The sequence below is a fragment of the Pseudomonas sp. KBN12P06040 genome, from assembly GCF_037574965.1.
GTDB classification, from domain to species: Bacteria; Pseudomonadota; Gammaproteobacteria; order Pseudomonadales; family Pseudomonadaceae; genus Pseudomonas; species Pseudomonas aeruginosa.
On the sequence record NZ_JBBELS010000001.1, the window covers coordinates 1,567,387 to 1,680,052 of the forward strand.

Here is a 112,666-nt window from a genome sequence, read left to right on the forward strand (position 1 = left end):
CTGCCGAGGCTGATCGGCCGGCGCAGCTTGAGTGCGCGTTCGGTGTCGGCCTGGGTATACAGCGGCTTGATGCTCGGCTTGCCGATCCGGTTGCGCCAGCGGTTCTCCCACTCGGCGTCCTTTTCCTGGATGTGCGCGGAGTCCAGCAGCATGAGTTCCAGCAGTTCGCAGGTGGCCTCGGTGGCGAAGATCGGGCCCTTGAAGCCCTCGGCCGCCAGGCGCGGCAGGAGGCCGCTGTGGTCCAGATGGGCGTGGGAGATGACCACCGCGTCGATGCTCGCGGGATCGAAGGGGAAGGGCGCGCGGTTGCCGTTGTCGGCTTCGCGGCGCCCCTGGCGCATGCCGCATTCGAGCAGGACCTTCACGCCATCGAGGGTTTCCAGCAGATAACAGGAGCCAGTGACCTCCTGGGCGGCGCCTAGAAACGTCAGTGATGCCATCGAGCCTCCTCCGTCAGAGCTCTGTCGACACCCCGATACCTTTCGGGGATCGTGGAATGCCATGGAACCTTCGTACAGGGCCAGGGTGAACGAATCGGGGGCGGGGAGCTTGATGCAGGTCAGCGCCCTTTGCCGTGTGCTGCCTAGACTGCAAGGCACCACTAGGGAGGCTACCCACCATGAGTCAGATTCTGCCCAGTCAGGACGAGTTGCTTGCCCATGCGGCGGCCGAGCCGGCGTTTGCCGCGTGGCTGCAAGGCCATGGTCCGCTCCAGCATAGCGCAGAGACCCGCGCCGCCGTGTTCCGCACCGCTCATCAATTGGTCCAAGCCGGGCTGCAACCGGACCTGGCCAGCGTCTACCAGCTGTTCCGCGCCCTCGACCGGCTGACCGCCAGCGCCCTGCGCATCGTCGTGCACATGACCTACGCCCGGCGCATCCGCCTGGACGGCCAGCCGTTGCAGGCCGAGGATTTCAAGACACAGCCCGAGGGCCACACCGGCGGAGCCCTGAACATGGTCCCGGCCTACGCCGGCTATCTGGCACTCAACGTCCTGACCGGCAAGACTCGCGCCTGGCTGATGGGCCAGGGCCATTGCGTGGCCGCCATCGACGCGCTGAACGTCCTCACCGGCAACCTGCACCCGGAGCAGGAGCGCGCCTATGCCGACGGCGAGGAAGGGCTGAACCGCTTGCTGCAGGACTTCTACGGCTATGCCCAGGCCCCCAACGGCGCACCGGCGGCGCCACTGGGCAGCCACGTGAATCCGCATACCGCCGGCGGTATCGCCGAGGGCGGCTACCTCGGCTTCGCCGAATTGCAGTACGCGCACATGCCGCTGCCCGGCGAGACCCTGGTGGCGTTCCTCTCCGATGGCGCCGCCGAGGAACAGCGCGGCAGCGACTGGATTCCGCGCTGGTGGCGAGCCGAGGATTGCGGGGCGGCGCTGCCGGTGATGATCGCCAATGGCCGGCGCATCGAGCAGCGCACCGAACTGGGCACCCATGAGGGCCTGGAGGGCTTCAAGCTGCACCTGCGCCGCTGCGGCTTCGATCCGATCAGCTTCGATGGGCGCGACCCGGCCGCCTTCGTCTGTACGCTCTGGGAGATGGAGCAGCGCCTGGAGCGGCGCGTGCAGGAGAAGAACAGCGGCATCCTCCGCTACCCGCTGCCGATTCCCTACGGCATCGCCGAGACGGTCAAGGGCTTCGGCTTCTATGGCGCCGGCAGCAACGCCGCGCACAACCTGCCGCTGCCGGGCAATCCGCATAACGACGAACAGGCCCGGCAACTGTTCAACCAGCATGCAAATGAACTCTGGGTCGAGCCTGAGGCTCTCGAATTGGCCCGCCGGCTGTTCGCCGAGCAGCGCGGCGAGCGTCCCCTCGAACGGGACAACCCGCTGGCCCTGCGCCATCCCATCGAACCGATCATCCCGCCGCTGCGCTATCGCGACGACGCCTGCTCGCCGATGGCCGCGCTGGACCGCTTCTATACCGAACTGGTGGAGGCCAACCCCGACCTGCGCGCCCGGGTCGGCAATCCCGACGAATTGGCCAGCAACCGCCTCGGCGGCGTGCTCAAGGCGCTCAAGCATCGGGTCAGCGAGCCGGAGAGCGAACTGGAATCGGTGAGCGGTCGGGTCATCACCGCGCTCAACGAGGAGGCGGTGGTGTCCGCCTGCCTGGCCAACCAGGGCGGACTCAACCTGGTTGCCAGCTACGAGGCGTTCTGCGTGAAGATGCTCGGCGCGGTGCGCCAGACCCTGATCTTCGCCCGCCAGCAGAAGGAAGTCGGGCGTCCGGCCGGCTGGCTGGGCTGGCCGCTGGTCGCTACTTCGCATACCTGGGAGAACGGCAAGAACCAGCAGTCGCACCAGGACACCACCTTCTGCGAGGCCCTGCTTGGCGAGATGAGCGACATGGTCCGGGTGCTCTTCCCGGCCGATCACAACAGCGCCCTGGCGCTGCTACCGACGATCTACCGCAGCCGGGGGCAACTGGCCTGCCTGGTGATCCCCAAGCGCGACCGGCCGATGGTGTTCGACGCCGTCCAGGCCGAGCGCCTGGCCCGCGACGGCGCGATCCTGGTCGAGGAGCGCTGCGGCTCCGATCCGCTGCTGCTGATCGCCAACGGCAGCTACCAGCTCGAACAGATGCGCCGCGCCGCGCAGCGTCTGGCCGAGGCCGGGCAGGCCTACCGGCTGGTCTACCTGCAGGAGCCGGGACGCTTCCGCGCGCCGCGCGATCGCTGGGAGGTCGAGGCGGTGGCCGACGAGGCGTTGGTGGAACGACTGTTCCCGGATAGCCATGAGCGCCGCGTGCTACTCACCCATATGCGCGCGGAAGTGGCGCGCGGTCATCTTTGGCCGATCCTGCCGGATGCCCGGCGCACCTCGGTACTCGGCTATCGCAACCGCGGCGGCACCCTCGACGAGGCGGGCATGCAGTTCGCCAACCGCGCCTGCTGGGGCAACGTGCTGGCGGCTTGCGCCCGCTTGATGGAGGTGCCGCGCACCGCGCTGCTGACCCCGGAGGAGGCGGCGGCGGTGGCCGGCAAGGGCGATCCGGCGTTGTTGCGCTGAGTTCGGCTGCGTATCGGCGGATAGCGTCGGCGACGTCATTCGCCTACGGAGCGGGGGGACGAAGCGGCTTGAGCAGCCCGTCCAGCCCGTCGATCTTCAGTTCCAGGGTCAACTGCATCAGCCGCCCGAGTTCACCAGGCGGGAAGCCTTTCTTGTAGAACCACAGCAGGTACTCCTCCGGCAGGTCGACCAGCATCCGTCCCTGGTACTTGCCGAACGGCATCGGCGTCCTGGCGATCTTCAGCAGATGCTGCTTGTCCAGCATAGCGACCGCGCGGCGCGCTTACTTCTTGCCCTGGATGCGGCAGCTGCCGGCATCGAAGCGTTCGGTGGCGACCGGCTGGTTGGTCTTGTACTCGGTGAAGCTGTAGGTGAGGATCGCGCCGCGGGCGAGCAACTGGCGATAGCCGGTGTTGCTGCACACGCTATCGCCGAGCTGGCTGCGCACGCTGTCCGGGTTGGAGCGCATGCGCTCGGCGTGGCTGGCGCGTACGCTGAGGTGATTGATCAACTGGTTGCCTTCGACGGTGTAGCCCTGGTCGAGGATGTCTTCGTTGATGGCGCGGGGAGTGCCTACGCTGCTTTCCTTGGCCACTTTCTCCAGCATCTTGCTCAGTTCGAAATCCTTGAGCGAGGCGGCATGGGCGGCGGTGGGCAGGACGAAACAAAGGGCAAGGGCCATGAAGCGCGACATCGAAGATCTCCTGGGGCAATAAGCGGATTCGACCGATGGAGGGGGCGAATTGTTTCCGTCGGCCCATTCCCGGGACGGACGGTGGCGAATGGGCGCCATGTTACCGCGTTCGGGGCGGGGCACGGAAACGCAAAAGGGCGACCGAGGGTCGCCCTTTCGTCGATAGCGGTGCGGATCAGCGCAGCTTGATCTCTGTCCAGAGCTTGTTCAGGGCGCGTCGCTGGCGCGAGTTCAGGTCCTTCAGCGGCTCCAGCCTGGCCTGGGTGGTGGCGTCCGGGAACAGGGCGGCGAGCGTCTTGATTTCCGGCTTGATGAAGGGCAGGGCGGCGGCGTTGGGCGTGCCGGTACCGATCTGGTTGGTCAGTTCGGAGGCGTTCCGACCGTCGAGCATGAAGTCGATGAAGCGGTAGGCCAGGTCGGGGTTCTTCGAGCCCTTGTGGATCACCATGTTGTCGATGGCCAGTACCGCGCCCTGGCGGGGCAGGGCGAAGTCGACCTTGAAGGCGCGGCCGGCAGCCTCCGCGTCGGCCCTGGCCTGGTACATGTCGCTGGAGTAGCCATGGGCGACCCAGATGTTGCCCAGGGTCAGCTCCTTGATATAGCTCGACGAGTTGAACGCGGCCCAGTACGGCTTGGCCGCGAGGATCAGCGCCTGGGCTTCCTTCCAGTGCTGCGGGTCGGTGTCGTTGGCGGAGTGACCGAGGTACTTCAGGGCGGCGCCGAACAGTTCCTGCGGGTCGTCCATCACCGTGACCCTGCCCTTGATCTTCTCCAGGACCGCCGGGTCGAAGATCACCGACCAGTCGGCGGGGTCGATGCCCAGTTTGTCCAGCTCGGTCTTGTTGTAGCCGACCAGGGTGGTGGTGAAGGCGTAGGGCAGGGAATAGCGGTTGCCCTTGTCGAAATCCTTGTCGAGGTAGCCCGCGGCCTCGTTGCTCAGGTTCGCCAGGCGACTCTTGTCCAGCTCCAGCAGGTCGCCCTTGCGGATCAGCGCCTCGACCGCGTTCTGGGTCGGGATGATCACGTCGTAGCCGCTGGCCCCGGCGGCCAGCTTGGCCATCATTTCCTCGGTGCCGGAATAGAACTCCTGCACCAGCTCGCAGCCACATTGCTGCTCGAAGCGTTTCAGCGTGTCCTCGGCGATGTAGTCGTTCCAGTTGAACAGATACAGCTTCTCGGCGGCGGTGGCCTGGGCGGCTCCTGCCATGAGGGTTGCGACGAGCAACAGCTTTTTCATCATGGTTCCTTGTTACGGGGTGGCAGGGCTCCGGAAACCGGAGCAGGGCAAGGCCGCGGGCCTCTCCGGGAGGCCCGCGGGTTTCGGCGGATCAATGGCCCTTGATGGCGCTGGGGGAGAGTTTCGAGGCGATCACGATCAGCACCAGGGTGAGCAGCATCAGCAGGGTGGAGACGGCGTTCACTTCGGGCGTCACGGCGATCTTGATCATGGTGTAGATCTGCGTCGGCAGGGTGGCGAAGCCGCCGCCGGCGGTGAAGAAGGTGATCACGAAGTCGTCGATGGACAGGGTGAAGGCCATCAGCGCGCCGGCGACGATGCCCGGCATGATCAGCGGCAGGGTCACCAGGCGGAAGCTCTGCCAGGGCGTGGCACCGAGGTCGCGGGCCGCCTCGGTGAGGCTTTCGTCCATGCCCGACATGCGCGCCTGCACCACCAGGGCGACGAAGCCGACCGAGAAGGTGATGTGCGCGAGGGTCACCGAGAGCATGCCCAGGCTCATGTTCAGGCCGATGAAGAAGATCACCAGCGAGACCCCCATCAGGAGTTCCGGAATGGCGATCGGGGTCAGCACCAGCAGGGGCAGCACGCGCAGCTTGAAGCGATGCAGGGCGACCCCGGCGAGGGTGCCGAGCAGGGTCGCCACGCTGGCCGAAACCAGCGCGATGACCAGCGAGTTGGCGGCGGCCTGGAGCATGTCGCGGTTGCCGAACAGCTTGCGGTACCAGTCCAGGGTGAAGCCCACCCACTCGGCGTTCAGCCGCGAGTCGTTGAAGGAGTACAGCACCACGATCACCAGCGGTACGTAGAGGAACAGGTACACCAGCGCGGTGGCGCTCCAGAGCAGGTAGGGCCTACGCATGGGCGCCTCCCTTGCGGGCGCGCGCGGCGCCCATGCCGAGGGCGACCAGCAGCAGGATGCAGCCGGTCAGGGCGATCGACAGCGCGCTGCCGAACGGCCAGTCGCGTGAGTCGAGGAACTGGCTCTTGATCAGGTTGCCGATCATGATGCCGTCGGTACCGCCGACCAGGTCGGGGATGGCGAACATTCCCAGCACCGGGATGAATACCAGTGCCGCGCCGGCGGCCACGCCCGGCAGCGAGAGCGGGAAGGTCACCCGCCAGAAGCGTTGCCAACGACCGGCGCCGAGGTCCTGGGCGGCGTCCAGCAGGGCCGGGTCGTGTTTCTCCAGGTTGGCGTAGAGCGGCAGGATCATGAACGGCAGGTGCACGTAGACCATGCACAGGATCACCGCGAACGGGGTGAACATCAGGCTGATCGGCTGCGCGCCGAACAGGTCCAGCGCGGCGTTGATCCCGCGGGTCAGGGCACCGGACGGCGAGAGGATGATCATCCAGGCGTAGACGCGTACCAGCAGGTTGCTCCAGAACGGCAGGATCACCAGCAGGATCAGCAGGTTGCGCCACTTCGCCGGGGCCCGGGCGAGGGTGGTCGCCACCGGGTAGGCGAGCAGCAGGCAGGCCAGGGTGGTGACCAGGGCGTAGCCGAAGGATTTGACGAACAGTTGCAGGTACACCCAGCTCTCGGTGAGCCGGGTGTAGTTCTCCACGCTGAGGTCGTAGACGGTCTGCCCGTCCTCGCTGTACATCCAGGGCGCCAGGCCGCCGTAGTCGCCGGGAAAGCGGAACGAGGCGAACAGCATGATCAGCGCCGGAACCAGGAAGAAGAACAGCAGATACGCTTGCGGCGGCCAGACCAGCAGCCACTTGCCGAGGTTCTTTCTCATCGTCTCAGGCCCTGACCAGATGGCCGGCATCGAAGCGCCAGGCGGCTTCCACCGCGTCGCCCACCTCGAAGAACTTGGCTCGGCCGGGCGTGGCGTTGGGCAGCAGGGTTTCCAGGCGCTCGCCGTTCTCCAGCTCGACGATGTACAGGGTCACGTCGCCCAGGTAGAGCAGTTCGGCGACGCGACCGCGGAAGTGCACCTCGTCGCTGTCGGCGGTGACGCTCTGCGCCAGGCGGATCTTCTCCGGCCGCAGGGTCAGCACGCAGGCCTCGCCGGGCTGGGCGTCGAAGGATTTCAGCGCCTGGACCTCGCCCAGGCCCCGGAGGTCGATGCGCACGCGTTCGCCGTCGACCGCCTCGACTGTGGCGTCGAGCAGGTTGCACTGGCCGATGAAGTCGGCGACGAAACGACTGCGCGGGAAGCTGTAGATGGTTTCCGGGGCGTCCAGCTGCTCCACCCGGCCCTGGTTCATCACCGCGATGCGGTGCGACAGCGCCAGGGCTTCGCCCTGATCGTGGGTGACATAGACGAAGGTGATGCCAACGTCCTTCTGCAGGTTGATCAGTTCGATCTGCATTTCTTCGCGCAGCTTGGCGTCCAGCGCCGACAGCGGTTCGTCGAGCAGCAGCAGGCGCGGCCGGTTTACCAGCGCGCGGGCGATCGCCACGCGCTGGCGCTGGCCGCCGGAAAGCTGTGTCGGCATGCGCCCGCCCTTGTCCGCCAGGCGCACGTCCTTCAGGGCTTGTTCGACGCGGGCGTCGATCTCGCTCTTCGCCACTCCGGCCATCTTCAGCGGGAAGGCGATGTTCTGCGCCACGCTCATGTGCGGGAACAGCGCGTAGCTCTGGAACACCGTATGCACCGGGCGCTTCTCCGGCTCGACGCCGGCGAGGTCCTGGCCGTTGAGGCGGATCTCGCCGCTGTCCGGCTGGTCGAAGCCGGCGAGCATGCGCAGGAGGGTGGTCTTGCCGCACCCGGAAGGGCCGAGGAGGGTGAAGAATTCGCCGGTGTTGATCGTCAGGCTGACATTGTCGACGGCGGTGAAGTCGCCGAAGCGGCGGGTCACGTTGCGGATCTCGAGCAAGGGGGGCGTCACTCGTCTGGAGAGGCAGTAAGGTCAGCGGGCGGAGCCGGCTGCCCGGTGTCGAAAAAGGGGGCGGATTATAGGGATCGCGTCCCGCTCTAACTAGACGTCTGAGGCCCCTGTGAAGAATTTTTTTTCGCGGCCTCGGAAGTTGTCCGACAAAGCAGGAGCCACGCGGGCTCTGATAGAATTTCGCGGTCGCTTTCCAGCCCGTTTCCTCGAGTCTTCGATGTTCCTTCGCCCGTCCTTTCCGTATCGGGAGCCTGCCCGATGAGCCATGCCGTTTCCCGCTTGCGCCAGGAGCGCCTGGCGCGCAGCCTGAAACCCTTCGTCGCGCGCGGTTCGCGCATGCTGCGCTGCGAAAGCTGTCGGCTGCTGCCCAGCTATTGCATGTGCGCCTGGCGGCCGCGGGTCGAGGCGCGCGCCGGCATGTGCCTGGTCATGCACGACATCGAGGCGCTGAAACCGACCAACACCGGCTGGCTGATCGCCGATACCGTGGCCGACACCTTCGCCTTCGGCTGGTCGCGCACCGAGGTCGACCCGCGCTTGCTGGAGTTGCTGGCCGACCCGCAGTGGCAGCCATACCTGGTGTTCCCCGGCGAATACGTGGCGGCGGAGCGGGTGGTGAACGAGGTCGCCCCGCTGGCGGAAGGCAAGCGACCGCTGTTCATCCTGCTCGACGCGACCTGGACCGAGGCGCGCAAGATGTTCCGCAAGAGTCCTTACCTGGAGCCGTTCCCGGTGCTCAGCCTGCTGCCCGAGCAGCTCTCGCGCTATCGCCTGCGTCGCTCGACCCGTGGCGAGCACCTGTGCACCGCCGAAGTGGCGGCGCTGTGCCTGGAGCTGGCTGGCGACGAGGCTGCGGGCGAGGCGCTCGGCGCCTACCTGGAGGTGTTCAGCGAGCGCTACCTGGGCGCCAAGCGGCACATTCCGCTGGACGAGGCCAGCCCGGCGCACCGTGCCCTGGCGCCGTTCCGTGGCTGAGCGTCAGGCCGGGCGCGCTTCGGCGGCGAGCTTGCGCGGCCACAACTGCGCCACCAGCATGCCCGCCAGCATCAGCGCGCAACCGAAATAGCCGCGCAGGTGCAGGGTCTCGGCGAGGAACAGGGCGCCGGCGATGGCGGCGAACACCGCTTCCAGGGACAGGATGATCGCCGCATGGGAAGCGATGGCGTGCTTCTGCGCCACCACCTGCAGGGTGAAGCCGGTGCCGACGCCGAGCAGGCCGCCGTATAGCAGGGCGGGACCGGCCTGGACGATGGCGTCCCAGTGGATTTCCTCGAAGACCAGTGCCAGCAGCAGGCTGACCGCCGCGCAGGTGGCGAACTGCAGGAAGGCCAGGCGGATCGGGTCGTAGCGGCTGGCGAACAGGCCTACCAGCAGGACGTGCGCGCCCCAGACCACCGCGCCGGCCAGTTGCAGCCAGTCGCCGGAGGCGACCTGGAAGCCCGGGCCGATGCTCAGCAGGGCCATGCCGAGCACCGCCAGCGACGCCCCCAGCCAGGTGCCCGCGCCGGTGCGCTGGCCGAACAGCAGGCCGAGCAACGGCACGACGATCACGTAGAGCCCGGTGATGAAGCCGGAGTTGGTCACGCTGGTGAACAGCAGGCCGACCTGCTGCAGATTGATCCCGGTGGTCAGGGCGACGCCGAGGATCACACCGGCGAGCAACTGTCCGCGATTGAAGGGTTGCGCGCCGTCGCGTCGCGAGCGCAGCATCAGCAGTGGCACCAGCACCAGGGCACCGAGGACGAAGCGCAGGCCGGTATAGAGGAACGGCCCGATGGCGTCCATCCCCAGGCGCTGGGCGACGAACGACACCCCCCAGATCATGGCGGTGATCAGCATCAGGACATCGGCACGCAGGGCTTGGCTTCGCATGGCTCGCTCGACGGGGCGGGGAGGGTCCGCCACTCTGCCAGCAAGCCGGGGGGTTTGAAAAGACGAACGCGGTGTACGAGGTATCCCTCATTCGGCTTGACCGGTCCGCCCTCGGTCGGCATCCTGAGCGCCGCCTCGGCTGGGCCGAACAAACTAGGACATGTCATGGCTTCTTACGAGATCCTGATCGCCGACGATCACCCCCTGTTTCGCAGCGCTTTGCACCAGGCCCTCACCCTCGGGCTGGGCCCCGACGTGCGCCTGGTGGAAGCCGCCAGCATCGCCGAACTGGAAGCGCGGCTGAACGAGAAGGCCGATTGGGATCTGGTCCTGCTGGACCTCAACATGCCGGGGGCCTATGGCTTCTCCGGCCTGGTGCTGTTGCGCGGGCAATACCCGCAGGTGCCGGTGGTGATGATCTCGGCACAGGAGGAGGCCGCGGTGGTGCAGCGCTCCCGCGAGTTCGGCGCCAGCGGCTTCATACCCAAGTCCAGTCCGCTGGAAACCCTGCAGCAGGCGGTGCGCGCGGTGCTCGACGGGGACACCTGGTGGCCGCCGCAGGATGCCGCCGCCGAAGCCCTCAGCGAGGAGGCCAAGGCCGCCAGCGCCGGGCTCGCCAGCCTCACCCCGCAACAGTTCAGGGTACTGACCATGGTCTGCGAAGGGTTGCTGAACAAGCAGATCGCCTACGACCTGAACGTTTCCGAGGCGACGGTGAAGGCCCACGTCACGGCGATCTTCCGCAAGCTCAACGTGCGCACCCGGACCCAGGCCGCGCTGCTGCTGCAACAAATGGAGACGGTTCCCGCTTCTCATTGAGAGACGGCTTAACGCTTTTTTGACCAGCCGGCGGCTAGACTGCCGGCCTTCCGAATCGATGAGAACCCGACGTGTCGCCTTCCCCCTTCAAAGGCCAGACCGGCCTCAAGCGTATCCTCAATGCCACCGGCTATTCCCTCGCAGGTTTCCTCGCCGCCTTCCGCGGTGAAGCCGCCTTCCGCCAACTGGTGCTGCTCAACGTGGTGCTGATCCCGGTGGCCTTCCTCCTCGACGTCAGTCGCGGCGAACGCGCGCTGATGATCGCGGTGTGCCTGCTGGCGCTGATCGTCGAACTGCTCAACTCGGCGATCGAGGCCACCGTCGACCGCGTCTCGCTGGAACGCCACCCTCTGTCGAAGAATGCCAAGGACATGGGCAGCGCCGCGCAGTTCGTGGCCCTCACCGTGATCACCGTGACCTGGGCGACCATCCTGCTGGGCTGATCTACGCGGACATGAAAAAGCCGGAGGCAGCGATGCCTCCGGCTTTTTCTTGCGTGCGAGGGCGGCGGCTCAGGCCGCCGCGTCGAAGCTGTCGGCCCGCGCCATGTTCCACATGCGCTCGTAGAACTCGCCCTCGATCTTGCCGGAAAGCAGTTCGCCCGGCTTGAGGAAGTAGTGCAGCTGCGAGAACAGGCGGATCTCGGTGTCGGTGATGCGTCGCACCAGGTGCTTGGCTTCGAGCTGCGAGGGATGTTCCAGGCCCGCCGCGGCGAGCATCTCGGCCAGGCCCTTGAGGGTGTTGCGATGGAAGTTGCGCACCCGCTCGGCCTTGTCCGGCACCACCAGCGCGCGCTGGCGCAGCGGGTCCTGGGTGGCGACGCCGGTCGGGCACTTGTTGGTATGGCAGCTCTGCGACTGGATGCAGCCGATGGCGAACATGAAGCCGCGCGCCGAGTTGGCCCAATCCGCGCCGGTGGCCAGGACGCTGGCGATATCGAAGGCGCTGACGATCTTGCCGCTGGCGCCGACCTTGATCTTGTCGCGCAGGTTGAGGCCGACCAGGGTGTTGTGGACGAACAGCAGGCCTTCGCGCAGCGGCACGCCGATATGGTCGGTGAACTCCAGCGGCGCCGCGCCGGTGCCGCCTTCCTTGCCGTCGACGACGATGAAGTCGGGGAGGATGCCGGTCTCCAGCATGGCCTTGGCGATGCCCATGAACTCCCATGGATGGCCCAGGCAGAACTTGAAGCCGACCGGCTTGCCGCCGGACAGTTCGCGCAGCTGGGCGATGAACTGCATCAGCTCGATCGGCGTGGAGAAGGCGCTGTGGCGCGACGGCGAAACGCAATCCTCACCCATCGGCACGCCACGGGTGGCGGCGATCTCGGGGGTGACCTTGTGCTTGGGCAGGATACCGCCGTGTCCCGGCTTGGCGCCCTGGCTGAGCTTGATCTCGATCATCTTCACCTGCGGGTCGAGGGCCTGGGCGGCGAAGCGCTCAGGGTCGAACTTGCCATCGCGGGTGCGGCACCCGAAGTAGCCGCTGCCCAGTTCCCAGACCAGGTCGCCGCCGTTCTCGCGGTGATAGGGGCTGATGCTGCCCTCGCCGGTGTCGTGGTAGAAGTTGCCCATCTGCGCGCCACGGTTCAGCGAGCGAATGGCGTTGGCGCTGAGGGCGCCGAAACTCATCGCCGAGACGTTGAACAGCGAAGCGGAGTACGGCTTGCTGCATTGTGGCCCGCCGATGTCGACGCGGAACTCGCAGGGATCGCTGAGCGGCGCCGGACGCATCGAGTGGCTGATGAATTCGTAGCCTGCGGTGTACACGTCGATCAGGGTGCCGAAGGGCTTCTCCGAGCTTTCGTTCTTCGCCCGCGAGTAGACCAGCGAGCGCTGGGCGCGGGAGAAGGGCAGGGCGTCGCCGTCGGCTTCCAGCAGGTACTGGCGGATCTCCGGGCGGATGCCTTCCACCAGATAGCGGATGTTGCCCAGGATCGGATAGTTGCGGCGCACCGCGTGGGGCGTCTGGATCAGGTCGAACAGGCCGAGCAGGCTCAGGGCCACGCCCAGGAGGGTGAACGGCCAGAGCCATTCGGTGCTGCCGAGGAACGGCAGGCTGAGCAAGGTGAACAGGGCGATACAGGCGAAAAACGCATAGCGACTGAGTAGCGACAGATTCATCATGTCTCCAATCTTCAGGCTTCGGTTCAAAATGGTAGTCACCTTCTTCGAGGCGTCTACGACGGGTTCCCCCCGCGCTAACCAAGCGCTGATTATGGGAAACAAACGGGGATAGAAAGCAAGCTAATAATTGTGTCTGGATGGTCGAGCAGCCGAATGGTCGCCGGGAACTCTTTCCGGAGTTGCGAATTATTCTTATCGGAGTAATATGTAACTATATAACATTATGTAGGAGGCATCCCCATGAAACCCGGCATCCATCCCGAATACCGTCCCGTCCTGTTCCATGACACCTCGGCCGACGTGTACTTCCTGATCGGCTCCACCGCGGAGACCGACAAGACCCATACCCATACCGACGGCAAGACCTATCCCTACGTGACGCTGGACGTTTCCAGCGCCTCGCACCCGGTCTACACCGGCGAACAGCGCAAGACCAAGAGCGAAGGCCGCGTGGCCGGGTTCAACAAGCGTTTCGCCGGCTTCGTCGGCGGCAAGGGGGCCTGATGAAAGTCCTCGCCTCGCTGAAACAGGCCAAGCTGCGCCATCGCGATTGCCAGGTGGTGAAGCGCCGTGGCCGGCTCTACGTGATCTGCAAGTCGAATCCGCGCTTCAAGTGCGTGCAGGGCCGGCCGAAGCCGAAGATCAAGCGCCGCTGAGCGGCGACGGGACGGTCGCCCGTCCCGTCAGCCCTGGGCCTGGAGGAACAGGCCGAACAGCTCGGACTGCGACTTGATGCCGAGCTTGCCGTACATGTGCTTGCGGTGGACCTTCACGGTTTCCGCCGAGATCGCCAGCTTGCGGGCGATCTCCTTGCTTGAGCAGCCGCTGAGCATCAGCCTGCCGACCTCCAGTTCGCGAGCCGTCAGCGGCGTGCCCATCTGCTCCGCGACCTTCTCCAGCGAACCCTGCCAGCCCGGCTCCGGCGCCGCGGGGCTGTTCAACACTTCGTCCTCGAAGGCCAGGCGCTGGCGCATCAGCCCGGCCACCCAGGGCCGCACCAGACCGAGCACGGCGAGTTGCTCGGGGGTGAAGCGGCGCCGCGAGCCGAGCGACAGGCAGAGGGTGCGTTCGCCGGAGAGCTGGACGTTGATCTGGATTTCATCGGCCACCACGTTGAGGCGGAAGTAACGCTGGTAGTAATCGGTCTGCTCGAAGCATTCCGGTGCCACGTCGGCCAGACGGAACAGGCCGCTGCACGGGTTCTCGCGGCTGGCGATGTAGAACGGGTCGAGCAGGTAGAGGCCTCGCAGGTAGTCCTGGAACAGCGGGTCCGGCCCGCCGTCGGCGCCCGGGCATTCGGCGAACACCTGTGGCCGGCCCTGGCTGAACAGCAGGGCCACCCAGCTGTCGAACGGAACGTACTGTTCGAGCAGGCGTACCAGGCGAATCCAGAAGTCCGGCGCATCCAGCGCCTCGACCAGTTGCCCGACGGAGCGGTGCCAGGCGATGTCCTGCAAGGTGAAACTCATCTTCTACCCCTGTTGGGTTAACCCTCGGACGTAATTATCGGCGCGGGGAACGCCAAGCATACTGTGCCGACCCCTGCATACGAACAGCGCGCGTGCCGAACAGCGCCGAGAACAACAAGGAATTCCGATGAAAGTCGAACTCGTCCAGATCGCCGGTCGCGATGGCGACACCGCGCACAACCTGGAACGCGCCCTGGCGGCCATCGCCGACTGTGCGGCGGACACCGAACTGGTGGTGTTCCCGGAAACCCACCTGACCGGCTTCCCCAGCGAAGACAACATCGCCGCCCTCGCCGAGCCGCTCGACGGCCCGACGGTCAGCGCGGTGCAGCGCGTCGCCCGTGAACGTAACGTTTCGGTGGCGATCGGCATCGCCGAGGCGGACGCCGGCCGCTACTACAACACCACCCTGCTGATCGCTCCCGACGGCATCGCCCTGAAATACCGCAAGACCCACCTGTGGGCCTCCGACCGCGGCATCTTCACGCCTGGCGACCGCTACGCCACCGCCCTGTGGAACGGCATCCGGGTGGGCCTGCTGGTGTGCTTCGACATCGAGTTCCCGGAAAGCGCGCGGGCCCTCGGCCAACTGGGTGCGGAACTGATCATCGTGACCAATGGCAACATGGACCCCTATGGCCCCACCCATCGCACCGCGATCATGGCCCGCGCCATGGAAAACCAGGCCTACGCGGTGATGGTCAACCGCGTCGGGCATGGCGACGGTGGGCTGGTCTTCGCCGGCGGTAGCGCGGTGGTCGATCCCTACGGCCAGTTGCTCTGCGAGGCCGGGCGCGAAGAATGCCGGCAGATCGTCGAACTGGACCTCGGCCGGTTGCAGGATGCGCGTCGGGATTACCGTTACCTCGAAGAGCGTCGCCTGGTCCTGCCCGGCGAGCGCCGCGAGCACCCGGACGGCCTGCGCGAACTGCTGATTCCCTGATTCACCGCGGCGCGACAGGAGCGTCGCGTCGTCCTCCGTCCGCCAGCGAGCGGGCGAGGATCGGCCCGGAAAGCCGTAGCACAACGATGGGCGCCCAAGCGTCCGCCGGTCTCCCGGGTGAGGGGAGGCCCCTGCGTCCCGCGGCCCGGCCGGCTGCGGGCCACTGCCATAACAAACGATAATTCCGGAGTAAGCAGTAATGGCCAGACTCAAGCGCACCCTGTCGCTGGGTTCCGTGGTGCTGTTCGGCATCGCCTACATGACCCCCATCATCGTCCTCGGGACTTTCGGCATCCTCGCCGAGACCACCCAGGGACACGTCCCCGCCGCCTACATCGCCGCTTCCCTGGCGATGCTCTTCACCGCCCTCAGCTACGGGCGCATGGCCGCGGCCTTCCCGGTGGCCGGCTCGGCCTATACCTACGTGCGCAAGGCCATCGATTCCCGGCTTGGCTTCATCGCCGGCTGGGCGGTGCTGCTCGACTACCTGTTCCTGCCGATGGCGATCTGGCTGATCGGCGCCGCCTACCTGCACTCGGCCTTTCCCGCGGTACCCAACGCGGTCTGGGTGCTGGCGTTCATCGGCGTGACCACGACGATCAACATCGTCGGCCTGCGCCTGGCGAAGAACGTCAATGGCCTGCTGATGCTGGTGCAGTTCCTGGTCCTCGGCGCCTTCGTCGCACTCTGCGTGCACTACGTGCTGGGCGACCCGGGCAAGCCGCTATGGTCACTGCAACCGTTGCTCGGTGGCGACCTGCAGGTGCCGCTGGTGATGAGCGGTGCGGCGATCGCCTGCTACTCGTTCCTCGGTTTCGACGCGGTCAGTACCCTGACCGAGGAAACCCGCGACCCGCGGCGCAACATCCCGCGGGCGATCCTGCTGATCACCCTGCTGGGCGGGTTGATCTTCATCGTCACCTCGTACTTCGTGCAACTGGCGCACCCGTCGTTCGCCTTCGATAGCGCGGACTCGGCGGCCTACGAGATCGCCCGCAACATCGGTGGCGACCTGTTCGTGACCTTCTTCCTGGTCGGCCTGATCGTCGGCCAGTTCACCTCCGGCCTCTCGGCCCAGGCCAGCGCCTCGCGCCTGCTCTTCGCCATGGGCCGCGACGGCGTCCTTCCGCGGCCGTTCTTCGGGCGTCTCGGCAAGCGCTTCGAGACGCCGGTGAACAGCATCGTCCTGTGCGGCGTGGTGGCCCTGCTGGCGCTGCAGATGGACGTGACCACCTCCACCTCGTTCATCAACTTCGGCGCCTTCCTCGCCTTCAGCCTGGTCAACCTGTCGGTGGTCTTCCACTACTACCTTGGCGCCGAGCGCCGCGGCCCACGGGAAACCCTGTTGTTCCTGGTATTCCCTGGCATCGGCCTGGTCGCCGACCTGTGGCTGATGGCCAGCCTCGACCATCTGGCGATCATCCTCGGCCTCTGCTGGCTGGCGCTGGGCGCGGTGTACCTGGCGGCGATCACCCACGGTTTCCGCGAGCAGCCGCCGGAGATGCGTTTCGAGGAGGGCTGAGAAAGAATCGACGCCCGTTTCGCGGCGGCAAGGCGCAGGCTCCTGGCCTAGAGTGGCTATCCATCGCCTCCCTGGTTCCGGAGCCGGCCATGTCCGACGCAGCGTTGTTCCTTCCCCTTCCCGATGACGACACCCTGTATGCCGCGCTGTTGGCGCGCGACCCCGCCTACGATGGCTTCGCCTTCGTCGGGGTGAAGAGCACCGGGGTGTTCTGCCGCCTGACCTGCCCGGCGCGCAAGCCGAAGCGCGAGAACACCCTGTTCTTCGATTCGATCAAGGGCTGCGTCGAGGCCGGCTTCCGACCCTGCCTGCGTTGCCGGCCGCTGGAGCGGCTCGGCACGCAGGGGCCGCTGGTCAGCGACCTGCTCCAGCGCCTCGGTCGGCAACCGCAGCGGCGCTGGTTCGAAGACGACCTGGCGGCGCTGGGCTATGACCCGTCCACCGTGCGCCGTGCCTTCAAGCGCGAGTTCGGCGTGACCTTTCTGGAAATGGCTCGCCTGCGCCGTCTTGGCCAGGTCGCCGAGCGGCTGTCCTCGGGCGCGCGGGTAATCGACGCGCAACTGGATGCCAGCTTCGACTCCGACAGCGGCTTCCGTAGCGCCTTCGCGCGCCTGCTGGGCGAGCCGCCGTCGCAGTTGCGCGGGCGCGAGCTGCTCAAGGCGGACTGGCTGCAGACCCCGCTCGGCGCCATGCTCGCGGTGGCCGATGCGCAGGCCCTGCACCTGCTGGAGTTCTTTGACCGCCCGGCGTTGAGCGGGGAGCTGAAACGCCTGCAGAAGAGCAGCGGATCGAGCATCGGTTTCGGCCGTTTCGCCTCCATCGACAGGATCGAGGCGGAACTCGCCGACTACTTCGGCGGTACTCCAGTGCGCTTCCAGACCCCCTTGGCGCTGAACGCCTCGGCCTTCACCCGCACGGTCTGGCAGGCGCTGCGCGAGGTACCGTGCGGCAGCACGCAGAGCTACGCCGGGCTGGCCAGGTCCATCGGCTCGCCGTCGTCGGTGCGCGCCGTGGCCCGCGCCAACGGAGCCAACCAGATCGCCATCGTGATTCCCTGCCACCGCGTCATCGGTTCGGACGGTTCCCTGACCGGCTATGGCGGTGGCCTGTGGCGCAAGCGCTGGTTGCTGGAGCACGAGCGGCGCATGGGCGCTGCCGGCTAGCCGGGATCGCCGCCCAGAAGCCGGGCGGGGGCGCGCAACACCGGTTCCCGCTCGACCGCTGCGGGCCGCTGCAAGTCCTCGGCGTCGGCGCGCTCGGCGGTCGACAGGTCGCTGGCGTGGAATCCGGTGATCCGCAACAGGGCCAGGGTACAGGCCAGCGAGACCAGCGCGTAGCAGGCTGAGGCCAGGGCCACGCCGACGATGCTGCCGGTACTGTTGAGAATCCACTGGGCCAGTACCGGCGTACCGCCGCCGACCAGCAGCGAGCAGAGCTGGTAGGCCAGCGACAGGCCGGTGTAGCGCACCCGCGCCGGGAAGGCTCGGGCGAGGATACCGCCCACCGCGCCGTAGAACATCGCGTGCGGCACCGTGGCCAGGCACATGCCGACCGCGGCGATCCAGTAGACCTTGGTTTCCACGGCGAAGAACATCGCCGGCATCAGGATGAACTCCGGCAGCACCATCAGGCATGCCGCCTTGCGCATGTCGATGCGCGAAGTGAGCAGCGCCCCCAGCGGCTGGCTGAGGAACTGCACCACCAGCGCGACCACGATGATGCTGAGGAAGGTGCCCTGGCTGTAGCCGAGGGTCTTGGTCGCCCAGGAGAGGGCGAAGGTGCTCTTGAAGTAGGTGACGTGGATGATCGGCAGCACGCCGGCGCCGAGCAGGACGATCTTCCAGTGCTTGCCCAGCACCTCGGCGAGCGGCAGCTTCACCGTGCGCTTCTGCGCCAGCACGCGCTTCATGTCTTCCGACTCCTCCAGCTTCAGGCGGATCACCATGCCGACGATGACCAGCACCGCAGAGAGCAGGAACGGCGCGCGCCAGCCCCAGAGAATGAAGTCCGAGGCGGGCAGGGCGCTGAGGGCGAAGAACGCCAGGGTCGCCAGCAGGTTGCCGGTGGGCGAGCCCTGCTGGGCGAAGGCGGCGTACAGGATGCCCTTGCCCTTGGGCGCGCTTTCGCTGGCGATCAGGATCGCGCCGCCCCACTCGCCGCCGACCGCGATGCCCTGGACGATACGCAGCGCCACCAGGGAGATCGGTGCCCAGATGCCGATCTGCGTATAGACCGGCAACAGGCCGATGCAGGTCGTGGCGATGCCCATCATGATCAGGGTGATCACCAGGGTGGTCTTGCGGCCGATGCGGTCGCCGAGATGGCCGAAGATGATCCCGCCCAGCGGGCGGGCGATGAAACCCGACCAGAGGGTGACGAAGGACAGCAGGGTGGCCAGGCCCGGATCCATGTCGGCGGGGAAGAATACCTTGCCGAACACCAGGGCGGCGGCCAGGCCGTAGATGTAGAAGTCGTACCACTCGATGGTGGTGCCGATGAAGGAGGCGATACCGGCCCTGCGGGCTTTCTTGTGCAGGTCGGCGTCTTCGGGAGAGGGCGTGCGCGGCATGGGTCGAGTCCTGTTTATTGTTGTTCTCGCCGACACGCCGCTCCCTACCGCCCTTCGCTGAAAGGCGGGGCGGAAACGCTGGTTTCCGTGGATGGAGAGCGTGCGTCGGTGTTGACCCGGGTGCCTCGGAGTCTAGGTGGCACCCCCGCAAATCAATAGTCTTTTAATCTTATGGCTCGATAAGGGATTCCATATCGACGTTTTCCGTCAGCCCTCGCTCAGGCGTCGTCCAGGCCGCTCTTCAGCGTCGCCAGGAACGCCTGCGCCGCCCGGGAAGGTTCGCTGGCCGGAAGGATCGCGTGGATCTCCGAACGCGCGCCGGCCGGCTCGATCTCCAGGTAGCGCACCTCGTTCCGCCAGGCCAGGCAGAGGGTCTCCGGGATCAGCGCGACGCCCATGCCGAGACCGACCATGGCGGCGACGGTCTGCCACAGGCGCGCCTCGTGGCGGATGCGCGGGCTGAAGCCGGCGTCCACGCAGCGGGCGATGATCAGGTCGTGGTAGTGCGGGGAGACATGGCGCGGGAAGAGGATGAAGTCTTCGTCGCGCAGTTCGGCGAGGTCCAGACGCGCCTGGCCAGCCAGGCGGTGCCCGGCGGGCAGGCAGCAGAGGAACGGGTCGCTGATCAAGGGTTCGGAGACGATTTCCGCCGGCAGCCTGCCCCAGTGCACGAAGCCCAGGTCGATCTGCCCGCGCTGCAACGCCTGGGCCTGCTCCGCGCTGTTCATTTCGCCGAGCACCACCTCCATGTTCGGGTGCTCCCGTTCGAAGCGGGACATGGCCCTGGGCAGGCCGCGGTAGAGCATGGAATTGACGAAGCCGACGCGCAGTTGGCCGACGTCGCCCTCGGCGGATAGCTGGGTCAGGCGTTTCACCTTCTCTGCCTGCAGCAGCAGGTTGCGCGCCTCCACCAGCAGGACCTGGCCGGCGCCGGTGAGCTTCACCGACTTGTTATTGCGTAGCAGCAATTGGGTTCCGAGCTGTTCCTCCAGCTTCTTGATGTCGAAGCTCAGCGCCGGCTGGGAGATGAACAGGCGAGCCGCGGCGCGACCGAAATGCAGTTCCTCGGCGACCGCGATGAAGTAGCGAAGCTGTCTGAGATCCATGGCAGGCACCTGGCTCTACGATCTGTTTTTCTTATCGTCGATGATTTTTTTTGTATTGGATACTTATCGAACCACTCGCCTAGTCTCGGCGCAAGACAAGCAGGAGCCGCGCCATGACCGCCATGCCCGAAGTACTTCGCGAAGATACGCTGAACATCCCCGACAGCCGTGGGCTGAATCTCTACACCTGCGATCCGGCCCTGGAGCGGCTGCTGGAGGTATACCTGCCGCCGGCGTTGCTCGCCGAATGGCGGCCGCTCCTCGAACGGCTCGGCGCCCGTGCCGGCGGCGAGCTGGACGTGCTGGCGCTGGCGGCGGACAAGAACCCGCCGGTGCTGGCGCCGCGCACCCGACGCGGCGAGGATTTGCAGAGCATTCGCAAGCATCCGGACTACGTCGCCCTCGAACGGGTGGCCTATGCCGAACTCGGCCTGGCTTCCATGAGCCATCGCCCGGACGGCCCGCCGCCGCTGGTGAAGTATGCGCTCACCCACCTGTTCGTACAGGCCGAGTTCGGCCTTTGCTGCCCGGTCAGCATGACCGACTCGCTGACCCGTACCCTGCGCAGGTTCGGCGCGCCGGAACTGGTCGAGCGCTACCTGCCGTCCCTCGCCTCGCGGGATTTCGACGAGCTGTTCCAGGGCGCCATGTTCATGACCGAGCAGGCCGCCGGCTCCGACGTGGCGCGGACCCGTACCGTGGCGCGGGAGCAGGGCGGCGAGTGGAAGCTCTACGGCGACAAGTGGTTCTGCTCCAACCCGGACGCCGACCTGGCGATGGTCCTGGCCCGGCCCGAAGGCGCGGCGGAAGGAATGAAGGGCGTGACCCTGTTCCTGTTGCCGAAGGTCCGCGAGGACGGCACGCGCAACGCCTATCGCATCGTCCGCCTGAAGGACAAGCTGGGCAGCCGCTCCATGGCCAGCGGCGAAGTCCGCCTGGAAGGCGCCAGCGCCTACCTGATCGGCGAGATCGGCCGCGGCTTCCAGCAGATGGCCGACATGGTCAACATGTCGCGCCTGTCCAACGGCGTGCGCGCCGCCGGGCTGATGCGCCGGGCGCTGAGCGAGGCGCTGTTCGTCGCCCGCCATCGGCGCGCCTTCGGCAAGCACCTGATCGACATGCCGCTGATGCAGAAGCAGTTGCTGAAGATGATGCTGCCCACCGAACAGGCGCGCTCGATGTTCATGCAGATCGCCACGCTGCTGCCGCGCGCCGATGGCGGCGAGGTCGAGGCGCAGAAATGCGTGCGGATCCTCACTCCGCTGATCAAGTTCCGCGCCTGCCGCGATGCGCGACGGGTCACCGGCGACGCCATGGAGGTGCGCGGCGGGGTCGGCTACATCGAGGAGTGGAGCGACCCGCGCCTGGTGCGCGACGCCCACCTGGGGTCGATCTGGGAGGGTACCAGCAACATCGTGGCGCTGGACGTCGCCCGTGCGGTGAGCCGCGAACAGGCGCTCGAACCCTTGCAGCGCCACCTGCGCCGGCTGCTGGATGACAGCGATCTGCCAGGGGACGCCCGCGACCTCTTCGACGAACTGCTGGTGCGAGTGGTCGCGACCATGGCCGACGTCGCCGAGCGCCGCCAGGATGAGCAGGTGCGCCAGGCCGGCAGCGCCCTCTACCACCTGTGCACGGCGATCTTCATGGCCTGGGAAGCCAGCCGCCAGGCACCCGACCAGCGCCGCCTGGCCCTGGCCTTCCTGGTCGCCCGGCACAAGCTGCTGCCGCGCGACCCGCTGCACCTGGAGGGCTGGACCGACCAGGCCGAACTGCTGGCCAGGGTGGTCGGCGAGGTGCCGCTGAGCCAGGCCGAAGCCATGCAATTGCTGCCGGCCTGACTGCCCGCATTCCCGCTCACAACAACCAGAGAGTCGCCATGACCAATCAGACGGGCGCCCTGCGTGGCCTGAAAATCATCGATCTCAGCCGGGTCCTCGGCGGACCCTACTGCTCCCAGGCGCTGGCCGACCACGGCGCCGAGGTGATCAAGCTGGAACCCCTCGGCGGCGACGAGACCCGTGGCTGGGGGCCGCCCTTCGAGGGCGACACGGCGTCCTACTTCAAGGGCGTGAACCGCAACAAGAAGGGCATCGCCGTCGACCTGGCGACGGCGGAGGGCATCGAGCTGCTGCTGCGCTTGCTGGAGGACGCTGACGTACTGCTGGAGAACTTCAAGCCCGGCACCCTGGCGCGCTGGGGGATCGGCTACGAGGAGGTGCTTCGCCAGCGCTTCCCGCGGCTGGTCCACTGCGCGGTATCGGGCTTCGGCGCCGACGGCCCGCTCGGCGGCCTGCCCGGCTACGACGCGGCGATCCAGGCGATGGCCGGACTGATGAGCGTGAACGGCGAGGCCGGCGGCGACGCGTTGCGCATCGGCCTGCCGATCGTCGACATGGTCACCGGGCTGAACGCCATGGCCGGCATCCTCCTCGCCCTCCACGAGCGCCAGGTCAGCGGGCGCGGGCAGTCGGTGGACATCGCCCTGTACGACTGCGGTATTTCCCTGCTGCACCCGCACCTGCCGAACTACTTCGCTTCCGGACGTACGCCCCGGCGTAGCGGCAACGCCCATCCGAACATCGCGCCCTACGACAGCTACCGCACCGGTACCGAGCCGATCTTCCTCGCCGTCGGCAACGACCGCCAGTTCGCCCGCCTGTGCGAGTACCTGGGAGCCGATGAACTGCCGGGGGACCCGCGCTTCGCCGACAACGGCAAGCGCTCGGTCAACCGCGAGGCGCTGAAGCGCGCTCTGGAGGACTACCTGGCGGCCCACGACGGCCGCGAGCTGGCCGAGCGGCTGATCCGTCTCGGCGTGCCCTGCGGAGCGATCGCCACGGTGGATCGGGTGGTGGAACACCCGCACACCCGCCATCGCGGGATGGTCGTCGAACTCGAGGGCTATCGCGGCATCGCCTCGCCGGTGAAGCTTTCGCGCACCCCGGCCAGCTACCGCGCCACGCCGCCGGTACTGGGCGGAGACACCCGGGAAGTCCTGGCGGAACTGGGATTGAGCGCCGAGGCGATCGACGCGCTGGTCCGGCGCGGCATCGTCCGCGTCTGAAACCCCGCACGGCACGGCCTGCGCCGTGCAACTCAATCCCCGAGCAATTGGAGATGGCCATGGATTCCTCCCCTGGGGCGGTGAGCCCCGAACTCGTGCTGCTGGAGCGGCCGGAGCAGGGCGTGGCCCTGTTGCGACTGAACCGCCCGGCAGTGCTCAACGCCCTGAACATGCGCCTGCGCGAGGCTCTGGCGGAGCACGTACGGCGCCTCGACGAGTGCGCCGATACCCGGGTCATCGTCCTCACCGGAAATGGCACGGCGTTCGCCGCCGGCGCCGATCTCAACGAACTGGCGGAGGCGTCCGCGCTGGAGATCCAGCAGCGCGGGGTGGAGCGCCACTGGCAGGCGCTCGCCACCTGCCGCAAGCCGCTGATCGCCGCCGTGGAGGGCTATGCCCTGGGCGGAGGCTGCGAGTTGGCGATGCACTGCGACCTGATCGTCGCCGGTGCCTCGGCGCGCTTCGCCCAGCCGGAAGTTCGTGTCGGCGTGATGCCCGGCGCCGGCGGCACCCAGCGCCTGGTGCGAGCGGTGGGCAAGTTCCAGGCGCTGCGCATGCTGTTTACCGGTTGCACGGTACGGGCGCCGGAGGCCCTGGCCATAGGGTTGGTCAGCGAGGTGGCGGCGGATGGCCAGGCATTGGATCGCGCCCTCGAACTGGCTCGCCAGATCGCCGGCCTGCCGCCGCTGGCGCTGGCGCAGATCAAGGAAGTGGTCCTGGCCGGCGCCGACCTGCCGCTGGACCAGGCCCTGGCGCTGGAGCGCAAGGCCTTCCAGTTGCTGTTCGACAGCCACGACCAGAAGGAGGGCATGCGTGCCTTCCTGGAAAAACGCACAGCGGAGTACCTGGGAAAATGAGCGAGCCACCGATCGTTCTCATCGGTATCGTCGGTACCGGTGCCATGGGTCAGGGCATCGCCCAGCTCGCTGCCTGTGCCGGGCTGTCGGTGCTGCTCTACGACAGCCGCCAGGGGGCGGCGCTGCAAGCGCGCGAGCAGATCGCCACGGTCCTTGCCCGGCAGGTGGAGCGGGGCCGGCTGGAGGCGGAGGCTGTCGAGCGCGCGATGGGCAATCTGCGGGTGGTCGAGGACTTGCGGGTCCTAGGCGGCTGCCAGTTGGTGATCGAGGCGATCGTCGAGAACCTGGAGGCCAAGCAGGCGTTGTTCCGCCAATTGGAAGAGGTGGTCGGCGACGAAGCGATCCTCGCCAGCAATACCTCCTCGCTGTCGGTTACCGCGATCGCCTCGGCCTGTCGCGATCCCGGCCGGGTCGCCGGTCTGCACTTCTTCAATCCGGTGCCGCTGATGCGTCTGGTGGAGGTGATCGACGGTCTCGCCACCCGCACCGGCATCGCCGAGCGACTGTGCGCCCTGGTGGCGACCTTCGGCCACCAGTCGGTGCGTGCCACGGACAGCCCCGGCTTCATCGTCAACCATGCCGGACGGGCCTTCGGCACCGAGGCGCTGCGTATCCTCGGCGAGGGCGTGGCGCCGGTGGCGGCGATCGACGAAGTCCTGCGCGAGGGCGCCGGCTTCCGCATGGGCCCGTTCGAGCTGTTCGACCTGGTCGGGTTGGACGTCAGCCTGCCGGTGATGGAGTCGATCTACCGGCAGTACTACGAGGAGCCGCGTTATCGTCCGCATCCCTTGCTGCGCCAGATGCTCGCCGCCGGCCGCCTGGGGCGCAAGAGCGGCCAGGGCTTCTACCGCTACGACGGCGCTGGGCAGGTGCCCGCCGCCGCCCCGGCGGTTGCGCCAGGCGCGGCGTTGCCGCCGGTGTGGCTGGGCGTCGACGACGAACATGACCGCGCGCCATTGCTGACGTTGCTACAACGTCTGGGCGCCGAGGTGGAGAATGGCGAGCGTCCTTCCGGGGCGGCGTTGTGCCTGCTTGCGCCGCTGGGCGCCGACGTCAGCGCCGCAGCGCGGCGGTTCGCCGTCGATCCGACGCGCAGCCTGGCCATCGACGTGCTGTCGGACCTGGAGCGACACCGCTGCCTGATGGCCTGCCCGGCGACCCGAGCGGAGCTGCAGCAGGCCGCTCGCACCCTGTTCGCACGGGACGGCGTGGGCGTCACGCTGATTCGCGACAGCGCCGGGTTCATCGTCCAGCGCACCCTCGCCTCGATCGTCAATCTCGCCTGCGACATCGCCCAGCAGGGTATCGCTTCGGTGGAGCACATCGACCTGGCGGTGCGCCTCGGTCTCGGCTATCCGCTGGGGCCGCTGGAGTGGGGCGACCGACTGGGCGCCGGGCGCGTGCTGCGCATCCTCGAACGCCTGCATGCGCTCAGCGGCGACCCGCGCTATCGCCCCAGTCCCTGGCTGCGCCGGCGCGCCCAACTGGGCCTTTCCCTGCGCCAGCCGGACAGCCCGTTGGCCTCCTGATCCCTTCGCGGAGAAACACACCATGCTCGATGCCTATATCTACGCCGGCCTGCGTACGCCTTTCGGCCGGCATGCCGGTGCACTCTCGACGGTGCGTCCGGACGACCTGGCCGGCCTGCTGCTGGCGCGTCTCGCGGAAACCTCCGGGTTCGCCGTCGACGACCTGGAGGATGTGATCCTCGGTTGCACCAACCAGGCTGGCGAAGACAGCCGCAACCTGGCGCGCAACGCGCTGCTCGCAGCCGGCCTGCCGGCGCGGCTGCCCGGGCAGACGGTCAACCGCTTGTGTGCCAGCGGACTGTCGGCGGTGATCGACGCGGCGCGCGCGATCAGTTGCGGCGAGGGCCGGCTGTACCTGGCCGGCGGCGCCGAAAGCATGTCCCGGGCGCCGTTCGTCATGGCCAAGGCGGAGAGCGCCTTCAGCCGCACGCTGGAGGTCTTCGACAGCACCATCGGCGCGCGCTTCGCCAACCCCAGGCTGGTCGAGCGCTATGGCAACGACAGCATGCCGGAGACCGGCGACAACGTGGCCCGCGCCTTCGGCATCGCCCGCGAGGACGCCGACCGTTTCGCCGCTTCTTCCCAGGCGCGCTACCAGGCTGCGCTGGAGGAGGGCTTTTTCCTCGGCGAGATCCTTCCGGTGGAGGTGCGTGCCGGACGCAAGGGCGAGACGCGGCTGGTGGAGCGCGACGAGCATCCGCGGCCGCAGGCCGACCTGGCGGCCCTGGCGCGCTTGCCGGCGTTGTTCGCCGGCGGGGTAGTGACCGCCGGCAATGCCTCGGGGATCAACGACGGGGCGGCGGTAGTGCTGCTGGGCGATCGCGCGATCGGCGAGCGCGAGGGCATCCGGCCGCTGGCGCGGATCCTCGCTAGCGCCAGCGTCGGCGTGGAGCCCCGGTTGATGGGCATCGGCCCGCAGCAGGCGATCCTCCGCGCGCTGCAACGCGCCGGCATCGACCTGGACGAGGTCGGCCTGATCGAGATCAACGAAGCCTTCGCGCCGCAGGTCCTGGCCTGCCTGAAGTTGCTCGGCCTGGACTACGAGGACCCGCGGGTCAATCCCCATGGCGGCGCCATTGCCCTCGGCCATCCGCTCGGCGCCTCCGGTGCGCGCCTGGTGCTCACCGCCGCCCGCGGGCTGCAACGCATCGAGCGGCGCTACGCGGTGGTCAGCCTGTGCGTCGGGCTCGGCCAGGGCGTGGCGATGGTGATCGAGCGCTGCCGATGAGACACCGTTCCCCCTAGAAAAAGAGGCGCCCAGGCGCCCGTTCGGAGTGCGTATGAACAACAACAAGAAATGCGCGTTTTTCCTGCTGCCGATCCTTGCCGGCGATAGCGTTCCCGCCCTGGCCGAGGGCTTCCTCGAAGACTCGCGGGCCAGCCTGGCCTTGCGCAACTTCTACATGAACCGCGACTTCCGCGATGGCGTGGGGCGTGCGAAAAGCGAGGAGTGGGCCCAGGGCTTTCTCTTCGACTACCGCTCGGGCTATACCGAGGGCACCCTCGGCGTGGGTCTCGACCTGCTGGGCAAGCTCGGCGTCCGGCTCGATTCCGGCGCGGGGCGTAGCGGCACCGGTCTGCTTCCGCTTCGCGACGATGGCAGCGCGGCGGGCGACTACGCGCGGCTGGACGCGACCGCCAAGCTGCGCCTGTCGCGCAGCGAGCTGAAGGTCGGCGGCCTGGTGCCGAAGCTACCGACCATCCAGCCCAACTACGGGCGGCTATTCCCCCAGGTGTTTCAGGGCGCGCTGCTGACTTCCGGCGAACTGAGCGGACTGAGCCTGAACCTGGGACGGCTGACCGAGGTCAGCCAGCGCAACGAGGCGGGCACCAGCGACCTGGCGCTGTTCAACCGCAACCGGCGTTTCGCCGGCGCGGCGCAGGCGGACCGTTTCGACCTGGCCGGCCTGGACTACCGTATCGCCCCGGACTGGACCGGCAGCTACCACTATGGCGAACTGGAGCAGGTCTACGCCCAGCATTTCCTCGGTCTCAAGGGGCGCATCGGCGTCGCTGCGGATAGCCTGGAGAGCGACTTGCGCCTGGCGCTCAGCCGGGATACCGGCGGCGCTCGCGGCGGGCGCATCGACAACCGTTCCTTCAGCGGGTCGCTCACCTACCGCCTGCGCAACGGCCAGGCCTTCGGCCTGGGCTACCAGCGGATGAGCGGCGACCACGGCTTCCCCTACCTGGAGGGGACCGATCCGTACTTGGTCAATTTCGGCCAGTACAACGACTTCGCCGAGGCTGGCGAGTCCTCCTGGCAACTGCGCTACGACTGCGACTTCGCGCCGCTCGGGGTGCCCGGCCTGAGCCTGATGACGCGCTATTTCAGCGGCCACGGCGCGAAACCGAAGGGCGCCGACGGCAGTCGCGAGTGGGAACGCGACAGCGACCTGCGCTACGTGTTGCAGGGCGGTCCGCTGAAGGGACTGGGGCTGGTCTGGCGCAACGCAACCTACCGTTCGGCCTTCAGCCGTGACATCGACGAGAACCGCCTGTACCTGACCTATGAGCTGTCGCTGTTCTGAGCCGCTCAGCCCTTGGCGGCGCTGACCCCTTCGAGGGTGGCGAAGGAGGTGTCCTTGGCGGTGAGCAGGAAGTCGCGCATGAATGGCGCATCGAACATGTCCGTGCGGATGGCGGCGAAGAGCGTGCAGTACAGGCCCTTTTCACCGAGGCGCCGGGCCGTCACGTAGCCGCGCGAGCTGTACTCGTGCAGGGCCCAGTTCGGCAGGCAGCAGACGCCGCGACCGGAGGCCACCAGCTGCATCATCATCACGGTCAGCTCGGCTATGCGCACCTGCGCCGGCTCCACATCGGCGGGGTCGAGGAAGCGGGTGAAGACGTCGAGACGATCGCGTTCCACCGGATAGGTGATCAGGGTTTCCCGCTCCAGGTCCTCCGGGACGACGTACGGTCGACCAGCCAGGGCATGCTGGTTGGCCACCGCCAGCAGCGCTTCGTAGGTGAACAGTGGCACGTAGGTGATGCCGGGCAACTCGATCGGGTCGGCGGTCACCACCAGGTCGAGGTCGCCGCGGGCCAGGGCCGGCAGCGGCGCGAAGGAGAAGCCCGAGGCCAGGTCCAGTTCGACTTCCGGCCAGGCGTCGCGGAACTGGTCGATGGTCGGCATCAGCCACTGGAAGCAACTGTGGCATTCGATGGCCATGTGCAGGCGTCCGGCGGTACCGCCGGCGAGCCGCGCCAGGTCGCGCTCGGCGGTGCGCAGTTGGGGCAGCAGCGAGTCGGCCAGTTGCAGCAGGCGCAGCCCGGCGCTGGTGAAGCGTACCGGCTTGGTCTTGCGCACGAACAACTGCATGCCCAGGCGCTCTTCCAGTTCCTTGAACTGGTGCGACAGCGCCGACTGGGTAAGGTGCAGGCGCTCGGCGGCTTCCACCAGGCTGTCGGCTTCGCGCAGCGCGTGCAGGGTCTTGAGGTGGCGAAGTTCGAGCATGGCGGCCTCTGTATGAGCAAAACTTGATAGCGGTGCGGATTCGTTGAGTTTGTCTCATACGCCAGGGGCTGTCGACAAGCGATGGCCTCGATCCCGCAGAGCGCGCGATCGTGGAGCGACGGGGAGAATAGCCCGGCACACGGGACGGCGGCCCGGAGCAGCGGCGCAACGCCGCAGAGCCACAACGCCACGACCGCCTGGCGGCATTCATCAAACTGTCACGCTACTGTGGCAGCGCGCTGGACGAAATTTAATCAGAATCGCGCTCCACTGGGGTTTTGCGTTCTGGGTTTTCTTCATGCGTGCTTTCATCTTCCTGGCCGCCTTGTTGTGCAGCCTCTCCTCCTTTGCGGCGGCGCGTTGCGACGCACGCGTACCTACCGAGACGGTCGAACTGGGCGACGTGCGCCTGGCCTACCAGAGCATCGGCCGCGACAGCGATCCGGCCCTGCTGCTGGTGATGGGCCTGGGTGGGCAACTGATCCACTGGCCGGACGAGGTGGTCAGCGCCCTGTGCGAGCAAGGCTTCCGGGTGATCCGCTACGACAACCGCGACGTCGGCCTGTCGGCCTGGAACGTGCCGGTGCCCAGCTCGCGGCTGACCTACGAAGTGGTGCGTTATCGCCTCGGCCTGCCGGTCAGCGCGCCCTATACCCTCACCGACATGGCCGGCGATGCCCTGCATCTGCTCGATGCGCTGGATATCCCCCAGGCCCATGTGCTCGGCGCCAGCATGGGCGGGATGATCGCCCAGCACATCGCCGACATGGCGCCGCAGCGCCTGCTCAGCCTGACCCTGGTGATGACCAGCTCCGGCGCCGAAGGCCTGCCGGCACCCAGCGAGTCGCTGCTGCGCCTGCTGGCGCGGCGCGAGGCGGCCAGCCGCGAGCAGGCGGTCGAGCAGCAGGCCGACCTGCTGGCGGCGCTGGGCAGTCCGGAAGTGCGCGACGATCGCCAGCAGCTCCTGTTGCAGGCCGCACGTTCCTACGACCGCGCGTTCAACCCGGAAGGCGTGCAGCGGCAATTGCTGGCGATCCTCGCCGAACCCAGCCGGGTGCCGCTGCTGAACCGTCTGCAGGTGCCGACCCTGGTGATCCATGGCACCGCCGATCCGCTGCTGCCGGTGATGCACGGCGTGCACGTGGCGGCGCATATCCGTGGCTCGGAGCTGAAGCTGATCCCCGGTCTCGCCCATCGCTTCCAGGAAGCCTTCAAGGAGCCGTTGCTGGCGGCGGTGGTGCCTTACCTGAAGGCCCATCGGCAGGCCAGCGTCGTCCAGCTCTGAAGCCGCGCTCGCGGTCTCAGGCGTGCAGGCGTACCCAGAGGCCCACCAGCACGCTTGCCGCCACCAGCCAGGCCAGCGCCGCCAGGGCCAGCGAGGTCTCCAGGCGGAAGCGCTCGACCAGCAGGTAGAGCGCGGCGAGATAGACGAAGTAGGGGATGATCGACCACATGCCGAAGACGATGGTGGTCTTCAGGTCGTCCAGCGAACGGCCCTTGCCGACGATGTAGTGGGCAATCAGGGCGAAGGTGGGAAACAGCGGCACCAGGCCGGCGATGTAGTAGTTGCGGGTCTTCGACAGGACGGCGAGGAGCACGACCACGGCGGCGCCGATCAGCGCCTTGAACATCAGGTCCACGGGATTCTCGACTGCGGCGGCGCCACCGGCTTGGTGGCGTCGCGCATTATGCCCGGATCGTCCCGTACCCTTCCATAACGAACGAGGCCCGCAAAAGCGGGCCTCGACGTTTCTGGCTGGCGATCAGGCCGCATGCACCCGCGGGCGATGCGGATGCTCGCTCTGCAGGTACTGGCCGAGGCGCACCTGCTGGCTCGGCGAGAGGAACAGGCCGAGCTTGCTGCGGCGCCAGAGGATGTCCTCGGCGTCCTGGGCCCACTCGTGCTTGCACAGGTAGTCCACTTCGCGGGCATACAGGCCGCCGCCCAGGTGCTCGCCGAGATCGGCTTCGCCATTGACCCCGTCCAGCAGGCGCCACACCCGGGTGCCGTAGGTGCGCGCCCAGCGCAGCGCCAGTTCGCGGTCGAGCCAGGCGTAGCGGTTGGCCAGTTGCTCGGTGAGCGCCTCGACGCTCTGCATCTGCTCGCCGCCCGGCAGCGGTGCCTTGGCGGTCCAGGCCGGGCCGAGATTGGCGAAGAACGGCTGGAGCTGCGCCAGCGCCGATTCGGCCAGCTTGCGGTAGGTGGTCAGCTTGCCGCCGAACACCGAGAGCAGCGGCGGCTCGCCGTTGCCGGCGGAGAGCGACAGGGTGTAGTCGCGGGTGATCGCCGAAGGCTCGTCGGACTCGTCGTCGCACAGCGGACGCACGCCGGCGAAGCTGTGCAGGATGTCGGCGGCCGCAAGCTGCTGCTTGAAATGGGCGTTCACCACTTGCAGCAGGTAGGCGGTTTCCTCTTCGCTGATCGCCACCTTGGCCGGGTCGCCCTGGTACTCGCGATCGGTGGTGCCGATCATGGTGAAGCGGTCCAGATAGGGGATGGCGAAGACGATGCGGCGGTCTTCGTTCTGCAGGATGTAGGCGTGCTCGCCTTCGTACAGCTTCGGCACGATGATGTGGCTGCCCTGGATCAGGCGGATACCGTAGGGCGACTTCTGTTTCAGGTCGTCCTGGATGAAGCGCGCCACCCAGGGGCCGGCGGCGTTCACCAGGGCGCGGGCGCGGATCGAATACAGGCTACCGTCGCTGCGCTCCAGGTGCAGGTGCCAGAGTCCCTTGCTGCGACGGGCGCTGACGCAGCGGGTGCGGGTATGGACGTGGGCGCCGTGCTCGCGGGCGGAGATTGCGTTGAGCACCACTAGGCGCGCATCGTCCACCGCGCAGTCGGAGTACTCGAAGCCACGGCGGATCTCGGCCTTCAGCGGGCTGCTGCCGGTGAAGCGCAGGCCGCGCGAGGCGGGCAGCTTCTCGCGCTTGCCGAGGTGATCGTAGAGGAACAGGCCGGCGCGGATCATCCAGGCCGGGCGCAGGTGCGGACGGTGCGGCAGGACGAAGCGCAGCGGCTTGACGATGTGCGGCGCCTTGGCCAGCAGGACCTCGCGCTCGGCCAGGGCTTCGCGGACCAGGCGGAATTCGTAGTGTTCGAGGTAGCGCAGGCCGCCGTGGATCAGCTTGCTGCTGGCCGAGGAGGTGTGCTGGGCCAGGTCGTGCTGTTCGCAAAGGAACACGGACAGGCCGCGCCCGGCTGCGTCGGCGGCGATCCCTACACCGTTGATGCCACCGCCGACCACGGCGACATCGTAGACTTCGGCGAGTGGAGCGGAGGGGGTGTGCGCTTGACTCATGTGAAAGGCCCTGAAGTCGAAAGTGAACGTAATTTTGTTCGAATTCGAAAATAGCTTAGTCGATTGCGCAGTTATTGACCAGCCCGATTCGCCAGGCTTTTTCAATTTCGAAGGGTTGCCCGGGCGCTACCGGTTTGCCCGTCCGCGCGGGAACAGCCCCTCTTCCGCATGCGGGAAAGCGACCGCCGAGGATCGCGGCGCATGGACGGGGGGCGGCAGGTGGTTTTTCTGAAACGAACATTCACGGCGCCGAACGGCGCCGTGGCAGGGGAAATGCCTCAGACCAGGTCCAGGTGAACCTTGTGCTGTGCCATCAGGCGGGCGATGGCGGCGGGCGGCGGGCTGTCGCTGATGACCCGGTTGACCAGCGAGATCGGTCCCAGGCGGACCACCGCGTTGCGCCCGAACTTGCTCGAGTCGGCGGCCAGGAACACTTGCCGCGCGTTGTCGATGATCGCCTGGGATACGCGCACTTCCTGGTAGTCGAAGTCGAGCAGGCTGCCATCCTCGTCGATGCCGCTGATGCCGACCAGGGCGAAGTCGACGCGGAACTGCTGGATGAAGTCCACCGCGGCCTGGCCGACGATGCCGCCGTCGCTGCGTACGGTGCCGCCGGCGACCAGCACTTCGAAGTCTTCCTTGGCGCTGAGGGTGGCGGCCACGTGCAGGTTGTTGGTGATGATCTTCAGGTTACGGTGGTTGAGCAGGGCGCGGGCGATGGCCTCGGTGGTGGTGCCGATGTTGATGAACAGCGAGGCGTTGTCCGGCACCAGGCTGGCCACGGCTTCGGCGATGCGCTGCTTCTCGTCGCGCATCTGGTCGGCGCGCATGGTGTAGGCGGTGTTCTCGATGCTCGAATCGTAGGCCGCACCGCCGTGGTAGCGGCGCAGCAGTCCCTGTTCGGCGAGCTGGTTGATGTCGCGGCGGATGGTCTGCGGGGTGACCGCGAACATCTGCGCCATCTCCTCGATGCTCAGGTAACCGCGCTCGCGGACCTCCTCGATGATGCTTTGCTGTCGGGGGGGCAGGTTCATGGGTTGTTCTCGTGCTGCCGGGCCGGGACCCTGGAAAGTCGCCAAGAATGCCGCACGCGGGGGGCCGTTGTCAGCCGTGCATGAGTCGTAGAGCGCGCCGCGGCGGCACCCGGCCGCCGCGCGCAAACGTTACCCAGGGCATGCCAGAGCGGCGCCGGGGAACACGCCATTCGCCGCATCGCGGCGGACGAATGGCGCCAGCTCGTCACAGTTCGCCGTCGTCCCAGCCGCGAGTGCGCTCCACCGCTTTTTTCCAGCCGGCATAGAGCTTTTCGCGCCGGGGCTCGTCGCACTCCGGCTCGAACACCCGCTCGATCACCGCCTTGCTCTTCAGCTCGTCGAGGCTGCTCCAGAAGCCGCAGGCCAGGCCGGCCAGGTAGGCGGCGCCGAGGGCGGTGGTCTCGCGCATCACCGGGCGCTCCACGCGGGTGCCGAGGATGTCGGCCTGGAACTGCATGAGGAAGTTGTTGGCCACCGCCCCGCCGTCGACGCGCAGGGCGCGCAGGCGTTCGCCGGCATCGCGCTGCATGGCGTCGAGCACGTCGCGGGTCTGATAGGCGATGGATTCCAGGGTGGCGCGGATCAGGTGGTCGGCCTTGACTCCACGGGTCAGGCCGAACACTGCGCCGCGCGCATAGGGGTCCCAATAGGGCGCGCCGAGTCCGGTGAAGGCCGGTACCAGGTAGACGCCGTTGCTGTCCTTGACCTTGGTGGCGAAGTATTCGGAATCGAAGGAGTCGTTGATCACCTTCAGTTCGTCGCGCAACCACTGCACCGTGGAGCCGCCGTTGAACACCGCGCCCTCCAGGGCGTAGCCGACCTCGCCGCGCGGGCCGCAGGCGATGGTGGTGAGCAGGCCATGGGTGGACTTCACCGCCTTGTCGCCGGTGTGCATCAGCAGGAAGCAGCCGGTGCCGTAGGTGTTCTTCGCCTGGCCCGGTTCCACGCACATCTGGCCGAACAGGGCGGCCTGCTGGTCGCCGGCGATCCCGGCGATCGGCAGCTCGCCGCCGCCGACCCCGCCGATCCGGGCGTTGCCGTAGACCTCCGAAGAGTTGCGCACCTCGGGCAGCATCGAGCGGGGAATGTCGAGCACCTCGAGCATCCGCGCGTCCCAGTCGAGGCTGTGGATGTTGAACAGCATGGTCCGCGAGGCATTGGTGTAGTCGGTGACGTGGACCTTGCCTTCGGTGAGCTTCCAGATCAGCCAGGTGTCGATGGTGCCGAACAACAGGTCGCCGTTGCGCGCGCGTTCGCGGGCGCCTTCGACGTTGTCGAGGATCCACTTCAGCTTGGTCCCGGAAAAGTACGGGTCGGTGACCAGACCGGTGGTTTCGCGGATGTAGTCTTCCAGCCCGTCGCGCTTGAGCTGCGCGCAGATCGCCGCGCTGCGCCGGCACTGCCAGACGATGGCGTTGTGGATCGGCCGACCGCTGTGACGGTCCCAGACCACCGTGGTCTCGCGCTGGTTGGTGATGCCGATGGCGGCCACCTGGTCGTGCTCGATGCTGGCCTGGGCGAGGGCCTCGACCAGGGTCGAACTCTGCGTGGCCCAGATTTCCATCGGATCGTGTTCGACCCAGCCGGCCTGCGGATAGAACTGGGCGAACTCGCGCTGGGCCTGGCTGACCACGTTGGCATCGCGGTCGAAGACGATGGCGCGGGAGCTGGTGGTGCCCTGGTCCAGGGCGACGACGTATTTCTTGTTGTGCTTGTCGGTCATGGCTGTGGCCTTGTGGCTATGGCAGGAAAGAGCGGGCGGTCAGGAAGCGCGAACCTTCTCCGGCTCGGCTTCGGCGGGCGCCGCGGCGCTCGGCAGATGGCGCGCGATCAGTACACGATAGCCGCCGGCGCCGAGGCAGGCACCGAGGATCGGGGCGAAGATCGGCACCAGGAAGTAGGGAATCTCGCGGCCGCCGGTGAAGGCGATGGGCCCCCAGCCGGCCAGGTAGGTCATCAGCTTGGGGCCGAAGTCGCGCGCCGGGTTCATCGCGAAACCGGTCAGCGGGCCCATGGCGCTGCCGATCACGGCGATCAGCAGGCCGATCAGCAGCGGCGCCAACGGACCGCGCGGCAGGCCGTTGCCGTCGTCGGTAAGAGCCATGATCACCGCCATGAGGATGGCGGTGATCACCACTTCGACGAGGAACGCCTGGCCGACCGACAGCGCCGGGTGCGGATAGGTGGAGAACACCGAGGCCAGGGCCAGGCTGTCCTGGCTGCCGCGGACGATGTTCTGCGCCTGTTCGAACTCGATGAACAGGCTGCTGTAGAGGGTGTAGACCAGCGCTGCGGCGCAGAACGCACCGGCCACCTGGGCGGTGATGTAGAACGGCAGCTTGCGCCCCTCGAAGCCGGCGAACAGCCACAGCGCGATGCTCACCGCCGGGTTCAGGTGGGCGCCGGAGACGCCGGCGCTGAGGTAGATCGCCATGCTCACGCCGACCCCCCAGATGATGCTGATTTCCCACAGGCCGAAGCTGGCGCCGGCGACCTTCAGGGCCGCGACGCAACCGGTGCCGAAGAAGATGAGGAGGGCGGTGCCGAGGAACTCGGCCAGGCATTGGCCGAACAGGGACGGGGTCGGGGCGGCGGTGGTCATGGGGCCTCTCTTGTCTGTTCTTGTAATTATGGCGGGCAGCCGTGAAAATTGTTCAGTTTCGAAAAAATATATTCACAAAGGAATGCTGTCAAAGCGCGAAGATGAACGTTTGTCCGAAAAACGACCCTCCGGTTTCGTTTTCGCGGCCAATCGAATATCGCTACCGAGGCACGCGGGCCGCGGCATCGGCGCCCGTGCAGCAGGGGCGGCGATGGCTTAAGGTAGGCGCCGGTTTTCAGCCAACGTTCTTCTCCGGGAGTGACCATGACCCCTGCCATCGACCTGCTGAAAAAGGCCCGCGCCGAGCACAAGGTGCTCAGCTACAGCCACGACCCCAAGGCACCTTCCTATGGCCTGGAGGCCGCGGAAAAGCTCGGTCTGGACCCGCAGCGGGTGTTCAAGACGCTGCTCGCCGCCACGGAGAAGGGCGAGCTGCTGGTGGCGGTGGTGCCGGTGATCGGCAGTCTCGACCTGAAGGCCCTGGCCCATGTGGCGGGGGCGAAGAAGGCCGACATGGCCGATCCGCAGGCGGCGCAGCGGGCCACCGGCTACCTGGTGGGCGGGATCAGCCCGCTGGGGCAGAAGAAGCGCCTGCGTACCTTCATCGATGAAAGCGCGCGGCAGTACCCGAGCATCCATGTCAGCGCAGGACGGCGCGGGCTGGAAGTGGAGCTGGCGGCCGAGGTGCTGGCCCAGTTGACCCAGGGTTCGTTCGCCGCCATCGGCCGCGAATGAGCCGCTAATCCCGCCGGCCTAGCGGTCGGCATTCGTCTTACTTTTCAATCTGTCAGGTTTTCCATGTCCCACTATCTCCTCGCCATCGACCAGGGCACCACCAGCTCCCGCGCCATCGTGTTCAGTGCCCAGGGCTTGCCGGTGGCGAGCTGCCAGCAGGAATTCAAGCAGTACTTCCCGAAGGACGGCTGGGTGGAGCACGACGGCGAGGAAATCTGGCTGACCACCCTCCAGGTCTGTCGCGACGCGCTCGCCCGCAAGGGCTTGCGCGCGGCCGACATCGCCGCCATCGGCATCACCAACCAGCGCGAGACCACGCTGGTCTGGGACGCCGCCAGCGGCGACCTGATCCACCCGGCCATCGTCTGGCAGGATCGTCGTACCGCCGACTACTGTGCCGAACTCAAGGCCGCCGGCCACGAGGCGAACGTCAGCGCGCGTACCGGGCTGCTGATCGATCCGTATTTCTCCGCCACCAAGCTGCGCTGGATCCTCGACAACGTGCCCGGCGCCCGCCAGCGCGCCGAACGCGGCGAGCTGCGCTTCGGCACCGTCGACTGCTTCCTGCTCTGGCGCCTGACCGGCGGCCGCTCCCATCGCACCGACGCGACCAACGCTTCGCGTACCCTGCTGTTCAACATCCACAGCCAGGACTGGGACGAGGAATTGCTGGCGCTGTTCGAGATCCCGCGCAGCCTGCTGCCGGAGGTGCTCGACTGCGCGGCGGAGTTCGGCGTCAGCGAGCCGTCGCTGCTTGGCGCGGCGATCCCGGTGTTGGGCATGGCCGGCGACCAGCAGGCCGCGCTGATCGGCCAGGCCTGCTTCCAGCCGGGCATGGTGAAGAGCACCTACGGCACCGGCTGCTTCATGATCCAGAACACTGGCGAGCAGCCGGTGACCTCGAAGAACCGCCTGCTTACCACGGTCGGCTACCGTCTGGACGGCAAGGTCAGCTACGCGGTGGAGGGCAGCATCTTCGTCGCCGGCGCCGCGGTGCAATGGCTGCGCGACGGCATCAAGCTGATCGACCACGCCCACGAGAGCGAAGCCCTGGCGATCCAGGCCGGCGACTCCAACGGCGTCTACCTGGTGCCGGCCTTTACCGGCCTCGGCGCGCCCTACTGGGACCCGAAGGCGCGCGGCGCGATCTTCGGCCTGACCCGCGACACCGGAATCAAGGAGATCGTCACCGCCGGTCTGCAATCGGTCTGCTACCAGACCCGCGACCTGCTCGAAGCGATGCGCCAGGACGGCACGCCGCCCAGCGCGCTGCGGGTGGACGGCGGGATGGTGGTGAACAACTGGGTGATGCAATTCCTCACCGACATCCTTGGCGTCACCGTGGAGCGCCCGGAAGTCACCGAGACCACCGCCCTCGGCGTGGCCTACATGGCCGGGCTGAAGGCCGGCTTCTATCGTGACCTGGACGACATCGCCAGCCACTGGCACCTGCAGCGCCGCTTCGCCGCACACATGGCCGAGGAGCGCCGCGGCGAACTCTACGCCGGCTGGCAGAACGCGGTGCGACGGGTGCGCAGCGAGGCCTGAGCGGCGTTTCGCGGAAAAAGGCGGCGTTTTTGCCGGCGGCTTCACAACGCCGGCAGGTCGCCGCAAACGCCCGCTCGGGCAATGGGTCGAAGGCAGAGCGAAGTCCCACTGTTACGATCGGAAAAGATCGCACTGTATCGCCCATCCCGGAGCCTGCGGCGGCATGCTGTGGCGATCGTTCCCAGGAGGTCTGCCATGCAGCTCGAGTTCCACCAGGTCGACGCGTTTTCTTCCCGCCCGTTCAGCGGCAATCCCGCCGTGGTCTATCGCCTCGACGCCTGGCTGGCGGACGAGCTGATGCAGATGATCGCGACCGAGCACAACCTCTCCGAGACCGCCTTCGTCGTTCGCGAAGGAGAGGCCTGGCGGATCCGCTGGTTCACCCCGAGCGTCGAGGTGGCGCTCTGCGGCCACGCCACACTGGCTGCGGCCCACGTACTGTTCGAGGTCTACGACGAGCCGGGCGAGCGCCTGGAATTCATCTCGCGCTCCGGTGCGCTGCGGGTCAACCGCGAGGACGAGCGGCTGGTCCTGGATTTCCCCGCGCAGTATCCGAGCGAGGTCGGTAGCACCGTCGAGCTGGAGCAGGCCCTGGGCCTGCCGCCGGTGGACGTGCTGGGCTCCACCGACAAGCTGCTGGTGCTGCTCGAGTCCGAAGAGGCGGTGCGCGCCTGTCGTCCCGACTTCGCGGCCCTGGCGCGGCTGCCCTGGCGTGGAGTGATCGTCACCGCGCGGGGCCTGCAGAAGGATTTCGTCTCGCGCTTCTTCGCCCCGGCGATGGGCGTCGACGAAGACCCGGTCACCGGCTCCGCGCATTGCAGCCTGATTCCCTACTGGGCCCAGCGCTTGAACAAACTGTCGCTGACCGCCCAGCAGTGCTCGGCGCGCGGCGGCGAGCTGTGGTGCCGGTTGGAGGGCGAGCGAGTGAGTATCGCCGGGCATGCGGTGCTGGTGGCGAGCGGAAGGATTCGATTGGGCTGAGGGGCGCTTCAGGGGGGGGGATGACCTCGTGCATGCCAGACCTCCACATACCGAAGCCCTGATCCGTAGGGTGAATAACTGCTTGCGGTTATCCGCCGCTTATCCGGGGTATCGGCGGATACCGCCTGTGGCGGTATTCGCCCTACAGGCCCTAGAAACGCCGGACAGCTCCCCCGGACATTTCCGCAGGCTCTCTCAGAAGCCCGGGAATTGGATAAAAACCCAGTAGGAGGATGATGGAGGGGCCGGCAAATCCATCCCGCAGGGACAGGACGAACGGCACTGCCCTCTGTTTTTGAGGGCGGAAAGACGCGGGCCGCAGGTGGTGGAACACCTACGACCCGCTAACCACAACCCAGCTTACTAAGGAGCTGACCCATGGCTAAGCCGAATGATACGTCCAACCCCGAGGTAACAGAATCGTCCCCCCGCTTCGTCCCGCTGCTACCCACCTCCCAGGCCGACATGTGTCCGCGTAGCGCGACCCTGTACGTGGACACCCATGCACTCCCCACGCACTTGTTCGACAACGCGAAAGTGCGCCTGAGGTCGGCAATCAACATCCTGGCCATGACCCGTTTGCTCGATGAGAAAGAAGAGCCCGGCGGCACCCTGGCCTACATCAACGGTGCGTTGCTGTCGCTGCTCAGCGATGCCTTGTCCGAAATCGAGGCGGGCCACCCGAGCCTGTAGCGCCGCTCCCTGGCGCGACGCCCCCGGCCTGGCCGGGGGCTTTGCGGCATCGCTCATCACAGGACCTTTTGCCCTCGAACGGCACGGTTGATCGCCGTCCCGGTCCTCGCGAAACGGCTTCTAATTGCCCGAAGCTTCCGACCCTTTTTTCGGACGATTTCTTACACCCTTATAAATCAGTAAGTTACGAGGCCTCGAAAAAAGAGGGTTTCTGGCAGGAAAAACTCGGTATTTCCTTTTCCTTCAAATGGTTATAGGTTTTCAGGGCTAGTTCACTGCCGTATAGGCAGCTAAGAAATGTGGGTGATCGAGCGCGTCACCGAGACGCGAGTTCACTGCCGTATAGGCAGCTAAGAAATGGAACTGGCACAACGCATCTGGTTCCGCGCAGTTCACTGCCGTATAGGCAGCTAAGAAATTGATGGGTTCGTACTCAGGCCCGGAAAACTCGTTCACTGCCGTATAGGCAGCTAAGAAATGGGTGGCCGACATCGTTGCGTCGAACTCGTAGTTCACTGCCGTATAGGCAGCTAAGAAAGCATGCTGTCCGGCCTGTTGATCGGCCCGCTGGTTCACTGCCGTATAGGCAGCTAAGAAAAGTTCGGGACACTGCTCCAGCAGCAGGACGCAGTTCACTGCCGTATAGGCAGCTAAGAAACTCAAGAAAGAGCAGAACGGCCAGCCTGCGCCGTTCATTGCCGTGTAGTCCCGTAGGGCGAATGCCGCCATAGGCGGTATCCGCCCTACGGATCGGGTTCCTGGCATCCACGAAGTGAGGCTTGCCCTCCAAGTGGTGGGGCGGCAAACCCGCCCCGTCAGGAGGCCGAGCGGAATCGTTGCGGAGGGGGACGAGTGGCAGGATGCCGCGAGAGCCGCCTCGGTCCACGAAGGACCGTGGCGGCGTGCCGCCGGGAGCAACGATGCAGCGAGGGCACCCCAGCCGAGAAGCGGCTGGGGCCGGATGCCGGGGCGAGTCTTTTGGTTCCTTTTGGACGCTTGCAAAAGGAACTCGCCTGGGAAGGCGAAACAAGAGACCAAGGCAGGCACAAAGAACAGCTTGACCACCAAACATGACGCCCGCTCAAGCGCTAAGCAACAGCGACCCCCCCCTCACTGCCGTGTAGCTAAGAAATCGCGAGCGATATAGTCCCGTAGGGCGAATACCGCCACAGGCGGTATCCGCCGATGCCCTGGAGAGCCGGCGGATAACCGCAAGCGGTTATTCGCCCTACGGATCGGGCTCCTGGCATGCCCTCCGAGTGGCAGGGCGAGTCTTTTGGACGCTTGCAGAAGGAACTCGCCTGGAAAGGCGAAACAAGAGGCCAAGGCAAGCACGACAAGCAGATTGACCGGCAACCACGACGCCCGCTCAAGAGCTAAGCAGCAGCCTGCCCCTTACTGCCGTGCAGGCAGCGACGGGAGCTGGGGGCCAGTGCACGCATTCACGGCCCGCCAGGCAGTCCCCGTGCACCCGATGCCGAAACGCCACCTTCGTGCCCTGAGTCATGGCGAATGCCCCACGGCAAGTCGCTACCCCTCAGTACCCATCCGCCACCGGCGCCAGGTAGAGCCCGCCCGCACCGAGGGCAATGCGCAGGTTGCGGATCTCCCCGGCGCGCAGGGTCAGGGTCTGTCCGGCGAGGATGGTCATGCCGTTCCGGCAGGCGTCGCCAGGACCGTTCGGCGCAAGACGCACGTCCACCGCGCCGGGTTGCAGGTTCAGGGCCAGGCTGGCGCCCGGTTGCAGGTTGCCGACCAGTTCGTCGTGGACGTACAGGCCGACATCGCAGGCAGTGCCGGACTCGACCCGCTCGCGGGAAACGTTCAGCACCGCATAGCCGATCGGCGCCGGGTCGGGTTGCGCCCAGCCGCCGCTGGCCGGTTGCGGGTCCGCGGCGAGCGCCGGGAGGGCGCAGGCCAGGGCGGCGGTATGGAGCAGCGGGCGAAGGATGGGGAACATGGCGGGCCTCGGCGGCGGGGGGCGTAGGGAAAAGCTTGGCCGAAGCCGGGGTCCGGGACAAGTCGGGACGGGCATCCGCGTGCCCGTCCGTCGCTGGGATCAGGCGCCGCGTTGCGGCAGCATGGCGCGCAGTACGTCGTCCTTCTGCACGCGGTGGTGCCAGATGGCCGCGGCGGCGTGGCCGAGGATCAGCGCGAAAAGCAGGTACTGGACGGTGACGTGGGTGCCGCCGGCGAACGCCTTGAAGGCTTCCGGCAGGTCGAACGGGCCGATCTGCACCAGCCAGAACAGGTCCAGCGGACGCTTGCCGGCGAGCATGCCGGAGAGCGGCATGACGATCAGCACCGCGTACAGCAGGAAATGCCCGGCCTTGGCGGCCGCGCGCTGCCAGTCCGGGTTCCCCTCCAGGGTATCCGGGACACCCTGGACGCGGCGCAGCGCCAGGCGTGTCAGGGTCAGCAGGAGTACCGCCACGCCCAGCGACTTGTGCAGGGTGAAGACGTTGCCCTTGCCGCCGAGCAGGCCGGCGAAGAAGTCGGCGCCGTAGGGCAGGGCGATGATCAGCAGGACCGCGACGGCGCTGAGCCAGTGCAGGGCGATCTGTGACGGGGAATAGCGGCGGATGGACATGGTTCTACCTCGTGAAGAACAAGGTGAACATGTTAACCATGTGCTTTGTAGGGTTTAAGCCTCTTTACTCCGCCTTTACCCGTTCTTGACGCTTTGTCGGTTACCGGATATTTCGAGGATTGACCTTGACACCATGTCAAGGTCGAAAATCGCCCCATCGATGACCAACAGGAGGCAATACCATGCAAGTCTTCAAGGTTCAGGGCATGACCTGCGGCCACTGCGTACGGGCGATCACCCATGCGGTGCAGGCGAAGGATTCGGCGGCGGACGTCCAGGTGGATCTTGGCGCCGGCGAAGTCCGGGTCGCCAGCCGGCTCGACAGCGCCCAGGTACTCGAGGCGATCCGTGAGGAGGGCTACGGCGCCGAGCTGGCCTGACCCCAGTCGCGCACCAGGCCACGGAACATCGGCTCCAGCAGGTGTTCCGCGTCCGTATCCGGATCGAACAGGCGCGGGTCGCGCAACCAGTCGTTGAACAGGCCCAGGATCAGCGCGTGCAAGGCGCGCGAGGCGATCCTCGGGGTCATGCCCGGATGCAGCCGCACACGGCATTCGTCGCGGGCGAACAACTGCTCGCAGAGTTCGATGAACATCTGCACGAAGGCGTTGTTGCGTTCCTGCGCCTCGCGCAGTTCCTCGGTGAATTCGCAACGTTGCATCAGGATGGTCAGGATGCGGCGCTTCTTCTCCTGCGTCAGCAACGATTGCACGGCCTCCAGGCAGAGGTCGTAGAGCGAGCGCAGCGGGTCGCTGCCATCGCAGCCGGACAGGCGCTCGGTGAGTTGCTCCGGCGGCAGGCGTACCTGGTTGAGCATCTCGTTGAACAGGTGGGCCTTGTTCTGGAAGTGCCAGTAGACGGCTCCACGGGGCACCCCGGCGGCCCTGGCGATCTGTTCCAGGCTGGTATGGGACACGCCCTTTTCCAGGAACAGTTCCTCGGCGGCCAGGAGGATGGCCGTACGGGTTTTTTCAGAATCTTCCTTTGTGCGTCGCATGCTGTGCTGGGTAGTCGAATCGGTCTCGGCAACGGGGCGGGGAGTGTACCGATTTTAGCCGCGCTCGGGCGGACTCGAAGTATTTCGACACCACCTTTGTCTAATGCTGCTCATTCATGAGCCGTGGATTCCGCGGTTCCACGGTCTCCGGCCATGATCGGCGGGCGTCTTCGGTGTTATGCTGCGCGCTGCTTTTTCGGCGACTCCCCGGCTGTCCGTAGCATCTTCCCGCCAGTACCGGCCTTCAGGCCTGGAGCCGCCCGCCCTCACAGACGATTCAATGATAGGCGTCGTCGTCCCGCTTGCCGGGAGCCGCAGGGAAGTGCCTTGCCTGCCACCGACGCGCCCCGTGCCGAGCGATCCATGAACCTGCGCATCCTGCTGATACTGGGAGCCCTGAGCGCCTTCGGGCCACTGGCCATCGACTTCTACCTGCCGAGCTTCCCGACCCTGGCCAAGGCCTTCGCCACCGACGTCGAGCACGTCCAGCTGAGCCTGGCCGCCTACTTCGCCGGCCTGTCCATCGGCCAGTTGCTCTACGGCCCGGTGGCCGACCGCTATGGCCGGCGCCTGCCGCTGCTGGTGGGGGTGAGTATCTTCACCCTGGCCTCGGCCGCCTGCGCCCTGGCGCCGACCCTGGAGTGGCTGATCGCCGCGCGCTTCGTCCAGGCTCTCGGCGGCTGCGCCGGGATGGTCATCTCGCGGGCAGTGGTGCGCGACCTGTGCGATCCGATCGGCGCCGCCAAGGCGTTTTCCCAGTTGATGCTGGTGATGGGCCTGGCGCCGATCCTCGCCCCCGTGGCCGGCGGCCTGCTGCTGGACTGGCAGGGCTGGCAATCGATCTTCGTCTGCCTGACCCTGTTCGCCGCCCTGGCCGGCCTCGGCGTGGCGTTGTGGCTGCCGGAAACCATCCCGGCCGACGGCGAGCGACCGCCGCTGTCTGGCGCGCTGGGGCAGTACCGGCGGCTATTCGCCGACCGCCTGTTCCTCGCCTATGGCCTTTCCGGCGGGGTGGCGATGGCCGGGATGTTCGCCTACATCGCCGGTTCGCCCTACGTGTTCATCCAGCTCTACGGGATTCCCGCCGAGCACTATGGCTGGCTGTTCGGCAGCAATGCCGCGGGCTTCATCGTCATGGCACAGGTCAACGCGCGGCTGCTGCGCTATCGCGGGCCGGCGTTCTGGCTGCGGCGGATCATCTGGGGCTACCTGGCGTGCGGCCTGGCCCTGCTGGGCATCGCTTCGCTGCAACCGGCCACGCTGTGGCCGCTGCTGGTTCCGCTGTTCGGATGCGTGGCCAGCCTCGGCTGCATCATTCCCAACGCTTCCGCCTGCGCCATGGCCGGACAGGGACAGCACGCCGGCAGCGCCTCGGCGCTGATGGGCAGCCTGCAGTTCAGCGTGGCGGCGGGCGCTTCGGCGCTGGTCGGCGTACTCCACGACGGCACGGCGATCCCCATGACTCTGGTGATCGCCGTCTGCGGCGCGGTCGCGACCCTGCTCGCCTGGCAGACCGGGCGCCTGGAGCGCCAGGCCGCCTGAGCGCGGATCAGGCCGTTCGCTGCTTCAGTTCGGGCAGCACATGGGGCGCGCGCAGGCGCGCCTCGAGGCGGTCGACGAAACGCCGGGCCTCGCTTTCGCTACGGAAGTTGACGGCCTGCTGGTCGAGGCAGACCTGCCAGCATTGGCCTTTCGGGGTTTGCGACGGGCGGACGAGGATGTTCATGGCGATTCATCCATCGGGGCTGGAAAGGGAGCTTCAGTCTAGTCCTGTCGGCCCGGAAAACACTGACCGGGATCAGTTTGCCGACAACTGGTCGCCGCTTCGTTTACAGCCCCGCCGCAGAGCGCTTCAGGCTCCTCCCTCGCCCTGCCTTACCCGCTGCCGGTAGGCGCTCGGCGACAAACCCATGACCTTGCTGAACAGGCGCGAGAAGTAGTAGCTGTCGTCGTAGCCGACCGCCTGGCCGACCCGGGCCACGCTCTGGTCGCTGCTGTCCAGCAACTGGCAGGCGTACTCGATCTTCAGGTGCAGGAAGTGCTGGATAGGCGTACGGCCGGTGATCGCCTTGTAGCGACTGACGAAATGGAACTTCGACAGGTTGCAGAAGGCCGCCAGGCGTTCCAGTTCGAGGCGCGCATGCAGGTGTTCGCGCATGTAGGCGTGCAGCCCGTCGAGGTCCAGGCTGCCCTCGCGCAGCGGGCGCAGCAGCGGTAGCTGGCAGAGCAGGCTGCGCAGGCGGCTGGCGGCGAGCAGGAAGTGCTGGAAGCGGTAGCCGCTGTGGCGCACTTCCAGCAGTTGCTCGAAGCCGCCGAGCAGGGCGTGTTGCAGGCCCCAATGGCGCAGCGGGGTGTCGCGGTAGCCGGCGCTGTGTTGCAGCCAGGTGGCGCTGTCGCCGCGCAGGTGGGTCCAAAAGATGGTCCAGGGTTGGCGGTCGTCGGCGGCGTAGTCGTGGGCCATGCCCGGCGGCAGCCAGAGCAGGTCGCCGCTGCCGACCCGGTATTCGCGCCAGGCCTCGCCCTCGCGCACGCGCAACAGGCCCTGGCCTTCGCTGCAATAGATCAGCAGGTGCTCGTCATGGCGCTCGCGGCTCATGCGGTGGTCGCGGGCGCGCCGGTAGTGGCCCAGGGAGGTGGGGTAGAGGTCGCGGCTGAGCGGGTGGACCGCCAGTTTCTCCAGCAGCGCCGCCGGGATCGGCAAGCGCAGGCTGTCGGCCGGCAGGGGCCAGTCGGAGGTGTGCGACATGTCGGTAGCCGGCTCCGCAATATAGTCCATGAACAACACAATTTAGTCGATCTCGCGACCTTCCGCCCAGTGATAGCTTCTTGGCCAAAGCGAGGTCCGAATCGACCTCGTACCAGTCCGCCACAACAATAAAAGCCGGCCTGGCCGGTGCAGGAGGGTTCATGTCAGTCCCAGTCCGCCACCTCATCGCGGGAGCCTTCGTCGAAGGTCTCGGCGCCCAGCGCATTCCGGTCAGCAATCCCCTCGACAACAGCACCCTGGCGGAGATCGCCTGCGCCAGCGCGGAGCAGATCGAGCAGGCGGTGGCCAGTGCCCGCGAAACCTTCGCCAGCTGGAAGGAAACCCCGGTTTCCGAGCGCGCGCGGGTGATGCTGCGTTACCAGGCGTTGCTCAAGGAACACCACGACGAACTGGCGAAGATCGTCTCCAGCGAGCTGGGCAAGACTTTCGAGGACGCCAAGGGCGACGTCTGGCGCGGTATCGAGGTGGTCGAGCACGCCTGCAACGTGCCCTCGCTGCTGATGGGCGAGACGGTGGAGAACGTCGCCCGCAACATCGACACCTACAGCATCACCCAGCCGCTGGGCGTGTGCGTTGGCATCACCCCGTTCAACTTCCCAGCGATGATCCCGCTGTGGATGTTCCCGCTGGCCATCGCCTGCGGCAACGCCTTCATCCTCAAGCCTTCCGAGCAGGTGCCGCTGACCAGCGTGCGGCTCGCCGAGCTGTTCCTCGAGGCCGGTGCGCCGAAGGGCGTGCTGCAGGTGGTGCATGGCGGCAAGGAACAGGTCGATCAGTTGCTCAAGCACCCGCAGGTGAAGGCGGTGTCCTTCGTCGGCTCGGTCGCCGTCGGCCAGTACGTCTACCACACCGGCACCGCGCACAATAAGCGCGTGCAGAGCTTCGCCGGGGCGAAGAACCACATGGTGATCATGCCCGACGCGGACAAGGCACAGGTCATCAGCAACCTGGTCGGTGCCTCGGTGGGCGCGGCCGGGCAGCGCTGCATGGCGATCTCGGTGGCGGTGCTGGTGGGGGCCGCCCGCGAGTGGATTCCGGAAATCCGCGACGCGCTGGCCAAGGTCCGCCCCGGCCCATGGGACGACAGCGGCGCCAGCTACGGCCCGGTGATCAACCCGCAGGCCAAGGCGCGCATCGAGCGCCTGATCGGCCAGGGCGTGGAGGAGGGCGCGCAACTGCTGCTGGATGGCCGCGGCTACAAGGTCGAGGGATACCCGGACGGCAACTGGGTCGGCCCGACGCTGTTCGCCGGGGTGCGCCCGGACATGGCGATCTACCGCGAAGAGGTGTTCGGCCCGGTGCTCTGCCTGGCCGAGGTCGACAGCCTGGAGCAGGCGATCCGCCTGATCAACGAAAGCCCCTACGGCAACGGCACCTCGATCTTCACCAGCTCCGGCGCCGCGGCGCGGACCTTCCAGCACCACATCGAGGTCGGTCAGGTCGGCATCAACATCCCGATTCCGGTACCGCTGCCGTTCTTCTCCTTCACCGGTTGGAAGGGCTCGTTCTACGGCGACCTGCACGCCTACGGCAAGCAGGGCGTGCGCTTCTACACCGAGACCAAGACCGTGACCGCGCGCTGGTTCGACAGCGACAGCGTGGCCGGGACCAACTTCTCGATCCAGATGCGCTGAAAGGGAGACGGACCGATGACCGACATCGCATTCCTCGGCCTGGGCAACATGGGTGGGCCGATGGCCGCCAACCTGCTCAAGGCCGGCCACCGGGTGAATGTCTTCGACTTGCAGCCCAAGGCCGTGCTGAGCCTGGTCGAGCAGGGCGCGCAGGGCGCCGATAGCGCCTTGCAGTGCTGCGAAGGCGCCGAAGTGGTGATCAGCATGCTGCCGGCCGGGCAGCACGTGGAAAGCCTGTATCTCGGCGACGACGGCCTGCTCGCGCGGGTCGCCGGCAAGCCCCTGCTGATCGACTGCTCGACCATTGCCCCGGAGACCGCGCGCAAGGTCGCCGAGGCCGCCGCGGCGAAGGGCCTGACCCTGCTCGACGCGCCGGTTTCCGGCGGCGTCGGCGGCGCCCGCGCCGGCACCCTGAGCTTCATCGTCGGCGGCCCCGCCGAAGGCTTCGCGCGGGCCCGGCCGATCCTCGAGAACATGGGCCGGAACATCTTCCACGCCGGCGATCACGGCGCCGGTCAGGTGGCGAAGATCTGCAACAACATGCTCCTCGGCATCCTCATGGCCGGCACCGCCGAGGCCCTGGCGCTGGGGGTGAAGAACGGCCTCGATCCGGCGGTGCTGTCCGAGGTGATGAAGCAGAGTTCCGGCGGCAACTGGGCGCTGAACCTCTACAACCCCTGGCCGGGGGTGATGCCGCAGGCGCCGGCGAGCAACGGCTATGCCGGCGGTTTCCAGGTGCGCCTGATGAACAAGGACCTCGGCCTGGCGCTGGCCAACGCCCAGGAGGTGCAGGCCTCGACGCCGCTCGGCGCGCTGGCGCGCAACCTGTTCAGCCTGCACGCCCAGGCCGATGCCGAGCACGACGGGCTGGACTTCTCCAGCATCCAGAAGCTCTACCGCGGCAAGGACTGACCCCTACGACCAAAGGTTGATGGCGGGTGCCCGGCGCCCGCCCATACTCCAAAGCTCACTCACTGCTTCATCCCTAATAAGAACAATCAGAGGGCTGGAACATGACGTACCTGCAGCAGCACGCCCGCTCGATCGCCGAGCCGGCCGCGTTCTGGGCCGAACAGGCCCGTTCCCTGGCCTGGTACCAGGCGCCCGCGAATATCCTCGAAAGCCTGCCCGACGGCACCCATCGCTGGTTCGCCGATGGCCGCCTGAACAGCGCCTACCTGGCCCTCGACCGGCAGATCGAGGAGGGGCGCGGCGAACAGACCGCGCTGATCTACGACTCGCCGGTGACCGGCACCCAGGACCGCTACAGCTACCTGCGGCTGCGCGACGAAGTGGCGCGCCTGGCCGGCGCCCTGCGGGCCCTCGGGGTCGGCAAGGGCGACCGGGTGATCATCTACATGCCGATGGTGCCGCAGGCGGCCATGGCGATGCTCGCTTGCGCGCGCCTGGGCGCGGTGCATTCGGTGGTGTTCGGTGGCTTCGCTCCCTACGAACTGGCCCTGCGCATCGACGACGCCACGCCGAAGCTGGTGCTCACCGCTTCCTGCGGGCTGGAGTTCGACCGGGTGATCGAATACAAGCCGCTGGTGGACAAGGCCCTCGAACTGGCGATCCACCAGCCTGCCCACGTCATGGTCTGGCAACGCCCGCAGGCGCTCGCGCGCCTGCACCCGGGCCGCGACCTGGACTGGCAGGACTGCCTCGCCGCCGCCGAGCCGGCCGATCCGCTGCCGGTGGCCAGCGGCGATCCGCTGTACATCATGTACACCTCGGGCACCACCGGTAAGCCCAAGGGCATCGTCCGCGACAACGGTGGCCACGCGGTGGCGGTGCGCTACGCGGTCCGCACTATCTACGGCATGCAGGCCGGCGACGTCTGGTGGGGGATCTCCGACGTCGGCTGGGTGGTCGGCCACTCGCTGATCGTCTACGGCCCGCTGATGTGCGGCTGTACCACAGTGTTCTACGAAGGCAAGCCGGTGCGTACGCCGGACGCCGGCGCCTACTGGCGGGTGATCGAAGAGCACAGGGTGAACAGCCTGTTCTGCGCGCCGACGGCGATCCGCGCGATCCGCAAGGAAGACCCGCATGGCGAACGGGTGAAGCGCTACGACCTAAGTTCGCTGCGCCACCTGTTCCTGGCCGGCGAGAAGCTCGACAGCAGCACCCAGCACTGGCTGGAGGAGCACACCGGGCGGCCGGTCCACGACCATTGGTGGCAGACCGAGACCGGCTGGCCGGTGACCGCGCCCTGCATCGGGATCGCCGGCCACGACCTGCGGGCCGGTTCGACCAACCGCGCGGTGCCCGGCTACCACGTGCAGGTGCTGGACGACGAAGGCCGGCCGCTGGGAGCGAACCGCCAGGGCGCAATCGTCATCGCCCTGCCGTTGCCGCCGGGCTGCGCGCAGACCCTCTGGGGCGACCACCCGCGCTACCTGCAGGCCTACCTGGGCAACTATCCCGGCTACTACCACACCGGCGACGGCGGTTATCTCGACGAGGACGGCTTCGTCTACATCATGGGGCGCACCGACGACGTGATAAACGTTTCCGGGCATCGCCTCTCCACCGGCGAGATGGAGGAACGCGTGGCGCAGCACCAGGCGGTTGCCGAGTGCGCGGTGATCGGCGTGCGAGACGAACTCAAGGGCCACGTGCCGCTGGGCCTGGTGGTGCTCAAGGACGATGCCGGGATCGCCGCCGAGCAACTGCAGCGCGAGCTGGTGGCGCTGGTCCGCGAACAGATCGGCGCGCTGGCCTGCTTCCAGCGGGTGGTGGTGGTCAAGCGGCTGCCGAAGACCCGCTCCGGGAAGATCCTCCGCGCAGTGCTGCGCAAGATCGCCGATGGCGAGGACTACGCGGCGCCATCGACCATCGACGACCCGACGATCCTTGGCGAGATCGAGACTGCGCTGAGGGTGCGCAAGGCGGGATAGCAAAGGCCAGGGGCACGGCGGTAGGGTGGAAAACGCCGCGCCCCGTGGTCCTGCCGTTCAGAACCCTTCGAGAACGATCTTGCCCTTGGCCCGGCCGCTCTCCAGCAGCGCGTGGGCGCGGCGCAGGTTGGCCGCGTCGATGCGGCCGAAATGCTCGCCGACGGTGGTCTTCAACACGCCTTCGTCGATCAGCCCGGCGACCCGCTCCAGCAGCCGGTGCTGCTCGATCATGTCGTCGGTCTGGAACATCGAGCGGGTGTACATGAACTCCCAGTGCAGCGACAGGCTCTTCTGCTTCAGCTTGCCGATGTCCAGCGACGCCGGGTCGTCGATCAGCGCCAGGCGGCCTTGCGGGCGCAGCGCGGCGACGATCTGTTCGAGGTGCTGGTCGGTGTGGGTCAGGCTGGCGACGTGGCTGACCTCGGCGATGCCGATCCGCTTCAGCTCTTCGGCCAGCGGCTTGCCGTGGTCGATCACATGGTGCGCGCCGAGGTCGCGGACCCAGGCCTGGGTCTCTGCGCGCGAAGCGGTGCCGATCACGTTCAGGCCGGTCAGTTGCCGGGCCAGTTGGACCAGGATCGAACCGACCCCGCCGGCGGCACCGACCACCAGCAGGCTCTGGCCCTGGTCGGCCTTGCCTTCGGCGATCTGCAAGCGCTCGAAGAGCAGTTCCCAAGCAGTGATGGTGGTCAGCGGCAGGGCCGCGGCCTGGGCGAAGTCGAGGCTTTTCGGCAGGTGCCCGGCAATGCGCTCGTCGACCCGATGCAGCTCGCTGTTGCTACCGGGGCGGGTGATGTCCCCGGCGTACCAGACCCGATCGCCAGGACGGAACAGGCTGACCTCGCTGCCGACCGCGCGCACCACGCCCGCCGCGTCCCAGCCCAGCACCTTGGCCTGGCCGGCTTCCGGCTGGGCGCGCTGGCGGACCTTGGTATCCACCGGGTTGACCGAGATGGCGCGGACCTCCACCAGCAGGTCGCGCGTGCCCGGCGTGGGCTCGGGTAGTTCGAGGTCGAGCAGGGCATCGGGATGGTCGATGGGCAGGGACTGGTAGTAACCGACAGCTTTCATGGGGGCTCCGGGAAACGGGCCTCAGGCGAGGCGATAGAGTTGGTCGATCTTCACGTTCTGCAGCAGGGCTTCGTTGCCGCGGCTGAAGCGCAGGAAGTGCTCGGTGTTCTGGTGCCGCTCCAGGGCGGCGTCGTCGCGCCACTGCTCGATCATGTAGAACAGGTGGGAGTCGTGGCGGTCCTGATGCAGGTCGTACTGCAGGCAGCCGGCCTCGGCGCGCGACGGGGCGACCAGGGCGCGCAATTCGCGCTCCAGGGCCTCGGCGTGGCCGGGGGCGGCGGCGATGGTGGCGATCAGGGTGAGGGGTGTGCTCATGGTGGAGTCCTTCGATGAGGTGGAGTCAGGATGGGCTATTTCAAATCGCTGAAAAACAGGCTATCAGGGAAGACTCTTTCAAAGGAATCTTGAAAATGCTGCGTTACGACGACCTCCAGGTGTTCGTCCACACCAGCGACAGCGGCTCGTTGTCCGCCGCCGCGCGCCAGTTGGAGATTTCCCCGGCGGTGGCCAGCGCGGCGCTGAAGCGCCTGGAAAGCGAGCTGGAGGTACGCCTGTTCGCCCGCTCCACCCGCAGCCTGCGCCTGACTCCCGAGGGCGACGCGTTCCTCCTGCATGCCCGCGCCTCGTTGCGCAGCCTGGAGGAGGGGCGCCGGTTGCTGCAGGGCGGCAAGGACCAGATCGCCGGGGTACTGCAGCTTTCCGCGCCCTCCGACTTCGGCCGCAATCTGCTGCTGCCCTGGCTCGACGAGTTCCAGGCGCGCTATCCGCAACTGAGCCTGCGCCTGCTGCTCGGCGACCGGGTGACCGATCTCTACCGGCAACCGGTGGACGTGGCGATCCGCTACGGCGCACCGGCCGACTCCAGCCTGGTCGCCCTGCCGCTGGCGCCGGACAACCGGCGAGTGCTCTGCGCCGCGCCGGGCTACCTGGCGGAGCGCGGCGAGCCGCGCCAGCCGGACGACCTGCGCGAGCACAATTGCCTGCTCTACCAACTCGGCGGCCGGGTACACGACCGCTGGGCGTTCCAGCGGGGCCGCCGCAGCCTGACCCTGACGGTCGCCGGCGACCGTGTCTGCGACGACGCCGACGTGGTGCGGCGCTGGGCCCTGGCCGGCAAGGGGCTGGTCTACAAGTCCTGGCTGGACGTGGCCGAGGACGTGCGCGCCGGGCGCCTGCGCCTGCTGCTGCCGGAGTGGCAGGGCGAAGCGACGCCGATGAACCTCTTGTGTACCCACCGCGCTCAGTTGACCCGTCCGGTGACCCTCTTGCGCGCGTTCGTGCGCGAGCGTTGCGACGCATTGCTGGCGGAGGCTCCATGGACGAGGAACTGAACCGGGCGGCGAGCCTGGCCATCGAGCTGGCGGACGTGGACAGCGCCGCGCGCTTGCACGAACGCCTGCGCGAGGCCCTGGCGTTGCCGCCGTGGTACGGATGCAACTGGGATGCCTTCTGGGACGCCATCAGCGGCCTGGTGCCGATGCCCCGGCGATTGCGTCTGCAAGGCTGGAGCGACTTCGCCCGGCGCCTGCCGGAGGAAGCGGCGCAGCTTTCGGCCTGCCTGGAGGCGTTGCGCGAGACGTACCCGCAACTGGCGCCGGAAGTCCTGCGCGACGCTTGATCAGTCCCAGCCGAACAGCTCGGCGGCGTTGCGGCTGCTGCTCGCCGCCAGTTCCTCGGCGTCGACCCCGCGCAGCTCGGCGAGGGCGCGGCAGATGTCCGGCAGGTGCTCCGGACTGTTGCGCTGGCCGGGATACATCGAGGGCGCCATGTCCGGCGCATCGGTTTCCAGCACGATGGCCTCGGCCGGCAGCTCCGCCGCCACCTTGCGCAGGCGGTTGGCCTGCGGCCAGGTCGGCGCGCCGCCGAGGCCGAGGCGGAAGCCGAGCTTGAGGTACTCGCGGGCTTCCTCGCGGCTGCCGGCGAAGGCATGGATGATGCCACGGCGCTCCAGGCGGATGCGCTTGAGGGTGGCGATGGTCGCCGCGTGGGCGCGGCGCACGTGGATCAGTGCCGGCAGGCGGAATTCCGCGGCCAGCCGCAGTTGGGCCTCGAACAGCGCCTGCTGGGCGTCGCGGTCGAGGTGTTCCAGGTAGTAGTCCAGGCCGATCTCGCCGACCGCGCAGAGCTTCGTCTCGCCGCGCAGGCGTTGCAGCCACTGGCGCAGGTCGTCCAGGTGCTGCGGGCGGTGCCGCGCCAGGTAGACGGGGTGCAGGCCGAGCGCCGCGTACAGGCCATCCTCGGCCTGCGCCAGGTCCCAGACCCGTTGCCAGTTCTCGCGGTAGACGCCGAGCACCACCTGGCGCTCGACCCCCAGCGCGCGGCTGCGTTGCAGCAGCGCGGCGCGGTCGGCGTCGAAGTCCGGGAAGTCGAGGTGGTTGTGGGTGTCGACCAGGCGCATGGCGGCCGGCTCAGTCGCGCAGCTTGAGTTGCCGGGGGACGGCGTGCAGGCCCGGCCGGTAGTCGTTCTCCTCGACCGCGCGGAGCGCCAGTTCGAGGGCGTTGGCGGCGATCAGCGCGTGCTGCTGGTAGATCGAGTTGACCTTCAGCGGCACGAAGTCGAGCAACTGGGTGTCGCCGAAGGTCGCCACCCGCAAGCCTTCGGGCCAACCGTCGGCGCGCGCCTGGAACACATCGAAGACGCCTTCGAGGAGTACATAGGCAGTGGTCACCAGGGCGTCGGGCAGGTAGCCCAGGCGCTCGAGCAATTGCTCCATCAGGCGGCGTCCGCACTCGCGGCTGAACACCTCGGCATGCTCGACGATGACCTCGCCGCGGAAGTCTTTCAGCGCCTGGCGGAAGCCGGCGGCGCGGTCGTGGCTGATGATCAGGTCCGCCCGCGCGCCGAGCAGGGCGATATGGCGCGGCGCCGGTTGCAACAGGGTTTCGGTGAGGCGGCGCGCGGCGTCCTGGTCGTCGCTGATCACCGAGGCGAAGCGCTGCGGGTCGAGCTGGCGGTCGATGGCCACCACCGGCAGGCCTTCGGCGACCAGCCGGGCATGGGTATCATCCCCGGCCGGCAGGCAACTGGCGACGATCAGCGCGTCGCAGCGGCGCGCGCGGAACAGGTTGACCACCTGGCGCTCGGTCTCCGGCTCGTCGTCGGAGCAGGCGATCAGCAACTGGTAGCCGCGTGCCCGGGCGCCTTGTTCGAGTTGCTTGGCGAGGCGGGCGTAGCTGGGGTTTTCCAGGTCCGGGAGGATGAAGCCGAGGGTGCGGGTCTGCCCGCGGCGCAGGCCGGCGGCCTGCTGGTCCGGCTGGTAGCCGTGTTCCTCGACCACGGCAAGCACGCGCTCGACGGTGGCGGCGCTGATGCGCCGCTGGGCGGCCTTGCCATTGATGACGTAGCTGGCGGTGGTCACCGAGACCCCGGCCAGGCGGGCGATATCACTGAGTTTCAAACCGATCTCTACTGGAGGCGACGACAAGTTGGGCTTCAAGGATCAATCATTATCGGGTAACGTGCCAATTTAATTAAGTGAATCGATTCAGCAAAAGATTCCGGCGAAGCCGGCGCCCCTGCCCCAGGCTGCCTCGCGCAGCCCGAACGCGGCGCCGCCTACGCTATGGCAGGTCAATGACAACAAGCGGATCACCGCCCCAGGCTGTACGGAAGGCTCCCGCGAGCCGCTTTCCGCTACCGCCGGCACATCCCGCGCCCGCGCCTCGGCGCGGCGGGACGATCCGGACGTGAGACGGGGAGCCGTTCGCTCCTGAGGAGGTTTCCATGCTCGAACTCGATACCCGGCAGATCCGCATGGGCCAGCGCGCCGCGGACAAGGCCGAAGCCCTGCGCCTGCTCGGCGCGGCGCTGGTCGCCGACGGCCTGGCCGCGCCCGGCTATGCCGAGGGCCTGAAGGCGCGCGAGGCACAAGGCTCCACCTACCTCGGCCAGGGCATCGCCATACCCCATGGGACCCCGGATACCCGCGAGCTGGTCTTCAGCACCGGTGTGCGCCTGCTGCAATTCCCCGAGGGAGTGGACTGGGGCGATGGCCAGCAGGTCTACCTGGCCATCGGCATCGCGGCGAAGTCCGACGAACACCTGCAGCTCCTGCAATTGCTCACCCGCGCCCTCGGCGAGGCCGACCTGGGACCGGCGCTGAGCGCGGCCGCCAGCGCCGAGGACGTCCTCGGCCTGTTGCAGGGCGCGCCGCAGGAACTGGCGCTGGACGCACAACTGGTCGGCCTCGGCCAGAACGCCGAGGACCTCGACGAACTGGCCTGGCTCGGCGCGCGCCTGTTGAAGAAGGCCGGCTGCGTGGAGAACGGCTTCGCCGCCGTGCTCCAGCAGACCGAACCGTTGCCGCTGGGCGACGGGCTGTGCTGGTTGCACAGCGAACAATTGGTGAAGCGCCCCGGGCTGGCCTTCGTCACTCCGGCGCAACCGTTGCAGCACCAGGGGCAACCGGTCACCGGGCTGTTCTGCCTGGCCAGCCTGGGCGAAGCGCACCAGGCGCTGCTCGAACGCCTGTGCGACCTGTTGCTGGAAGGGCGTGGCGCCGAACTGGTGCGCGCCACCAGCAGCCGCAGCGTACTCGCGGCGCTCGGTGGCGAGCTGCCGCCGGACTGGCCCAGCGCGCGAGCGGTCCTGGCCAACCCGCATGGCCTGCATGCCCGCCCGGCGCAGGCGCTGGCGCAGCTGGCCAAGGGCTTCGCCGGCGAGATCCGGGTACGCCTGGCCGACAGCGAGGCGGCCCCCGTCTCGGCGAAGAGCCTGAGCAAGCTGCTCGCCCTCGGCGCGCGACGCGGCCAGACGCTGGAGTTCAGCGCCGAGCCGGCGATCGCCGAGGACGCGCTGCCAGCCTTGCTGGCCGCGGTGCGCGAGGGGCTCGGCGAGGAGGTCGAAGCGCTGGCGGAGGAAGCCTTGCCCGATGCCGTCGGCGAGGCGGAAGAGGATGCCCGGCCGGCGCCGCTGCGCGCCGGCGAGCGCCTGCAGGCGATCGCCGCGTCGCCGGGCATCGCCAGTGGTCCGGCGCATGTCCAGGTGGCGCAGCGCTTCGAGTTCCAGCCGCGTGGCGAGTCGCCGGCCCATGAACGCGAGCGCCTGCTGCGGGCCAAGCGGGCGGTGGACGAGGAGATCGTCGGCCTGGTCGAACGCAGCACGGTGAAGGCGATCCGCGAGATTTTCGTCACCCACCGGGAGATGCTCGACGATCCGGAACTGGCCGAGCAGGTGCAACTGCGCCTGAATCGCGGCGAAAGCGCCGAAGCGGCCTGGAGTCGGGTAGTGGAAGACAGCGCGGCGCAGCAGGAGGCGCTGCACGACACCTTGCTCGCCGAGCGCGCCGCCGACCTCCGCGACCTCGGCCGGCGGGTGCTGGCCAGGCTCTGCGGGGTGGAGGCGCCGCGCGAGCCGGAGCAGCCGTACATCCTGGTGATGGACGAGGTCGGCCCCTCCGATGTCGCCCGCCTCGACGCCCAGCGGGTCGCCGGCATCCTCACGGCGCGCGGCGGCGCCACTTCGCACAGCGCGATCATCGCCCGCGCCCTCGGCATTCCGGCATTGGTCGGCGCCGGCGCGGCGGTGCTCGGCCTGGAGCCGGGCACGGCACTGCTGCTGGATGGCGAACACGGCTGGCTGCAGGTGGCGCCGAGCACCGAACAGTTGCAGCAGGCCGCCGCCGAGCGCGACGCCCGCCAGCAGCGCCAGGCCCGCGCCGACGCGCAGCGTCTGGAGCCTGCGCGGACCCGCGACGGCCACGCGGTGGAAGTCTGCGCCAACCTTGGCGACACCGCCGGCGCCGCGCGCGCGGTGGAGCTGGGCGCCGAGGGCGTTGGCCTGCTGCGCACCGAGTTCGTCTTCATGAACAACGCCCGCGCGCCGGACCTGGCGACCCAGGAAGCGGAATACCGTCGGGTGCTCGACGCCCTCGACGGACGTCCGCTGGTGGCGCGGACCCTGGATGTCGGCGGGGACAAGCCGCTGCCGTACTGGCCGATTCCCCACGAAGAGAATCCCTATCTGGGCCTGCGCGGTATCCGCCTGACCCTGCAGCGACCGCAGATCCTCGAGACCCAGTTGCGCGCGCTGTTCCGCGCCGCCGGGGAGCGGCCGCTGCGGGTGATGTTCCCGATGGTCGGCAGCCTCGACGAATGGCGCCAGGCGCGTGACCTGGCGCTGCGCCTGCGCGAGGAAATCCCGCTGGCCGACCTGCAACTGGGGATCATGGTCGAGGTGCCCTCGGCGGCGTTGCTCGCGCCGGTGCTGGCCCGCGAGGTGGATTTCTTCAGCGTCGGCACCAACGACCTGACCCAGTACACCCTGGCTATCGATCGCGGCCACCCGAGTCTTTCGGCCCAGGCCGACGGCCTGCATCCGGCGGTGCTGCAACTGATCGACATGACCGTCCGCGCCGCCCACGCCGAGGGCAAGTGGGTCGGCGTCTGCGGCGAACTGGCGGCCGACCCGCTGGCGTTGCCGCTGCTGGTCGGCCTGGGAGTGGACGAGCTGAGCGTCTCGGCGCGCAGCATCGCCCTGGTCAAGGCCGGCGTGCGCGAACTGCAGCTGGTCGCTGCGCGCGGCCTGGCCCGCAAAGCCCTGGGCCTGGCGAGCGCCGCCGAGGTCCGGGCCCTGGTGGAAGCGGAGGTGCAGTAATGGCGCGGATCCTGACGATTACCCTGAACCCTGCGCTGGACCTCACCGTGCGCCTGCGCCAGCTGGAACTGGGGGCGGTTAACCGCAGCGAGGCGGTGCTGACCCAGGCCGCCGGCAAGGGTCTGAACGTCGCCCAGGTGCTTGCCGACCTCGGCCATCGGTTGACGGTCAGCGGCTTCCTCGGCGAAGACAACCAGCCGCCGTTCACCGCCATGTTCCAGCGTCGTGGCTTCGCCGATGCGTTCGTCCGGGTGCCGGGCGAAACCCGCAGCAACATCAAGCTGGCCGAGCGCGGCGGGCGCGTCAGCGACCTCAACGGGCCGGGCCCGGAGGCCGACGAGCGAGCCCAGGCGGCGTTGCTCGAACGCCTCGACCGGCTTGCCGGGGAGCACGAGCTGGCGGTGGTCGCCGGCAGCCTGCCGCGCGGGGTCGAGCCGGAATGGCTGGGAGAACTGCTGCGGCGCTTGCGGCGCCTCGGCCTGAAGGTCGCCTTCGACAGCAGTGGCGCGGCCCTGCGCGAAGGTGTGAAGGCTGCGCCGTGGATGATCAAGCCGAACGTCGAGGAACTGGCCGATCTCTGCTCGGCGCCGATGGATGACCTGGTCGCACAGCGCCAGGCGGCCGAACGTCTGCGCCATGACGGGGTAGGCCAGGTGGTGATTTCCCAGGGCGCCGCGGGGGTCAACTGGTTCGCCGCCGAGGGTGCCTGGCAGGCGCGGCCGCCGGCGGTGGAAGTGGCCAGCACGGTGGGCGCCGGCGATTCCCTGCTGGCCGGCATGCTGCACGGCCTGGCCAGCGGCTGGCCGGCCGAGCGGGTGCTGCGTCAGGCCACCGCCATCGCCAGCCTGGCGGTGACCCAGTTCGAGTTCGGCATCGGCGATCCGCAGCGCCTGGCGCGGATCGAAGCGGGCGTCGTGGTACAGCCATTGGTCGAGGAGGCCTGAGATGAAACTAGCGATCGTCACCGCCTGCCCTGGCGGACAGGTCACCAGCGTGCTCGCCGCGCGCCTGCTGCGGGGCGCCGCCGAGCGCCTGGGCTGGGAAACCTGCGTCGAGGCGAATGCCGGGTCGAGGCCCGAGGGCGAACTGAGCGCCGAACAGATCGCCGAAGCCGACTGGGTCCTGCTGGTCGGCGTCGAGCCGCTGGCGGCGGCGCGTTTCGTCGGCAAGCCGGTGTATCGCGCGCGTCCCGCCGAGGCGCTGGCCGATCCGCGCGCCTTCCTCCAGCGGGCCGCCGCCCTGGCGAGCGTGGAGGTCGCCGGGGACGAGGCCGGCCTGGTTGCGCCGGAGGCCGGAGCGGCACCGCGGATCGTCGCGGTGACCGCCTGTCCGACCGGCGTGGCGCACACCTTCATGGCCGCCGAGGCGTTGCAGCTCGCGGCGGGGCAACTGGGCTTCGCGTTGCAGGTCGAGACCCAGGGCTCGGTCGGCGCGCGCAACCCGCTCGACCCGGCGGACATCGCCGCCGCCGACGTGGTCCTGCTGGCCGCCGACATCGACGTGGACACGGCCCGTTTCGCCGGCAAGAAGATCTACCGTTGCGGCACCGGCGTGGCCCTCAAGCAGGCCCGCGCGACGCTCGAGCGGGCGCTGGCGGAAGGGCAGGTCGAGAGCGCGGGCGCAGCCAGCGCGGTGGTCGCCAGGGACGAGAAGCGCGGGGTGTACAAGCACCTGCTGACCGGGGTGTCGTTCATGTTGCCGATGGTGGTCGCGGGCGGCCTGCTGATCGCCCTGTCACTGGCCTTCGGCATCGATGCCTACAAGCAGCCGGGCAGCCTGGCGGCGGTGCTGAGGACGGTCGGCGACACGGCTTTCGTCCTGATGGTGCCGATGCTCGCCGGCTACATCGCCTATTCCATCGCCGACCGCCCGGGCCTGGCGCCGGGCATGCTCGGCGGCCTGCTCGCCGGGACCCTCGGCGCCGGGTTCATCGGCGGGATAGTCGCCGGCTTCATCGCCGGCTATGCGGCGCGGGCCATCAGCCACGGGCTGAGGCTGCCGGCGAGCCTGGAAGCGCTGAAGCCGATCCTGGTCATCCCGTTGCTGGCCAGCCTGGTCACCGGCCTGCTGATGCTCTACGTGGTCGGCAAGCCGGTGGCCGGGATGCTCGCGGCACTGACCGGGTTCCTCGACGGCATGGGTACCTCCAATGCCATCCTCCTCGGCCTGCTGCTCGGCGGGATGATGTGCGTCGACCTCGGCGGACCGGTCAACAAGGCCGCCTACGCCTTTTCCGTCGGCCTGCTCTCGTCGCACAGCTACGCGCCGATGGCGGCGGTGATGGCGGCGGGCATGGTGCCGCCGATCGGCATGGGCCTGGCGACCCTGCTGGCGCGGCGCAAGTTCGCCGAGAGCGAGCGGCAGGCCGGCAAGGCAGCCTCTGTGCTGGGGCTGTGCTTCATCTCCGAAGGCGCCATCCCGTTCGCCGCCAAGGACCCGTTGCGGGTGATCCCGGCGAGCATCGCCGGCGGCGCGCTGACCGGCGCCCTGTCGATGTACTTCGGCTGCAAGTTGCAGGCGCCTCACGGCGGGTTGTTCGTGATGCTGGTGCCCAACGCGATCAACCACGCCCTGGCGTACCTGCTGGCGATCGTCGCCGGCAGCCTGCTTACCGGGCTGCTCTACGCCGTGCTCAAGCGCGGCGCCGAGCCGGGACTGGCGTTGGGGACCTCGTCCTCGCGGGAGCCGGCGGCTGGCGGATAGCCGCGAGGCGGCCATGCGCCCTACGCCACCTGAGCGACGTGGCAGGGGGTAGGGCGAATAACGCCGCAGGCGTTATCCGCCGATACTCCGGCGAACCAGCGGATAACCGCAGCGGTTATTCGCCCCAGCGGTCGATCCGACCTGGGGCGGCCTCAGGCCTGGCGCAACAGGCGCACGCCATCTTCCTGTGCGAGGCTGGCCTCGTTGATCGGCAACGAGCAGGACTGCCCGCGTCCCATCGGGTAGTAGTGGAAGCCGTGGCGGGCCATGCGCTCGGGGTCGTAGAGGTTGCGCCCGTCGAAGATCACCGGGGCCTTCAGGCGCTCCTTGAGCAGCTCGAAATCCGGTGCCTTGAATTGCTGCCACTCGGTGCAGATGACCAGCGCATCGGCGCCTCCCAGGGTCGCCTCGGGGGTGCCCATCAGGCTCAGGCGTTCGTCGTGGCCATAGAGCCGCTGGGTTTCCTGCATGGCTTCGGGATCGTAGGCGCGCACCTGCGCGCCGTGGCGCCAGAGCGCTTCCATCAGTTCGCGGCTGGGCGCGTCGCGCATGTCGTCGGTGTTCGGCTTGAAGGCCAGGCCCCAGAGGGCGAAGGTCTTGCCGCGCAGGTCGCCGTCGTAGAACACCCGGATGCGTTCGAACAGCTTGTGCTTCTGCCGCCGGTTGATCGCTTCCACCGCCTGCAACAGGTCGCTGGAGCAATGCGCCTGCTCGGCGCTGTGGATCAGCGCGCGCATGTCCTTGGGGAAGCAGGAGCCGCCGTAGCCGCAGCCGGGGTAGATGAAGTGGTAGCCGATCCGCGGGTCGGCGCCGATGCCCTGGCGCACCGCCTCGATGTCGGCGCCGAGGTGTTCGGCCAGTTCGGCGATCTGGTTGATGAAGCTGATCTTGGTCGCCAGCATGCCGTTCGCCGCGTACTTGGTCAGTTCGGCGCTGCGCAGGCCCATGAACAGCATGCGGTCGTGGTTGCGGTTGAACGGCTCGTAGAGTTCGCGCATCACCTGGCGCACCTCTTCGTTGTCGCAGCCGACCACGATGCGGTCCGGGCGTCGGCAGTCGGCGACGGCGGAGCCTTCCTTGAGGAATTCCGGGTTGGAGACGATCTCGAATTCCAGTTCGCGTCCGTCGGCTTCCAGGCGCCGCTCGATGTGCGCGCGCAGGCGGTCGCCGGTGCCTACCGGGACGGTCGATTTCTCCACCACGATGACGGGCTTGCGGCGATGCTCGGCGATGGCATCGGCCACCGCGAAGACCGCGCCGAGATCGGCCGCGCCGTCCTCGCCAGGCGGGGTGCCGACCGCGATGAACTGCACCCGGCCGTGCTCCACGGCCAGGCGCGCATCGCTGCTGAAACGCAGGCGGCCGCTGTCCAGGCCTTCGCGCAGCAAGGCGTCGAGCCCGGGTTCGTAGATGCTGGCGAGGCCCTGCGCGAGGCGTTCGACCTTGTTCCGGTCGATGTCCATGCACAGTACATCGTGGCCCACTTCGGCGAGGACGGCGGCCTGCACCAGTCCTACATAGCCACTGCCGAATACGCTGATCTTCATGGTGCTTTCCTCGACGGATGATGCGCGGGCGCGGCAGCGGTGCGGCGGGCGTTGACGGTCAACACGCCGAGCACCACCAGGCCTACGCCCAGGGTCTTGCTGGTACTGAAGGTTTCATCGAACGCCGGCAGGCTCGCCGCCAGCAGGTAGACCAGCGCGTAGCTGGCGCTCAACAGGCTGTAGGCGCGGCCCAGCGGCAGGTGGCGCAGGGCGGCCAGCCAGCACAGCAGGGAGGCGGCGTAGGCCGCCACCGCCAGGGCTACCGCGAGCAGCGCGGCGCGCTCCGGCGTTTGCCCGGCCCAGGCTTCCGGCAGCGGCAGGCGGCTCATGCCCCAGCGCATGCCGAGCTGGGCGGCGCTGGCCAGCAGCACGCTGCCCAGGGCCGCCAGCCAGCCGCGTAGCGCGTTCATGCGCTCCTCCCGAGCAGGGCCACGCCGGCGACGATCAGCAACAGGCCGGCGAGGTGGCGGCGATCCACCGGCTCATCGAAGACGAAGCGTGCCGCCAGGGTGACCAGGACGAAGTTCAGCGCCAGCATCGGATAGGCGCTGCCGACTTCCACCCGTTGCAGGAGCAGCAGCCAGCAGAGCAGGCCGAGCCCGAGGGCGAGCAGCGCCAGCCACGGCCACGGACTGCGCAGGCGCGCCGTCCAGCCGTCGGCGGCGACCAGGTGCCAGTGCTCCACGGTGAGCTTCTGCGCAACCTGGCCGAGGCCGGTCATGAGCAGGGTGGCGAGCAGCAGCGCGGCGCTCATGGGCGCACCTGCGGCAGGATCGCCAGGACCAGGTTGCCGTTCCGGTAGCGTTCGCCGTCGCCCGGCAACAGCGCCAGCTGGTAGCGGTCGCTGGCGCTGTTGATCCGCAGCAGCACGGCCACCGAGCCGTCCTGGCGTGCCCGCCAGAGCCACTGGCGGATGTCTGCCAAGGGCACGCTGCGCTGGCTGTGCTCGGGGTAGGAGAGGCCGTACTTCAGCTCGCCGCGCGTGTCGTAGAGCGTCACGTCGCTACGGCGCAGGCGCCAGGCGAGGGCCGAGGCGGCGCCGAGGTCGTTGCTCAGCAGATGGCGGGCGCCGGCCAGTTCGTCGAGGTGTTCGGCGACGAACAGGTCGGGGGTCTTGTTCTGCACCACATGGTTGGGCATCGCCGCCGGCAGCAGTGCGATCAGTACCCAGCTCGCCAGCAGCGGCGCGGCCCAGGCGCGTAGCGGGTAGCGCCACTGGGCGAGGCCGGCGGCGGCCCAGGCGCCGATCACCAGGAGGACCAGGAACAGCTCGAAGGGTTCTTCCTGGTACACCGGCTTGCGCAGTTGCAGGTAGGCCAGGGCCGCCAGCGCGAGGAGCGCCAGGCCCAGGTTGAGCAGCCCGTTGCCGCGCAGCGCGACGCTGTTCCCCTGGCGCAGCCGCTGCACCAGAGCGTGGCCCATGAGCAGCGCCAGCGGCAGCAGGCAGGGCATGATGTAGGTCGGCAGCTTGCCCCGGCTCAGGCTGAAGAACGCCAGCGGCAACAGCAGCCATAGCGCCAGGAAGACCACCGGCGCCTGGCGCCGCTCGTGCCAGGCCTGGCGCAGCGCGCTCGGCAGCAGGCCGCTCCAGGGCAGGCAGGCGACCGCCAGCAACGGCAGGTAGAACCACCACGGGCGAGAGTGCTGGGCGTCTTCGCCGGCGAAGCGACGGATGTGTTCGTGCCAGAAGAAGAACCGCCAGTAGTCCGCTTCCCGCGCATGCACGGCGAGCGCCCAGGGCAGGCAGACGAGCAGCGCCGCCAGCACCGCCAGCGCGCCGTAGCCAAGCAGCTCGCGCCAGCGCCGCTGCCAGAGCATGTAGGGCAGGGCGACCAGCACCGGCAGCAGCCAGGCGAGGAAGCCCTTGGTCAGGAAGCCCATGCCGCAGGCGAGGCCGAGCAGGGTCCAGCCGAGCAGGCGCGCGCGGCGGCTCCCCGCGTCGAGGGCGTACCACAGCGCCACCAGGCTCAGGTTGACCCAGAAGGTGAATTGCGGGTCGAGGTTGGCATAGCCGGACTGCCCGGCGATCAAGCCGAAGCTGGCGTAGAGCAGCGCGCACGCCAGGCTGGTGCGCGGGTCGCGCCACAGGCGGCGGGCCAGCAGGTAGGCGAGCAGGACGCTGAGGGCGGTGGCGACGACCGAGGCGATGCGCACGCCGAACAGGTTTTCGCCGAAGACCGCCTGGCCGAGGGCGATCATCCAGTAGCCGGCGACCGGCTTCTCGAAGTAGCGCAGGCCGAGGAAGTGCGGCGACACCCAGTCGCCGCCCAGCAGCATCGCCTGGCTGATCTGCGCGTAGCGGGTCTCGTCGGGAATCCACAGGCCATGGTTGCTCAATGGAACCAGGTAGAACAGGCCGAAGGCGATCAGCAGCAGCGACCAGGTCTGGCGGCGGCTCATGGCTGGCGCACTCCCAGCCAGCCCTCGCGGCCGGCCAGGCGGCCTCGCACCAGTTCGGCCAGCGGCAGGTTGCGCGGATCGTCCGGCAGCAGTTCGCCCAACGGTCGGAAGCGGATGCCACGCCGTTCGGCGCGCCGCAGCAGTTCGCGGAACGCCGGGGCGAGGAGCAGCCCCTCGACCTCGGCGTGGATGGTGTAGACGTTGTCGCGGCCAGCGGCGAAGCGTTCCAGGATGAAGTCGTTGTAGGCCTCGCGCGGCAGGCCGGGACCGACCACCTCGTCGAAGGTCGGCAGGTTCACCGGCACCTGCGGGATGCCGGGGCTGCCGTCGGCCAGGCGTGGGCGGAACGCGCCGCGTCCGCGGCAGTCGCTGTTGTAGCGGAAGCCGAAGGGCTGCTTGGCCTCGACCACCCGGCCGTCGGCGCGCCAGCCGGCGGCGGCGGAACAACGCACCGGCTGGCCGAGGATGTCCGCCAGGCAATCGCTGCCGCGGCGGATCTGCTCGCCGAGCTGCTGCACGCTCCAGACGCCGGCGTGGGTCTGCCAGGCATGGTGGTCCCAGGCGTGCAGGCCGACCTCGTGGCCGGCGGCCTGGGTCCGCCGCATCAGCGGGCCGAGTTCGCGGCCGATCGGCTTGCCCGGCCAGGCGGTGCCGGCCAGCAGGATGTCCCAGCCATACAGGCTGGCGGCGCGCGAGCGGAGCATCTTCCAGAAGAACGCCGGGCGCGCCAGGCGCCAGAGGTGGCGGCCCATGTTGTCCGGGCCGACGCTGAAGAAGAAGGTCGCCTTCAGCCCGGCTTCGTCGAGCAGCTCGAGCAGCCGCGGCACCCCGTCGCGGGTGCCGCGGAAGGTGTCGACGTCGATGCGCAGGCCGGCCTGGATCACGCCTGTGCCTCGCGCTCGCGGAGCGCTTCGTGGAGGAAGAAGTCGAGGGTCTTGCCGATGGTCTCGCGCAGTTCGATGGTGGGCTGCCAGTCGAGCAGGCGCCGGGCGTTGTCGATGCTCGGCTTGCGGTGGGCCACGTCCTGGTAGCCGTCGCCGTAGAAGCTGCGGCTCTCCACCTCGCGGAAGCCGGCGAAGGGCGGGAACTGCGCGCGCAGCGGGTGGGCCTCGAACTGGCGCAGCAGTTCCTCGCCGAGCTGGCGGATGCTCGCCTCGTTGTCCGGGTTGCCGATGTTGACGATCTGCCCGTCGCAGCGGCCGTCGCGGTTGTCGATGATCCGCGCGAGGGCCTCGATGCCGTCGTCGACGTCGGTGAAGCAGCGCTTCTGCGCGCCGCCGTCGATCAGGCGGATCGGCGTGCCTTCGACCAGGTGCAGGATGAGCTGGGTGATCGCCCGCGAGCTGCCGATCCGCGCCGAATCCAGGCGGTCCAGGCGCGGGCCCATCCAGTTGAACGGACGGAACAGGGTGAAGCGCAGGCCCTGCTGGCCATAGGCCCAGATCACCCGGTCGAGCAACTGCTTGGACACCGAGTAGATCCAGCGCTGCTTGTTGATCGGCCCGACCACCAGGTTCGAGCGGTCTTCGTCGAAGTCCGGGTCCTGGCACATGCCGTAGACCTCGGAGGTGGAAGGGAACACCACGCGTTTGCCGTATTTCACGCAGTAGCGGACGATCCGCAGGTTTTCCTCGAAGTCCAGTTCGAACACCCGCAGCGGGTTGCGCGTGTACTCGATGGGCGTGGCGATGGCCACCAGCGGCAGGACCACGTCGCATTTCTTCACATGGTATTCGAGCCACTCCGAATGGATGCCGATGTCGCCTTCGACGAAGTGGAAATGCGGGTCGGCTTTGAGCCGTTCAATGGCGTCGGAGCCGATGTCCATGCCGTGGACCTCGTAGCGCCCGTCGCGCAGCAGGCGTTCGGACAGGTGGTTGCCGATGAAGCCGTTGACCCCGAGGATCAGCACCCGCGTGCGGCGCTGCGGGCCGGACGCCGCGCCACGCAGGCGCGCGCCCTCGACCAGGCCCAGCTCGGTGGCCAGTTGCGTGCCGGCCAGGTACAGGCCGCGCTCGCCGCGCTGGCCGAAGCGCAGCACCAGCGAGTCCTCGCCGCAGGCGATCCGCAGCGGGTCGCAGGACAGTACGCTGCCCGGCTCGCGACCGTGGTTGCCGGCGACCACCTCGGCGCTCCAGACGATCAGCTTCTGTTCGCCGACCTGGCAGAAGGCGCCAGGGTAGGGCTGGGTCACCGCGCGCACCAGATCGTACAACTGCCGTGCCGGCCTGTGCCAGTCGAGCAGGCCGTCCGCCGGGGTGCGCCGGCCGAAGTGGCTGGCCTGGCTCTCGTCCTGCTCGACTTCCGGCAGCACGCCGAGGGCGAGCAGCGGCAGGCTGTCGCGCAGCAGGGCGCCGGCGGCCTTGCGCAGCTTGCCGTGCAGGCTCAGGGCGGTGTCCTCGGGGTCGATGGCGACGGCCTGCTGGGCGAGGATCGGCCCGGCGTCGGCGCGCTCGATCATGCGATGCAGGGTCACCCCGGTCTGCGTTTCGCCGTTGACCAGCACCCAGTTCGCCGGGGCGCGTCCGCGGTAGCGCGGCAGCAGCGAACCGTGCAGGTTGTAGGCGCCGCGTGCGGCGCAGGCGAGCAGCTCGGCGCCGAGCAGGCGGCGGTAGTAGAAGGAGAACAGGAAGTCCGGGCGCAGTTGGCGGATGCGCTCCAGCCACAGCGGATGGTTCACGTCCTCGGGCGCGTGCAGCGGAATGCCGCGCTCGGCACAGAGGCGTGCGACCGAGGCGTAGAAGGTGTTTTCCCGTGGGTCGTCGGCATGGGTGAAGACGGCGGCGATCTCGTAGCCGGCATTGAGCAGGGCTTCGATACCGGTGCAACCGATGTCGTGGTAGGCGAAGACGACGGCTTTCGAGGTCATGGCGTGGAAGGCTCGCTGGATGAAGAGGTGAAACCGACCCGCTGTAGGGCCGAGGGAAGCGCGGAGGGCGTGGCGCGGACCACGCGCTCGATGAAGAAGCGCGGCCGCGCGCGCACGTCGCTGTACATGCGCCCGAGGTACTCGCCGAGCAGGCCCATGCCGAGCAACTGCACGCCGCTGAACATGAACAGCACGGCGAACAGCACGAACAGGCCGTTGCCGGCCCAGGCGGCGCCGAAGGCCAGGCGCAGCACGAGGAGGAACAGGGCGAAGAGGAAGCCGGCCAGGGCCATGCCGCCGCCGACCAGGCTGAGCAGGCGCAGCGGCGTGGTGGTCATGCAGGTGACCAGGTCGAACATCAGGTTGAGCAGGCGCATCGCGCTGTATTTCGATTCGCCGTGGGCGCGCTCGGCGTGGGCGACGCGGATCTCGCAGGTATGCCGGGCGAAGCCGTTGGCCAGGATCGGGATGAAGGTACTGCGTTCGCGGCAGGCCAGCATCGCTTCGACGATGCTGCGCCGGTAGGCGCGCAGCATGCAGCCGTAGTCGTGCATGGCGACCCCGGTGGAGCGCTGCACCGCCAGGTTCACCAGGCGCGAAGGCCAGCGCCGCCAGGCCGAGTCCTGGCGCTCGGCGCGGATGCTGCCGACCACGTCGTAGCCCTGCGCGGCGCGCTCCACCAGGCGCGGGATTTCCTCCGGCGGGTTCTGCAGGTCGGCATCGAGGGTGATCACCAGGTCGCCACGGGACTGTTCGAAGCCGGCGAGGATCGCCGCGTGCTGGCCGTAGTTGCGGTTGAGGATCACCGCCACCACGGCGCTGCCGTCGCGTTCGGCGGCGGCCTGCAAGAGTTCCGCGGAGCGGTCGCGGCTGCCGTCGTCGACCAGCACGATCTCGAAGGCGCGGCCCAGCTCCAGGCAGGCGGCCTCGGTGCGGCGCAGCAGTTCGGGCAGGCTGGCTTCCTCGTTGTAGACCGGGATCACCACCGAGACCAGGTCGATCGGATAGGGCTTCATCGACGTTTCTCCAGGATGTCCTTGATGGCGCGGGCGACGCGCTCGATGTCGTCGTCGCGCATGTCGGGGAACAGCGGGATGGAGCACAGGCGGGCCGAGTTCCACTCGCTGTTGGGCAGGCTCAGGCACGGCTGGCGCTGGCGGTAGTAGTGGTGCAGGTGACTGGCGATGAAATGGATGCCGCTACCGATGCCGCGCGCCTTCAGGGCTTCCATGAAGGCGTCGCGGCCCAGGCCGCAGGCCTCGGCGTCGATGCGCAGGATGAACAGGTGCCAGGCGTGGCGCTGCTCGTGCGCGGGCAGGCCGAGCGGCGCCAGCGGCAGGCCGGCGAGGCGTTCCAGGTAGCGTTCGGCAAGGGCCTGGCGGCGCGCGTTGAGCGCGTCCAGGCGCTTGAGCTGGACCAGCGCGAGGGCGGCGTTGAGGTCGGCCAGGTTGTATTTGAAACCGGGCTCGATCACTTCCGCCTGCGGCTTGCGTCCATGGCTCAGGCGGTCGTAGGCATCGACCCCGAGGCCGTGGAACTTGAGGCGGCGGACCCGTTCGGCGAGGGCGCTGTCGTCGCTGACGAACATCGCGCCTTCGGCGCAGGTCAGGTTCTTGATCGCGTGGAAGGAAAAGATCGCCGTGCCGCGGGAGCCTACCGGGCGCCCGCGGTATTCGCTGCCGACCGCGTGGGCGGCGTCCTCGACCAGGGCGATGCCGTGGCGCCCGGCGACCGTGCGCAGGCCTTCGAGATCCAGGGTGGAGCCGGCGTAGTGCACCGGCACGATGGCGCGGGTGCGCGGGCCGATGGCGGCTTCCACTGCCTGCGCCGAACACATCAGGGTGTCGCGGTCGACGTCGACGAACACCGGGGTGGCGCCGAGCAGGGTGATGACGTTGGCGGTGGAGACCCAGGTCAGCGACGGCGTGATCACTTCGTCGCCGGGGCCGATGCCCAGCGCCAGCAGGGTGACGTGCAGGGCGCCGGTGGCCGAGGATAGCGCCACCGCGTGGCGGCAGCCGAGGCGTTCGGCGAAGCGCTGTTCGAGCTCCTGGTTCTTCGGCCCGGTGGTGATCCAGCCGGAACGCAGGACCTGCTCCACGGCGGCGATTTCGTCCTCGCCGATGCTTGGCCGGGAGAATGGCAGAAAGTCCAGTGACATGTAATGAAGCCTCGGTACTGGGAGGGCGGTACGAAGAGGTTATTTATATGTCGCTGAATGCTGCCTGAACGTTTGTTAAGACTCGCTTAACAACGGCTGAATGAAGACTGAACGAACTCGAAGAAACTGGAGGATAAAGCCGGAAGCCGCGTTTTCAGGGGCTTGCAGGGTTGGTTGGAATGGATCTCGGGTGTTTTCTGAGTGGCTTTTATTAATAACCCGAGTCCTGTTTCTTTAAGGGTTCATTAATACTTGATGTCCGCTCCCCGTGAATATTCCGGAAACTTCATGGAAACATGGGGAGGGCCAGGGAAAGTCAATCCCGTGGGTTGTCGGAAAAAAACAACCCCCTGGCGGATCGCTCCGCCAGGGGGCCGGGTCGACGCTTCAGCGGCTGCCGGCGACCACGTGCAGGGCCGGTTCGGCGGTGCGCCCGTAGACGTCTTCCAGGCGCTCGATGTCGTCCTCGCCGAGGTAGCTGCCGGACTGCACCTCGATGATCTCCAGCGGGATCTTGCCGGGGTTGGCCAGGCGGTGCACGGAGGCGATCGGGATGTAGGTCGACTGGTTCTCGGTGAGCAGGAAGGTCTTGTCGTCGCAGGTCACCTGGGCGGTCCCGGAAACCACGATCCAGTGCTCGGCGCGGTGGTGGTGCATCTGCAGCGAGAGGCGCGCGCCGGGCTTCACGGTGATGTGCTTGACCTGGAAGCGGCCGCCCATGTCCACCGAGTCGTAGGAGCCCCACGGACGGTAGACCTCGCAGTGGTTCTGGGTCTCGCTGCGGCCCTGGGCGTCGAGGTCCTTGACCACGTGCTTGACGTCCTGCACCCGGTCCTTGTGGGCGATCATCATGGCGTCCTTGGTTTCCACCACCACGATGTCCTCCAGGCCGATCACCGAGACCAGCTTGCCGTTGCCGTGCACCAGGCAGTTGTGGCTGTCGTGGACCAGCACGTCGCCCTTGGTGACGTTGCCGTTGGCGTCCTTGGCGTGCACGTCCCAGATCGACGACCAGCTGCCGACGTCGTTCCAGCCGGCGGACAGCGGCACCACGCAGGCGCGCGAGGTCTTCTCCATCACCGCGTAGTCGATGGAGTTGTCCGGGCAGCATTCGAAGGTGGCGGCGTCGATGTTCACCAGGTCGCCGTCGTGCTGGCTGCGCTCCAGGGCCAGCAGGCAGGTGTCGTAGATGTCGGCGTCGTGCTTCTTCAGTTCTTCCAGGTAGCGGCTGGCGCGGAACAGGAACATGCCGCTGTTCCAGTAGTAGCCGCCGGCGGCGACGAACTCGCGGGCGCGGGCTTCGTCGGGCTTCTCGACGAAGCTCTGCACCCGGCTGACGCCTTCCGGCAGTTGCGCATCGGCGCTCGCGCGGATGTAGCCGTAGCCGGTCTCGGGGCGGCTGGCGGGAATGCCGAAGAGCACCATCTCGCCCTTTTCGGCGGCGTTGGTGGCCAGCGCCAGGGCCTGCTGGAAGGCGCGCTGGTCCTCGATCACGTGGTCGGCGGGAAGGATCAGCAGCAGTTCGTCGCGGCCTTCGGCGACCAGTTTCATCGCGGCGATGGCCACCGCCGGCGCCGTGTTGCGGCCGAAGGGTTCGAGGAGGATCGCCTGGCTCGCCAGGTTCTGCGCCTCCAGCTGTTCCTGGACGATGAAGCGGTGCTCCTTGTTGCACACCAGCAGCGGCGCCTGCATGCCGTCGAAGGCCAGGCGCTTGATGGTCTGCTGGAACAGGGTGTCGTCGCCGGTGAGGGCGAGGAACTGCTTGGGGTACTGCTTGCGGGAAAGAGGCCAGAGTCGCGAGCCGCTGCCACCGGAAAGGATTACTGGGATCATGTTGTTTCTCCTTGAAGCGATGCGTCTGTCTAGGGATCCCGCCGCGCGGCGGGATATCTCGTTACCGGGCTCCACGGAGCCCCGGGTGACCTCTCCAGTGCGCTCCTTCTGCGGGAGCGCTGACGGTTGGTGCGCCGGTGTCGGGCCGGTCTTGTTGTGTGGAATGCCGGGAGGGGCGAGCCCCTCCCGGTCGGTCTCAGTCCGCCTTCACCGGGCGCTTGACCCAGACCGGCGCGAGCTTGCCGCCGCTGCCGGTGACATACAGGCAGACCACCTCGCCGCGGGCCAGGGTGACCGGCTTCAGGTCGCTGACCTTCTTGCTGCCGTCGAACAGCGCCAGGTTCACCTTCACCGGGTTGATCTCGCGGTCGCCGTGGCTTTGCGGGCCGACGTCCTTGACCACGTCGGTCTTGCCGTCGGCGGTCTTCAGGGTCAGCTTCGAGCCGCTGAGGTTCTGCACCCGCACCAGCGCCTTCTGCTTGTTCTTGAACGGCGGCTCGGCCACCAGCTGCGGCTTGCCGCCGGGCTGGCTGACCAGGGTGTAGTAGCTGTCCGGGTCGAGCTTCACCGGCAGGCTCTGCTGGCCGACCTGGGCGGTGTAGCTGCCGGGGGGGAGGAACTTGAAGTCGCTGGAGCCGAGCGGCGCGACGTCGTTCAGGCTGGTGCTGCCGACCGACACGTCGAGTTCGCTGTTGCCGGCGTTGTAGGCGCGGACGAAGGCCGAGCCCTTGGGTGCCTGGGGCCCGTACAGGGCGCCCTCGTCGGCCTGCGCGGCGAATGCGGCGACGCCGAGGGAAAGTGCGCAGGCCAGGCGGGTCCAGGTGTGGCGGCGGGTCATCGGGTTCATGGGTATTCCTCCGTTGCTTCTTCTTCAGCGGGGCGTTCGGCCCCGTGGGTAAACAGCCTTGGCTGTGTTCGTTCAATCGTTGCGGCTGGCGGCCAGGCGCTCGTCGCGGCCGCCGCTGGCCTTCAGCTGGGCGACCCAGTCGGCGTCGAACTGGCTGAGGTCGCTGGCCATCGGCAGGTAGCGCTCGGGAAACTCCCAGACCAGCAGTTGCGGCGGGTCCTTGCGGAAGCCTTCGTCCTGCAGCAGTTCCAGCATCGGTTCGAGGGGGCCCTTGCCTTCCTTCGCGTAATTGATCAGGTCGGCGGACAGCGCCTGTTTCAGCGCGCCCTCGAAGTTCCACCTGGGGTTGGCGCTGTAGCTGGTGCCGACCAGCGCCAGGCGCGGTTGCTGGCTATCGCCGAAGAGGTCGTCGCCCGCGCCGGACTGCTGGTCGCCCGGCAGTGCCGGCGCGGCTTCGGTGGTGCGTTGCTGCAACTGCTCCGGACGTGGCAGCAGTTCGTCGAACAGCGGGTCGAGCGGCAGGAAGCTGAGCAGGTCGCCCTTGTGCGTGCGTTCTTCGCCGACGCGGGTGACGAAGTTCTGCGCCGGCACATCCAGCAGGTGCGTCTCGCGGATCTCCGCGCCGAGGCGCTGGGCCACGGTTTCCGCGCCGAGCGGCGACCAGTGGGTGTCGGTGCGCAGGAACACCGCGCCGTTGTCCTTGGCCTGGCGCAGGCTGCCGAGCAGGTCGGGACTGTCGATGCCGGCGGCGCGGGCGCGGGCCAGGAAGTCCTGGTAGAGGCTGTCGTGCAGCGCGGCCGGCTGCTCGCGGCCGATGTGCTCGGGATACAGGCGGGCCTTGGCCGGGATCACCGCGAGCACCAGCTTGACGCCGCGCCGGTTCAGCTCCCGCTGCACGCCGCGCACCAGTGCCCAGTTGTCTTCCAGTTGCTGGCCGCTCGGCGCCGGCTTGAACTCTTCGTCGGTGAACAGCCAGCCGTCCTTGCCGATCACCACGCCGGGGCGGCCTTCGTGGAACAGCGTGTAGTCGAGTGCGGCCCAGAGGTTGGTGCCCAGGCGCTTGATCGGGAATTCCTTGTCGTAGTGGGCTTCGAAGGCGTGCGCCAGCTTGCCGTTGAGCAGTGGCGTATCGGCCGCGGCGGAGAAGCCCGGCACGCTCTTCAGCGACCATCCGGCGAGCCCCAGCAGCAGCCCGCCGAAGGCGGCGATATAGGCGTACTGCAGGGGGCGGGAAATGCTCTGTGTCATGGCGTGGGCCTCGCTCAGAACTGGAAGTAGAGGAATGGCGAGTAGCTCTGCGCGGAGAGCTTCAGCACCGAGGCGGCGAACAGCAGGAGCAGCGCCAGGCGGGTGGCCAGGACGGGCAACTGGCTGAGCCAGCTCGGCTGGTAGACCAGCGCGCCGCTCGGCGAGTAGGCGATCGCCGCCGGGTCGCCGGCGGCCTCGCGCGGGGCGCGCGGCTGGGCACTGGCCGGGCCGTCGGCGGCCACTTCGTCGCTGTTCGCCGCGGCTTTGGGCGCCTTGGTCTGCAATGGCTGGTTGTAGAACTGGCGCAGGCCGAAGAACGCCAGCACCAGGTAGGCCAGGACCAGGGTGCCGACCTGCAGGCCGGTGAGGCTGGCGCGGTTCAGTTCGGAGAGCTGCCAGGTGCCGAAGCTGAACATGGCTTCGTACATGCGCCAGGCGACCTGCAGGTTCTCGGCGCGGAAGATCACCCAGCCGATCACCACCAGGAGGAAGGTGAACGCCCACTTCAACGGGTTGAGCACGCGCGGCGCGGCGTTCACCCCGAGGGCCCGCTCGATCGCCAGCCACATGCCGTGCCAGGCGCCCCAGATGATGTAGGTGAAGTTGGCGCCGTGCCACAGGCCGCCGAGGAGCATGGTCAGGAACAGGTTGCGGTAGGTCTGGAAGGTGCTGCCGCGGTTGCCGCCCAGGCTGATGTAGAGGTAGTCGCGCAGCCAGGTCGACAGGCTGATGTGCCAGCGCCGCCAGAACTCGGTGATCGACTGGCTGATGTAGGGCTGGTTGAAGTTCTCCATGAAGCGGAAGCCCATCATCAGGCCGAGGCCGATGGCCATGTCGCTGTAGCCGGAGAAGTCGAAGTAGAGCTGCGCGGTGTAGGCCAGGGCGCCGAGCCAGGCGTCGCCGGTGGTCGGGTTCTGCAGGGCGAAGCAGTGGTCGGCGAGGGCGGCCAGGGTGTCGGCGATGAACACCTTCTTGACGAAGCCCTGCATGAAGCGGGTGCAGCCTTCGGCGAACTTGTCGACAGTGTGGGTGCGGTGGTTGAACTGGTCGACCAGGTCCTTGAAGCGCAGCACCGGGCCGGCGATCAGGTGCGGGAAGATCGCGACGAAGGCGGCGAAGTCGATCAGGTTGTGGGTCGCCGGGGTATCGCCGCGGTAGACGTCGATGATGTAGCTGATCGACTCGAAGGTGTAGAAGGAGATGCCGATCGGCAGCAGGATGTGGGTCAGCACGAACGGCTGCATGCCGAACGAGGTGATGATCTCGTTGAGGCTGTCGACGCCGAAGTTGGCGTACTTGAAGTACCCGAGCACGCAGAGGTCGACCACCACGCCGAGGATCAGCCAGCGTTGCGCGGCCCTGGTGCGTACGCCGGCGGCGCCGATGCGCAGGCCGATCCAGTAGTTGAAGACGGTGACCCCGGCGAACAGCAGGAGGAAGTCCACCCGCCACCAGGCGTAGAACAGGTAGCTGGCGATCAGCAGCAGCAGGTTCCGGTAACGTTCGCCGCTCAGGTAGTACAGGCCGAGAAAGACCGGCAGGAACAGGAACAGGAACACGTTTGAAGAAAAGACCATGCCGTCTCTCTCTCTAGAGCGTCAACCATTCAGGTCGGCCCTGCCTTTCCGCGCCCTGGAGCGCTCGAGGAAAGGCGGGACGACCCGCCGTTTTCCTCCCCGTGGTGTTGCCTAAGGTGTTGCGCCCGCCCGCGTCTGTCGCGCATGGGTCGGGGTGTGGCGCCTGTTGGGACGCCTGGTCGGCGAGCGGGGTAGAGGGGCGCGTGGCCCCCGGCCTGTGCGCCCGCTTCCCGCCACGCCCTCAACTTCCCCCTTCGCGGCTGAACACCCGCGTCACTTCGCCGCCGAGGCGGAAACTGTTGAACGGCTCGCGGTCCTTCTTCGCCTCGAGCATCTTCGGCTCGCAGCGGTAGAGGGCGCAGTAGGGCTCCAGCCAGGCGTACTTGTTGTCGACCTTGAGGTCGGTCATGTCCTGGTCCTCGCCGGTCTTCTCCTCGAAGGTTTCCTCGTCGTCGACTCCCTTCATCACCCGCTCGGCCAGGCGCTGCAGGGCGCCGTGGTTCTCCTGGCGCAGGTCGACGCCGTTGACCTGGGCGAACGCGGCGATCATCGCCAGCGGCGGCAGCGCATAGTTGTGGTAGGCGAGGGCGCGCTGGCGGCGCTTGAGTTCGTTGGGCAGGAAGCCCTGCTCGTCGACCTGGTTGGCGGCGACCTTGAACTCGCTCACCGCCCAGTCGAAGAGGTCGCGGCGGTTGGTCACCACCGCGGTGGACATCACCGACCAGGCCGCCCAGTAGGAATGGTTGTTGATCTTCTTCAGCGGCAGGCCGCTCCAGTCGCGGACTACCTGGGTGCCGAGCCGGGCGAACCAGTCCTCGATTTCCCGGCTCTGCTCGGCGTGGGCCGCGAGCGGCCGCGAGCTGGAGAACTTCAGGCGCATGTAGGCGCCGGAGAGGCTGCCCAGCGCCCATTTGCGCATGGACTTGCCGGTGTGGTTGAAGTCGTCGCTCTGCAGGGCGCCGGCGCGGGCCCAGGCGCTCATCCAGTTCAGTGCGCAGGCCAGGTCGCCGTCGCGGCCGCTGCGCATGTACTGGGTGACCAGCTTGGTGGCGCCGCGCTCCATGTCGGTGATGTCCTTGATCTGCGAGCGGAAGGTCTTCTCCGCCTTGACGTTGAGGGTCGCCCGCGCCGAATCGGAGCCTTCGTACTTGCTGGTGAAGACCAGGCTGCCGGTATACGGCGGCGGCACCGCGGGGCAACTGCCGGCGCTGCCCTTGCGCTCGCCGACCGCCGCGTAGTAGCCGGGCGGGGGTACCAGGTCGGCGGCCTGGCTGACCTGGCTGGCGAGCAATGCCGCGGCGAGGGCGCCGGGCAGGGCGATACGGATCAGGTGGGACGTTTTCATCGTTTACCTCCCGGCCACCGACTGGCTGGCCTTGGCGGGCGCCGCCTGGCAGATGCTGGCCTGGACCTCCAGGCCCTGGGGCATGTCCTCCGGCGCTTCGATTTCCAGGGAAAGGAACTGCTGGTCGGCCCAGTCGCTGTCGTTGCGCAGCTGGAAGACGTAGCGGCCGCCGGTATCGACGGCTTTCGACTGCTCGATCTTCAACTGCTCGCGGCGGCCGTTCATGTACCAGATGGTGTTCTTCAACTCGTGTACCGAAGGGTCGCTGTAGGTCACGTCGGCGACGTAGCTGCCGCTGCGGATCGGTAGCGCGGCGCTGTTCAGCAGCACCTCGTTGCGGCCCTGGCGCAGCTTGACCTTGCGGCTGAGCACGGTCTTCCGGCCGGAGCAGCCGTTGTCCACCAGCGGCATGGCCTGGCGGTAGAAGCTCTTCTGCGCCATGTCGTAGTGGGTGGCGAATTCCCAGATGAGGATCTTCGGCGGGTTCTTGTGGAATTCCTCGCTGGTCATGTACGCCAGCAGCGAACTGTCGAAGCCGCCGCCGGACACCGCGTTGTTGAGGATGTCGGCGCCGCTGAACTCCTCCAGGAAGCCGGCGAAGTTGTAGGCCGGGCCGCTGTTGGAGGTGCCGACCAGGGCGATCTGCGGGTTGCCGCCGTCGCCGAACAGGTCGCCGCTGTCGCTGGCGCCCACCGGCTCGGTCTCGAAGCGGTCGACGTACTGGGTGGCGTAGCTGTTGCCGCAGAGTTGCGCGGCGGCCTTGTGGAAGGTGCCGAGCTTGGACAGCAGGCCGACGCGCTTGCTTTCGAACTGCTTCTTGGGGATCTCCTCGAAGCCGGGCACCTGCTTCAGCGTCTCGGCCACGATCTTCGCGCTGCGCCGGGCGCCATGGGGAGTCCAGTGGTGGTCGCCCTTGAAGTAGTAGGCGTGCTCCTCCTTCTCGTCGAACAGCGGCGAGAAGTCCGGGGTCCAGATGCCGGCCTGGCGGAAGCGGGCGATGGTCGCCAGGTAGTTCTTCTTCGCCAACTCGTAGTCGAAGCCGGCCTTTTCCGCCGGGCTGAGCTTCTCGCGGTTCACCAGGCCGCGGGTCGGCTGGTAGACCACCACCAGCTCGATGCCCTTGCGCTTGAGTTCGTCGCGCAGTGCGCGGAGTTCGCGCCAGCCTTCGGCGCTGGTGCCGAAGTCGGTACGCAGGTCGTAGGTGGTGCGGAACAGCCAGTCATCCTGGGCCTGCACCAGGTGGGTGAAGAAGCCCAGGTACTTGGTGTTGTAGCGCGAGTCGTCGGCGGCGGCCGGGCACAGGTTGCCGGCCGGCAGCGCCTGGTAGCTCGGCGCCGCGCCGGGGTCGGCGGCGAGGGCTGCCTGGGCCAGGCAGAGGCCGGCGGCCAGGGCGCTCAGGCGGAACAGTCGGGAAGTGCGGGTTTTCATGCGTCTGGGTCCTCAGTCCTGGAGTTCGGCCTGGCTTTCCACGGGGTCGATCAGCACCGCCTTGTCCTGGCGCACCAGCAGGTCGAGGATCTGGTCCTGCTTCTCGCCGAGAACGCCGGGCAGGCTGATGCCGGAGGATTTGGTCGGGGCGAGCATCGCCACCCGGTACAGTTCGAGGCTCAGCGGCGAATCCACCGAGAGCGGGCCGGAGCCGTTGCCGGCGAGCTTGCCGCCGACCACGATCAGCGAGACCTTGGTGTCGAACGGGTCGAGGGCGATGTTGCGGTCGGTGTTGGTGAGGTCCTTGATGTGGCCGTACACGCCGATCAACTGGTTGCCCGCCGCGAGGTTCTCGTAGAGGCGGATGTTCACGCTGTTGCGCACGCGGATGCCGTGGCGGCGGTTGGCCAGGACCTGGTTGCCCCAGAGCAGGTTGTCGCCGCTCTCGTAGAGGGTGATGCCGTCGGAATGGTTGCGGTAGACCTCGTTGTAGGCCACCAGGTTGCCCTCGCTGTTACGGTCGAGGACGATCCCGGAAAGCTTGTTCTCGTAGCTGCGGTTGTTGAAGATGAAGCTGTCGTTGACTTCCCGCGAGACGATGATGCCGTGCTTCTTCCTGGTCCCGTGGACGGTGTTGTCGGCGATGATCAGGCGGTGCGAACGGTCGTGCGGGTCGATGCCGTAGACGATGTTGTCGCGGTAGGTGTTGCCCTTCACCACCAGGTCGTCGGCCTCGTAGCAGTAGAAGCCGTACCAGCTGTCGACGATGGTCGAGTCGATCACCCAGCCCTTGGGGCGCGGGCGCTTCATCTGCTTGTCCATGCCCGGGCTGTACTGCGAGATGGAGATGCCGTAGGCCTTGGAGGCGTTGTAGCCGAAGCTGGTGAAGGTGCTGTTGCTCAGGTACACCTCGGCGCCGCCCCAGGAGATCAGGAACGGACGGAACTCGTTGGGCGTCCTGAACCAGGCCGGCTCCTTCTTCGATTCGCTCCAGCCGGTGACCTTGCTGTCGCGGACGAACAGCATGCCGTCGTTGACCAGGAACGCGCCGCGCTCCTGGGACAGGCGCAGTTCCTTGACCTGCTTGTCGATGTCGAGGGTCGCGCCCTGGCTGACCACGATCGGCAGGCGGGCGACGAACACCCCCGGCTCGACCTGTTCCAGCGCGCTGGCGGGAAGCTTGCCGGCGAGCTGGGCGAGGTTCACGTAGCCGCCTTCGATGAAGATCGCCTGGGGCATCTGGCGCTGGCGCTTGACCCATTCGGAGAGGCGGTTGCTGCCACCGGTGAACTCCTTCAGCGGCTGCTGCTGGACCATCCGCTGCACGCTGGCGCGGCCACCCGGCTTGCGCACGATCTTGGCTTCCACCGCGGCGGCGGTGTAGCCGGAGAGGTCGGGCAGTTTCGGCGGGTCCAGGTGCAACGGTTCGGCCGGCGCGGTGGTTACCGTGTAGTTGCCGGTTTCCTTCAGGCCCTGGGTCAGGCCCGGCTCGTTGCCGGCCTGCGCCGGGACCGGCTGCGGTTTCTCCACCGGCTGCGCCGCCCACGCCTGGCCGTGCAGCAGCACCGCGCCGAGCACTGCCGCGGCCAGCGGGCGCAGGCGCGGGAGCCGGCGGCGGGGGATCGAAAGGGAAATGTCGGGCATGTCCGGTTTCCTCGCGGGGCTCAGAAGCGCCAGATGAAGTCGACGAAGGCGCGGTGCATGGTCGAGTCGGTGCCCGGCCCGTAGGCGTCGCCCGGCTTGAACAGGCCGCCGCGGAAGCGGATCAGCGCCGAGGGCTCGTCGACGTACTGGCTCATCGAGGCCGGCAGCAGGCCTTGCTTGAAGTACTTGGTCACCACCAGGTCGAGTTCCTGGCCGATGTCCTTCTCGCCCGGTTGCAGGGCGGCGTTGATGCCGCTGGTGCCGATGTCGGAGTCGTCGTCGACGCGCCAGAACTTGTGGTAGACCAGGCTCGCGTCGTAGTCCTCGCGCAGTTGCCAGGAGCCGAACAGGGTGGCTGCCTGGAGGTTGCTCAGTTCGCCGCGGAAGGCTTCGCCGAAGCGGTGCACGCGCGAGCGGGTGCCGGTGAAGTTGGAGCGATTGCTCTCCAGACCGGTCTGCTGGAACTGCTCCTCGCCGTCCTTGCCACCGCCGCTGCCACGGGCGTAGCCGACGCCGGCCTTCCACTGCTCGTCGATGTTCCAGCGCAGGCCGAGGTCGACGCCGAAGGCATTGACGTCGCCGCTCTGCTTGCCGGTGGCGATGCGCCGGTCGTCGACCGTGGTGGTGGTCAGGTTGTCGCGGTCGCCGGTCAGCCAGGTGGCGCTGGCCCAGTAGTTCAGCGGCATGCTCGAACGATAGTTGTAGGCATCGCCGGTAGCCTCGATGCCGAGCCAGGTGAGCTGGCCGGTATAGGTCTTGTCGAGGTTGTCGACTTCCTCGCCGGGGCGGCGCAGGTGGCCGCTGTCGTCGGCGTGGTGGATGCGCACGCCGATGCGGTGGTGCGGCGCCCACTGGGTGGAGATGTCGCCGAACACATGGGTGCGGTCCTTGTCCTCCGGAGCCAGTTCGTCGAGGTCGGTGCGGTATTCGCTGAAACGCTGGGCGACCCCGGCGTGGGCGTTGAGCAGGGTGGTCTCGAAGCTCCAGTTCAGCGCCTCGATGTTGGTGTCCTGCCACTGGCCGCTGTCTTCCCGCAGGCGCTGGCGGCCGAAGCGCAGGTGCTCGCCGGGGTAGGCGGTGAGGCCGGCGTAGTCGACCCAGAATTCGCGTGCGGCGAGGTAGCTCTTGTCCGGCTCGCGACCGTCGTTGCGGCTGTTGTTGCCGTCGTCGGTGTCCGATTGCAGGGTGTCGGTCTCGATGGTGTCGGTGGCGGCCACCGCCTGGCCCATGAAGTAGGCGCTCCAGTCGCCCCACTGGCCGAAGGCCCAGGGCCGCAGGTCGATACCGATGTCGTTGAGGGTGCCGCCGGGAGCGGTGCCGAGGTCGCGATCGTTTTCCGATTCGCCGGTGATCTTCACGTCCAGGCCGAAGTTCTTCGGCGCCTCGCCGCTGTTGGCGGCGAACGCCGGCGCGCCGAGCAGCAGGGCGATGGCCAGGGACAGGGCGCGCGGCGCGAAGGACGGCCGCGGGTTGACGGAACGGGAGCTGTTCATAGGCTTTCTGGCTCTTCTTCGTTGATCGGCGAGTCCTGGCTCTGCAGCAGGCTGACGGTGGCCTGCCAGTTGTTGCCGCGGCTCTGTTGTTCGCGCTTGAGCAATTGCTGCGCTTGGCTGCGTTCGGCCGGCGGCAGTTGCGCTTCGATCTGCCCGAGCAGGTCGCTGGCCTGCGGTACCTGCTGCTGCACGGCGAGCTGGCCGAAGACGTAGGCGTTGACCCGGTTCGGCTGGATGCCGCGGCCCTGCGACCAGAGCTGGGCCAGGGCCATGTCGGCGCTGGCCTGGCCGGCGCGGGCGGCGAGGATCAGGTGGTCGACGGCCTTCTGCGGATAGACCTTGCCGAGGAAGCCGCGGCGGTAGATCTGCCCCAGGTAGTAGTTGGCCTGGGGTTCGCTGGCGGCGGCCTTGAGCAGGTGCCGCTCGGCCTTGCGCGGGTCCTGCGGCGCCCACTTGCCGTCGTAGTAGAGGCGCCCGAGGAGCAGTTCGGCGCGTGGCTGGGCGGCGTCCTGGGCGTTCTTCAGGTAGCCGAGCATCTTTTCCAGGTCACCCTGGTCGGGATAGTCGTAGAGCAGCTTGGCCAGGCTGACCCAGGCCGCGGGGTAGCTCGGCGCGATCTCTTCCAGCAGCGCCTGGGCGGTCTGCGGGTCGGGCTGGCCGAGTTCGCCGTCGGCGAGCACCCCGGCCACCGAGTCGACCCGCTCTCCGGGCACCCGGCCGGCCTTGTAGGCGGCGCGCAGCTGTTCGAGCAGGGCCTTCTGCTTTTCCGCGTTGCCCTGCATCTGGTAGACCGTGGCCAGTTCGTACCAGCACACGTCCATGCGCCGCAGCCAGCGCTGGCAGACCTGCTCGATCTCGCCCAGGTGCTGGGCGTAGGTGCCCTGGGTGCGGTAGAGGATGATCTGCGCCAGGTCGGCCTGCGGCAGTCCGCGCGCGCGCCACTGGTCGATGCGCTGCTGCGGGTCGATTTCCGGCCAGGACTGCGGGTATTGCAGGTAGAGCACGATGAGCGGCACCAGGGCACTGTCCTCGCCCTGTTCGAAGGCCTGGCTGAGCAGGCGCTCGGCCTCGCGGTGCTCGGCGTCGCTGGCGCCGGGCTTGGCAGCCAGCCACTTGCCAAGGCGCGCGCGGGCCCGCGGCGAGGTCTGCGCGGCCTCGCGGTAGAGCTTTTCGGCCTTGGCCTGCTGGGCGCTGTCGCCGCTGGCGACCTGCATGTCGGCGAGGCCGACCTGGGCGTCGGCGTAACCCATCGCGGCCAGGGCCTGGTAGTTGCTCTGGGCGGTGGCGAGGTCGCCGCGCTCCAGGGCCTCCTGGGCCAGGCGCTGGTCGGGCAGCCCGGCGCAGCCGGCGGCCAGGGCGATGGCCGAGGCCAGCAGCAGGTGCCGGGACGCCAGGGGCAGGGGAGGGAGGATGGGCATCTTCATGGTCGGGTACCGGTCAGCGAGCGGTGGCCAGGGTCACGGCCTTGTTCAGCAGGGTGCGGCCGGGCAGGCCGCCGATGCTGACCTCGGCCGGGCGGCCGGCGTACTGGGCGTCGAGCGGCTGGTCGGGCTGGATCTGCACGCGGATTTCCGAGGACAGGTCGCCGTCCACCGGCGCGGTGTTGACGATGCGGCCGCTGCGGTTGACGCCGTCGCCGGCGACCTGGAAGTTCACCCGGGTGCCCGGCGCCAGCTCGGCGGCGTTGCGGTAGGGGAAGCGCGCCTCGATGCTGGCCACGCTGTCGCGCGGCGCGAGGGTGAAGATCACCTGGCCCTTGTTGGCGTATTGCCCGTCGGCTACCAGTTGCTGGACCACGCGGCAGTCGCAGGGGCTGGTCAGGGTCCCTTTCATCTGGTGGCCGAAGAGCTTCTCGATGTTGCCCGGGTTGAGCTGCTCCTCGGTCAGGTTGCCCTTGAGCATGTCCAGCAGGTTGGCCGAGAAGGTGGCGATCGGCGCGCCTTTGGCGACTTCCGCGTTGGGCCCGAGAAGGCTCTGCACGGTGCCCTCGCGGGGCATGGTGATCTGCTGGTTGGGGACGCTGACCACGCCGGAATCGGCATGGGTGACGAAGTACAGGTTGTACATCTGGTTGAGGATGAAGGCGAAGGCGCCGACTCCGACGACGAAGATCGCGGTGCTCAGGGTCACCGCCCGGACCCGGCCGAAGAAACCCATCCCGCCGTTGCCGCCGCCCTGCTTGCGGGCCTTGGTGAAGTTCTCGCGCTGGAGGGTATTGAGCATGTCGCCGACGCCGATCACCTCGCCGGCCAGGTAGGAGGTGATCAGGTAGCGCAGGGCCGCCACCTCGCGCGGCTTGAGGTTCTGGAACTCGCAGCCGACCCGGCGGCTGGCGGGGTCCACCGAGCGCACCTGGAACTCCACTTCGAGGGAAAAGCTGATGCTGTCGACCTGGAACAGCAGCTTGCCCTTGTACAGGTCGCCGGGCTGGATCGGCGCGCCGCTCGCGGTGAAGGCGAAGCCGCCGGCGGAGAGATCCAGCAGGCGTGCGTCGACGCCTTCGCGGTTGGCGCCGATGTAGCGGATACGCGCCGGCAGCTTGACCCGGGCGAACTGGCGCTGGGCTTCGGATTCGTGCACGACGTTGACGTTGACGGCTGTATTCATGGTGTCGGGTCCTGTTCGGTCCAATCTGGGTCGATTTGCGCGCGGGCCGCGGCCCTGGCGTTGTCCGTAGTCGATTCGGTGGTCATACGATGGTCAGCAGCACGGCGACGAAGATGCTGGCGGCAGAGAAGGTCATGGCCCGCGACGACCAGGCGTTGAACCAGCGCTGGAAGCTGGCCAGGCCGCGCTCCAGCTTGGTCGGCTGGCGGGTCCAGGACTGCCGGTCGAGGCGGAAGAACACGTAGATCTTCACCAGCGCGCCGACGATCTGGTTGTAATAGAGGATCAGCGGATAGGCCGGGCCGATGCGGTGCCCGGAGAGCGAGAGGAGCAGGGTCAGCACCAGGCGGGTGAGGCCGATCCAGAGCAGGTACACCAGCAGGAAGGCGATGCTGTACTTGAGGCTGGCGAGGATCGCCACCACCAGGCCGAGCAGGCTGGTCCACATCGAGACGCGCTGGTCGAACAGCACCAGCATGGTGAACCAGCCCAGGCGCCGCGCGCCGAGCTTGAGCGCGCGCGAGTTCTGCCGCAGGTTGTTGCCGTACCAGCGGTACATCAGCTTGCGGCTGGCCTTGATGAAGCTCTTCTCCGGCGGGTGCTCTACCGTGTTGATCGCCGCGTCGGGCACGTAGAAGGTGTCGTAGCCCAGGCGCATCAGGCTGAACCAGCTGGACTTGTCGTCACCGGTGAGGAACTTGAAGCGACCCAGGCGCCAGTGCTCCAGGTGGTCGTTCTCGACGTCGGTGATGAACTCGGGGTTGGTCACCACCCGGGCGCGGAACACCGACATCCGTCCGGTCATGGTCAGCACGCGCTTGGACAGGGCCATCGAGCACATGTTGATGTGGCGCTGGGCGAAGCGCAGCTTGTGCCACTCGCTCATCACGTAGCCGCCCTGCACTTCGCAGAATTCATTGGTGGTGAGGCCGCCGACGTTGGGGAAGAGCTTGAACCAGGGCACGGTCTTCTTCACCACGCCGTGGTCGAGCACGGTGTCGCCGTCGATCACCGCGACCACCGCGTCGTCGTCCGGCAGGTGCCGGGAAATCGCGCGGAAGCCATAGGCCAGGCCGTCGCGCTTGCCGGTGCCGGGAATCCGCACGAAGTCGAGGCTGACCCGGTCCGGCGGGTTCATCTTCTCCCACAGAGAACGGACCAGGACCTCGTCGGACATCTCGACGATGGAGCAGACCACGGTGGTCGGGTAGCCGCTGTCGATGGCTTCGCGGATCACCGAGCGATAGACCATGGCAGTGGTCAGGGCGTCGATGCGGAAACTGGTGACCATCAGGAACACGTGCGACGGGTCGGCCGCGCTGCCCAACTGGCGCACGCGCCGGCGGTAGTACGGGTAGACCACGTGGAGGAACAGCATGCCGCGCAGGAAGTGCACGCCGCCCATGGAGTAGCGCCAGATGCCGACGGCGCCGATAAGCAGGATGAAATCCTTGGAGTCGGCGTCGAACACGGTCTTCGGCACTGCCAGCGCGAGCACCATCAGCAGGCTGAGGAACACCAGCCAGCCGGTGGCTTCGGCGAGGCCACGTTTGTAAGTTTCCATCATCAGTTCCATCGGGCTGGGGACCTTGGCCTCGACGCCGGCGTGCGCTTGTTGTTGTTATGGCGCACGCCGCGGAGACGGCCTTCGGTCCGAGGGCGATAAAGAGGTTCTTTACCGGCTCACGGGGCCAGGGGCGGCCCGCTACCAGCAGATGCCCTCGGCCTGGGCAGTGGTGGTGTGCGGCATGAAGCCCACCAGGTCGACCAGCTTCTTGCCGCTCGGGGTCTTGTTCACCAGGTCGACGAACAGCTCGTCGCCATTGCCCAGCACCAGCACATCGGAACTCGCCACCACTTCGTCGAGGTCGGAGACCAGCAGCGAGGAGACGTGCGGGATCTTCGACTCGATGTATTCCTTGTTGGCCCCGTGGACACGCGCGTATTCGACGTTGCGGTCGAAGATGCGCAGCTCGTAGCCCTTGCCGATGAGCATCTCGGCCAGCTCCACCAGCGGGCTTTCGCGCAGGTCGTCGGTGCCGGCCTTGAACGACAGGCCGAGCAGGCCGACCTTGCGGGTGTCGTGGCTGGTGATGAGATCGAAGGCCTTCTGCACCTGGTTGGAGTTGCTGCGCATCAACGAACCGAGCATCGGGTGCTCGACGTCCAGCTGGCTGGCGCGATAGGTGAGGGCGCGTACATCCTTGGGCAGGCAGGAGCCGCCGAAGGCGAAGCCGGGACGCATGTAGTAGCGCGACAGGTTGAGCTTGTGGTCCTGGCAGATCACGTCCATCACCTCGCGGCCGTCGACGCCGACCGCCTTGGCGATGTTGCCGATCTCGTTGGCGAAGGTGACCTTGGCGGCGTGCCAGACGTTGCAGGTGTACTTGATCATCTCGGCGACCTCGACGGTCTTGCGGATGATCGGCGCGTCCAGCTCGCGGTAGATTTCCTCGAGAAGGTCGCCGGTCTGCTTGTCCAGTTCGCCGATCACGGTCATCGGCGGGAAGTCGTAGTCCTTGATCGCGGTGCTCTCGCGGAGGAATTCGGGGTTGGTGCCGACGCCGAAGTCGACCCCGGCCTTCTTGCCCGAGCAGTCCTCGATCAGCGGGATCACCACGTTGTTGACGGTGCCCGGCAGTACGGTGCTGCGCACCACCACGGTGTGGCGTTCGGACTTCTCGCGGATGGCGAAGCCGATCTCGCGGCAGACGGTCTCGATGTAGCCCAGGTCCAGGTCGCCGTTCTTCTTGCTCGGCGTGCCGACGCAGATGAACGATACGTCGGAGTCCAGCACGGCCTTCTTGAAGTCGGTGGTGCCCGACAGCCGTCCGGTCTGCCGGCCTTGCTGCAACAATGCTTCCAGGCCCGGTTCGACGATGGGCGACTTGCCCTGGTTGATCAGGTCGATCTTGGTGCTGGAGACATCCACACCAATGACTTCATGACCGCGTGCCGACAGGCAGCCAGCACATACTGCACCGACATAGCCCAAACCAAAGATGCTGATTCGCATCGCATTCACCTCGATTGTTTGTCGCGCCGTTAATGAGGTGGCCGTATGGCCACTTCCCTATCTGGCGAGCCGTTACTACGAGCCCCGATCCAGAGCCCTTGATCCGCCTTCAGGCAGTTTCGAATAGAGTGCTTAGTTGTTCGGCACTCTAATAGGGCAAGTTATAAGTTCATGCCCTTTAATGTTTCAGGTGGGTTTCAATAACGGTGCATAACCCGACCTTGGATGCTTCGTTTTAGTTCGGTCCATAGAATTCAAGTTTCTAAAGGCCTTTAATTTCAACAGGTTGAGTTTGTCCCTCGGAGCGGAGCCCGATTATTCGAGACGGTTTCAAGTTGCTCTGCCCATAACTATCGATAGGCATCGCGGTGATAGGATGTTTTCTCTGCGAGGGAAGTTCCGGCCGTTTGTCCCGCTCGCGAAATATTTGGAAATATCCGTTTGATATCACTTGATACCAACTTGATGGCCTTTCCGTTAAATGCCTGCCAATGGCCACTAGTTGCAGAATGCATGGCGGCTGAAAGTTCCGCGTCACCGGAATGAAACAGAAGCCGCTTTTACCGCCTTAAGCAAACCTTAAGGATTCCTTAATCTTCGATCCATGCACTTTGCAATCGTAATTTGCATGTAATGGCGGGAGGCTGGTAATGGCCAATGGATTACGCCGGAGATGGCATTTCCGCCTTGAATTGGGGAAAAGTCTGTGGGCTGGGCGTGAAAAAATGTGATGCAGTTCCGCATGACTTGCAGACGAACGGTTGAGTAGGCCTATTCGCCACAAGGGCTTTTCCGGGGAGAAAGGCGACGCAGCAGGGGTGCCGGAGGGACGAACGGTAGCGCCAGGAGGCGTCGGCGTGCCGAAAGAGGAGCGGCCCGCCAGGGCGGCGGGCTGGGGGAGGTCAGTCGTGCGGGGCGTCCCTGAGGAATACCAGCTGATCCGGGCCGGACTGCTCGGCGCTGAAGTAATAGCCGTGGGCGTTGAAGTCCTTCAGCCCGGCCGGGTCGCGCAGGCGCTCGCGGATCACGTAGCGAGCCATCATGCCGCGAGCCTTCTTGGCGTAGAAGCTGATGATCTTGTACTGGCCGTTCTTCAGGTCCTTGAACTCGGTGTCGATGACCCGCGCTTGCAGCGCCTTGCGCTTCACCGCGCCGAAGTACTCGTTGGAGGCCAGGTTGAGCAGCACGTCGTCGCCCTGGGCGGCCAGCGCTTCGTTCAGCCACTGGCTGATACGCTCGCCCCAGAAGGCGTAGAGATCCTTGCCACGGGCGTTGGCCAGGCGGGTGCCCATTTCCAGTCGATAGGGCTGCATGAGGTCGAGCGGGCGCAGCACGCCGTAGAGACCGGAGAGCATGCGCAGGTGATCCTGGGCGAAGGCGAAATCGTCCTCGCCGAAGTCTTCCGCGTTGAGGCCGGTGTAGACATCGCCCTTGAAGGCGAGCAACGCCTGCTTGGCGTTCTCCGGGGTGAACTCCGGATGCCAGCTGGCGTAGCGAGCGGCATTCAGGCCGGCGAGCTTGTCGGAAAGCTTCATCAGTTCGCTGATCTGCAGCGGCGTGAGCTGGCGCAGTTGCTGGATCAGTTCCTGGGCGTGGTCCAGGTATTGCGGCTGGGTGAAGCGGTGGGTGACCGGCGGGGTCTCGTAGTCCAGGGTCTTGGCGGGGGAAATCACCATCAGCATCGTTCAGGCTCCTCGAATCGTCGGGCGATTGTAGGGGCTGGAGACGTCCGGCTCCACCTATGCGGTCGATAGGGAAAGGCGCCGCCGACCGAACGGCGCCGAGGTATCAGGCCTGGACGGGGGCGAGGTGCGCGGCGACGCTGCCCCGGGCGGCGAACACCACCAGGTGGTCGGCGGCGACGCGGATACCGACGTCATCGCCCGGCTGGTGGTCGGCATGGCTGGGGAAGATCGATTCCAGCTGGGTACCGGTGGGCAATTGCAGGCGGTACAGGGTGGCGGCGCCGAGGAAGGTCTTGCCGACGATCCGCGCCTTCAGCTCGCCCTGCGGCGCGTGCACCAGGTCGTCCGGGCGCAGCAGGACGTCTACCGCGCTGCCGGAAGGCAGGCTGTAGGCGCGATTGCCGCGGATCACGCCGAGTTCGGTCTGCACCGTATCGGGGCTGAGCAACTGGCCGCGAATGAAGTAGCCCTGGCCGACGAAGCTGGCGACGAAGGGCGTCAGCGGCTCGTGGTAGAGGTTGTAGGGAGTGTCCCACTGTTCCAGGTGACCTTCCTTGAACACGCCGATGTGGTCGCAGACGGCGAAGGCTTCTTCCTGGTCGTGGGTCACCAGGATCGCGCTGGTGCCGCGTGCCTTGAGGATCTCGCGAACCTCCTGGCTGAGGCTGCGGCGCAGTTCCACGTCGAGGTTGGAGAAGGGTTCGTCGAGCAGCAGCAACAGCGGTTCGGGCGCCAGCGCGCGGGCCAGGGCCACCCGTTGTTGCTGGCCGCCGGAGAGTTCGTGGGGGTGGCGCGCGGCGAGGTGGTCGAGCTTGACCAGCTCCAGAAGCTCGCGCACCAGGCGCTCGCGTTGTGGATGCTTGCGGATGCCGAAGCCGACATTGTCGGCCACGCTGAGATGGGGGAACAGCGCGTAGTCCTGGAACACCATGCCGATCCGGCGTTTCTCCGGCGCCAGGGTGAAGCCGGGACGCGAGATGACTTCGCCGCCCAGCTCGATCTGCCCGGTCAGCACCGGTTCGAAGCCGGCGATGGCGCGCAGGGTGGTGGTCTTGCCGCATCCCGAAGGACCCAGCAGGCAGCCGATGTCTCCGGCATTGAGGTGCAGGTCGAGGTCCTGCACCACTTTCTGCGAGGCGTAGCCGCAGGCGAGATCTTTCAGGTTCAGCAGCAGGTCGTGGCTCATGGGCTCAGGCGTAATGGGCGTGTTCGATCAGCAATTCGAGGAGGGCCTTCTGCGCGTGCAGACGGTTCTCTGCCTGGTCCCAGGCTACCGAGCGCGGGTCGTCCAGCAACTCTTCGCTGATTTCCTCGCCGCGGTGGGCCGGCAGGCAGTGCATGAATAGTACATCGTCGGCGGCCCCATCGAGCAACGCGGCGTTCACCTGGTAGGGACGGAACAGGGCGATGCGCGCGGCGGCTTCGTCTTCCTGGCCCATCGAGGCCCACACGTCGGTGCTCACCAGGTGCGCGCCGGCCACCGCCTCGCGCGGGTCGCGGACGACGCGCAGGCGGTCGCCGGCAAGGGCGACGAACTCGGCCTTCGGCTCGTAGCCCTCGGGGCAGGCCACGCGCAGCTGGAAGTCGAACTTCAGCGCCGCTTCTATATAGCTGTTGCACATGTTGTTGCCGTCGCCGATCCAGGCCACGGTCTTGCCCTGGATGCTGCCGCGGTGCTCGTGGAAGGTCTGCATGTCGGCGAGCAACTGGCAGGGGTGCAGGTCGTCGGACAGGCCGTTGATCACCGGCACCTTCGAGTGCGCGGCGAATTCCGTCAGGGTGGCGTGGGCGAAGGTGCGGATCATCACGCCGTCGAGCATCCGCGACATGACCCGGGCGCTGTCGCCGATCGGCTCGCCGCGGCCGAGCTGGGTGTCGCGCGGGGAGAGGAAGATCGCCTGGCCGCCGAGCTGGATCATCCCGGCTTCGAAGGACAGGCGGGTACGGGTCGAAGCCTTCTCGAAGACCATGCCCAGGACCCGGCTCTTCAGCGGCTCGTAGAGCACGCCTCGGTTGCGCAGGTCCTTCAGCTCGCTGCCGCGGCGGATCAGACCGATCAGCTCTTCGGGGCTGTAATCCATAAACGAGAGAAAGTGCCGTACGCTCATCGCTGACTACCTTTTATTTTTACTGCTGGCCGAGGCACTGGCCGGCTTTCGCGAGAGAAAACGGGACTGGACCTGCGGCGGGACCGCAACGTGCGGGAAAATAGGGGAAGGCGCGATCTTATAAGGAAATGTCGCGGAAACACAAGGAGGGGCTTGGAAGGCGCGGGTTACGGGGTTTTTCCGGGTCTTCGCGGTTGTCCCGCCGCCAAAGTCCCGCCTCGTCGATCTATCGGTTGAGCGGGGCGACGCTTTATGCTGTGCGCGCCCGAATGCCTTCATGGAGGAGGCGGGTTTCGGACCAGGGAGGTCGAACATGCACACGGGAGAAACACTCGCCGCCGCGCCGCCGGCACGGCCATTGCGCCAATCGCGGCTGGGCGGCCTGTCGCTGTTCCTCGCCCTGGCCGGGGTCGCCATCGCGCTGGCGGTGATGGCGCTGGCGCTCGGCGAGCGGATCGACCTCAGCGACGAGAACCATCTGCTCGGCCTGTTCGCCGCCTTGCTGGCGGTCTTCGCGGTATCGACCTGCGGCCTGGTGCTGGGCCTGGCCGGCCTGCTCAGGCGTAGCCGCAAGCGTCACCTGGCCCTGGCCGGCATCGTCCTCAACCTGTCGTGCCTGCTCTGGGGCTGGCATGCGCTGAGCACGGCGGCGGCCGCGATCCTGGTGGTCCTGGGGCAAACCGGGTTGTCGTTCCTCAGCGCCCTGGCGGTGCTGTTCGGCATGATCTTCTTCCGCCAGGCCTGACCCGTTCAGCGACTGTGCGCAGGCAGCCTGGGCGCCCGCCGTTCGGCCGCTCGTTCATCGGATTGCCGGATTGCGGCCATTCGTCGCGGATTTGCAGGGGCAGGGGCTCAGCCGGGGAAGGAGGGCGCGAGAGGAGCAAAAGGTGAGCCCCGGAGGTGCGGATCTCCGGGGCTCGTGCGGCACGGTGGTGCGGGCACCGGGTCGCGATCAGCGCTGGAAGGGATAGTACAGCGCTGGATGGACAGTATAGCGCTATGCATTTCGCATGAATCCTTTAGTTAGGTCTTTTTCTCATATTTGCAGCGGTTTCGTGACCGAGGGCAATGAAGTGGCTTTTTCCCCTTGCCGCCCGCCGGAACCCATCCAACGGACGGCATGCCCTCGTAACCGAAGTCAGAAACGCCAGTCGACGGCCAGTCCGACGCCATGGTCCTTCTCGCGGCTGCCCAGCAGGCCGTTGTAGCCCAGCCGCACGCTCACTTCGCGATTCACCGCGAGGCTGGCGTCGACGCCGAGCAGCGCGGCGTCGCGGGACAGGGCCACGCTTTCCACGCTGAATGGCTGGCTGCCGCTGGCGAACGCCAGGTGGCGTTGCGGGGTGGTGTCGCTCAGGTTGTGGCGCCAGCCGAGGGTGCCGGAGAGCGCCAGGCGGCGTTCGGCATCCAGCTCGAAATGCCGTTTCGCGCGCAGGCCCAGGGTGGTGAAGGCGGCGTCCAGGTTGTCGTCGCCACCCTCCAGGGCCGCGGCACTACCGCGTTCGCGGAAGTCATCGCTGGCGACGTGCACGTAGGCCAGCCCGGCGAAGGGTTCCAGCTCCAGGCTGCGCCAGCCCAACGCGTAGGCGGCCTCGGCGAACAACTGGCTGCTCTGTGCGTCGAGCTTGGCCTTCTGCTTGCCGGCCACGGCGCCGTATTGCAGGTCGCGCTTGACCTCGGCGCGGTGCCAGGCGTGCGCCGCGCCGAGGCTCAGGCGCCATTGCTGCAATTGCCGGCCGAGGTAGGCGCCGAGGTGGTAGCTGTCGATGCTGGCGGAGGATTGCAGGCTACTGTCCATGTTCAGCGAGCTGTTGCTGTAGCCGGCCACCAGGCCGAGGCGCGTGTCGCTGGCGACCTGGCTGTCGACGCCGAGCAGGAAGCCGCCGACCGAATGCCGGTAGCCTTCGCTGCCGTGGCTGCCATCGGCACTCTTGCCCCAGGAGCCGAGCGCCTTGAACCAGCCTTCGGGAGCCTCCCCGCCGGCCTCGCCGTCGCTGGCCTGGCGCAGGCGTTCGCTGACGCTGTCGCGCAGATAGCGGCTGTCGTTGAGCAACAGGCCGGCGAGCGCCGGGTAGATTTCCCCGGACAATTGCTGGAAGGCCCGTTGGGCGGTTGCGGCGTTTTCCGACAGGAGCAGGCTTTCGTAGACCGGGTTGCCGGCGCCGAGCGCTTCCACGGCACCAGCGACCGCCGCCTGGTTGGGCGTCTGCGCGACGCTGGCGAGGGCCGTGCCGTTGCGTCCGATATCCAGGCGGATGGCGTTGGCCGCGTAGTCCAGGGTGCCGCCGAGGAACAGGTAGTTCGGCAATACCGCGTCGAAGCGCCCCTCGATGCCGCCGGCGGCGTCGAGGATGTCGTAGCGGCGGCCGACCAGGCTCTCGACCTGGGACTGGCTGAGCAGGTCAGGGCTGTTTTCCATGGCCAGGGTGACATTGCCGCCCGCGATGCTCGCCTTGCCGCTGGCGACGATCCGGTCGCTGGCGCTTTCCGAAAGCTCCACCGCGTAGGTCGAGCCGGATTCGAAGCGCAGGTCCCCGGCGACCTCCAGGGTGCCGATGGAGTTGCCCGCGGCCACCGTGCCGCCGGAGCGCGCCAGCAGGCCGCCGATCCTGCCGTTGCCGCCGAGGGTGCCGCCGGCATTGACTTCGACGGCGGACAGCAGCGAACCGTCGACGCTCAGCAGCCCGCCATCGACCAGGGTCGGCCCGCGATAGGTGCTGTCGCCGCTCAGGACCAGGCTGCCGGCTCCGGCCTTGACCAGGCTGCCCTGGTACTGGCGCTGGGCGGCGGCCTGGTCGCGGGCCATGCCGATGGCATAGTCGGTGCGTTCCTGCTGGCTGGCACCGGCCGGCAAGCCGTTTTCCCAGCCCTTGTCCTTCAGCGTCCGCTGCCAGGCCGCGTGCTCGGCGGCGTCCTCGGCCTGGCGCTGGAGCAGGGCGCTATCGGAAATCGGGTTGCTCCATTCGTCGCGCAGGCCGGCCGGAAGGTTGGCCTCGAAGCGGCCGAGCAATTGTCCAGGCCCATGCATCGCCCGACCGAGATCCGGCACGCCCCAGCCGACGGTGTCGGTGGGGGCGCCGGTCGGCGTGCCGTCGAGCTGGGTGGCGGTGGTCAGCAGAACCTGCAGCGCCTGCTCGTTGTTCAGGTACGGATAGCGCTGCATGACCAGGGCCAGCGCGCCGGTGGCGTGGGGCGCGGCCATCGAGGTACCGGACTTGTTGGCGTAGCCGCCGCCGGGCATGGTGCTGTTGATCAGGCGGCCGGGCGTGGTGATGCACCAGTACTTGGCGATGCCGCAGCGGTTGTAGCGCTGGCCGTTCTGCTGGTCGAGGCCGGACACGGCCAGCCAGTGGCCTTCCAGGTCCGGCTGGAAGTAGGGCAGGGCGGAGCGCACGCTGGCGTTGGCGTAGCCGCTGTTGCCGGCGCTGAAGACGTTGATCACGCCCTGGCGGGAGACACCGGCGGCGGCGTCCAGCCAGGTGGAGCGCCCGTAGTGCTGGGCATAGGCGGCGTGCAGGCCGTCGAGGGTCTCGTAGCTGACGTCCTTGGGCTGGCTGCCCCAACTGTTGTTGATCGCCCGCACCCCGGCGTCGGCCAGCGCCTGGTAGGCGGCCTTGAAATAGTTCGGGTCGGGCGTCGGGCCGAACAGGAAGCTGTCGTTCTGGTTGGTGTTGGCGACGTACACCTGTGCCGCGTAGGCCACCCCGTGCATGCCGACGCCGTCGCGCGAGGCGCCGAGGGTGCCGCCGACGTGGGTGCCGTGGGAGTCGTTGTTGCCGTTCATCGCGCCGCTGACGCTGAACGGCGTGCCGTCGACATAGGTGCCGCTGGCCGTCACCGGCTGGTAGCGCGAGGCGGGGGTATCCGGATGGCTCGGGTCGAAACCGGAGTCCATCTCGCCGATCTTCACGCCCTGGCCGTCGATGCCGGCGGCATAGGCCTGGTCGGCCCGCATCCGTTCCAGGCCCCAGTCCTGCTGGTATTCGGCGGAGCGCCAACTGGCCGGATCGCCGGGCCGACCGGTTTCGACATAGGCGGCCGTGGCCGGCTGGGCGATCCAGGCGCCCAGCAGCAGGGCGGCTGACAACGAGGTGGGGTGAGGGCGGAAGGGGCGGGCGTCGGTCATGCGGTCTCCACGCTTTATTGGTCTTGTCGGACAGGGGCGGACTCGAAGAGACAAGGTTTAGCACCGGCTTTCGCCGCGCCGGAATTCCCAGGTGGATAGTTGACAGCCGGACAAACGGCACGCCTCCCCTCTACCGCGCCCATCGGCCAGCCTGATGCCTGGCGATTCAGCCGACTGACGCTGCTGGCGCGGCGGCGGAAGGCGCCGCATAGTGCCGATTCGACGACTAGACCGGTCGTCTGGTCCTCGCGTACGCGCCGGGCCGCGACGGCCGGCGACGACAATGAAGAGGCGAGCCATGAGCAAGACCCTCCACTACCGTGCGTGCCATCTCTGCGAGGCCATCTGCGGGCTCGCCATCGAGACCGAGAGCGACGAGGGCGGCGTGCCGCGGATCCGCTCGATCAAGGGCGACCCGCAGGACAGCTTCAGCCGCGGCCATGTCTGTCCCAAGGCGGTGGCCCTGCAGGACATCCAGGACGACCCCGACCGCCTGCGCCAGCCGTTGCGCCGGGTCGGCAGCGAGTGGCAGCCGATCGGCTGGGACGAGGCCTTCGCGCTGGTGGCCAGCCGCCTCGGCGAGATCCGCGAGCGCCATGGCAACGATGCGGTGGCGGTCTACCAGGGCAATCCGAGCGTGCACAACTACGGCCTGATGACCCATAGCAACTACTTCCTCGGCCTGCTGAAAACGCGCAACCGCTTCTCCGCGACTTCCGTCGACCAGTTGCCGCATCACCTGGTCAGCCAGCAGATGTACGGCCATGGTTTGTTGATCCCGATCCCCGACATCGACCACACCGACTTCATGCTGGTGCTCGGCGGCAACCCGCTGGCGTCCAACGGCAGCATCATGACCGTGCCGGACGTGGAGAAGCGCCTGAAGGCGCTGAAGGCCCGCGGCGGCCGGCTGGTGGTGGTCGATCCCCGGCGCAGCGAGACCGCGGCTATCGCCGACCGGCACCTGTTCATTCGTCCCGGCCAGGATGCGGCGCTGTTGCTCGGGATACTCAACACCCTGTTCGAGGAGCACCTCGGTCGCCCCACGCCGCTGCCGGTCGACGGGCTGGAGCGGGTGCGCGAGGCGGTCGCGGTCTTCGACGCCGAGTCCATGAGCGTGCGCTGTGGCGTGCCGGCCGAAAGCATTCGCCAACTGGCGCGGGATTTCGCCGCCGCCGAACGGGCGGTCTGCTATGGCCGGATGGGCGTTTCCACCCAGGCCTTCGGCACGCTCTGCCAGTGGCTGGTGCAACTGATCAACCTGGTCACTGGCAACCTCGACCGGGTCGGTGGCGCGCTGTGCACCTCGCCGGCCCTGGACCTGGTGGCGAGTACCTCGGGTGGCCACTTCGACCGTTGGCGCAGCCGCGTCTCGGGGCTGCCGGAATATGGCGGCGAACTGCCGGTGGCGGCATTGGCGGAAGAAATCCTCGGCGAAGGCGAGGGGCAGGTGCGCGCGCTGGTCACGGTAGCCGGCAACCCGGTGCTGTCCACGCCCAACGGGAGGCGGCTCGAACAGGCCCTGGACGGCCTGGAGTTCATGCTCAGCATCGACCTCTACATCAACGAGACGACCCGCTACGCCGATCTCATCCTGCCGCCCACCGCGCCGCTGGAGCACGATCACTACGACACCACCTTCAACGTCTTCGCCGTGCGTAACGTGACCCGTTTCAACGAGGCTGTGCTGCCGCGTCCCGAGGGTGCGCTGCACGACTGGGAGATCTTCGTCGGCCTGGCGCGGGCCTTCGCCGCGCGCAACGGCCTGGAGCTGAAACCGACCCTGGAACCGCAGCAGATGATCGACCTGGGCCTGCGCGCTGGTGCCTACGGCGACCGTTCCGAGCACAGGCTGAGCCTGGCCACTCTGCGCGAACATCCCCACGGCATCGACCTCGGGCCGCTGCGGCCGAACCTGGCGCCGCGCCTGAAGACCGTCGGCCAGCGCATCCAGGCCGCGCCGCCGCTGTTCGTCGACGACCTGCAACGCTTCGCCGCACAGCCACTGCCTGCGTCCGACCAGTTGCTGCTGATCGGACGACGCCACGTGCGCAGCAACAATTCCTGGATGCACAACTACCATCGCCTGGTGAAGGGCAAGCCGCGTCACCAGTTGCTGATGCACCCGCGGGACCTGGAGGGTCGCGGCCTGGTCGACGGGCAGCGGGTGCGGGTGCGCTCGCGGGTCGGCAGCGTCGAGGTGGAGGTGGCGGCGAGCAGCGAGATGATGCCCGGGGTGGTCAGCCTGCCGCACGGCTGGGGCCACGCGCGGCCCGGCGTGCAACTGGCGATCGCCCGCGCCCAGGCCGGCGCCAGCGCCAACGACCTGACCGACGAGCGTCATCTCGACCTGCTGTCGGGCAACGCCGCGCTCAACGGCCTGCCGGTGGAGGTGGAAGCGGCCTGAGCGGGTCGACGGAACGCGAGAGTAAAGCCGAGCGTCGCGCTAGGCTTTCCGATACAATACCGGTCATTATTTGCCGAGTTACCGTGTCGAAACGTTCCTGTTGAGGTAAGCCATGGACATCATCGAAACCATTAAAGAGCAGATCGCCAACAACCCCATCCTGCTGTACATGAAGGGTTCGCCGAACGCCCCGCAGTGCGGTTTCTCCTCGCGCGCGGCCCAGGTGCTGATGGCCTGTGGCGAGAAGTTCGCCTACGTCGACATCCTGCAGAACCCGGAAATCCGCGCCAACCTGCCGAAGTACGCGAACTGGCCGACCTTCCCGCAACTGTGGGTCAATGGCGAACTGGTCGGTGGCAGCGACATCCTCGCCGAGATGTTCGAGAAGGGCGAACTGCAGACCCTGGTCAAGGACGCGGCGGCCAAAGCCAACGCCTGATCCGCGCATCCGACGAAGAGCCCCGCCTTGTGCGGGGTTTCTTTTTTGTCCGGAGAAGCCAGCAAGGAAACCGGGAGCCTCCATGTCGGAAGTCAATCCTCGCCAGGGTCGCCTGGCTTGCATCTATTTCTTCGCCATGGCCGGGCTGGTCATCGGCAACCTGATGGGACGCATCCCGGCGCTCAAGGAGCAGACCCAGCTGGACGAGCGCGCGCTCGGCCAGGCCCTGCTCGGCGTCGGGGTCGGCGCGCTCACGGCGTTCCCGTTGAGCGGTTTTCTGGTCCAGCGCATCGGCAGTCGCAGCGTAGTGATCGGCGGTTGCCTGATCATGCTGCTGGTGTTTCCGCTGCTCGGCCTGAGCCAGGGCTGGTGGCAACTGGCCCTGGCCTTCTACGTGCTGGGCGTGAGCTTCGCCGGGATGGACGTGGCGATGAACATCCAGGCGGTGGATGTCGAGCGCCTGCTCGGCAAGCCCTGCATGTCCATGCTGCATGGCATGTACAGCCTCGGCTGCCTGGTCGGTGCGTTGAGCGCCGCGGCCCTGGCCGGACTGACGCCGTTCTGGCATTTCCTCATTCTCACCGCACTCGGCCTGCTGAGCCTGCCATTCTTCGTACGCGCGTTGCTTCCGCCGGACCCGAGCAAGGCGGGCGCGCGCAAGGGCGGCGGCTTCACCTTGCCGCCGCGGGCCTTGCTCGGCCTGGGCCTGCTGATTCTCTGCGCGTTCGTTTCCGAGGGCGGCGTGGCTGACTGGAGCGCGCTGTTCCTGCACAGCGTTCTGGATGCTTCCGAGCGGGTGGCGGCGCTGGGCTTCGCGGCGTTTTCCGCGGCGATGGTGGTGGGGCGCCTGTTCGGCGACCGCCTGCGCGGACGCATCGACGATGCGCCATTGCTGCGCGGCCTGGGTTCGCTGGCCACGCTGGGCATGCTGGTGGCGCTGTTCAGCCCCTGGCCGGCGCTGAGCATCGCCGGTTTCGGGGTGGTTGGCCTGGGACTGTCGGTGATGGTGCCGATCGTGATCAGCGCTGCTGGCAACCAGCCGGGCATCGATCCGGTGATCGGGGTCGCCGCCGTCTCTACCGTGGGGTATGGCGGACTGCTGATGGGGCCGCCGCTGATCGGCCTGCTGGCCCACGAGATCGGCCTGCGCTGGGCATTGCTGGTGCTGGTCGGTCTTTGCCTGTTGCTGGCCCTGCGCGCCGATCTGGTCCGGCGCAGGCCGCGCAGCGCCTGAGGCTTTCTGGCGGGCAAGAAAAAAGCGCCGACGGGGCAGGCCGCCGGCGCTTCGTCGTGGTTCCCGATCAGTCGTCTTCGTGCATGTGCGACTGCAGGTAGTTCTCCAGGCCGACTTTCTGGATCAGGCCCAGTTGGGTCTCCAGGTAGTCGATGTGCTCTTCTTCCGACTCCAGGATGTCCTTCAGCAGGTCGCGGCTGACGTAGTCGTGCACCTGCTCGCAATGCACGATGGCTTCGCGCAGGTCCTTGGTCGCCTTCAGCTCCAGGTTCAGGTCGCACTGCAGCATTTCCTGGGTGTTCTCGCCGATCAGCAGCTTGCCGAGGTCCTGCAGGTTGGGCAGGCCTTCGAGGAACAGGATGCGCTCGATGAGCTTGTCGGCATGCTTCATCTCGTCGATCGACTCGTGGTACTCGTGGGCGCCGAGGCGCTTCAGGCCCCAGTCGTTCCACATGCGCGAGTGGAGGAAGTACTGGTTGATCGCGATCAGCTCGTTGCCGAGGATCTTGTTGAGGTGCTGGATGACTTTCTTGTCGCCTTTCATGCCGAATCCTGCCGTCGTAGTGGGTGTGATTCGCCAAGTTTGGCCGCGACGAAGCAGGGTGTCAAACCTAAGTTATTGAAATATAAGGGAAAAAGAATATGAATACGAATGTTTTCTTTCCGCGTTCTGCCGCTAAGTCATTGAATTGAAGGCATAAAAAAACCGGGCGCCAGGCCCGGTTCTTCTGAAAGAGGGATAAAAAATATTTTTCAGGCAGCGACGAACGCCGTAGTCCCGAACGCCGGTACCGGCTGGGCACTCTGCAGGTCGTTGAGGGTTTCGCGTACCACCTGCTTGGCCAGGCATGCGCACTTGCCGCACTGGGTACCGACGCCGGTGGCTTCGCGAACCTCACGATAGCTGCAGCAGCCTTCGTAGATGGCATCGCGGATCTGGTTGTCGGTAACACCTTGGCAGAGGCAGACGTACATGGCGATCTGGCTACTGGGAAGTTGAGTTGGAAAAGATACTAATAATAATGAGAATGATTGTCAAAGTTCCCTGGAGCGTTTTAGTCGGGTTTTTTTCGCCCCCCGACAAATGGCTTTGTCGGACAAAGACTTAGCGCCGGCTGGGGCGGGGTGTATGATGGTTGTTTCCCGGGGAACGGCGCCCCTGCCATCGAGGCTTCACGAGGAGCCGGCAGGCTGCGGTGCCGTCCTTCAACCTTCCGCTTAAAGGAGACATGGAATGAGCGTACTCGTAGGTAAGAAAGCGCCTGACTTCAACGTTGCCGCGGTACTGGGCAATGGCGAGATCGTCGAGAGCTTCACCCTGTCCGAGGCCATCAAGGGCAAGTACGGCCTGGTGTTCTTCTATCCGCTGGACTTCACCTTCGTCTGCCCGTCCGAGCTGATCGCCCTGGACCACCGCATCCCGGAATTCCAGGCGCGCAACGTCGAGGTGATCGGCGTTTCCATCGACTCCCACTTCACCCACAACGCCTGGCGCAACACCCCGGTGGACAAGGGCGGCATCGGCGCCGTCAAGTACACCCTGGCGGCCGACACCAAGCACGAGATCGCCAAGGCCTATGACGTCGAGTCCGACGGTGGCGTGGCCTTCCGTGGCGCGTTCCTGATCGACAAGGAAGGCGTTGTGCGCTCGCAGATCGTCAACGACCTGCCGCTGGGCCGCAACATGGACGAGCTGCTGCGTCTGGTCGATGCCCTGCAGTTCCATGAGGAGCACGGCGAAGTCTGCCCGGCCAACTGGAAGAAGGGCGACAAGGGCATGACCGCATCGCCCGAAGGCGTGGCCAAGTACCTGGCCGAGAACGCCAGCAAGCTGTAAGAAGAGCCTGCTTCGCGCGTTGGAAAAAGCCCCGCTTCGGCGGGGCTTTTTCATGGGCTCGCGAGGGCCGGCAGCCCCATCCCAGGTCACGCGCCTCGCTCCGAAGAGGGGGAGATTGCCTGACCGGTCGCGTAGGACGGATAACGTCCTGGCGTTATCCGCCTAAGTGGGCCGAGGCTCAGTCGTCGTCATCCATCCAGCCGCCCATTTCCTTCCAGCGGTTGACGATGCCGCAGAACAGCTCGGCGGTCTTCTCGGTGTCGTAGCGTGCCGAGTGCGCCTCGCGGTTGTCGAACTCCATGCCGGCGGCCTGGCAGGCCTTGGCCAGGACCGTCTGGCCGTAGGCGAGGCCAGCCAGGGTGGCGGTGTCGAAGCTGGAGAAGGGATGGAACGGATTGCGCTTGATCCCGGTACGCGCCACGGCGGCATTGAGGAAACCGAGGTCGAAGCTGCTGTTGTGGCCGACCAGGATCGCCCGCTTGCAGCCATTGGCCTTCAGCGCCTTGCGGATGCCGCGGAAGATCTCGGTGAGTGCCGCTTCCTCCTGCACCGCCATGCGTAGCGGGTGGTCGAGCTTGATGCCGGTGAATTCCAGCGCGGCCGGCTCGATGTTGGCGCCTTCGAAGGGCTCGATGCGGAAGAAGTAGGTGTGTTCCGGGAACAGGAAGCCTTTCTCGTCCATGCCGACGGTGGTCGCGGCGATTTCCAGCAGCGCGTCGGTGGCCGAGTTGAAGCCGCCGGTCTCGACGTCCACCACTACCGGCAGGTAGCCGCGGAAGCGGCGCGCCATCGGATGGCGCGGGCCGCTGGGGAGACTGCCGTCGAATTCGTCGTCGAAGTTGTCTTCGCTCATGCCCCGGCCTCCAGCAGTTTCCAGCGGAGTGTCTCGCCGGCGCGCAGCGGCACCACGTCGAAGTCGCCGAAGGGGAGGCTGGCGGGCGCCTGCCACTCCTCGCGGACCAGGGTGATCCGGTCGGTGTTGCGCGGCAAGCCATAGAAATCCGGGCCATGCAGGCTAGCGAAGCCTTCCAGCTTGTCCAGCGCATTGCGCTGTTCGAAGGCCTCGGCATACAGCTCGATGGCGGCGTAGGCGCTGTAGCAGCCGGCGCAACCGCAGGCGGCTTCCTTGGCGTGGCGGGCGTGCGGCGCCGAGTCGGTGCCGAGGAAGAATTTCGGGTTGCCGCTCACCGCGGCGTCCAGCAGGGCTTCCTGGTGGGTGTTGCGCTTGAGGATCGGCAGGCAATAGAAATGCGGACGGATACCGCCGACCAGCATGTGGTTGCGGTTGTACAGCAGGTGATGGGCGGTAATGGTCGCGCCGACGTTGGCCGGGGCTTCCCGGACGAACTGGGCGGCGTCGCCGGTGGTGATGTGCTCGAAGACCACTTTCAGGGTCGGGAAGCGCTCGACCACCCGGCGCAGGTGCTCGTCGATGAACTGCTTCTCACGATCGAATACGTCGACCTCGGCGCGGGTCACCTCGCCATGCACCAGCAGCGGCATGCCGACCTCGGCCATCGCCTCGAGCGCTTCGAAGATATTGTCGATGCGGGTCACGCCAGAGTCCGAGTTGGTGGTGGCGCCTGCCGGATAGAGCTTGGCGGCATGCACGAAGCCGCTGGCCTTGGCGGTACGGATTTCCTCAGCGCTGGTGCGGTCGGTGAGGTACAGCACCATCAGCGGCTCGAAGCGGCTGGCGGCGGGGCGGGCGGCGAGGATGCGCTGCCGGTAGGCGTCGGCTTCGGCGGCGTTGCGCACCGGCGGCACCAGGTTCGGCATGACGATGGCGCGGCCGAAGGTGCGGGCGGCGTCGCCGACGGTATTGGCCAGCGCGGCACCGTCACGCAGGTGAATGTGCCAGTCGTCGGGGCGCAGGAGGGTGAGACGGTCGGACATGGGGCTTCCAGGACGGGATTTCGTGGGGGGAAATGCTACCGGAAAAGGGGGGGCGGGGCACTCGCTATCAAGTTTTGTCCGGCCCGTCCGATACATCCTTCGTATTTGGACGCTTTCCCGGAGCCCGCCGTCGTGCAGCCGCGCCTTCTTCTATTGCCTTTCCTGCTCAGCAGCCTGCCGGCACTGGCGGTGACCTTCCAGACGCGGCTGGAGAGCGTCGAGTGGAAGGTCGAAGGCGACCAGTTCGAATGCCGCCTGTCGCAGCCGGTGGCGAATTTCGGGGTCGGCGAGTTCGTCCGGCGTGCCGGCGAGCAGGCGACCTTCCGCCTGAAGCCCGAGGCCCAGTGGCTGGGGCGCGGGTCGGCGACCCTGCTGGCTGCCGCGCCGCCCTGGCGACCGGGACAGGGCGACATCAACCTTGGCCAGGTCAGCATCGGCAGCGGCGAGGTGCCGTTCAACAGCAGCCAGCAACAGGCCGGTCGGTTGCTCACCGGCCTGCTCGAGGGGCGCAGCCCGCTGGTCCGCCATCGCACCTGGCAGGGCGATCGCCTGGAGGTGCGCCTGCTGCCGGCGCGCTTCGCCAGCGTCTACAGCCAGTACCAGGCCTGCATCGCCAAGCTGCTGCCGGTGAACTTCGAGCAGGTCAAGCTGGCCCAGGTCGGCTTCCCCGACGGCGGCACGGCGCTGAACGACGTGGCGCGAGCCAAGCTGGACATCATCCTGCAACTGCTCAAGGCCGATCCGAGCATCAACCGGATCGAACTCGACGGGCACTCCGACAACAGCGGCAACCGCCTGACCAACCGCGACCTGTCGCGCCGCCGCGCGCTGGCGGTGCAGGAGTACCTGAAGAGCAACGGGGTGCCGGAAAGCCAGATCAACGTGCGCTTCTACGGCGAGCGCTACCCGCTGGTGGCCAACAACAGCGCCGCCAACCGTGCGCGCAACCGCCGGGTCACCGTGCACCTGTCGCGCGAGGCGGTGGTCGAGCCGGCGACGGAAGCGCCGAAGGCCGAGGACAAGCCGGCGCCGCCCGCGGCAGAACCTGCCGCACCGAAGCCTCCGGCCGCCTCGCTTCAGGGAAAACCCACGGTTTGAGTCGCGCAAACGATAGAATCTGTCGCTTTTGCGTCTAAAGCTGTCGCCCCTCTGTAATTTCCCGAATGCCCTGCGTAGAATTGTCGCTTTTCGTGACGACCCCCGTGGAGTGATGGCATGGCGGATGTGAAGAAGGTAGTCCTGGCGTATTCCGGCGGCCTGGATACCTCGGTAATTCTGAAGTGGTTGCAAGATACCTATAACTGCGAAGTGGTGACCTTCACCGCCGACCTCGGCCAGGGCGAGGAAGTCGAACCGGCTCGCGCCAAGGCCCGCGCGATGGGCGTCAAGGAAATCTACATCGACGACCTGCGCGAAGAATTCGTCCGCGACTTCGTCTACCCGATGTTCCGCGCCAACACCGTCTACGAAGGCGAGTACCTGCTGGGCACTTCCATCGCTCGTCCGCTGATCGCCAAGCGCCTGATCGAGATCGCCAACGAGACCGGCGCCGACGCCATCTCCCACGGCGCCACCGGCAAGGGCAACGACCAGGTCCGCTTCGAGCTGGGCGCCTACGCGCTGAAGCCCGGCGTCAAGGTGATCGCGCCCTGGCGCGAGTGGGACCTGCTGTCCCGCGAGAAGCTGATGGACTATGCCGAGAAGCACGGCATCCCGATCGAGCGCCACGGCAAGAAGAAGTCGCCGTACTCGATGGACGCCAACCTCCTGCATATCTCCTACGAAGGCGGCGTGCTGGAAGATACCTGGACCGAGCACGAAGAAGACATGTGGAAGTGGACCGCTTCCCCGGAAAACGCGCCGGACACCCCGACCTACATCGAGCTGACCTACCGCAAGGGCGACATCGTCGCCATCGACGGCAAGGACATGACCCCGGCCGAGGTGCTCACCGAGCTGAACCGCGTCGGCGGGATCAACGGCATCGGCCGCCTCGACATCGTCGAGAACCGCTATGTCGGCATGAAGTCCCGTGGCTGCTACGAGACCCCCGGCGGCACCATCATGCTCAAGGCCCACCGCGCCATCGAGTCGATCACCCTGGACCGCGAAGTGGCCCACCTGAAAGACGAGCTGATGCCCAAGTACGCCAGCCTGATCTACACCGGCTACTGGTGGAGCCCGGAGCGCCTGATGCTGCAGCAGATGATCGACGCCTCGCAGGTCAACGTGAACGGCGTAGTGCGCCTGAAGCTGTACAAGGGCAACGTCGTGGTGGTGGGCCGCAAGTCCGACGACTCGCTGTTCGACGCCAACATCGCGACCTTCGAGGAAGACGGCGGCGCCTACAACCAGGCCGATGCCGCGGGCTTCATCAAGCTCAACGCGCTGCGCATGCGCATCGCCGCGAACAAGGGCCGCACGCTGTCCTGACCGACGTGCGCCGCCTGCGATGGAACGAAGAACCCCGGCCATGAGCCGGGGTTCTTCGTTCCTGATTGCTGAAAGCGATAGCCGGGGCCGTTCAGGAAGACTTCTGGATCAGTTCGATCTTGTAGCCGTCCGGGTCGGTCACGAAGGCGATCACGGTGGTGCCGTGCTTCATCGGCCCGGCTTCGCGGGTGACCTGGCCGCCGTTGTTGCGGATGTCGTCGCAGGCCTGGTAGGCGTCGTCGACCTCGATGGCGATATGGCCGTAGCCGGTGCCGATCTCGTAGGCATCCACGCCCCAGTTGTGGGTAAGCTCGATCACCGCGGAATCCGCCTCGTTGCCATAGCCCACGAAGGCGAGGGTGAACTGGCCGTCGGGATAGTCGTTCTTCCTGAGCAGGGTCATGCCTAGCACCCGGGTATAGAAATCGATCGAGCGATCGATGTTTCCGACCCGGATCATGGTATGGAGAATGCGCATTTTCAGTGCCTCGAGCTTCACGGTCAAAGGCGGATTTTACCATGCGGCCGGCAACCGGCTGCGAGATCGGGATCGTCCCCGTCCCGGCGACCGGCCCTTTGCCGGACTTCCCTTCCTACAGGGTTTTTCGCCTCTTCCCTGAGCTGGCCGTCGATAGCCGGTCGGCCTGCCTCCGCCACCCTCCCGGGCTGCCCGCTGCGTCTCCGAGCGTGCCAGGTGTCCCGCCTCCGGTGAGCTGCCGAAAGCTCGCTGCGCCTTCGCCATGAGGACGGAAAAAGGGGGGTTGACCTTACCAAGGTGTCAAGGTCGATAACCGGCCACGGAAGCGGTTTCGTCCAGCCAGGCCACGCAGGCTCAGACCAGGAAGGCATAACAATGAATCTCAGACACTTCATCCGCATCACCGCGACGCTAGGCGTCGCGGCCCTTATCGCTGGCTGCGGGGAATCGGCGCCGCCCGGGGCGGCGAGCGCCCCGCCAAGCGTTCCCGTCGCCGAGGTGGTGGTTCGCCCGGTGACACCCTACGCCGAGTTCACCGGCTCGCTGACCGCTGTCGAGCAGGTAGAACTACGGCCGCGCGTCGCCGGCTACATCCAGGACGTTACGGTGCCGGAAGGCCGCCTGGTAGAGAAGGGCCAGCAACTGTTCCTCATCGACCCGCGCGTGTTCAAGGCGGCGCAGGATGCCGCCAGGGCACGCCTGCGCGAGGCCGAGGCCGCGGCGTTGCTGGCGCGCACCGAACACGAGCGAGCCGAGCTGCTGTATGCGCGGAAGGTCGTCGCCCGGGAGCGGCTCGACAGCGCCATCGCCTCGCGCAATGCCAGCAAGGCCCAGGTCGATGCGGCCAGGGCCGCCCTCGACGCGGCGCAACTGGATCTCGGCTTCACGCGGGTGACGGCACCGATCGGCGGGCGTGTCGGGCATATCCAGGTCACCGAGGGCAACTACGTCACCAATGGCGTCACCGCGCTGACCAGCATCGTCTCGGTCGATCCGCTGTACGTGTACTTCGATGTCGACGAGCGCACCTACCTGCAGGCCCTGGCGCCGACCCGCGGCAGGGAGGGCGAGCAGGCCCCCAGGGTCAAGGTGGCGTTGCTCACCGACGAGTCCTATGGACGAAGCAGTCGCCTCGATTTCCTCGCCAATGCCGCCGACCGCGGGACCGGCACGGTCCGGGTTCGGGCGGTGGTCGACAACCCGGACGGGCAACTGACGCCGGGGCTGTTCGCCAAGGTCAGGCTGGAGACCGGCAAGCCTCGCGCGCAGGTGCTGGTCGCCGACCATTCCATCGGCACCGACCAGGGCCGGCGCTATGTGCTGGTCGTCGACGAAGGCAACAAGACCCAGTACCGGCCGGTGGAACTTGGCCCGATGGTCGACGGCCTGCGGGTCGTCCGCCAGGGCCTGCAGCCGGGCGAGCGCATCGTCGTCAAGGGCCTGGTGCGGCCGGACATGCAGATCACGCCGCTCCTTGCGGAAATCGATGGCACGCCCGTCGACCTGTCGAAGACCGTGGGGGCCGCACAATGACATTCCCACGCTTCTTCATCGATAGGCCGATCTTCGCCATCGTTCTTTCGGTGCTGATGATGATCGGAGGCATCGTTTCGTTCTTCCAGTTGCCGCTGAGCGAATACCCGGCGGTGACGCCGCCGACCGTGCAGGTGACCACCGCCTATCCCGGCGCCAACCCCGACGTGATCGCGCAGACGGTGGCGACGCCACTGGAGCAGGCGATCACCGGGGTCGAGGGGATGCTGTACATGTCCTCGCAGTCGGCCACCGACGGGCGAATGATCCTGACCATCACCTTCGACCAGCACATCGATCCCGACATGGCCCAGATCCAGGTGCAGAACCGGGTCTCGCGGGTGCTCTCGCGCCTGCCCGACGAGGTGCAGCGGCAGGGCGTGGTCACCCAGAAGACCTCGCCGGACATCCTCATGGTGGTGCACCTGCTGTCGCCGGAACAACGCTACGACCCGCTGTACATCTCGAACTACGCCTACCTCCAGGTGCGCGACGAACTGCTGCGCCTGCCGGGGATCAGCGATGTGGTGGTGTGGGGCGCCGGCGAATACAGCATGCGCCTGTGGCTCGACCCCGACCTGATCGCCGCGCGCGGGCTGACGGCGGGCGAGGTGATCGCCGCGGTTCGCGAACAGAACGTCCAGGTGGCGGCCGGCGCTGTCGGCCAGGCGCCGGACTCCACCGCGGCCTTCCAGGTCACGGTGAATACCCTCGGGCGCCTGAGCGACGAAGAGCAGTTCGGCGACATCATCGTCCGCACCGGCGCCGACGGCCAGGTGACGCGCCTGCGCGACGTCGCGCGGATCGAGATGGGCGGCGATGCCTATGCGCTGCGCAGCCTGCTGGACGGCGAGCCGGCGGTGGCCTTGCAGATCGTCCAGAGCCCCGGAGCCAACGCGCTGGATACCGCCGAGGCGGTGCGTGCCATCGTGGCGAGGCTCGAAGGCAACTTCCCGGCCGGCCTGAGCGCGCGCATCGCCTACGACCCGACAGTGTTCGTCCGCGCTTCGTTGCAGACCGTGGCCACCACCCTGCTGGAGGCGATCCTGCTGGTCGTGGTGGTGGTGGTGCTGTTCCTGCGTAGCTGGCGTGCTTCGCTGATTCCGCTGATGGCCGTGCCGGTCTCGCTGGTCGGCACCTTCGCCATCATGCATCTGATGGGTTTCTCGCTGAATACCCTGTCGCTGTTCGGCCTGGTGCTGTCGATCGGCATCGTCGTCGATGACGCCATCGTGGTGGTGGAAAACGTCGAGCGCCACATCGAGAACGGCGAGCCGCCGCTCCAGGCCGCGCGGCGTGCGATGGACGAGGTCACCGGGCCGATCATGGCGATCACCTCGGTGCTGGCGGCGGTGTTCATCCCCACGGCCTTTCTCAGTGGCCTGCAGGGCGAGTTCTATCGTCAGTTCGCCCTGACCATCGCCATCTCCACCATCCTGTCGGCGCTCAACTCGCTGACCCTCAGCCCGGCCCTGGCGGGCCTGCTGTTGCGTCCGCGGCCGGCCGGAGATGCGGTGGCGGGGCGTTTCCAGCGACTGCTCCAGGCCCTCGGCCGACCGTTGCGAAATGCCCCCGAGGCCTACGGCAACGCGGTGCGCAAGGTGGTGCGGGTGAGCGGCCTGGCCCTGGTGGTGTATGGGGGCCTGCTTGGCCTGACCTGGGTCGGTTTCCAGGCGGTGCCACCGGGCTTCGTGCCAATGCAGGACAAGTACTATCTGGTCGGCATCGCCCAGTTGCCGAACGGAGCGTCGCTGGAGCGTACCGATGCGGTGGTCAGGCAGATGTCCCGGATCGGCCTCGAGGAGCCGGGGGTGGAGAGCGTCGTGGCCTTCCCGGGCCTGTCGGTGAACGGTTTCGTCAACGTGCCGAACGCCGCGGTCATGTTCTTCATGCTCGATCCGTTCGAATCGCGCACCTCCGCCGATCTCGGCGCGCTGGCCATCGCCGGGCGCCTGCAAGCCAGGTTCGCCAGCATTCCCGACGGCTTCCTCGGGGTCTTCCCGCCGCCGCCGGTACCGGGGCTGGGAACCATCGGCGGCTTCAAGATGCAGGTCGAGGATCGCGGCGGCGCCGGGCTGGAAGCCCTGGCCAGGCAGACCCAGGTGCTGATGATGAAGGCCACTGAGTCCGGCCAGCTCGGGGGCTTGATGACCAGCTTCGATATCAATGCCCCGCAGCTCGAGGTGGTGGTCGACCGCACCAAGGTGAAGAGCCAGGGCGTTCGCCTGGCCGATGTGTTCGAGGCATTGCAGGTCTACCTCGGCTCGCTGTACATCAACGACTTCAACCGCTTCGGTCGCACCTACAAGGTCACTGCCCAGGCCGATGCGCCGCACCGCATGCAGGCCGAAGCCATCGGGCGCCTGCAGGTACGCAATGCCGCCGGGGCGATGTTGCCGCTGTCCTCGTTCGTCACCGTGACGCCCAGCTCCGGTCCCGACCGGGTGATCCACTACAACGGCTATCCGTCGGCCGATATCAGCGGCGGCGCGCTTCCCGGCGTCAGTTCGGGACAGGCGGTGGCGTTGATGGAGCGCCTGGCCGGCGAAGTGCTGCCCGAGGGCATGACCTTCGAATGGACCGACCTGACCTACCAGCAGAAGCTGGCCGGCAACAGCGCGCTGTTCATCTTCCCGCTGTGCGTGCTGCTGGCCTACCTGATCCTCGCCGCGCAGTACAACAGCTGGCTGTTGCCGCTGGCGGTCCTGCTGATCGTGCCGATGTGCCTGCTCAGCGCGATCGCCGGGGTGTGGCTGGTGGGCGGCGACAACAACGTGTTCGTCCAGATCGGGCTGGTGGTGCTGGTCGGCCTGGCGGCGAAGAACGCGATCCTGATCGTCGAGTTCGCCCGCACGCTGGAGGCCGAGGGCGCCCGTGCGCTGGAGGCGGTGGTCGAGGCTTGCCGCCTGCGCCTGCGGCCGATCCTGATGACCTCGCTGGCGTTCATCGCCGGCGTGGTGCCGTTGGTCATGGCCAGCGGCGCCGGAGCGGAAATGCGCCAGGCCATGGGCGTCGCGGTATTCGCCGGGATGCTCGGGGTGACGCTGTTCGGCCTGTTCCTCACGCCAGTGTTCTACGTACTGGTACGGGCACTGGCGGCGCGCCTGGAGCCACGCGCCGGCGGCAGCCTGGCGCATCTGGAGGGAGGCCGTCCATGAAGCCATACCTGCGGTCTTCGTTGAGCGCGCTGATCCTGCTGGGCGGCTGTGCCGCGGTGGGGCCCGACTATGCGCCGCCGAGCGCGTCCGCACCGGCCAGCTTCGGCGCGATGCCGGCGGGTATCGATGGCAGTGGCGTGGAAATCGAGTGGTGGCGCGGGTTCGACGAGCCAGCCCTGGAGTCTCTGATCCAGCGGGCGCTCGCGGCGAACCTCGACATCGCCCTTGCCGGCGCGCGCCTGGACGAAGCGAAGGCGCTGCTGCGCGAGAACCGCGAGGAGTTCCTGCCGCGCGGCGGGCCGGCGTTCGATTACCAGGCCCGGCGGCGCGGCGAGGTGGAAACACCGGCCGGCCAGCAGCGCGACATCGAGACCTATCGCGGCGCGCTGGATGCTTCCTGGGAAATCGACCTGTTCGGCCGGGTGCGGCGCTCGGTGGAGGCCGCCGAGGCGCAGGCGGGTTCGCGCGAGGCCCTGCTGCGCAACGTGCAGGCGAGCGTCGCGGCTACGGTTGCCATGACCTGGTTCCAGCTACAGGGCATCGAGGCCGAACTTGCGGTGGTCCATGACATCGCCGGCAACCAGCGCGACAGCCTGGAGATGGTCGAGCGCCTGGTCAGCGCCGGCTCCGCCCACGAGTTCGACCGGTTGCGCGCCGAAGCGTTATTGCACAACGTCGAGGCGGCCGTGCCCGACCTCGAACGGCGCCGCGCCGCCACCCGCAATGCGCTGGCCGTTCTCCTCGCGGAAGCCCCGCAGGCCTTCAGCCCGCCGGTCGCCCGCGCCTCCGGGGAAAGGCTGACGCTCCGCACCCTCGGGGTCGGCGACCCGGGGGGACTGCTGGCGCGTCGCGCCGACATCGCCGCGGCCGAACGCAACCTGGCGGCCGCGACCGCACGTATCGGCGTCGAGACCGCGGGGCTGTATCCGCAGGTCGAGGTACGCGGCTCGATCGGCCTGGTCGCCGGCAATCTCGATGCTTTGGACGAGAGTGGTACGTCCTTCAACGTCTTGAACCCGGTGATTCGCTGGGCGTTACTCGACCGCGGTCGCGTGCGGGCGCGGATCGCCGCCAGCGAAGCCCGTGCGCAGGAGGCATTGATCCTCTACGACCGGACGGTGCTGCGCGCCCTGCAGGAGACCGATGATGCCTTCAACGGCTATGGCGCTGCCGCTGACAGGCTCCGCCTGCGCCTGCTCGAGGCGACGGCCAATCGCGAGGCGGCGCGCCTGGCCCGGGAACGCTTCGTCCAGGGGGACGGCGAGTACCTGGACGTGCTCGAGGCGGAACGCTCGGACTACCTCAGCCGGCGCGCATTGAGCATCGCGCGCACCGAGCAGCGCCTTGCCGTCGTGGGTATCTACAAGGCGCTGGGTGGTGGCTGGGAAGCCTGTGCGGGGGCGCGGCGCTGTGGCGTGGCTACCGACGATACCTCTCCAGGCGTGGCACGGCAGCGCGACAGTCGCTCCTGATCAGCCGCCGGCGGCTTCCGGCCGCCGGCCTTCGCTCGACTGCCTGGGTCGAGGGCCGTGCGGCGCGTCCTCCGGTTATTTGGCGAACCCCGGGAGTACGGATTGCCTGGCGCGGATCGCTCGTCCCTGTCCGCCTTATCGATAAGTCGGTTCCGAACTCTTTTCGGTAGTTCATTCAGATGGATGAGTGAAGAGGGCAGATGGAAAGTATCTGCTCGGGACTTCAATGTTCAGAAGAGTGGGGAAGCATTACTTTCTCACTGTTCTTCAGGTACGTTACGGCTGCCCGCCGTTTCTTATTGAACGAAGTCACTCCTGTGCCTCTGCGCTCGCGCCGCACGGAGAATATCGTCGAGAGGTTCTTCAATGGTGAGTGGAGCTGGCTGACGCGGTATCTCGGTTGTCTGGCGGAGTTGTTCTATATGTTCGAACTTGGCTTTGCTCGTTGTTTTAAGTTTGCGGAATAACCTCTGGAACTATTCATATGAATTCTTGAAAGTTTAGTTTACCTGAGAGATTTATGAGTTGACCTTGTCACGATGGCAGGACTCATGGTT

General features: G+C 67.4%; 97 protein-coding genes and 1 CRISPR repeat array (1 of these 98 cut by a window edge). Of the genes, 41 read left to right on the forward strand and 56 right to left on the reverse strand.

What is annotated here, in order from left to right:
* Positions 1–440 carry the start of an MBL fold metallo-hydrolase gene (locus VQ067_RS07425; protein ID WP_340080813.1) on the reverse strand. 964 nt of this gene lie to the left of the window's left edge, so 440 of the gene's 1,404 nt are visible here — the first part of the coding sequence; its start codon is at positions 438–440; its stop codon lies off the left edge, out of view.
* Positions 441–619: 179 nt separating this feature from the next.
* On the opposite strand from VQ067_RS07425, the gene VQ067_RS07430 reads away from it, so the two are divergent.
* Complete coding sequence (locus VQ067_RS07430; protein ID WP_003113876.1) at positions 620–3,025, forward strand: phosphoketolase family protein; 2,406 nt, start codon at positions 620–622, stop codon at positions 3,023–3,025.
* Positions 3,026–3,068: 43 nt separating this feature from the next.
* Here the strand turns inward: VQ067_RS07430 and VQ067_RS07435 are convergent, their stop codons facing one another.
* The 6 genes from VQ067_RS07435 to VQ067_RS07460 form a co-directional block, all read right to left on the reverse strand.
* A complete protein-coding gene (locus tag VQ067_RS07435; protein WP_003092249.1) occupies positions 3,069–3,290 on the reverse strand; it encodes a DUF3820 family protein in 222 nt (73 codons plus the stop codon).
* 18 nt (positions 3,291–3,308) lie between these two features.
* Complete coding sequence (locus tag VQ067_RS07440; RefSeq protein ID WP_003092248.1) at positions 3,309–3,719, reverse strand: quorum-sensing-regulated virulence factor family protein; 411 nt, start codon at positions 3,717–3,719, stop codon at positions 3,309–3,311.
* Positions 3,720–3,894: 175 nt separating this feature from the next.
* The gene (locus tag VQ067_RS07445) at positions 3,895–4,959 is read right to left on the reverse strand and encodes a polyamine ABC transporter substrate-binding protein (protein ID WP_003113877.1); all 1,065 of its coding nucleotides are present in this window, start codon (positions 4,957–4,959) and stop codon (positions 3,895–3,897) included.
* An 88-nt stretch (positions 4,960–5,047) separates the two neighbouring features.
* Positions 5,048–5,818 (reverse strand): ABC transporter permease, encoded by a 771-nt coding sequence (locus VQ067_RS07450; protein WP_003092244.1) that lies wholly within the window; start codon positions 5,816–5,818, stop codon positions 5,048–5,050.
* Entirely contained in the window at positions 5,811–6,704 is an 894-nt protein-coding gene (locus tag VQ067_RS07455; RefSeq protein ID WP_003092241.1) for an ABC transporter permease, read from the reverse strand. The genes VQ067_RS07450 and VQ067_RS07455 overlap by 8 nt, the downstream gene beginning before the upstream one ends.
* 4 nt (positions 6,705–6,708) lie before the next feature.
* Positions 6,709–7,800, reverse strand: coding sequence for an ABC transporter ATP-binding protein (locus VQ067_RS07460; protein WP_003119359.1), 1,092 nt, complete (start codon positions 7,798–7,800; stop codon positions 6,709–6,711).
* 258 nt (positions 7,801–8,058) lie between these two features.
* On the opposite strand from VQ067_RS07460, the gene VQ067_RS07465 reads away from it, so the two are divergent.
* Positions 8,059–8,775: a tRNA-uridine aminocarboxypropyltransferase gene (locus VQ067_RS07465; protein ID WP_003092235.1), complete on the forward strand. Its 717-nt coding sequence runs from the start codon at positions 8,059–8,061 to the stop codon at positions 8,773–8,775.
* Between the two features lie 3 nt (positions 8,776–8,778).
* On the opposite strand, the gene VQ067_RS07470 is transcribed toward VQ067_RS07465, so the two are convergent.
* The gene (locus VQ067_RS07470; RefSeq protein ID WP_003119360.1) at positions 8,779–9,705 is read right to left on the reverse strand and encodes a DMT family transporter; all 927 of its coding nucleotides are present in this window, start codon (positions 9,703–9,705) and stop codon (positions 8,779–8,781) included.
* 132 nt (positions 9,706–9,837) lie between these two features.
* On the opposite strand from VQ067_RS07470, the gene erdR reads away from it, so the two are divergent.
* Together erdR and VQ067_RS07480 are read left to right on the forward strand one after the other, a co-directional pair.
* Positions 9,838–10,491 carry a response regulator transcription factor ErdR gene (erdR, locus tag VQ067_RS07475; protein ID WP_003092229.1) on the forward strand — a complete coding sequence of 218 codons (654 nt, stop codon included), beginning with the start codon at positions 9,838–9,840 and terminating at the stop codon, positions 10,489–10,491.
* Between the two features lie 71 nt (positions 10,492–10,562).
* A complete protein-coding gene (locus VQ067_RS07480; protein ID WP_003092226.1) occupies positions 10,563–10,934 on the forward strand; it encodes a diacylglycerol kinase in 372 nt (123 codons plus the stop codon).
* A 69-nt stretch (positions 10,935–11,003) separates the two neighbouring features.
* Here VQ067_RS07480 and VQ067_RS07485 read toward each other — a convergent pair whose 3' ends face one another.
* Positions 11,004–12,614 (reverse strand): FMN-binding glutamate synthase family protein, encoded by a 1,611-nt coding sequence (locus tag VQ067_RS07485; RefSeq protein WP_003092223.1) that lies wholly within the window; start codon positions 12,612–12,614, stop codon positions 11,004–11,006.
* A 243-nt stretch (positions 12,615–12,857) separates the two neighbouring features.
* Here VQ067_RS07485 and VQ067_RS07490 point away from each other — a divergent pair, with 243 nt between their 5' ends.
* Together VQ067_RS07490 and ykgO are read left to right on the forward strand one after the other, a co-directional pair.
* Positions 12,858–13,121 (forward strand): type B 50S ribosomal protein L31, encoded by a 264-nt coding sequence (locus VQ067_RS07490; RefSeq protein ID WP_003092213.1) that lies wholly within the window; start codon positions 12,858–12,860, stop codon positions 13,119–13,121.
* Complete coding sequence (gene ykgO, locus VQ067_RS07495) at positions 13,121–13,273, forward strand: type B 50S ribosomal protein L36 (RefSeq protein ID WP_003092209.1); 153 nt, start codon at positions 13,121–13,123, stop codon at positions 13,271–13,273. The genes VQ067_RS07490 and ykgO overlap by 1 nt, the downstream gene beginning before the upstream one ends.
* Positions 13,274–13,300: 27 nt before the next feature.
* On the opposite strand, the gene VQ067_RS07500 is transcribed toward ykgO, so the two are convergent.
* The gene (locus VQ067_RS07500) at positions 13,301–14,086 is read right to left on the reverse strand and encodes a helix-turn-helix transcriptional regulator (RefSeq protein WP_003092207.1); all 786 of its coding nucleotides are present in this window, start codon (positions 14,084–14,086) and stop codon (positions 13,301–13,303) included.
* Positions 14,087–14,213: 127 nt separating this feature from the next.
* Between VQ067_RS07500 and VQ067_RS07505 the strand changes: the two genes are divergently transcribed.
* From VQ067_RS07505 to VQ067_RS07515, 3 genes are all read left to right on the forward strand, one after another.
* Positions 14,214–15,029, forward strand: a complete 816-nt coding sequence (locus VQ067_RS07505; RefSeq protein WP_003092205.1) for a carbon-nitrogen hydrolase family protein — start codon at positions 14,214–14,216, stop codon at positions 15,027–15,029.
* A 199-nt stretch (positions 15,030–15,228) separates the two neighbouring features.
* Positions 15,229–16,551: an APC family permease gene (locus VQ067_RS07510; RefSeq protein ID WP_003138044.1), complete on the forward strand. Its 1,323-nt coding sequence runs from the start codon at positions 15,229–15,231 to the stop codon at positions 16,549–16,551.
* An 89-nt stretch (positions 16,552–16,640) separates the two neighbouring features.
* A complete protein-coding gene (locus VQ067_RS07515; protein ID WP_003119362.1) occupies positions 16,641–17,714 on the forward strand; it encodes a bifunctional transcriptional activator/DNA repair enzyme AdaA in 1,074 nt (357 codons plus the stop codon).
* Here the strand turns inward: VQ067_RS07515 and VQ067_RS07520 are convergent.
* Together VQ067_RS07520 and VQ067_RS07525 are read right to left on the reverse strand one after the other, a co-directional pair.
* Complete coding sequence (locus VQ067_RS07520; RefSeq protein ID WP_003098472.1) at positions 17,711–19,120, reverse strand: MFS transporter; 1,410 nt, start codon at positions 19,118–19,120, stop codon at positions 17,711–17,713. The two genes, VQ067_RS07515 and VQ067_RS07520, sit on opposite strands and share 4 nt — an antisense overlap.
* 218 nt (positions 19,121–19,338) lie before the next feature.
* Positions 19,339–20,226 carry a LysR substrate-binding domain-containing protein gene (locus VQ067_RS07525; RefSeq protein ID WP_003092195.1) on the reverse strand — a complete coding sequence of 296 codons (888 nt, stop codon included), beginning with the start codon at positions 20,224–20,226 and terminating at the stop codon, positions 19,339–19,341.
* Between the two features lie 113 nt (positions 20,227–20,339).
* Here VQ067_RS07525 and VQ067_RS07530 point away from each other — a divergent pair, with 113 nt between their 5' ends.
* The 6 genes from VQ067_RS07530 to VQ067_RS07555 are packed head-to-tail and all read left to right on the forward strand — an operon-like array spanning position 20,340 to position 28,210.
* Positions 20,340–22,067, forward strand: coding sequence for an acyl-CoA dehydrogenase family protein (locus tag VQ067_RS07530; protein ID WP_024928432.1), 1,728 nt, complete (start codon positions 20,340–20,342; stop codon positions 22,065–22,067).
* Positions 22,068–22,105: 38 nt separating this feature from the next.
* Positions 22,106–23,293: a CaiB/BaiF CoA transferase family protein gene (locus VQ067_RS07535; protein WP_023099305.1), complete on the forward strand. Its 1,188-nt coding sequence runs from the start codon at positions 22,106–22,108 to the stop codon at positions 23,291–23,293.
* Positions 23,294–23,352: 59 nt separating this feature from the next.
* Positions 23,353–24,150 carry an enoyl-CoA hydratase gene (locus tag VQ067_RS07540; protein WP_021265152.1) on the forward strand — a complete coding sequence of 266 codons (798 nt, stop codon included), beginning with the start codon at positions 23,353–23,355 and terminating at the stop codon, positions 24,148–24,150.
* Positions 24,147–25,679, forward strand: coding sequence for a 3-hydroxyacyl-CoA dehydrogenase (locus tag VQ067_RS07545; RefSeq protein ID WP_033991084.1), 1,533 nt, complete (start codon positions 24,147–24,149; stop codon positions 25,677–25,679). Before VQ067_RS07540 ends, VQ067_RS07545 begins: the two co-directional genes overlap by 4 nt.
* Positions 25,680–25,701: 22 nt before the next feature.
* Positions 25,702–26,907: a 3-oxoadipyl-CoA thiolase gene (locus tag VQ067_RS07550; protein WP_003109714.1), complete on the forward strand. Its 1,206-nt coding sequence runs from the start codon at positions 25,702–25,704 to the stop codon at positions 26,905–26,907.
* Between the two features lie 52 nt (positions 26,908–26,959).
* Positions 26,960–28,210 (forward strand): OprD family porin, encoded by a 1,251-nt coding sequence (locus VQ067_RS07555; RefSeq protein ID WP_033991088.1) that lies wholly within the window; start codon positions 26,960–26,962, stop codon positions 28,208–28,210.
* Positions 28,211–28,215: 5 nt separating this feature from the next.
* Here VQ067_RS07555 and metR read toward each other — a convergent pair whose 3' ends face one another.
* Complete coding sequence (metR, locus tag VQ067_RS07560; RefSeq protein ID WP_003109716.1) at positions 28,216–29,136, reverse strand: transcriptional regulator MetR; 921 nt, start codon at positions 29,134–29,136, stop codon at positions 28,216–28,218.
* Between the two features lie 298 nt (positions 29,137–29,434).
* On the opposite strand from metR, the gene VQ067_RS07565 reads away from it, so the two are divergent.
* Positions 29,435–30,421, forward strand: a complete 987-nt coding sequence (locus tag VQ067_RS07565) for an alpha/beta fold hydrolase (protein ID WP_003098462.1) — start codon at positions 29,435–29,437, stop codon at positions 30,419–30,421.
* A 16-nt stretch (positions 30,422–30,437) separates the two neighbouring features.
* On the opposite strand, the gene VQ067_RS07570 is transcribed toward VQ067_RS07565, so the two are convergent.
* The 5 genes from VQ067_RS07570 to glpF all read right to left on the reverse strand — a co-directional run bounded on the left by VQ067_RS07570 (position 30,438) and on the right by glpF (position 36,074).
* Complete coding sequence (locus tag VQ067_RS07570; protein WP_003119370.1) at positions 30,438–30,767, reverse strand: GlpM family protein; 330 nt, start codon at positions 30,765–30,767, stop codon at positions 30,438–30,440.
* A gap of 132 nt (positions 30,768–30,899) precedes the next feature.
* Positions 30,900–32,438 (reverse strand): glycerol-3-phosphate dehydrogenase, encoded by a 1,539-nt coding sequence (glpD, locus tag VQ067_RS07575; RefSeq protein ID WP_003109717.1) that lies wholly within the window; start codon positions 32,436–32,438, stop codon positions 30,900–30,902.
* A gap of 278 nt (positions 32,439–32,716) precedes the next feature.
* A complete protein-coding gene (locus tag VQ067_RS07580; protein WP_003092173.1) occupies positions 32,717–33,472 on the reverse strand; it encodes a DeoR/GlpR family transcriptional regulator in 756 nt (251 codons plus the stop codon).
* A gap of 205 nt (positions 33,473–33,677) precedes the next feature.
* Positions 33,678–35,195, reverse strand: a complete 1,518-nt coding sequence (gene glpK, locus VQ067_RS07585; protein WP_003092168.1) for a glycerol kinase GlpK — start codon at positions 35,193–35,195, stop codon at positions 33,678–33,680.
* 39 nt (positions 35,196–35,234) lie between these two features.
* Entirely contained in the window at positions 35,235–36,074 is an 840-nt protein-coding gene (glpF, locus tag VQ067_RS07590; RefSeq protein WP_003092166.1) for a glycerol uptake facilitator protein GlpF, read from the reverse strand.
* A 264-nt stretch (positions 36,075–36,338) separates the two neighbouring features.
* Here glpF and ybaK point away from each other — a divergent pair, with 264 nt between their 5' ends.
* The 4 genes from ybaK to VQ067_RS07610 all read left to right on the forward strand — a co-directional run bounded on the left by ybaK (position 36,339) and on the right by VQ067_RS07610 (position 40,031).
* The gene (gene ybaK, locus VQ067_RS07595; RefSeq protein ID WP_003109719.1) at positions 36,339–36,809 is read left to right on the forward strand and encodes a Cys-tRNA(Pro) deacylase; all 471 of its coding nucleotides are present in this window, start codon (positions 36,339–36,341) and stop codon (positions 36,807–36,809) included.
* A 63-nt stretch (positions 36,810–36,872) separates the two neighbouring features.
* On the forward strand, positions 36,873–38,357 hold the full coding sequence (gene glpK, locus VQ067_RS07600; protein WP_003092161.1) for a glycerol kinase GlpK: 1,485 nt from the start codon (positions 36,873–36,875) through the stop codon (positions 38,355–38,357).
* A gap of 195 nt (positions 38,358–38,552) precedes the next feature.
* Entirely contained in the window at positions 38,553–39,338 is a 786-nt protein-coding gene (locus VQ067_RS07605) for a PhzF family phenazine biosynthesis protein (RefSeq protein ID WP_003159513.1), read from the forward strand.
* Positions 39,339–39,716: 378 nt separating this feature from the next.
* The gene (locus VQ067_RS07610; protein ID WP_003113065.1) at positions 39,717–40,031 is read left to right on the forward strand and encodes a hypothetical protein; all 315 of its coding nucleotides are present in this window, start codon (positions 39,717–39,719) and stop codon (positions 40,029–40,031) included.
* 270 nt (positions 40,032–40,301) lie between these two features.
* Positions 40,302–40,689: a CRISPR direct-repeat array (repeat unit 28 nt; unit sequence GTTCACTGCCGTATAGGCAGCTAAGAAA).
* 879 nt (positions 40,690–41,568) lie between these two features.
* Here the strand turns inward: VQ067_RS07610 and VQ067_RS07615 are convergent.
* On the reverse strand, positions 41,569–41,991 hold the full coding sequence (locus VQ067_RS07615) for a hypothetical protein (protein ID WP_003092157.1): 423 nt from the start codon (positions 41,989–41,991) through the stop codon (positions 41,569–41,571).
* A gap of 99 nt (positions 41,992–42,090) precedes the next feature.
* Positions 42,091–42,621 carry a cytochrome b gene (locus VQ067_RS07620; protein ID WP_003092155.1) on the reverse strand — a complete coding sequence of 177 codons (531 nt, stop codon included), beginning with the start codon at positions 42,619–42,621 and terminating at the stop codon, positions 42,091–42,093.
* Positions 42,622–42,803: 182 nt separating this feature from the next.
* Between VQ067_RS07620 and VQ067_RS07625 the strand changes: the two genes are divergently transcribed.
* Positions 42,804–43,001 carry a heavy-metal-associated domain-containing protein gene (locus VQ067_RS07625; RefSeq protein WP_003111818.1) on the forward strand — a complete coding sequence of 66 codons (198 nt, stop codon included), beginning with the start codon at positions 42,804–42,806 and terminating at the stop codon, positions 42,999–43,001.
* On the opposite strand, the gene nalD is transcribed toward VQ067_RS07625, so the two are convergent.
* Positions 42,980–43,618, reverse strand: a complete 639-nt coding sequence (gene nalD, locus VQ067_RS07630) for an efflux system transcriptional repressor NalD (RefSeq protein ID WP_023127796.1) — start codon at positions 43,616–43,618, stop codon at positions 42,980–42,982. The genes VQ067_RS07625 and nalD overlap by 22 nt on opposite strands.
* Before the next feature lie 363 nt (positions 43,619–43,981).
* Between nalD and VQ067_RS07635 the strand changes: the two genes are divergently transcribed.
* A complete protein-coding gene (locus VQ067_RS07635) occupies positions 43,982–45,160 on the forward strand; it encodes a multidrug effflux MFS transporter (protein ID WP_023092592.1) in 1,179 nt (392 codons plus the stop codon).
* Between the two features lie 7 nt (positions 45,161–45,167).
* On the opposite strand, the gene VQ067_RS07640 is transcribed toward VQ067_RS07635, so the two are convergent.
* Positions 45,168–45,344 carry a hypothetical protein gene (locus tag VQ067_RS07640; protein ID WP_003104346.1) on the reverse strand — a complete coding sequence of 59 codons (177 nt, stop codon included), beginning with the start codon at positions 45,342–45,344 and terminating at the stop codon, positions 45,168–45,170.
* A 126-nt stretch (positions 45,345–45,470) separates the two neighbouring features.
* A complete protein-coding gene (gene mmsR / locus VQ067_RS07645; protein ID WP_003122160.1) occupies positions 45,471–46,394 on the reverse strand; it encodes an MmsAB operon transcriptional regulator MmsR in 924 nt (307 codons plus the stop codon).
* Between the two features lie 131 nt (positions 46,395–46,525).
* Between mmsR and mmsA the strand changes: the two genes are divergently transcribed.
* From mmsA to VQ067_RS07660, 3 genes are all read left to right on the forward strand, one after another.
* Positions 46,526–48,019 carry a CoA-acylating methylmalonate-semialdehyde dehydrogenase gene (mmsA, locus tag VQ067_RS07650; RefSeq protein ID WP_003092142.1) on the forward strand — a complete coding sequence of 498 codons (1,494 nt, stop codon included), beginning with the start codon at positions 46,526–46,528 and terminating at the stop codon, positions 48,017–48,019.
* Between the two features lie 15 nt (positions 48,020–48,034).
* Positions 48,035–48,931 carry a 3-hydroxyisobutyrate dehydrogenase gene (gene mmsB / locus VQ067_RS07655; protein ID WP_033991468.1) on the forward strand — a complete coding sequence of 299 codons (897 nt, stop codon included), beginning with the start codon at positions 48,035–48,037 and terminating at the stop codon, positions 48,929–48,931.
* Between the two features lie 101 nt (positions 48,932–49,032).
* Complete coding sequence (locus VQ067_RS07660; protein ID WP_003111766.1) at positions 49,033–50,919, forward strand: propionyl-CoA synthetase; 1,887 nt, start codon at positions 49,033–49,035, stop codon at positions 50,917–50,919.
* A gap of 57 nt (positions 50,920–50,976) precedes the next feature.
* Here the strand turns inward: VQ067_RS07660 and VQ067_RS07665 are convergent, their stop codons facing one another.
* Positions 50,977–51,990 carry a zinc-binding alcohol dehydrogenase family protein gene (locus tag VQ067_RS07665; RefSeq protein ID WP_023097307.1) on the reverse strand — a complete coding sequence of 338 codons (1,014 nt, stop codon included), beginning with the start codon at positions 51,988–51,990 and terminating at the stop codon, positions 50,977–50,979.
* A gap of 21 nt (positions 51,991–52,011) precedes the next feature.
* Positions 52,012–52,305 (reverse strand): putative quinol monooxygenase, encoded by a 294-nt coding sequence (locus VQ067_RS07670; protein WP_003122161.1) that lies wholly within the window; start codon positions 52,303–52,305, stop codon positions 52,012–52,014.
* Positions 52,306–52,400: 95 nt separating this feature from the next.
* Between VQ067_RS07670 and VQ067_RS07675 the strand changes: the two genes are divergently transcribed.
* Positions 52,401–53,321 carry a LysR family transcriptional regulator gene (locus VQ067_RS07675; RefSeq protein ID WP_003092132.1) on the forward strand — a complete coding sequence of 307 codons (921 nt, stop codon included), beginning with the start codon at positions 52,401–52,403 and terminating at the stop codon, positions 53,319–53,321.
* A complete protein-coding gene (locus VQ067_RS07680; protein WP_003111769.1) occupies positions 53,306–53,608 on the forward strand; it encodes a barstar family protein in 303 nt (100 codons plus the stop codon). Before VQ067_RS07675 ends, VQ067_RS07680 begins: the two co-directional genes overlap by 16 nt.
* Here the strand turns inward: VQ067_RS07680 and VQ067_RS07685 are convergent, their stop codons facing one another.
* Together VQ067_RS07685 and cra are read right to left on the reverse strand one after the other, a co-directional pair.
* Positions 53,609–54,388, reverse strand: a complete 780-nt coding sequence (locus tag VQ067_RS07685; protein WP_023875019.1) for a TatD family hydrolase — start codon at positions 54,386–54,388, stop codon at positions 53,609–53,611.
* 10 nt (positions 54,389–54,398) lie between these two features.
* Positions 54,399–55,388 carry a catabolite repressor/activator gene (gene cra / locus VQ067_RS07690; protein ID WP_003104372.1) on the reverse strand — a complete coding sequence of 330 codons (990 nt, stop codon included), beginning with the start codon at positions 55,386–55,388 and terminating at the stop codon, positions 54,399–54,401.
* A gap of 326 nt (positions 55,389–55,714) precedes the next feature.
* Between cra and ptsP the strand changes: the two genes are divergently transcribed.
* Genes ptsP through VQ067_RS07705 form a run of 3 tightly spaced genes read left to right on the forward strand, consistent with a single transcriptional unit; the run spans position 55,715 to position 61,288 of the window.
* On the forward strand, positions 55,715–58,585 hold the full coding sequence (ptsP, locus tag VQ067_RS07695) for a phosphoenolpyruvate--protein phosphotransferase (protein ID WP_031685477.1): 2,871 nt from the start codon (positions 55,715–55,717) through the stop codon (positions 58,583–58,585).
* The gene (gene pfkB, locus VQ067_RS07700) at positions 58,585–59,529 is read left to right on the forward strand and encodes a 1-phosphofructokinase (protein WP_003112874.1); all 945 of its coding nucleotides are present in this window, start codon (positions 58,585–58,587) and stop codon (positions 59,527–59,529) included. Before ptsP ends, pfkB begins: the two co-directional genes overlap by 1 nt.
* A gap of 1 nt (position 59,530) precedes the next feature.
* The gene (locus tag VQ067_RS07705; RefSeq protein ID WP_003107161.1) at positions 59,531–61,288 is read left to right on the forward strand and encodes a PTS fructose-like transporter subunit IIB; all 1,758 of its coding nucleotides are present in this window, start codon (positions 59,531–59,533) and stop codon (positions 61,286–61,288) included.
* A gap of 152 nt (positions 61,289–61,440) precedes the next feature.
* On the opposite strand, the gene VQ067_RS07710 is transcribed toward VQ067_RS07705, so the two are convergent.
* The 23 genes from VQ067_RS07710 to argF form a co-directional block, all read right to left on the reverse strand.
* The gene (locus tag VQ067_RS07710) at positions 61,441–62,835 is read right to left on the reverse strand and encodes a UDP-glucose 6-dehydrogenase (protein ID WP_003117510.1); all 1,395 of its coding nucleotides are present in this window, start codon (positions 62,833–62,835) and stop codon (positions 61,441–61,443) included.
* The gene (arnF, locus tag VQ067_RS07715; RefSeq protein WP_003110472.1) at positions 62,832–63,245 is read right to left on the reverse strand and encodes a 4-amino-4-deoxy-L-arabinose-phosphoundecaprenol flippase subunit ArnF; all 414 of its coding nucleotides are present in this window, start codon (positions 63,243–63,245) and stop codon (positions 62,832–62,834) included. The genes VQ067_RS07710 and arnF overlap by 4 nt, the downstream gene beginning before the upstream one ends.
* The gene (locus VQ067_RS07720) at positions 63,242–63,589 is read right to left on the reverse strand and encodes an EamA family transporter (RefSeq protein ID WP_003110471.1); all 348 of its coding nucleotides are present in this window, start codon (positions 63,587–63,589) and stop codon (positions 63,242–63,244) included. Before VQ067_RS07720 ends, arnF begins: the two co-directional genes overlap by 4 nt.
* On the reverse strand, positions 63,586–65,235 hold the full coding sequence (gene arnT / locus VQ067_RS07725; RefSeq protein WP_023111472.1) for a lipid IV(A) 4-amino-4-deoxy-L-arabinosyltransferase: 1,650 nt from the start codon (positions 65,233–65,235) through the stop codon (positions 63,586–63,588). The genes VQ067_RS07720 and arnT overlap by 4 nt, the downstream gene beginning before the upstream one ends.
* Positions 65,232–66,119: a 4-deoxy-4-formamido-L-arabinose-phosphoundecaprenol deformylase gene (gene arnD, locus VQ067_RS07730; protein ID WP_015502515.1), complete on the reverse strand. Its 888-nt coding sequence runs from the start codon at positions 66,117–66,119 to the stop codon at positions 65,232–65,234. Before arnD ends, arnT begins: the two co-directional genes overlap by 4 nt.
* Entirely contained in the window at positions 66,116–68,104 is a 1,989-nt protein-coding gene (gene arnA / locus VQ067_RS07735) for a bifunctional UDP-4-amino-4-deoxy-L-arabinose formyltransferase/UDP-glucuronic acid oxidase ArnA (RefSeq protein ID WP_023099315.1), read from the reverse strand. The genes arnD and arnA overlap by 4 nt, the downstream gene beginning before the upstream one ends.
* A complete protein-coding gene (gene arnC / locus VQ067_RS07740; protein ID WP_003092115.1) occupies positions 68,101–69,120 on the reverse strand; it encodes an undecaprenyl-phosphate 4-deoxy-4-formamido-L-arabinose transferase in 1,020 nt (339 codons plus the stop codon). Before arnC ends, arnA begins: the two co-directional genes overlap by 4 nt.
* Positions 69,117–70,265, reverse strand: coding sequence for a UDP-4-amino-4-deoxy-L-arabinose aminotransferase (arnB, locus tag VQ067_RS07745; RefSeq protein ID WP_023099316.1), 1,149 nt, complete (start codon positions 70,263–70,265; stop codon positions 69,117–69,119). The genes arnC and arnB overlap by 4 nt, the downstream gene beginning before the upstream one ends.
* Positions 70,266–70,652: 387 nt before the next feature.
* Complete coding sequence (locus VQ067_RS07750; RefSeq protein WP_019484508.1) at positions 70,653–72,098, reverse strand: mannose-1-phosphate guanylyltransferase/mannose-6-phosphate isomerase; 1,446 nt, start codon at positions 72,096–72,098, stop codon at positions 70,653–70,655.
* Between the two features lie 196 nt (positions 72,099–72,294).
* Positions 72,295–72,945, reverse strand: coding sequence for an alginate O-acetyltransferase AlgF (algF, locus tag VQ067_RS07755; protein WP_003092112.1), 651 nt, complete (start codon positions 72,943–72,945; stop codon positions 72,295–72,297).
* Positions 72,946–73,017: 72 nt separating this feature from the next.
* Complete coding sequence (algJ, locus tag VQ067_RS07760) at positions 73,018–74,193, reverse strand: alginate O-acetyltransferase (RefSeq protein ID WP_033991466.1); 1,176 nt, start codon at positions 74,191–74,193, stop codon at positions 73,018–73,020.
* A gap of 14 nt (positions 74,194–74,207) precedes the next feature.
* A complete protein-coding gene (locus VQ067_RS07765) occupies positions 74,208–75,770 on the reverse strand; it encodes an MBOAT family O-acyltransferase (protein WP_022579708.1) in 1,563 nt (520 codons plus the stop codon).
* Between the two features lie 241 nt (positions 75,771–76,011).
* The gene (gene algL, locus VQ067_RS07770) at positions 76,012–77,115 is read right to left on the reverse strand and encodes an alginate biosynthesis protein AlgL (protein WP_003092108.1); all 1,104 of its coding nucleotides are present in this window, start codon (positions 77,113–77,115) and stop codon (positions 76,012–76,014) included.
* Positions 77,116–77,118: 3 nt separating this feature from the next.
* Positions 77,119–78,543, reverse strand: coding sequence for an alginate biosynthesis protein AlgX (gene algX, locus VQ067_RS07775; RefSeq protein WP_003092107.1), 1,425 nt, complete (start codon positions 78,541–78,543; stop codon positions 77,119–77,121).
* Positions 78,544–78,555: 12 nt separating this feature from the next.
* Positions 78,556–80,187: a mannuronan 5-epimerase AlgG gene (algG, locus tag VQ067_RS07780; protein ID WP_023091105.1), complete on the reverse strand. Its 1,632-nt coding sequence runs from the start codon at positions 80,185–80,187 to the stop codon at positions 78,556–78,558.
* Between the two features lie 20 nt (positions 80,188–80,207).
* Complete coding sequence (gene algE / locus VQ067_RS07785; protein WP_003092105.1) at positions 80,208–81,680, reverse strand: outer membrane porin AlgE; 1,473 nt, start codon at positions 81,678–81,680, stop codon at positions 80,208–80,210.
* Entirely contained in the window at positions 81,677–83,104 is a 1,428-nt protein-coding gene (algK, locus tag VQ067_RS07790) for an alginate biosynthesis TPR repeat lipoprotein AlgK (RefSeq protein WP_003110463.1), read from the reverse strand. Before algK ends, algE begins: the two co-directional genes overlap by 4 nt.
* A 13-nt stretch (positions 83,105–83,117) precedes the next feature.
* Positions 83,118–84,287: an alginate biosynthesis protein Alg44 gene (alg44, locus tag VQ067_RS07795; protein ID WP_003092101.1), complete on the reverse strand. Its 1,170-nt coding sequence runs from the start codon at positions 84,285–84,287 to the stop codon at positions 83,118–83,120.
* An 82-nt stretch (positions 84,288–84,369) separates the two neighbouring features.
* Entirely contained in the window at positions 84,370–85,854 is a 1,485-nt protein-coding gene (alg8, locus tag VQ067_RS07800; protein WP_003119545.1) for a mannuronan synthase, read from the reverse strand.
* A gap of 138 nt (positions 85,855–85,992) precedes the next feature.
* Positions 85,993–87,303 (reverse strand): GDP-mannose 6-dehydrogenase, encoded by a 1,311-nt coding sequence (gene algD, locus VQ067_RS07805; protein WP_003110461.1) that lies wholly within the window; start codon positions 87,301–87,303, stop codon positions 85,993–85,995.
* Between the two features lie 902 nt (positions 87,304–88,205).
* Positions 88,206–88,985 carry a peroxide stress protein YaaA gene (gene yaaA / locus VQ067_RS07810; protein WP_023108668.1) on the reverse strand — a complete coding sequence of 260 codons (780 nt, stop codon included), beginning with the start codon at positions 88,983–88,985 and terminating at the stop codon, positions 88,206–88,208.
* Positions 88,986–89,091: 106 nt separating this feature from the next.
* Positions 89,092–90,174 (reverse strand): ABC transporter ATP-binding protein, encoded by a 1,083-nt coding sequence (locus VQ067_RS07815; protein ID WP_023099320.1) that lies wholly within the window; start codon positions 90,172–90,174, stop codon positions 89,092–89,094.
* A gap of 4 nt (positions 90,175–90,178) precedes the next feature.
* Positions 90,179–91,096: an ornithine carbamoyltransferase gene (argF, locus tag VQ067_RS07820; RefSeq protein WP_003092090.1), complete on the reverse strand. Its 918-nt coding sequence runs from the start codon at positions 91,094–91,096 to the stop codon at positions 90,179–90,181.
* A gap of 313 nt (positions 91,097–91,409) precedes the next feature.
* Between argF and VQ067_RS07825 the strand changes: the two genes are divergently transcribed.
* Positions 91,410–91,841: a hypothetical protein gene (locus VQ067_RS07825; protein WP_009313597.1), complete on the forward strand. Its 432-nt coding sequence runs from the start codon at positions 91,410–91,412 to the stop codon at positions 91,839–91,841.
* Between the two features lie 393 nt (positions 91,842–92,234).
* Here the strand turns inward: VQ067_RS07825 and eprS are convergent, their stop codons facing one another.
* The gene (gene eprS, locus VQ067_RS07830; RefSeq protein ID WP_033991464.1) at positions 92,235–95,222 is read right to left on the reverse strand and encodes an autotransporter serine peptidase EprS; all 2,988 of its coding nucleotides are present in this window, start codon (positions 95,220–95,222) and stop codon (positions 92,235–92,237) included.
* Positions 95,223–95,520: 298 nt separating this feature from the next.
* Here eprS and VQ067_RS07835 point away from each other — a divergent pair, with 298 nt between their 5' ends.
* From VQ067_RS07835 to VQ067_RS07845, 3 genes are all read left to right on the forward strand, one after another.
* Complete coding sequence (locus VQ067_RS07835) at positions 95,521–97,629, forward strand: molybdopterin oxidoreductase family protein (protein WP_003110009.1); 2,109 nt, start codon at positions 95,521–95,523, stop codon at positions 97,627–97,629.
* Between the two features lie 112 nt (positions 97,630–97,741).
* Positions 97,742–98,068, forward strand: coding sequence for a Grx4 family monothiol glutaredoxin (grxD, locus tag VQ067_RS07840; protein WP_003092082.1), 327 nt, complete (start codon positions 97,742–97,744; stop codon positions 98,066–98,068).
* Positions 98,069–98,150: 82 nt separating this feature from the next.
* Positions 98,151–99,302: an MFS transporter gene (locus tag VQ067_RS07845; protein ID WP_003104266.1), complete on the forward strand. Its 1,152-nt coding sequence runs from the start codon at positions 98,151–98,153 to the stop codon at positions 99,300–99,302.
* A gap of 67 nt (positions 99,303–99,369) precedes the next feature.
* Here VQ067_RS07845 and bfrB read toward each other — a convergent pair whose 3' ends face one another.
* Together bfrB and VQ067_RS07855 are read right to left on the reverse strand one after the other, a co-directional pair.
* Positions 99,370–99,846, reverse strand: coding sequence for a bacterioferritin BfrB (bfrB, locus tag VQ067_RS07850; protein WP_003092078.1), 477 nt, complete (start codon positions 99,844–99,846; stop codon positions 99,370–99,372).
* Between the two features lie 209 nt (positions 99,847–100,055).
* Positions 100,056–100,277 (reverse strand): bacterioferritin-associated ferredoxin, encoded by a 222-nt coding sequence (locus VQ067_RS07855; RefSeq protein ID WP_003092075.1) that lies wholly within the window; start codon positions 100,275–100,277, stop codon positions 100,056–100,058.
* A 259-nt stretch (positions 100,278–100,536) separates the two neighbouring features.
* Between VQ067_RS07855 and VQ067_RS07860 the strand changes: the two genes are divergently transcribed.
* A complete protein-coding gene (locus VQ067_RS07860; RefSeq protein WP_003092073.1) occupies positions 100,537–101,139 on the forward strand; it encodes a peroxiredoxin in 603 nt (200 codons plus the stop codon).
* Positions 101,140–101,317: 178 nt separating this feature from the next.
* On the opposite strand, the gene rnt is transcribed toward VQ067_RS07860, so the two are convergent.
* Positions 101,318–101,992 carry a ribonuclease T gene (gene rnt, locus VQ067_RS07865; RefSeq protein WP_003092070.1) on the reverse strand — a complete coding sequence of 225 codons (675 nt, stop codon included), beginning with the start codon at positions 101,990–101,992 and terminating at the stop codon, positions 101,318–101,320.
* Positions 101,989–103,035, reverse strand: coding sequence for a dihydroorotase (gene pyrC, locus VQ067_RS07870; RefSeq protein ID WP_003092068.1), 1,047 nt, complete (start codon positions 103,033–103,035; stop codon positions 101,989–101,991). The genes rnt and pyrC overlap by 4 nt, the downstream gene beginning before the upstream one ends.
* A gap of 132 nt (positions 103,036–103,167) precedes the next feature.
* Between pyrC and motY the strand changes: the two genes are divergently transcribed.
* Together motY and VQ067_RS07880 are read left to right on the forward strand one after the other, a co-directional pair.
* Positions 103,168–104,133 carry a flagellar protein MotY gene (gene motY, locus VQ067_RS07875; protein WP_003138116.1) on the forward strand — a complete coding sequence of 322 codons (966 nt, stop codon included), beginning with the start codon at positions 103,168–103,170 and terminating at the stop codon, positions 104,131–104,133.
* 117 nt (positions 104,134–104,250) lie between these two features.
* Positions 104,251–105,468 (forward strand): argininosuccinate synthase, encoded by a 1,218-nt coding sequence (locus tag VQ067_RS07880; protein WP_003092065.1) that lies wholly within the window; start codon positions 104,251–104,253, stop codon positions 105,466–105,468.
* A gap of 91 nt (positions 105,469–105,559) precedes the next feature.
* Here the strand turns inward: VQ067_RS07880 and gloA are convergent, their stop codons facing one another.
* The gene (gloA, locus tag VQ067_RS07885) at positions 105,560–105,946 is read right to left on the reverse strand and encodes a lactoylglutathione lyase (RefSeq protein WP_003110007.1); all 387 of its coding nucleotides are present in this window, start codon (positions 105,944–105,946) and stop codon (positions 105,560–105,562) included.
* 375 nt (positions 105,947–106,321) lie between these two features.
* On the opposite strand from gloA, the gene mexP reads away from it, so the two are divergent.
* The 4 genes from mexP (at position 106,322) to VQ067_RS07905 (ending at position 112,576) form a co-directional block, all read left to right on the forward strand.
* Positions 106,322–107,479 carry a multidrug efflux RND transporter periplasmic adaptor subunit MexP gene (gene mexP, locus VQ067_RS07890; RefSeq protein WP_003124272.1) on the forward strand — a complete coding sequence of 386 codons (1,158 nt, stop codon included), beginning with the start codon at positions 106,322–106,324 and terminating at the stop codon, positions 107,477–107,479.
* Positions 107,476–110,637, forward strand: a complete 3,162-nt coding sequence (mexQ, locus tag VQ067_RS07895; RefSeq protein ID WP_033991460.1) for a multidrug efflux RND transporter permease subunit MexQ — start codon at positions 107,476–107,478, stop codon at positions 110,635–110,637. Before mexP ends, mexQ begins: the two co-directional genes overlap by 4 nt.
* Positions 110,634–112,109 (forward strand): multidrug efflux transporter outer membrane subunit OpmE, encoded by a 1,476-nt coding sequence (gene opmE, locus VQ067_RS07900; protein ID WP_033991458.1) that lies wholly within the window; start codon positions 110,634–110,636, stop codon positions 112,107–112,109. The genes mexQ and opmE overlap by 4 nt, the downstream gene beginning before the upstream one ends.
* 200 nt (positions 112,110–112,309) lie before the next feature.
* Complete coding sequence (locus tag VQ067_RS07905; protein ID WP_033991457.1) at positions 112,310–112,576, forward strand: hypothetical protein; 267 nt, start codon at positions 112,310–112,312, stop codon at positions 112,574–112,576.
* Positions 112,577–112,666: the final 90 nt, after the last annotated feature.

Coding starts and splice junctions, on each gene's coding strand:
- argF (WP_003092090.1), bottom strand. CDS start 91,096: ATGAGCGTACGGCACTTTCTCTCGTTTATGGATTACAGCCCCGAAGAG.
- arnT (WP_023111472.1), bottom strand. CDS start 65,235: ATGAGCCGCCGCCAGACCTGGTCGCTGCTGCTGATCGCCTTCGGCCTG.
- algF (WP_003092112.1), bottom strand. CDS start 72,945: ATGAACCCGATGACCCGCCGCCACACCTGGACCCGCCTGGCCTGCGCA.
- VQ067_RS07710 (WP_003117510.1), bottom strand. CDS start 62,835: ATGAAGATCAGCGTATTCGGCAGTGGCTATGTAGGACTGGTGCAGGCC.
- glpK (WP_003092161.1), top strand. CDS start 36,873: ATGTCCCACTATCTCCTCGCCATCGACCAGGGCACCACCAGCTCCCGC.
- algX (WP_003092107.1), bottom strand. CDS start 78,543: ATGAAAACCCGCACTTCCCGACTGTTCCGCCTGAGCGCCCTGGCCGCC.
- pfkB (WP_003112874.1), top strand. CDS start 58,585: ATGGCGCGGATCCTGACGATTACCCTGAACCCTGCGCTGGACCTCACC.
- glpD (WP_003109717.1), bottom strand. CDS start 32,438: ATGAGTCAAGCGCACACCCCCTCCGCTCCACTCGCCGAAGTCTACGAT.
- arnC (WP_003092115.1), bottom strand. CDS start 69,120: ATGAAGCCCTATCCGATCGACCTGGTCTCGGTGGTGATCCCGGTCTAC.
- ykgO (WP_003092209.1), top strand. CDS start 13,121: ATGAAAGTCCTCGCCTCGCTGAAACAGGCCAAGCTGCGCCATCGCGAT.
- VQ067_RS07640 (WP_003104346.1), bottom strand. CDS start 45,344: ATGAACATCCTCGTCCGCCCGTCGCAAACCCCGAAAGGCCAATGCTGG.
- arnF (WP_003110472.1), bottom strand. CDS start 63,245: ATGAACGCGCTACGCGGCTGGCTGGCGGCCCTGGGCAGCGTGCTGCTG.
- VQ067_RS07750 (WP_019484508.1), bottom strand. CDS start 72,098: ATGATCCCAGTAATCCTTTCCGGTGGCAGCGGCTCGCGACTCTGGCCT.
- VQ067_RS07450 (WP_003092244.1), bottom strand. CDS start 5,818: ATGCGTAGGCCCTACCTGCTCTGGAGCGCCACCGCGCTGGTGTACCTG.
- VQ067_RS07505 (WP_003092205.1), top strand. CDS start 14,214: ATGAAAGTCGAACTCGTCCAGATCGCCGGTCGCGATGGCGACACCGCG.
- VQ067_RS07605 (WP_003159513.1), top strand. CDS start 38,553: ATGCAGCTCGAGTTCCACCAGGTCGACGCGTTTTCTTCCCGCCCGTTC.
- VQ067_RS07620 (WP_003092155.1), bottom strand. CDS start 42,621: ATGTCCATCCGCCGCTATTCCCCGTCACAGATCGCCCTGCACTGGCTC.
- VQ067_RS07720 (WP_003110471.1), bottom strand. CDS start 63,589: ATGAGCGCCGCGCTGCTGCTCGCCACCCTGCTCATGACCGGCCTCGGC.
- grxD (WP_003092082.1), top strand. CDS start 97,742: ATGGACATCATCGAAACCATTAAAGAGCAGATCGCCAACAACCCCATC.
- VQ067_RS07555 (WP_033991088.1), top strand. CDS start 26,960: ATGAACAACAACAAGAAATGCGCGTTTTTCCTGCTGCCGATCCTTGCC.
- VQ067_RS07490 (WP_003092213.1), top strand. CDS start 12,858: ATGAAACCCGGCATCCATCCCGAATACCGTCCCGTCCTGTTCCATGAC.
- VQ067_RS07535 (WP_023099305.1), top strand. CDS start 22,106: ATGACCAATCAGACGGGCGCCCTGCGTGGCCTGAAAATCATCGATCTC.
- VQ067_RS07580 (WP_003092173.1), bottom strand. CDS start 33,472: ATGAACCTGCCCCCCCGACAGCAAAGCATCATCGAGGAGGTCCGCGAG.
- VQ067_RS07545 (WP_033991084.1), top strand. CDS start 24,147: ATGAGCGAGCCACCGATCGTTCTCATCGGTATCGTCGGTACCGGTGCC.
- VQ067_RS07660 (WP_003111766.1), top strand. CDS start 49,033: ATGACGTACCTGCAGCAGCACGCCCGCTCGATCGCCGAGCCGGCCGCG.
- algJ (WP_033991466.1), bottom strand. CDS start 74,193: ATGACACAGAGCATTTCCCGCCCCCTGCAGTACGCCTATATCGCCGCC.
- VQ067_RS07465 (WP_003092235.1), top strand. CDS start 8,059: ATGAGCCATGCCGTTTCCCGCTTGCGCCAGGAGCGCCTGGCGCGCAGC.
- mexP (WP_003124272.1), top strand. CDS start 106,322: ATGAATCTCAGACACTTCATCCGCATCACCGCGACGCTAGGCGTCGCG.
- metR (WP_003109716.1), bottom strand. CDS start 29,136: ATGCTCGAACTTCGCCACCTCAAGACCCTGCACGCGCTGCGCGAAGCC.
- VQ067_RS07550 (WP_003109714.1), top strand. CDS start 25,702: ATGCTCGATGCCTATATCTACGCCGGCCTGCGTACGCCTTTCGGCCGG.
- VQ067_RS07565 (WP_003098462.1), top strand. CDS start 29,435: ATGCGTGCTTTCATCTTCCTGGCCGCCTTGTTGTGCAGCCTCTCCTCC.
- VQ067_RS07765 (WP_022579708.1), bottom strand. CDS start 75,770: ATGGTCTTTTCTTCAAACGTGTTCCTGTTCCTGTTCCTGCCGGTCTTT.
- VQ067_RS07610 (WP_003113065.1), top strand. CDS start 39,717: ATGGCTAAGCCGAATGATACGTCCAACCCCGAGGTAACAGAATCGTCC.
- VQ067_RS07485 (WP_003092223.1), bottom strand. CDS start 12,614: ATGAATCTGTCGCTACTCAGTCGCTATGCGTTTTTCGCCTGTATCGCC.
- VQ067_RS07515 (WP_003119362.1), top strand. CDS start 16,641: ATGTCCGACGCAGCGTTGTTCCTTCCCCTTCCCGATGACGACACCCTG.
- glpF (WP_003092166.1), bottom strand. CDS start 36,074: ATGACCACCGCCGCCCCGACCCCGTCCCTGTTCGGCCAATGCCTGGCC.
- VQ067_RS07540 (WP_021265152.1), top strand. CDS start 23,353: ATGGATTCCTCCCCTGGGGCGGTGAGCCCCGAACTCGTGCTGCTGGAG.
- mmsR (WP_003122160.1), bottom strand. CDS start 46,394: ATGGACTATATTGCGGAGCCGGCTACCGACATGTCGCACACCTCCGAC.
- pyrC (WP_003092068.1), bottom strand. CDS start 103,035: ATGTCCGACCGTCTCACCCTCCTGCGCCCCGACGACTGGCACATTCAC.
- VQ067_RS07670 (WP_003122161.1), bottom strand. CDS start 52,305: ATGAGCACACCCCTCACCCTGATCGCCACCATCGCCGCCGCCCCCGGC.
- VQ067_RS07430 (WP_003113876.1), top strand. CDS start 620: ATGAGTCAGATTCTGCCCAGTCAGGACGAGTTGCTTGCCCATGCGGCG.
- rnt (WP_003092070.1), bottom strand. CDS start 101,992: ATGAGCGAAGACAACTTCGACGACGAATTCGACGGCAGTCTCCCCAGC.
- VQ067_RS07845 (WP_003104266.1), top strand. CDS start 98,151: ATGTCGGAAGTCAATCCTCGCCAGGGTCGCCTGGCTTGCATCTATTTC.
- mmsA (WP_003092142.1), top strand. CDS start 46,526: ATGTCAGTCCCAGTCCGCCACCTCATCGCGGGAGCCTTCGTCGAAGGT.
- VQ067_RS07625 (WP_003111818.1), top strand. CDS start 42,804: ATGCAAGTCTTCAAGGTTCAGGGCATGACCTGCGGCCACTGCGTACGG.
- VQ067_RS07615 (WP_003092157.1), bottom strand. CDS start 41,991: ATGTTCCCCATCCTTCGCCCGCTGCTCCATACCGCCGCCCTGGCCTGC.
- algL (WP_003092108.1), bottom strand. CDS start 77,115: ATGAAAACGTCCCACCTGATCCGTATCGCCCTGCCCGGCGCCCTCGCC.
- yaaA (WP_023108668.1), bottom strand. CDS start 88,985: ATGCTGATGGTGATTTCCCCCGCCAAGACCCTGGACTACGAGACCCCG.
- VQ067_RS07455 (WP_003092241.1), bottom strand. CDS start 6,704: ATGAGAAAGAACCTCGGCAAGTGGCTGCTGGTCTGGCCGCCGCAAGCG.
- VQ067_RS07815 (WP_023099320.1), bottom strand. CDS start 90,174: ATGAGCCACGACCTGCTGCTGAACCTGAAAGATCTCGCCTGCGGCTAC.
- bfrB (WP_003092078.1), bottom strand. CDS start 99,846: ATGAAAGGCGACAAGAAAGTCATCCAGCACCTCAACAAGATCCTCGGC.
- algG (WP_023091105.1), bottom strand. CDS start 80,187: ATGCCCGACATTTCCCTTTCGATCCCCCGCCGCCGGCTCCCGCGCCTG.
- VQ067_RS07445 (WP_003113877.1), bottom strand. CDS start 4,959: ATGATGAAAAAGCTGTTGCTCGTCGCAACCCTCATGGCAGGAGCCGCC.
- algD (WP_003110461.1), bottom strand. CDS start 87,303: ATGCGAATCAGCATCTTTGGTTTGGGCTATGTCGGTGCAGTATGTGCT.
- arnA (WP_023099315.1), bottom strand. CDS start 68,104: ATGACCTCGAAAGCCGTCGTCTTCGCCTACCACGACATCGGTTGCACC.
- ptsP (WP_031685477.1), top strand. CDS start 55,715: ATGCTCGAACTCGATACCCGGCAGATCCGCATGGGCCAGCGCGCCGCG.
- alg8 (WP_003119545.1), bottom strand. CDS start 85,854: ATGATGGAAACTTACAAACGTGGCCTCGCCGAAGCCACCGGCTGGCTG.
- VQ067_RS07525 (WP_003092195.1), bottom strand. CDS start 20,226: ATGGATCTCAGACAGCTTCGCTACTTCATCGCGGTCGCCGAGGAACTG.
- VQ067_RS07675 (WP_003092132.1), top strand. CDS start 52,401: ATGCTGCGTTACGACGACCTCCAGGTGTTCGTCCACACCAGCGACAGC.
- VQ067_RS07855 (WP_003092075.1), bottom strand. CDS start 100,277: ATGTACGTCTGCCTCTGCCAAGGTGTTACCGACAACCAGATCCGCGAT.
- algE (WP_003092105.1), bottom strand. CDS start 81,680: ATGAACAGCTCCCGTTCCGTCAACCCGCGGCCGTCCTTCGCGCCGCGC.
- eprS (WP_033991464.1), bottom strand. CDS start 95,222: ATGACCGACGCCCGCCCCTTCCGCCCTCACCCCACCTCGTTGTCAGCC.
- opmE (WP_033991458.1), top strand. CDS start 110,634: ATGAAGCCATACCTGCGGTCTTCGTTGAGCGCGCTGATCCTGCTGGGC.
- VQ067_RS07435 (WP_003092249.1), bottom strand. CDS start 3,290: ATGCTGGACAAGCAGCATCTGCTGAAGATCGCCAGGACGCCGATGCCG.
- VQ067_RS07530 (WP_024928432.1), top strand. CDS start 20,340: ATGACCGCCATGCCCGAAGTACTTCGCGAAGATACGCTGAACATCCCC.
- mexQ (WP_033991460.1), top strand. CDS start 107,476: ATGACATTCCCACGCTTCTTCATCGATAGGCCGATCTTCGCCATCGTT.
- VQ067_RS07500 (WP_003092207.1), bottom strand. CDS start 14,086: ATGAGTTTCACCTTGCAGGACATCGCCTGGCACCGCTCCGTCGGGCAA.
- VQ067_RS07440 (WP_003092248.1), bottom strand. CDS start 3,719: ATGTCGCGCTTCATGGCCCTTGCCCTTTGTTTCGTCCTGCCCACCGCC.
- VQ067_RS07570 (WP_003119370.1), bottom strand. CDS start 30,767: ATGTTCAAGGCGCTGATCGGCGCCGCCGTGGTCGTGCTCCTCGCCGTC.
- VQ067_RS07905 (WP_033991457.1), top strand. CDS start 112,310: ATGGAAAGTATCTGCTCGGGACTTCAATGTTCAGAAGAGTGGGGAAGC.
- VQ067_RS07705 (WP_003107161.1), top strand. CDS start 59,531: ATGAAACTAGCGATCGTCACCGCCTGCCCTGGCGGACAGGTCACCAGC.
- gloA (WP_003110007.1), bottom strand. CDS start 105,946: ATGCGCATTCTCCATACCATGATCCGGGTCGGAAACATCGATCGCTCG.
- mmsB (WP_033991468.1), top strand. CDS start 48,035: ATGACCGACATCGCATTCCTCGGCCTGGGCAACATGGGTGGGCCGATG.
- algK (WP_003110463.1), bottom strand. CDS start 83,104: ATGAAGATGCCCATCCTCCCTCCCCTGCCCCTGGCGTCCCGGCACCTG.
- VQ067_RS07860 (WP_003092073.1), top strand. CDS start 100,537: ATGAGCGTACTCGTAGGTAAGAAAGCGCCTGACTTCAACGTTGCCGCG.
- VQ067_RS07665 (WP_023097307.1), bottom strand. CDS start 51,990: ATGAAAGCTGTCGGTTACTACCAGTCCCTGCCCATCGACCATCCCGAT.
- VQ067_RS07685 (WP_023875019.1), bottom strand. CDS start 54,388: ATGCGCCTGGTCGACACCCACAACCACCTCGACTTCCCGGACTTCGAC.
- VQ067_RS07635 (WP_023092592.1), top strand. CDS start 43,982: ATGAACCTGCGCATCCTGCTGATACTGGGAGCCCTGAGCGCCTTCGGG.
- erdR (WP_003092229.1), top strand. CDS start 9,838: ATGGCTTCTTACGAGATCCTGATCGCCGACGATCACCCCCTGTTTCGC.
- ybaK (WP_003109719.1), top strand. CDS start 36,339: ATGACCCCTGCCATCGACCTGCTGAAAAAGGCCCGCGCCGAGCACAAG.
- nalD (WP_023127796.1), bottom strand. CDS start 43,618: ATGCGACGCACAAAGGAAGATTCTGAAAAAACCCGTACGGCCATCCTC.
- VQ067_RS07835 (WP_003110009.1), top strand. CDS start 95,521: ATGAGCAAGACCCTCCACTACCGTGCGTGCCATCTCTGCGAGGCCATC.
- VQ067_RS07510 (WP_003138044.1), top strand. CDS start 15,229: ATGGCCAGACTCAAGCGCACCCTGTCGCTGGGTTCCGTGGTGCTGTTC.
- VQ067_RS07880 (WP_003092065.1), top strand. CDS start 104,251: ATGGCGGATGTGAAGAAGGTAGTCCTGGCGTATTCCGGCGGCCTGGAT.
- glpK (WP_003092168.1), bottom strand. CDS start 35,195: ATGACCGACAAGCACAACAAGAAATACGTCGTCGCCCTGGACCAGGGC.
- VQ067_RS07825 (WP_009313597.1), top strand. CDS start 91,410: ATGCACACGGGAGAAACACTCGCCGCCGCGCCGCCGGCACGGCCATTG.
- VQ067_RS07520 (WP_003098472.1), bottom strand. CDS start 19,120: ATGCCGCGCACGCCCTCTCCCGAAGACGCCGACCTGCACAAGAAAGCC.
- alg44 (WP_003092101.1), bottom strand. CDS start 84,287: ATGAATACAGCCGTCAACGTCAACGTCGTGCACGAATCCGAAGCCCAG.
- arnB (WP_023099316.1), bottom strand. CDS start 70,265: ATGTCACTGGACTTTCTGCCATTCTCCCGGCCAAGCATCGGCGAGGAC.
- VQ067_RS07680 (WP_003111769.1), top strand. CDS start 53,306: ATGGACGAGGAACTGAACCGGGCGGCGAGCCTGGCCATCGAGCTGGCG.